Genomic DNA, 111,748 nt, shown 5'->3' with positions numbered 1-111,748 from the left:
GGCGAGCAGCTCCCCGGCGGCCTCCCGGGCGCGTTTGTACGGCCGGGCACCGCGCCGGCGCACCTCGCGGTCGAACAGCTCGGCGTACTCGTCGGCCGTGAACGGCCGGGTCCGGGCGACGCGGAACCGGTTCAGCAGGGCCGGGTCGGCATCGCGGAGCCGCTCCACCCCGGCCTCGCCGCAGAGCGCGACCAGGTGGACGTCCTCGTGCACCGCCAGCAGCCGGTGCAGTTCGCTGATCAGCGCCTGGCCGTTGCCTGCCTCGGTGGCGAACTCGTCCAGGCCGTCGATGACCAGCAGCCGATCCCCGGCGCAGTCGCGGACGTCGGCGTGCAGTTTGGCGGCGGCCTCGAAGAGGGGCTTGCCCGCGAACAGGTTGTGCGTGAGCCAGAGCGGGTCCCGGGGCAGCTCCAGCGCCTTCGCCAGCTCCTGCACGGCGAGACGCCGGCCGGTGCCCTCCGGCCCGGCCACGAGCAGGCGTACGGTCGAGCTCCCGCCGGTGATCTCCTGGAGCAGGGCGGTCAGCTCGGGTTGGCCGACGAGGCCGGTGGCCAGGTCGGGAGCCGCGGCGGCCTCGCCGCGGGCGGCGGGTCGGCCCTTCCGGTCGTTCGCGAGCTTCGTGGCGAGCGGGTTGACGACGCGGCGGCGGGGAGCGTACAGGCGCCGCAGGTCGCGCTGGAACTGGTCGATCGGCGTGTAGTCCGGACCGCCGCGCTGCGCCTCGCCGGGCAGGCCCTGGACGCAGGCCACGAACCGGGTCGCCATGTCGAGCCAGGCGCGGCAGGCGTCGGCCGCGCCCTCGACCAGCGCCTCGGCGAGCCAGAGCCGGACCTCCTCCTGCCACGCACCGGCCCGGAACCCGTCGCGATACCGCCAGAAGCGCGCCCGCACCTCCTTGTAGAGGTCGTCGCCGAGCACGACGGACAGCTCCACGGGCACGCGGTCCAGGCCGCACTGCATCAGCAGGTGGCTCAGGTGGGTACCCACGGTTCGAGAGCGCCGCACCACGCCGGACAGGTGGTCATGCGCCGCCTGGAATCCGGACCACACCCATTCCAGGTAGCCGACCGGCCCGGCCAGCTCGGGCACCTCGGCGAGGATCTCGTCATCGGCGTGCGCGGCCCAGTGCGCGCGCAGTTCGCTCTTGGACAGGTCGACGTCGCAGCCCGGCGGGTCGTCGTACAGCCGGAGCAGCGCGCGGCGCCTGCCTTCCAGCGGCTCGATCCCCTCGAGCACGGCGAGGCTGTCCCGGGCGAGCCGGATCGCGAGATCGCGGTCCGGTACCTCGATCAGCCAGTCGAGCGGCGGCCGCCAGGAATTGGTCGAGGTGTGCCATTTGGTGTTCAGCTCGGTCAGCGGCGCCGGATCGCTGAGGTGCCGTCCGAGCAGGCGTTCGTGCAGCTGGCAGCGGCTACCCACCCGGATCGCGCTCACGCCGGGCAGGAAACCGATGATCAGGTACAGGTCCGCCGCGACCAGCGACGCGGGCAGTGTCAGCAGCTTGTGAGCGTCGGTCGTGAGATCCGCGCAGCGTGGATCGGCGAGGAGCCCGTCGATCCGGTCGGCGATCTCCTCGAAGAGCCCGTCGGGCACGCGCCACGGGCCGTACGGGTAGACGTCGAGGACCGGCTCGTCGGTGAGCAGTAGCTCCAGATGCTCCGGCAGCCGCACCACAATCCTCCAGTCACCCATAGAAATCGGACAGCAGCCTATGATCGCGGATGCCGCGGGTGTCCGAGCCCGGGTGCAGGATGGTGGCCATGTGCAGAAGCATCAAGACGCTGCGGCCACCGGCCACCGATGAGGTCACCGAGGACGACATCCGCGCGGCGGCGCTGCAGTACGTCCGGAAGGTGTCCGGGTTCCGGAGCCCGGCGGCGCACAACCAGGCCGTCTTCGACCGCGCCGTCGAAGAGGTGACCCGGGCGACCGCTGCCCTGCTCGACGACCTGGAGGTCAGGGGCACGCGGGCCCGCTCCTGACCCTGGCGGCGACGTCGGCGGCCGCGCGGACGAACGCCGCGAGCGCGCGTGACGTACTGCCTTCGGGCCAGGCGAGCACCAGGGTCGCCGGCGGGGCGTCGACCAGGGGAACACAGGCCAGGTCACCGCGCATGAGGCGGCGGGCGGACTCCGGGACCACCGCCGCGACCCGGCCCAGCGCGATGAGCTGCATCAGTTCGGCGACGTCGCGCACCTCAGGGCCGGTGGCGTCGTCGTCGACCTTGCCCGGCCATCGGGGCAGTGTCTCGCCCTCCAGGTCGGCCCGGCGCAGGCTCGCCCGGTGGGCCAGCGGGTGGTCCGCCGGAAGCACGGCCGCCTGATCCTCGACCAGCAGTTCCTCGGTGTCGAAGCCGCTCAGATCGTGGACGGTGTGCAGGAGCGCGACGTCGGCGCGGCCGTCGCGCACCAGGGCCGCGCGCTCGCCGACACTGGAGACGATCTCCACGGGCAGCGCGTCCGGATCGGCCTCGTACGCCTTCAGGATGTCGGGCAGCAGGCCGCCGTCCCCTCCCGGCTTCATGGCGAGCACCAGCCGTGGATCGGGACGGCCCGCCCGCCGAGCGCGGCGGGTGGCGGCCGCCACCGTGTCCAAGGCCTTCCGGGCGTCGCCCAGCAGGACCTCTCCCGCCGGGGTCAGCGCCACTCGCCGGCTGGTGCGCTCCAGCAGCGTCACGCCGAGGCGGCGCTCGAGCCGGCGGATCGCCCGGGACAGCGGAGGCTGCGCGATGCCCAGGCGCTCGGCGGCGCGCGTGAAGTTGAGCTCCTCGGCCACCGCGACGAAGTAGGCGAGTTCCCGCGTCTCGACCGGATCCATACCGGAAGGGTATTGACTGCGACCCGGTCGGTCTTGGCCCCCGGCATCGCGCCGGTGGTGGGCTGGCCACCATGACGAACGAACAATCCAACGGCGGCCGGATCGCGTTGGTCACCGGCGCGAACAAGGGGATCGGGCGGGAGGTCGCCGACCGATTGGCCGCACTCGGCATGACGGTGCTGGTCGGGGCCCGCGACCCGCGGCGCGGCGCGGAGGCGGCCGAGGCCCTGCGGGCGGCCGGCGGTGACGTCCACGCCGTCCGCCTCGACGTCACGGATCCGGACGCGGTGCGGGCGGCGGCCGACGAGATCACCCAGCGCTTCGGAAGACTGGACGTGCTGGTCAACAACGCCGGGATACCGGGCGCGCTGGACCGGCAGGCGCCGAGCACCGCCGACGTGGCGGTCGTGCGGGAGGTCTTCGAGACGAACGTCTTCGGCGTGATCGCGGTGACGACCGCGCTGCTCCCCCTGCTCCGGCGCTCGGCCGCCGGGCGCATCGTGAACGTCAGCAGCAGCCTCGGGTCGTGCGGCCTGATGAGCACGCCCGGGACGCATCAGGCGGGGCTGCCGCCCTCCGTCGCGTACGCCCCCTCGAAGTCCGCGATGAACGCGCTGACCGTGCAGTACGCCAAGGAGCTGCGCGACACCGCGATCCTCGTCAACGCCGCCGATCCGGGCCCCTGCGCGACCGACTTCACCGCGCCGCTCGGCTATGACGTCCAGCGCACCGCGGCGGACGGGGCGACCGTCGTCGTGCGGCTCGCCACGCTCGGCGCGGACGGCCCCACCGGCGGCTACTTCAACGAGGCCGGCGCTCTCCCCTGGTGACGGCTCCCGGCTCCGGCGCGCGTACGGCCGCGGCGGAACCGGCGGTGCGGCGGGACCGTTCCTGACCTCGCCGGTCAACCCCGCGTTCGGCCCGGCGAAGGGACGCCGTCGACCAGCCATGATCAGGTTACCTAGGGGAAACCTGATCAAAACAGAAGATCGACATCTTCTGAGGAGGTGGAGGTTCTGCCCTGATCAGAAAACGAGTAATGCCGTGCACATAATGATCGTTGCCCCTGCTTCCTCCGGACAGCTCTACCCTCAGGCGGCGCGACGGCTGGGGATGCGCACCACGGTCATCACGACCGGCCGCGACGTCTACGCACTGCCGGAGAACGTCCGGGCACTCATCGACGACATCAGGCTGGTCAGCACGTTGTCCCTGCCCGAAGTCCGGGCGACGGCCAGACGGGTCCACCGGGAGCGCCCGGTCCAGGCCGTCGTGGCCGGAGACGAGTTCGCCGTCCCGGTCACGGCCGCGATCGCAGCGGAGCTGGGAGTCGACGGGCTCGATCCGGCGGACGCACAGGTGGTGCGCGACAAATCGGCCATGCGGGCGCGGTTGCACTCGGCCGGCGTGCGCGCCCCGGCCTTCGTGGTGGCGTCTTCGGAGGAGGAGGCGGCCGACGCCGGAGAGAAGGTCGGATACCCCTGTGTCATCAAGCCATCGGGGATGGTGGGCACCATCGGCGTCCGGCGGGCCGACGGCCGGCGCGATCTGATCGACGGCTATCGGCGGATCGCGAGCGAGACGCTGCCGCTGGCCGAGCAGCTCCCGGACTCGACCGTCGTGGTCGAGCAGTACCTTCGTGGCCAGGAGTTCTCGGCCGAGGGGTACGTCCGTCACGGGCAGGCCACCATCCTGGCCATCACCGAGAAGCGTCTCGGCCCCGAGCCGTACTTCCAGCAGCAGGGCCACATCGTCCGCCCGGCGACGGAGGTGCCGGGCCACGAGGCCGTGGCCGACTACATGGACCAGGTCACCAAGACCCTGGGGCTCAGGACGGGCGCGTTCCACGCCGAGTACCGGGTCACCGATGACGGACCGACGCTCATCGAGATCGGGGCCCGCATGGCCGGTGACCACATCGCCGAGATGGTCGAGACCGTCACCGGCCTCTCGCTCGCGGAGGCTTCGCTGGCCGCGTCGGCGGGAGTCCCCTGCCCGGCCCCGGCGACCCCGGCCGCGGCGGTCGCCGGCATTCACTTCGTCACCGAGCCGAGCCTCGCCGGACGCCGTTACACCGAGCTTCGCGGGTGGGACGAAGCACTGCGCATCCGCGGCGTGCGCGGCGCGGAGATCTCCATTCCGGCCGGACAGCCGATACCCGATCGCCAGGACCTGCGGTCGCGGATCGGCCATCTGATGTTCACCGCCGACGGCTACACCGACGCCGTACGGCTGCGGCAGGCGCTCTTGGAGAGGATCAGCGTTGTCGTCTGACTCCGGACGTACGGTGACGGTCTCCGATGAACGTACGGTCCCTTCGCCCGCCGATGGGATCGAGGCCGCCGCGAGCTCGGCGCGGGCACTGTACGGATCCATCGTCGTACGCGCCGCGAACCGCCTTGCCACGGAGACGCTCTCCTTCGCGATCCCCCTGCTGATCTTCGACGCGACCCACAGCATGGCCTGGTCCGGGCTCGTCCTCGCTCTCGAATGGACGCCCCGCCTGATCGGCATCCCGATCGCGGGCCCGCTGGTGGACCGCTTCGGATCCCGCACGTGCCTCATCACCGCGGAAGTCGTCCGCGCTGTGCTAGTCACGTGCGCGCTCGCCGGCATCCTCGCCAGTCCGGGTGCCTGGGCGCTCCTCGTGGTCGTCGCCTTCGCCGCCGGTACCTTCGGCCAGGCCTCCTACATCGCCGTCGAGAAGCTCGGCGTGGAGATCAGCGGTTCGAAGTCGGTCGCCTGGACACAGTCCGCGCAGGCGGGGATCGACCAGATGGCGCTGATCGCGGGGCCGTTCGTCGCCGGCGTCCTCGTCGGCCAGGGCGGCGTCTGGGTGCTGTCCGCCGTGCTGGCACTGGTGTTGATCAGCCTGGTGCTGTGCCGCGGGCTCCCCCAGCGGCCGTCCGCCGCCCGGGCCCTCCGCTCCGCGCGGGCCGAGCTCACGGCCGGTCTGCGCGGTGTGCTGCGCCACCGGGCGCTGGTCTACATCGTCCTCGCCACCGCGGCCTTCAATCTGCTGGCCGCGACGATTCTCGGGATCACACCGGCCGTCGTGGAAGACCGCTTCGGCCGGCCGGCCTCGTACGCCAGCGTCGTCTGGACGTTGGGGGCGACCGCGTCGCTCATCGTGATCGTCGTCATGACCCGTGTCGCCTCCCGGACGGGGATACTGAAGATCGGGCTGTTCAGCGGCCTGATCGCGTGCGCGGCGTCCATGGGCGCCGGACTGGCCTCCGGCTATGCCGCCTACCTCGCGTGGGCGTGCCTGTTCCTCGCGGCCGAAGGCGCTTTCGCCTGCTTCCTTCGGATAGCCAGGGCCCGTGTCATCCCGGTCGAGGACTTCGGTGTCACCGTCTCCGCGGTGGTTCTCCTCATCCTCATCCCCTATCCCGTCGCAGGCGTCCTGGTCGCGGCGACGCCACTGCGTTACCTGCCGGAACTCCTGGCGCTCTGCTCCATCGCCTGTCTCGCGGTCACCGTTTTCAGCTTCTCGCGACTACGCCGGTACTCCCTGGCCGCCCTCTGACGAAGGGCGGCCGGGCATCCGTCTCCGGCCGGGGCCATGGTCGTGACGTTCGAGCGTCAGCCGTACAGGCGCTTGGCGTAGTCGGGGCCGTAGTAGCGCTCGAGTTCCTCGAGGGTCTCCTCGGTCCGCTGGACGCTCTTGACGATGTGCGCGTGCGACGGGAGGGCGTCCGGGTTCCAGGTCTCCGGCTTCCACAGCGCCGAGCGGAGGAACGCCTTGGCGCAGTGGAAGAAGATCTGCTCGATCTCCACGACGATGGCCAGGTGCGGCCGGTGCCCCTTGACGATCATCTCGTCGAAGAAGGGGGCGTCCCGCAGGAGGCGGGCCCGGCCGTTGATGCGCAGCGTCTCGTTGCGGCCGGGCACGAGGTAGATGAGCCCGACGTGCGGGTTGGCCAGGATGTTGCGGAACCCGTCGACGCGGCGGTTGCCGGGGCGGTCCGGGATGGCGATGGTTGCGTCGTCGATGACGTGGGTGAAGCCGGGTGGGTCCCCCTTCGGCGAGACGTCGCAGGCGCCGGTGGCGTCGGCCGTCGCGATCAGGCAGAACGGCGAGGCCGCCAGCCACTCCCGGTCCCGCTCGTGCAGCCGGACGCGCTCCTTGGTGAGGGCGCGCGGCATCGGCTCGCCGAGCAGGTCGCGCAGCTCCTGTTCCGAGGTGATCTCCGTGACCGCCGCCACATCCGTCATCCCGCCGCCTCCCTCTGAATGATCACGAGTGGATCTCAGCGTATCCCCGGCGTTCGCGGCGATCGACGGATATTCGGCCGCCGCGGGCCGCCGCCGCGTCGCCCGCACGGCGCGACAATCGAGCCCGATGGCTGCACAATGCTTCCCGAAGCTCAGTGAGAGGTCGGGTCAGACATCGTGTCCACGTCGATTCACCAGAAGATCGCCGAAGAGCTCGGCGTGCGCGAGCGGCAGGTCCAGGTCGCCGTCGAGCTGCTCGACGGCGGAGCCACCGTGCCGTTCATCGCCCGTTACCGGAAGGAGGCGACGGGCACGCTCGACGACGCGCAGCTGCGCACGCTCGAAGAACGGCTGCGCTACCTGCGTGAGCTCGACGAGCGGCGCGCCGCGATCCTGGAGTCGATCGAGTCGCAGGGCAAGCTCGACGACGCGCTCCGGGCGCAGATCATGGCCGCCGAGACCAAGGCCCGCCTCGAGGACATCTACCTGCCGTACAAGCCGAAGCGCCGCACGAAGGCCCAGATCGCCCGCGAGGCGGGCCTGGAGCCGCTCGCCGACGCGCTCCTCGCCGATCCGAGCCTCGACCCGCAGGCGGAGGCGGCCGCGTACACCAACGCCGACCTCGACGTCGCGGCCGCGCTGGACGGCGCCCGCTCGATCCTCGTCGAGCGGTTCGGGGAGGACGCCGACCTCATCGGCGACCTGCGCGAGCGCGTCTGGTCGCGGGGCCGCATGGCCGCGAAGGTACGGGAGGGCAAGGAGGAGGCGGGCGCGAAGTTCGCCGACTACTTCGACTTCGCCGAGGCGCTGTCGGAGCTGCCCTCGCACCGGGTGCTCGCGCTGTTCCGCGGGGAGAAGGAGGACGTCCTCGAGCTCGCCCTGGAGCCCGACACCGAGGAGACCGATCCCGCGCAGCCGAACGCCTACGAGCTGGCCATCGCGCACCGCTTCGGCGTCCCCTCGGGCTCCCGGTGGCTGACGGACACCGTCCGCTGGGCCTGGCGCACCCGCATCCTCGTCCACCTCGACCTGGACCTGCGGCTACGGCTGCGGCAGGAGGCCGAGGACGAGGCCGTACGCGTCTTCGCCACCAACCTGCGCGACCTGCTGCTGGCCGCCCCGGCGGGCACCCGTACGACGATGGGCCTCGACCCCGGCTACCGCACCGGTGTGAAGGTCGCGGTCGTCGACCCCACCGGCAAGGTCGTGGCGACCGACACCATCTACCCGCACAAGCCGCACGGCCGCTGGAACGACGCCCTGGAGTCCCTGGGGCGGCTCGTCGAGAAGCACAACGTCGACCTGGTCGCCATCGGCAACGGCACCGCCTCGCGCGAGACCGACCAGCTCGCGGCGGACCTCATCAAGAAGCACCCGAAGGTCACGAAGATCGTGGTGTCGGAGGCGGGCGCGTCGGTCTACTCCGCCTCCCCGTACGCCTCGCGGGAGCTCCCCGAGCTGGACGTCTCGCTGCGCGGCGCGGTCTCGATCGCCCGCCGGCTGCAGGACCCGCTCGCCGAGCTCGTCAAGATCGACCCCAAGTCGATCGGCGTCGGCCAGTACCAGCACGACGTCTCCGAGGTGAAGCTGTCGCGCTCCCTCGACGCGGTCGTCGAGGACTGCGTCAACGCCGTCGGCGTCGACGTCAACACCGCGTCGGTGCCGCTGCTGACCCGCGTGTCCGGCATCGGCTCCGGGCTGGCCGAGAACATCGTGGCGCACCGTGACGCCAACGGCCCGTTCCGCACCCGCGAGACCCTGAGGGGCGTGTCCCGGCTGGGCCCGAAGGCCTTCGAGCAGTGCGCGGGCTTCCTGCGGATCCAGGGCGGCGACGACCCGCTGGACAGCTCCGCCGTGCACCCCGAGGCCTATCCGGTCGTACGGCGCATCCTCGACACCACCGGCGGCGATCTGAAGTCCCTGATCGGCAACAGCACCGCCCTGCGCTCCGTGAAGCCGCAGGAGTTCGTCGACGACACCTTCGGCCTGCCGACGGTCACCGACATCCTCAAGGAGCTGGACAAGCCCGGCCGCGACCCGCGTCCGGCGTTCAAGACGGCCACCTTCAAGGAGGGCGTCGACACGGTCAAGGACCTCAAGCCCGGCATGGTGCTCGAAGGCGTCGTCACGAACGTCGCCGCCTTCGGCGCGTTCGTCGACATCGGCGTCCACCAGGACGGCCTCGTCCACGTCTCCGCGATGTCCCGGACGTTCGTCAAGGACCCGCGCGACGTCGTCAAGTCCGGCGACGTGGTCCGCGTGAAGGTCCTCAGCGTCGACATCCCGCGCAACCGCATCTCGCTGACCCTGCGCATCGAGGACGACGTCGAGCGCCGTCCGCAGGACGGCGGCGGACGCCGCGACGGCGGCGGAAACCGGCAGGGTGGCCGGCGTGACGACCGCTCGGGGCGGCAGCGGCGCGACCGCGGCGGCTCCGGCGGCGGAGGCGGCGGTGGAGGCGGTGGAGGCGGCGCGATGGCCGACGCCCTACGCCGCGCCGGCCTCGACAAGGGCCTCGGCGGCGGCCGCTAACCACGATCCCCGGCGGTCACCGGACACCCCCTTAGGGCGGTGACCGCCGGCGGAAGCCGCTACGCGAAAGCCACGACCTCCCCGGCCATGACCTGCGGCGGGTTGGGCATCAGGGACGCGAGCTCGTCCCGCACGAAGTCCGTTGCCCTCGAGACCGATTCCTCGGCACCGGCCTGGTCCTCGAAGACGCTGGTCGAGAACATCACTCCGTTCCCGGCATCGGCCCAGTAGTAGGCCACGAAGCCGGGGATCTTTTGCATGAGCGGCACGAACCCCTCGCTCACCAGACGTCCCGCCTGGGTCGGATCGGTCACCCCTTCGTACCGCCGGACTGCTGCATACATGGCTGATCTCCTCCCAGATTCCGGGCCAGTCCCCTACAGAGACGCCATACCCTGCGACAGCCACCTCGCCCGTCAGCGGTCGATGAAGTCCTGGGGGACCATGACGCGTAGGGCGTTGGGGCGGATGTGGATGCGGACCGGGGTGCGGCCGCGGACCTCGCCGTCGATGTCCAGCGGCAGGGCGGGGTCGGTCTCCACGTGCAGGTCGCCGGTGGTGAGGAACGGCTCGTCGTCCATGGTGAGGTACGACCCGGTGAGCGCGTGCCGGGCCGCCGAGCCGATCAGGTGGAGACGGCTGCCCGCACCGAAGCGGTAGGCGAGCAGCAGCCGGTCGTCGATGTCGGCGTCGCGCGCGATGCGGCGGCCGCCGTGGAACGCGCCGTTGGCGACGTTGAGCTGGTGCGTCTCGAACTCCAGCGTGGTGTCGCCGGCGGTGATGCGCGCCCGGAAGGGCCGGTGGCCGGGGAGCGCGGCCAGGGCGGTCAGCGGGTACGCGGACCGGCCGAGATGCCGTTTGAGGCGGTGCGGCACCCGGCCGGCGACCTGGACGGAGACGCCCAGGCTGACCATGTTGGTGAAGGCGTCGGGGCCGGCCTGGCCGAGGTCGACGTCGGCGACCTTGCCTGCCCCGAGTGTCGCCATCGCGGCGTCGAGGCTCCCGGGCCAGCCGAGGCTGCGGGCGAAGTTGTTGGTGGTGCCGACGGGCAGCACGCCGAGCGCCATGTCCAGGCCGGCCAGGCGCTTGCCCGCCGTGCTCAGCGTGCCGTCGCCACCCGCCGCGACGAGCAGGTCCGGTGCGTCGGCGATGGCCTCGTCGAGGGCCCGCGCCAGGCGCTCCGGCCGCCGTACGTTGATCACCCGGGCCACCGTGACGCCCTGCTCGGCGAGGAGCAGCGGGGCGCGCTGGAGGAGCGCCGCCCCCGTACGGGCCCGGGTATTGATCACGAGCACGGCGGGACCGCCGTTCCTGATGGCCGCCGTCAGCTCGTCTTTGCTCCGCATGTCACTCGTGATACCAGTTTTGACGTCTTTAATGATTCTTTACGGTCAGTCCTCGGCCGCGCGGAGCCGGGACGGAGCGCGGCGCCGGGCGTACAGGCTGGTCGCGGTGACGGTGAGGAGCGTCACGACGATGACGGCGAGGGACAGCGGCGTCGGGACCTCGGGCACCTGCGACCAGGAGCCGTGCGCCCAGTGCAGCACCAGCTTGACCCCGATGAAGGCGAGGATGACGGCGAGCCCGTAGCCGAGGTGGATGAGCTTGCTCAGGGTGTTCTGCAGCACGAAGTACAGGGCGCGCAGGCCGAACAGGGAGAAGGCGTTCGCGGTGAAGACCAGGTAGGGGTCCTGGGTGATGCCGTAGACGGCGGGGATGGAGTCGACGGCGAACACCACGTCGGCGCCGAACACCGCCACGACGACGAGCGCGAACGGCGTCAGCGCCCGGCGGCCGCCCTTCCGCGCGAACATCCGCGGGCCCTGATAGTCGTCGGTGACCGGCATGACGCGGCGCAGCAGGCGCACGGAGCGCAGCGATGAGACGTCGACGTCGTGGTCCGTGCCCTTGACCGCGTCTTTTAGGATCTTCACAGCGGTCGCGAGCAGGATCGCGCCGAACAGCAGGAACGCGAAGTCGACCGCCTGCAGCGCCGCCGCGCCGATCACGATGAAGATCGCGCGCAGCACGAGCGCCCCCGCGATGCCGTACAGCAGGACGCGCTGACTGAGGACCGAGGGAACGGCGAACGCGGCGAGCAGCAGCATGAACACGAAGAGGTTGTCGACGGACAGCGACTTCTCGACCAGATAGCCGGTGAAGTACTCCGTCCCGATCGACGCCCCGAACCATTTCCAGGCGAAGACGCCGAACAGGATCGGCAGTGCGACGTAGAAGCCCGACCACGCCAGCGACTCGCGCAGCGAGGGCGTGTGCGGACGGCGCGTCAGGATCAGATCGACCGCGAACAGGGCAAGGACACCGGCGATGGTGATCGTCCACAGCAGCGGCGAGGCGATGGACTGAGACATGGGAGAACTCCGGAACGTCATAGCGTCCGAGGTCTCCTTCACCCGCCATCAGAATGCGGGCCGCCGCCCGGGGGCCTCATGGGAGGCCCGTCCTGACCGGGTGGGCGCTGGGAAGTACTCCCCTCGCCCACCACCATAGCCGGATCGGGCTGCGCAAAACCAAGGTTCCGGGCGATCGGGTTGGTCACATGGGTCAGTTCGCGCTGCGAACCCAGCCGGCGGACTGGAAACGAGCGGCGTCGGCGGGACGTTCCCCGTCGAAGACCAGGCGGCCGGCGGCGTCCCGGGCCCGTACGCCGTCGACGTACACGCCGCGTCCCTCGTACGCCGCGTCGGTCGTGTAGCGCCAGCGGACCGAGGTCGTGCCCGCCGGGAGCGTCGCGGTCGCGGTCGCCCAGCGCCGCCCGGCGAACCCGGAGAACGCCCCGGTCACGGTCCAGGCGGTGCGCCCGGCGCGCAGGGACAGGGGTGCGGGCGTCCAGGTCTTCCCGTCCGGGGAGGTCTCGAGCACGCCGGTGTCGGTCTCCTCGGTGTCGTACCAGAGGTGGAAGGACAGCCGGGAGGCTCCGGCGGGCATCGGCGCGGTCAGGGTCGCGGTCGTGCCGTCGGCCATCTGGGAGAACCACGCGTCGTGCCCGTCGGCGGGCCGTACGGGGACGGCGCGGGCGAGGTCGTGGGCGACGACGCGCCGGGCGGGGTTGATGCTGCCCCAGTTGCGGCTGGGGTGCACCCGGTTGGTGAGCAGGATCACGAACGACCGGGAGATCGGGTCGATCACGATGCTGGTGCCCGTGTAGCCGGTGTGGCCGATCGTGACCGGTGAGGTCATGGCGTCCTCGTACCAGCGCAGGCCGATCTCGAAGCCGAGCCCGTGGGCGTTGCCGGGGAACGCGGTGTTGAAGTCGGTGAACAGCAGCCGTACGGCGTCCTCGGAAAGGACGCGGGCGTGGCCGTACCGCCCGCCGTCGAGGATCATCTGGGCGAAGATCGCGATGTCGTGGGCGGTGGAGAACACCCCGGCGTGCCCGGCGACGCCGCCGAGGGCGTAGGAGTTCTCGTCGTGCACCTGGCCCCAGACGAGGCCGCGGTCGAGGGCGGCGTACGGCTTGTGCTCGTACTCCGTGGCGGCGATCCGCGGCTTCTCCGACGCGGGCGGGTTGTAGCCGGTGTCGCGCATGCCGAGCGGCCCGGTGATGCCGTCCCGGACGAGGGCGTCCAGGGTCTCGCCGGTCACCTTCTCCAGCACGAACTGCATGGTGATCAGGTTGAGGTCGGAGTAGATGTAGGCGGTGCCGGGCGTGGCCTGCGGCGTGTCCGCGAACAGCGCCGCCTCCTGCGCCGCGCGGCCACTGTAGTTGTAGAACGGCAGGTCGGGCCGCAGGCCGCTGGTGTGGGTGAGCAGTTCCCTGATGGTGATGGCGCCCTTGCCGTTCTGCGCGAAGCCCGGCAGGTAGGTCGCGACGGTGGCGTTCAGGTCGATGCGGCCCCGCTCGATCTGCTGGATCGCCGCGACGGTCGTGAACAGCTTCGACATGGACGCCAGGTCGAAGATCGTGTCCTTGCGCATCGGGATCCACTGGTCGCGCGGCAGCTCGGTCGGCTTGTCGTCGGCGTACCGCAGCGCGTACCCCATCGCCTCGTGCTCGGCGACGACGCCGTTCCGGGCGGCCAGCACGACGGCGCCCGGGTAGAGCGGGGTGGTCGGCGAGGGGTTCATGTACCCGGCGGCGTCCTTGGCGATCGCCGAGACCGCGTCGGGCAACAGCCCGGCCCGCTGCGGGGATCCGTACCGGAGCGTGCGGCCGGGGGTGAACCGCAGGTCCGCGGCGGCGACGGTCGGCGGCCCGGCGGCGCTCGTCCGCGCGGGGGCGGACGCCCCCTTCCTCACCGGGTCGGCGTGCGCCGCCGCGGCCGGCGCGCACAGGCCCGTGAGGGCAACGAAGATCGGCAGGGCACGGCGCATCGTCTCTCCCGGGGGTCGGAGGGGGTTGCTCAGCGGTACAGCAGGTAGCGGGCCCGCCGGGCGCGGAACCGCGCCAGCTCGCCCTGCCAGCCGGCGACGACCTGGTCGACGTTCGCGCCGCCGTCGATGGCGGTACGGACCTGGTCGGAGCCGGTGAGCGTGTCGATCCAGTACGGGGGCTTGCTCTCCCGCCAGGCGAAGTTCTTCGGGTAGAGCCGCCGGGCGCTGATGATCATGGCGAGGGCGGTGCGGATCGGGTCGTAGCGCCGCCGGTCGGTGACGAACAGCTGCACGCCCGCACAGTTCTGGTTCACCCATTTGGAGAAGGTCGGCACGAAGTACGCCTCGCGGAACCGCACTCCTGGCAGGCCCAGGCCGTTCAGGTCGTCGACCCAGTGCCAGTCGGCGTACGGCGCGCCGACCATCTGGAACGGCAGGGTCGTGCCGCGCCCCTCCGAGAGGTTCACGGCCTCGAACAGGCCCATGCCCGGATAGGCCACCGCCGTGTCGACCGTCGGCATGTTCGGGGAGGGCGGCACCCACGGCAGGCCCGTCTCCTCGTACGTCATGCCGCGCCGCCACCCGCGCATCCGCACGACCTGCGGCTTCGCCTTCCCGCCCAGGAACTCCCCGTCGAAGAACCGGGCGAGCTCGCCGACGGTCATGCCGTGCTGCTGGGAGATCGCCGCGCGGCCCACGCCGGAGGCGTACTCCGGGTGGAGGACGGGTCCGGTCGCGTCGAGGCCGCCGAGGGGGTTGGGCCGGTCGAGCACGACGAAGCGCTTGCCCGCCTGGATGGCCGCGCGCATGCAGTCGTACATCGTCCAGATGTAGGTGTAGAAGCGCGCGCCGGCGTCCTGGATGTCGAAGACGACCGTGTCGACGCCCGCCTTGGTGAAGTCGGCCGCGATCTGGTCGGGGGTCTTGGCGTAGGCGTCGTAGACCGCGATCCCGGTGCGCGGGTCCTTGTAGGAGCCCTCCGAGCCGCCGGCCTGCGCCGAGCCGCGGAAGCCGTGCTCGGGGCCGAAGACCGCGACCAGGTCCACGCCGGACGCGCCGTGCATGATGTCGACCTCGTGGCTCAGGTCGCGGATCACCGCCGTCGGGTTGGCGACCACCCCCACCTTCTGGCCGCTCAGCTCCCGGTAGCCCCCGGCGCGCAGCACCTCGAAGCCCGTCGACACCCCTCGGCCGGTCGCGGCCTGGGACGCCGGGAGGTCAAGGGAGGCGAACGGGGCGGCCGCACCGGCGACCGCGATTCCGCGAAGCATTCCACGCCGTGTCGTCATGATCGGATCCCTCTCAGGTCGGCCACGACGGGCCTGTGGTCGGAGGCGAGCGTGTCCGGCACGTACGCGCCGGTGGCCCGCGGGCCCGGAGTGAAGGTGACGTAGTCGATGCGCTTGACCGGCGCGTCGGCGGGCCACGTGGGCGTCGTACGCTGCCCGGCGACCGTCAGCGCGTCGCTCAGCCGCGTCCACAGCGGCGCGAGCTCGGACGCGTCCGGCTCGGCGTTGAAGTCGCCTAGCAGCAGCTTAGGACCACGCCGCCGGGCCATGATGGCCGCCATGTCGGCGACCTGCGCCCGGCGCACGGCGGGGTCGGAGCGGTAGTCGAGGTGGGTGGCGAACACCCGGATCCGTGCTCCCCGCGCCTTGATCAGAACCTCGGGGAAGCCGGGCGCCGGGGCCGGGACGGGGTTCGGCACCTGCGTGGACAGCCTCGTGATCTCGTGGTTCTCCGCGCGCAGGATCGGGAACCGGGACAGCACCGCGACGCCGAACCTCCGGTCGGGCGCTCCGGCCCGGTCGGGCGGGAGCGTGTAGATCGGCGCGAAGAACACCCGCATGTGCAGCCGCCGGGCCAGCCACGACGCCTCGTCGACGTAGTCGCTCCGCGTCCCCCAGGCGACGTCGACCTCCTCCAGCCCGACGACGTCGGGATGTTCCGCCTCGATGGCGCGGGCCTGGCGCTCGAGGTCGAAGACGTGATCGGCGCCCGCACCGGCCTGGATGTTGTACGACATCACCCGCAGCGACGCGCCTCGGGGTCCGTCCGCGTGCGCCGGCGGGCCGGCGACCAGGGCGGCGAGGAACAGCCCCGCGACGGTCCGGGGACGCGTTCGGAGACGCGTCCGGGCGGAACGGCGGACGAGCGGGGCCATGGACTCTCCTGCCGCGTCGGCGATGTCTGAAAAGAATCAACAGGATCATGCGGACGTATGAAAATTAGATACACGGAACCTGGGCGTCAATAGCCCGCCCTCAAAACGCCCTCGCATCGGCGGTGGGAGGATGGAAGGGTCATGCCCAGCGATCCGGTCTTCCGTCTGCCCCGCGCGGTGGTGTTCGCCGCCGTGTGCACGGCCCTTGCCGTCGTCGGGCATGCCGCGGCGTCCCACGGGCCCGTCCCCGCGGCCGCGGTGGCGGCGGGGCTGGCCGGGCTGACCGTCGTCGGCGCCGTGCTGGCGGGGACCGAGCGATCTCTGGGCACCATCCTCGCCGGGCTGCTCGGCGGGCAGTTCATGCTGCACGTCCTGTTCACGGCGGCGCAGCACGGCCAGCACCTGGCCCATCACCCGGCGGTCCTGGCCTCCCACGGCACCCGCGCGATGACACTCGCGCACGTGACGGCGGCCGCCGTCTCGGCCTGGTGGCTGCGGCGCGGCGAGCGCGCGGTGTGGCGGCTGGCCCGGAAGGCCGCCGAGGCCGCCGTACGCCCATGGCGGGCGCTCCTGTCGGTGCCCGCCCCTCTGCCGGCGCCGTACCGGCACCCCGTCGCCGACACGGCGACCGGACCGCCGGAACAGGTCCTCCGCCACATCCTCACCCGGCGCGGGCCGCCCTTCTCTCCGTTCCCCGCGTTCGGCTGAACGCCCGACGACCGGATCGGCGCATCCGGTCCTCCAGCACGCTTCCCGAGCATCACGAACGGAGAACTTCCATGCGCATGGCGCAACCCCCCTTCACCCGCCCCGGCCGACCGGCCGGTCCGCGAACGTCCCGGCGACGCCGTACAGGGACCGGCCGGGGGCCGGTCGCCCGGTTCACGGCCGCGGTCGCCGCGACGACGCTCGCCGGCCTCCTCACCGGCGTCCTCGGCGCCGCACCCGCCGACGCCCACACCACGCTCACCGCCGCCGTTCCCGCCAAGAACTCGAAAGTGCCGTCCCCGGCCCGGATCAAGCTGACCTTCGCCGAGGCGGTGCGGTTCCCGGGCATCGTCGTGCTCGACGCCAAGGGCGGCCACCACGAGTCCGGCAAGGCGCACGTGACGGACGCCACGGTGACCGAGCAGGTCGGCGGCGTCCTCCCGCCCGGGGTCTACACCGTCGGCTGGCGGGTGGTCGCGGACGACGGGCACCCGGTGACCGGCGACTACAAGTTCACGGTCGTGGGCGGCGCGTCCCCGTCGCCGGCCGCCACGTCTCCGGCCGCCACCTCGCCGACGACCGGCTCCGCCGCCCCGGCGGCGGGCGCGCCGTCGAGCACGCCGGCCGCCCAGAAGACCACGTCCACGTCCAGCGCGGGCTGGCTGTGGGTCGGCCTGGGCGCCGTCGTCGTCGCCGTCGTGGTCGGCGGCGTGGCGCTGCTCCGCAGGCGCCGCACGGCCGGGGCCTGACCCGCGGCGTGGCGCCGCTCCACAGACGCCGTGCGGCCGAGGCCTGACCCGCGGCGTGGCGCCGCTCCACAGGCGCCGCACGGCCGGGGCCTGACCCGCGCCGCCGTCCGAGCCCGGGGTCGTCGCCGTTTCGCGCGGCAAACGGCGACGACCCCGTGGTGACGTCTCAGGAGCGTATGGCGGTGAACTCGACGCGGCGGCCGGGCTCGCCCGGTGGCCGCCGGACGCCGTTGACGGACACCTGAACGGCTCCGGCGTCGCTGAGCACGACGTTGAGGCGCGGGTCGTCGAAGCGTACGGACTGGCCGCGTGCGAGGGTGCGGTTGACCAGGATGTCGCCGCCGGGCACGCCGACGAACACCTGACACCCGGCGCCGGTGACCGTCAGGGTCAGCGTCGCCGTCGGGGCGGTGGCGGTCGTGGGCCGGACCGGGGTGGGGGTGCGGACCTGCGCCCAGATCGAGTAGCCGGCGAAGCCCACCGCGCCGGTCAGCAGAAGGATCCCCGCGACGGCGACGGCCGTCGAGGCGCGGAGCGACCGCCTGCGCTCAGGCGAGACATGGCGTCCCACGGCGGAGAGTCTAGTCAGCCTTTATTCCCCATGTCAGTCGTCCCATTTGTCAATGTCCGGAAACGGTCGCACGGATGTGTTTGACGGGCCATCGTGCGACGTCCGGGACCCCTGTGGCGTAAGGAGTATCGGCCATCCGGCAACCGTCCCCAAATTGTCCGGAAGTAGGCGTTATTAGGAGGCTTTAACCGGATAATCTCCGGACAAGTGACGGGAAGCCGTCAATCAAGGGGACGGACGCCTGCGATGCCTTACTCTCGCCGCGCTCTTTCGGCCAAGGCACTGGGCATGCTGTCGGTCGTCGTGCCGACGCTCGCCGCCTGCGCGCTCGGCTCAGGTTCGAGCGGGTGCGCCGACCAGTCGATCACCGTCGCCGTCGCTCCGTCGATCGGCCCGGCGATCGAGCAGGCCGCGCGCCGCTACAACGCCGGCGCCTCCTGCGCCCGCGTCACCGTACGCCGCCGGCGGCCCTCCGAGGTGGCCGCCGTCCTGTCGGGACAGGGTTCCAACCCGGGGGCGGAACGCCCCGACGCATGGATCCCCGACTCGTCGCTCTGGCTCCCGATCGCCCGCCGCACCGGTGCGGGCGCCGCCGTCGTACGGCCGTCCGGCGCTTCGGTCGCGATGTCACCGCTGGTCCTCGCCGTCCCGCGCGGGCACGCGCCGAACACCGCCGACTGGCGACTCCTGCTGTCCCACCAACTGCCGGGCACCGGGGGACCGCAGCCTCCCCTGCGCGTACGGTTCCTCGACCCGGCCGGGGAGGCCAGCGGCCTCGGCGCGCTGCTCCTCGCCCAGAACGCCGCCGGCCCCGGCAAGACCGGGCTCGCGACCTTCGCCGTCACGCTCTACTCCGACCTCGGCGCCGCCCTCCCCGACGAGCAGGCCGCCTACCGGGAGATCGCCAAGGGGGCCGGCTCACCCGCGACCAACCCGCCCGGGTCGACCCCCCGGCCGCCGACCGCCGTCGTGCTGTCCGAGCAGGCGGTCTGGCAGCACGGCCACACCGACGCCACTCCACCCGTCACCGCGCTCTACCCCGACGGGCGCACGCTCGCCCTCGACTTCCCGTACGTCTCCACCACCACCGACCGCAAGCGGTCGAGAACCGTCGAGGACTTCCAGGCCACGCTCGCCCAGTCCCAGACCCGCGTGGCGCTGCAGGGGCTCGGACTGCGCACCCCCGACGGCGTCGCGGGGGCGGACTTCGACGAGCGGTACGGCGTCGTCGCCCGCGTTCCGGACCGGCTGCCATCCCCCGACCCGACGAACGTCGGCCGGGTCCTGCAGATGTGGCAGCGCACCGTGCTCGGCGCGCGGATGCTGATCCTCCTCGACGTCTCCCCGTCCATGGCCGACCGGGTCCCGCAGACCCAGGACACCCGCATGCAGGCCACCGCCAAGGTCGCCATCGGCGGGGTCCACATCCTCAGTGACAACTCCCAGGTGGCGCTGTGGGAGTTCGCCACCCAGCTGGACGGCGACCGCGACTACCGCCAGATCGTGCCCTTCCGGACTCTCAGCGACAAGGTCGGCGCGGGATCGCAGCGGAACCTGCTCGAACGGTCGTTCGCCGCCGCCGCGCCGGTGCCGCAGACGCGCACCGGCCTGTACGACTCCGTCCTCGCCGCCTACCGGGAGGCCGTACGGACCTACCAGCCCGACCACAACAACGTCGTGGTGCTGCTGACCGACGGCATGAACTACGACCCGGGCCGCACCATCTCCCTGCAGACCCTCGTGGCGGAGCTGAAGCGGGCCGCCGACCCGATGCGGCCGGTCACGGTCGTCCCCATCGCCTTCGGCCCGGACATCGACCCGGGATCGCTCCAGCGGATCGCCGCGGCGACCGGCGGGCAGGCGTTCGTCACCCTCGACCCGCGGCAGGTCCAGCAGGTCTTCCTGCAGATGCTCATCCGCCTCACATGCGGGCAGACCTGTCCCACGTCCTGAGGCGTACGGGTAAGGTCACGGTTCTGTGAGATCAATCGAGTGGCTGGCGATGGCCCGGCACGGCCAGAGCACGGCCAACGTCGCGGGGCAGGAGGCCGAGGCCAACGGGCTCCATGCGGTCGACCTCGCCCTGCGCGACGCCGACGTCCCGCTGTCGCCGCTCGGCCGCGAGCAGGCGACGGCGCTCGGCCGTCGGCTGGCCGCACTGCCCCCGGACGAACGGCCCACGGTCGTACTGTCCTCGCCGTACCTTCGGGCGCGGGACACCGCGCGCCTCGCCCTCGATCAGCTCCCCGATCCCCCGCCGATCGTCCTGGACGAGCGCCTGCGCGACCGCGAGATCGGCGTCCTCTACCTGCTCACGCAGCGCGGCGTCGAGGCCCGCTACCCGGAGGAGGTCGAGCGCAAGCGCCGGCTCGGGAAGTTCTACTACCGGCCGCCCGCCGGTGAGTCCTGGGCCGACGTGGCGCTGCGGCTGCGCAGCGTCCTCGCCGACGTGGAGCGCGAGCACCCCGGCGGCCGCGTCCTCATCGTCGCGCACGACGCGATCGTCGTCCTGACGCGGTACATCGTCGAGCACCTGTCCGAAGACGAGCTCCTCGATGTGGAACGCACCCTGGTCGCCAACGGCTCGCTCACCATCTGGGCCCGCGAGGAGGGCGAGCTCCGCCTCGTCACGTTCAACGACACCGAGCACCTCAAGGACGCCGGTCTGACCCCGTGAGCCCGGAGGAAGCGGTCAGTCCTCGTCGTCGTGGACGAAGAGGTTGAGCAGCCAGCTCACCAGGCCGACGACGATCGCTCCCCAGAACGCCGCCCAGAAGCCGGACACGTGGAACGGCAGGTGCAGCTTCCCGGCGGACCAACTCGCCAGCCACAGCAGCAGGCCGTTCACGACCAGCGCGAACAACCCCAGCGTCAGCACGTAGAACAGGCAGCCGAGCGTCTTGACGATCGGCTTGAGGAAGCTGTTGATGAGGCCGAAGACGACGGCCACGCCGACCAGCGTGCCCACCTTGCGCGGAGTCGTCGCGGCCGTCACGTCGATGCCGTGGACCACCAAGGTGGCCACCCACAGCGCAACCGCGGTGATGACCACCCGAATCAGGATCTTCACGACTCGATGGTCGCACGAAACACTGGGTCCATGGCCACCCTCCGGAGCGTCACCGAAGACGATGTCGACGAATTGTCCGCCGTGCTGGGCCGTGCGTTCGCCGACGACCCGGTCTGGCAGTGGATTTTCCCGCGCCACCCGGAACGGATGGCGCGGCTGTTCGCGGTACTCCTCCGCAACGCGCACCTGCCGAACGGCGCCAGCGAGCTCGCCGGCGAGGGTTCGGCCGTCCAGGCCGGGGCGCTGTGGGATCCGCCCGGCCGATGGCATATCCCGCTGTCCGTGCAGTTGCGCCGCGTCCCCACGCTGATCCGCATCCTGGGCACCCGGACCCTGCCCGTACTGCGCGGCCTTGGCGAACTGGAGAAGGCCCATCCGACGGAGCCGCACTGGTACCTCGCAGTGCTCGGCACCGACCCGCCGGCGCAAGGTCACGGGCTCGGCTCCGCCCTGCTGAGGTCACGCCTGTCGCGCTGCGACGCCGGCCGACTGCCCGCCTACCTCGAGTCGTCCAAAGACAGCAACGTCCCGTATTACGAGCGCTTCGGATTCCGCGTCACCGGCGAGATCCGCATGCCCGGCGGCCCACCCGTCTGGCCCATGTGGCGCGACCCGGCCTGACGCGTTATCCGGTACGGAGCGCTGTGGATTGGTTACAGTCTGAGGTCGTCCGAGTCGTACGACCGAGGAGGGCTCAGTGCCGCCCCCACGCGAGCGATGGGATCGACATGGATCGACCGGACCCCCTGACGGACATCACGTGGCGGAAGTCCATCCGGAGTACGGAGCAAGGGACAGCATGCGTCGAGGTCGCCGAGTGGAGCGCGTCGGCCTGATCCAGCAGGTCGGATGACCTGAGCGTGGCCCGGTCCGGGCGCGCCATCCCGGGCCGGGCCGGAACGGATGACGGTCACGAGGCGCTTTCGAGGGCCGTGGGCTCGGACGTGGGCGCACGCCGGGCGGTGAGGGCCGCGGCGGCCGGTGGGCCCGCCAGGGCGACGAAGACGGCGAGCACGCCGGGGAGGGCCAGCGCGGCCCGCAGGGAGGTCGCCTCGGCCAGGTGGCCGATGATCGCCGGGCCGGCCAGCAGCCCGCCGTAGCCGAAGCTGGTCAGCAACGCGATCGTCCGCCCGGCCGTGGCCGGGTCCGCGCCGGCGGAGCTGAACACCACCGGCACGATCGTCGCCAGGCCGACGCCGACGAGGGCCCATCCCGCCCATGCGCACCCCATCGCGGCGGGCCCGGCCGATGGGGCCACGAGCACCAGCGCGTAGCCGACGGCGGCCAGGGCACCCGCCAGGCGCAGCGTGCGGCCGCCTCCGAGGCGGCCCCGCAGCCGGTCGCCGAGCAGCCGTACGGTCGTCATGGCGACCGAGAAGACCGTGAACGACAGCGGCGCGAGGTCGGCCGACGCGCCGAGCACCCGGCGGGCGTGCATCGCCGCCCAGTCCATCGCGCCGCCCTCGCAGATCGCGCCCGCGAGCATCACCGCGCCCAGCAGCACGATCACCCCGTTGACACGGCCGCGCCGCGGAGCGGCGGCCGTGCCGGGAGACGGCGCGGCGCCGCCTCCGGGGAGCAGGAGGCGGGCGGGAAGCAGGAACAGCACCGTCATGGTGAGCGCCGTCCCGACGAGGAGCGTCTCGACGCCGAGGCCGGCGCGCAGCACGGCCGCCGTGACGAGGCCTCCGGCCGCGCCGCCGAGGCTCCACATGCCGTGGAACGCCGACATGATCGGCCGGTCGTAGCGGACCTCGACCTCGACGGCGTGCGCGTTCATCCCGACTTCGAGCAGTCCGAAGCCGACGCCGAAGACGACCGCGCCGATGAGGAGCGCCGGGAAGGAGCCCGCGAGCGCCGGCCCGAGTAGGAGGAACGCGTGGAGGGGGCCGGCCGCCCAGGTGAGCCGGCGGCTCGACCAGCGGTCGGACATCCGGCCCGCGAACTGCATCGACACCAGGGCCGTGAGCGACACCACGAGGAGCGCGGTGCCGGTCCGCCCGGCGCCCAGGCCGAGCCGGTCGGTGAGGGCGGGAAGGCTCGCCGCCCAGATGCCGACCGTCGTGCCGCACAGGCCGAAGTAGCCGAAGACGCCGACGCGGGCACGCCGCACCACGGGATCGATCATGGACCCTCCTCATTTGCTCTCGGCGAGAACATAATGGAGAACGCAGGGCTGACACAATCGACGGGTGCGTGCGGTGACCGGAGCGACGACCAGCGGCGAGCTTCGCCTCCACAACCTGCTGCGCCTGCTGCGGGCCGCGCACGACCGAGGCGGCGAGGCCACCCGCTCGGAGCTGACCCGCGACCTCGGGCTCGCCCGCGGGACGGCCGCCGTCCTGGTCGCCGATCTCGCCGAGGCACGGCTGGCCCAGGAGCGGCCGGCGCCGCAGCGGACCCGCGGCCGCCCGACCGCGATGCTCGGCCCGCATCCCGAGGGGCCGCTGGCCCTGGCCGTCGACCTGCGCGAGGACGCCTGGACGATCGCGACCGCCGAGATCGGCGGCGGGCTGACCGTCCGCGAGGAGCAGCCGCACCCCGGAAACCCTCCGGAGGCCGTACTGGGCGACCTGGCGGCGGCGATCGGCCGGTATCTCGCCGAACTCGGCCCCCGGATCGTCGGCGTCGGTGTCGCGCTGCCCGGCCCCATCCGCGACGGCCGCGTCGTCGACATCCCTCACCTGTCATGGCGCGACGTTCCGGCGGTGGAGATGCTGAGCGTGGGCGCGCCGCCGGTCTCCCTCGGCAACGACGCCGCCCTCGCCGGGCTGGCCGAGGCACGGCGCGGCGGGCTCCGCGGGATCCCCGTCGGCCTTCACCTGCACGTCGACTTCGACCTCGGCGGCGCGCTGCTCGTCGACGGGAACCCTCTGCAGGGCGCGCGGGGCACGACCGGGGAGTTCGGCCACATGCCGCTGGGCGGGTCGACCCTGCGCTGCGACTGCGGCGCCGTGGGGTGCTGGGCGCTCCAGGTGGGCGCGACCGCCCTCCTGCGGGCGACGGGAACCCCGGTCGAGCCCGGACACGCCCGGGCGGGCGCCCGGCGGGTCCTCGCCCAGGCCGACGAGGGCGAGCCCCGCTGCGTCGCCGCGCTGGAGGAGGTCGCCCGCGCGTTCGGAGCCGGAACGGCCGCCCTCGTCAACGCGCTCGACCCCGGGCGGGTGACGCTGTCCGGCGTGGGCGCGCGGATCCATGATCAGGCGACGGGCATGTTCGCGACCGCCTACCGGGACGGCCTCATGACCTTCCGCCGTGAGCAGCCGCCGCCGGTCCTCCCCGCCGCACTGGGCGCGGACGCGACCGTCGTCGGAGCCGCCGAACTGGCCTTCGACGTCTTCCTCACCGCAGCGGGCCTGACCGCCTGGCAGTCGGCCCACTGATCACCGGCCGACCGGCGTCCGGAGGTCAGGTGCCGGTGCGCATCGCGGCGGCGACGCGTTCGGGGGTGAGGTCGCCGAGGTCGTCGGCGACGTACGTCGCGAGGGCGAGGGCGTCCGGGGCGGGTGGGTAGCGGGGATGCGGCACGGCGATCACGCGCATCCCGGCGGCGTACGCGGACCGCAGGCCGTTGCTGGAGTCCTCGACGGCGGCGCAGGCCGCCGGGTCCACGCCGAGCCGCTCCGCGGCCAGGAGATATCCGTCGGGCTCCGGCTTGCCGCGGGCCACCTCTTCGGTCGACACCGTCGCCTTGAACGACGCCGTGAGCCCCGTACGGTCGAGGACGACGTCGATCAGCACGCGCGGTGAGGAGCTGGCCAGTCCGAGGGGCCAGCGCGCCGCGAGCCGGCGTACCGCGTCGACCGCGCCGGGCATCAGCGGAACGCCGCCGTCCTCGTACCGGCGGGCCATGTGCGCCACGACGCCGCGGGCGACCTCGTCGGCCGGGAGCCGGACGCCGAGTTCGCCGCTCAGGTACGCGGCCCACTCGGAGGTACTCATGCCCATCAGCCGCTGCTGGGTGTCGGGCTGCCACTGCCCGCCGTGGTCGGCGACGAACGCCCGCCGTACCTCTTCCCACACCGGTTCGGAGTCGACGAGCACCCCGTCGAGATCGAAGACCACAGCACTCATGGGGACAACTCTGACAGCAGCGGAAGCGTGAGCACGAAGCAGGCGCCCTTGTCGCAGTCGCCGAGGGCGAGTGTGCCGCCGTGCGCGTTGGCGATCTCCCGGGAGATGGCCAGCCCGAGACCGCTGCCGCCGGGGTCGCGCTGCCGGGCGTCGGGCAGCCGGGTGAACCGCTCGAAGATCCGCTCCCGGTCGGCCGGGGCGATCTGCTTGCCGTCGTTGCAGAGCTCGAGGACGGCCTCGCCATTCCCCCGCCGTACGGAGACGGTGACCTCGGACTCGGCGTGCCGGGCGGCGTTGTCCAGAAGGTTGGTGAGGACCCGGCTGATGTCCAGCCGGTTCGCCCGGACCACCACTCCGGGCTCGGTGATCACCTTCGCGGTGATCCGCCGGGGAACGCGGCGTACCTCGCGCTCGGCCAGGTCGCCGAGGTCGACGGGGCCGTTGCGGCTCGGCAGGCCGGCGTCGCGGCGGGCCAGCGCGAGCAGTTCGGTGACGATGTTCTGCAGGCGCTCGGTGTTCTGCAGGGTTCTGGCGAGCGCCTCCCGCAGGTCGGTGCCCTCCGGGTCGAGCAGCGCGACCTCCAGTTCGGCGCGCAGCCCGGCGATCGGGCTGCGCAGGTCGTGGGAGACATCGGAGACCAGGCGGCGCTGCTGTTCGACGGCGGCCTCCAGCCGGTCGAGGGTCGCGTTGACGGCCATCGCCAGCCAGTAGAACTCGTCGCGGCGGGGCGGCAGCGACACCCGGCGCCGCAGGTCGGCCACGTTGATCGCGTCGAGTTCGTCGCGCAGCGCCTCGACCGGCCGCAGCCGCCGCCCGGCGGCCCACCACCGCCAGACGCCGCCCGCCCCGATGCTGACCGGGATGCCCAGCGCCAGCAGGACGGCCAGGCCGGGGCGCGGGAACAGTCCCGGCTCCGGCGTGATCGCGTGGATCGTGAGCGCCTGCCCGGGGCCGGGCACCCGCTGGGAGACGACGATGAGGCAGTGCCGGGGGTCGACGCACACGCGCTGCTCGATGCGCCCCCCGTCCGGGGGCCGCCGGGCGTGCAGCGCGGGCAGCCCGGAGACGCTCTTCGTGGCGGCGACGACCTGGCCGTGGTCGTTCTGGACCTGGACCAGCTCATGGCCGCCGGTGATGACCGGGTTCGTGAGCTGCCCGGCGCGGGTGAGCGCCGCGATCTGCCGGGCCGTGAACGTCAGGTCTGTCGCGAGGCTCCTCGCCACCTGGTACTGGATGAGGGCCAGCAGCCCGATGTAGGCCAGCACGGCGACGATCCCCGTCACCGTCATCGCGATGACGGTGGCGCGCTGCCGGATCGTCTGGTCTCTGTGTCGCACTGGCTGTTCCCCCGGACACGGCGCCCCCTGGGCCATGCCACAGCACCCGATCAACTACCCAACGGGAGGCTCCCTATGCATTCCGTCAACTCCGGGTGTACGTCGCCGTGCCGGCGGCGGGGGTGCGTGTGGTGAGCGTCACGTCGGAGGCGAGGTGGGCCGGGGTGGGCGGGCTTCCCCGGTGAACCACTTCATGTCCTCCACGGGACGACCGGGGCGACGAGAGAATCGTCGGCGCGTTGCGGCCTGACCGTACGGCTTCCTCCCTGGTCGGCGCGCGGACGACCCGGCCGATGGGTGAGGTTTGAGAGGGGCATGCCCGGTACGTCCGATTCGTTGAATGGTGCGCGGCAAAAGGTCCGGGCTTCCGGTCGTCCTGACGTACGTATGTGTGTCAGAGTTGACACGCGACAGAACACAGGGAAGCGGTGATACTCAACTGGAGGAGACGTACGGCCGCGAGGGCGGTCGCCTGACGGGGCGGCCCGGCCGGTGGAACAACTGGACAACGACGACTGCCGTCCGCGCCACAGATGGGCGACAATAGCGGCGTTCGATGGGAGGCGGGAGCGCCAATGAAGAAGTACCTGACCTGGGCACTTATAGCCTTTGTCATCTTCTACCTGCTGAATTCCCCCAATGGCGCAGCCCACGTGGTGCACAACGCACTCGGCGGGCTGATGTCGGCGGGCAACTCCTTGTCGAGGTTCGTCAACGCACTGTAATCCCTGTTGGCGCGAGGCCCTCTTGCGCCACGCCCCATGTCCCCTTGATCCCCCTTCGTCGTCGCGGTCCGGGCGTGTCTCCGTGCCCGGACCCGGAGGTCGCCGCCCGGCCCTCTAGAACGTAGTTCTAGAGTGAGCCGCAGCGCCGACCTGAGAGGTGATCATGGGACCACTGCACGGTGTTCGCGTCATCGAGATCGCGAGCCTGGCACCTGCGCCGTTCGCCTGCATGGTGCTGTCCGATCTGGGTGCCGACGTGCTCCGCGTCGACCGTCCGTCCAGCGTGGCCGGCGCGGCGACGCTGGTCGGCGGCGAAGCCACCGCGGATCCGCTGAGCCGCGGACGCCGTTCCATCGGCCTCAACCTCAAGGACCCGGCCGGCGTCAAGGTGCTCCTGCGTCTCATCGAGTCGGCCGACGTCCTCGTCGAGGGCTTCCGCCCCGGCGTCACCGAACGCCTCGGCTTCGGCCCCGACACATGCCTCGAACGCAACCCAGGTCTGGTGTACGGCCGGATGACCGGCTGGGGCCAGGAGGGCCCCATGGCCGCGATGGCCGGGCATGACATCAACTACATCGCCATCGCGGGCGCGCTCGACCCGATCGGCCACGCCGGCGAGCGGCCCGTCCCGCCGCTCAATCTCATCGGCGACTTCGGCGGCGGCGGAATGCTCCTCGCGCTCGGCGTCCTCGCCGCACTTTACGAGCGGTCGCGGTCCGGCCGGGGACAGGTCGTCGACGCCGCCATGGTCGACGGCGCCTCCCTGCTGACCTCGTTCATCCACGGCATGCGCGGCCAGGGACTCTGGCGCGACGAACGCGGCACGAACCTCCTCGACGGCGGCGCGCCGTTCTACGACACGTACGAGACGGCCGACGGCCGGTACGTGAGCGTGGGCGCCCTCGAGCCCCAGTTCTACGCCGCCCTGCTGCGTGGCCTCGGCCTGGAGGGCGAGGACCTGCCCGCCCAGCTCGACCAGGAGCGCTGGCCCGAGCTGCGCGCCCGCTTCACCGAGATCTTCAAGCAGCGCACCCGCGACGAGTGGACCGCGATCTTCGACGGCACCGACGCCTGCGTCGCGCCGGTGCTCGGCCTCGGTGAGGCGCCCTCCCACCCGCACAACCGGGCCCGTGGCGGCTTCGTGGAGCTCGGCGGGCTGAGCCAGCCGGCCCCGGCGCCACGCTTCAGCCGCACCGAGGCGGAGACGCCGCGCCCGCCCGTACGGCCGGGCGAGCACACCGACGCCGCTCTCGCCGAACTCGGCCTCACCGGCGAGGAGATCGCCGCCCTCCGCGCGACCGGCACCGTCGCCTGATCACCGGCCGCGAGCGTCGAGTGCCGCCGCCCGCTCACGCGTCGGCGAAGTCGACCCGGCTCGCCGGCGGCGCCGTCGCCTGAGCCGGGTCGGTCAGAGGGGGCGGCGGCGGAGGACGCTGTCGCCGAGGAGGAGCCAGGTGATCTCGCCGTCGGCGCGGGCGAAGCGGACGGGCATTCCGCCTTCGTCGCGGCCCTCGTCGGGGCCGGTGAAGCGGACCCGCGCCGCTTGGTCGCCGGACAGCACGACGCCGTCACCGAGCCCGTCGACCCGTACGTCCTCCGTGCCGTCGGTGTAGACGCCGAGATGGTCGCGGACGTCGGGGGCCTGGACGTATTCGCCCGGCTCCGCCCAGGCGGGCAGCCCGAGCGTCTCGTCCGTGATCCGGGCGAGGTCGGGCCCGGCGTGCTCGGAGTTGGCCAGGATCACGAACGCGCGCCCGCTGTCGGGGAGGATCGTCAGGCGCGCCGTGTAGCCGACGGTCTGGCCGGGGTGCCCGACCGCCCGTTTCTCTCCGGGCAGGTCGCGGATCTTCCAGCCGACGCCGACGTGTGCGCCCGGGCCGGCGGCGTCGGCGAGGGGCTCCCACATGCCGTGCGGCTCGGCCAGCAGGTGGCGGCAGAACGCGATGAGGTCGCGGGCGCTGGTGATGAGGCCGCCCGCGCCGTTGCGGGCCCGCGACCGGCCCCACGGCCGTACGACCCGGGGAGGGTCGCCCTGGTGGCCGAGCGCGATCGGATACGTGACCGCCTCGTCGGTGAAGAAGGTGGAACGCTCCATGCCCGCCGGCTCGAACACCAGTCGCCGCGCGGCGTCCTCGAACGGCACTCCGGCCGCGACCTCGACGATCCGCGCGAGGACGATGAAGCCCGCGTTGCTGTATCCGTGGAACCGGCGCAGCGGGAAGATCTGCGGCGCGGTGGCCAGGTCGGCGACCGCGCGGGCCAGTGCGCCGGCGTCGAGCTCGTCGGCCGGACGGTACGCGGCCTCGTCCGGCGCCCAGCCCGACCGATGGGTCAACAGGTCCCGTACCGTGACCTGCTCGCCGACCGCCGGATCGGCCACCCGGAAGCCCGGGATGTGGTCGCGTACGAGAGCGTCCAGGCCGACGCCCAGACGCGTGAGCACGGTGGCGGTGATCAGTTTGCTGATGGAGGCGACACGGAAGAGCGTGTCCGCGGTGACCGGAACCGGATCCTCCACGCTGCGGACGCCGTACGCGCCGTAGCTCTCCTCGCCGTCGTCGAGGGACCCGACACAGACACCGGGCGCGGCCGGGACTCCGATCGGTGAGACCGAGCCGTCCGGCAGCCGGAGCGTCTGAGCGAAGTCCATGTCGCCTCCATCGGGGCCACTCGTCAGGGGACTTCCAGACATAGCCGACCGGGCCGTCCGAGTGCCAGCCCTTCCTCACGAGCGACTTCGACTCGGCACGGGTGACGACGTGTCACTGGTCGTTCCTGGCGACGCGAGCAGCACCTTCTTGGTCTTGCGCTTGACGATCCTCGGCCTATCGCTTGCTTGGTTCGCTCGTTACTCTTGCGGGAGCAGTGGCCCCTCACGGAGGAGAAGCGGCGTGGAGATCGATCTGCTGGACGGAGAGATGTACGCCGGAGACCCCTCGGAGGTCTACGCGTGGCTGCGCCGGGAGGCCCCCGTCTACCACGACGAGGCCAACGGCCTCTGGGGCGTGTCCCGGCACGCCGACATCCGCGACGTCGAGCGCGACCCGCGCCTGTGGACCAGCTCCGGCGGCTACCGCCCGCAGATCGCCGCCGACCCGTCCATGATCGGCACCGACGATCCCGAGCACGCCCGGCGGCGCCGCCTGGTGTACCGGCGGTTCACCCCGCGCGGCGTCGCCCGCTACGCCGACCGGATCCGGGCGACGGCGGTCGAGCTGATCGAGACCGCGCTCGCCGCCGGAACGGTCGACGCGGTGCCCGCCCTGGCCGCGCCGCTGCCCGCCCGCATGATCGGCTGGCTCCTGGGCTTCCCCGACGAGGCGTGGCCGAAGCTCGTGCACTGGTCGGCGACCGCGGTGGTCGCCGGCGGCGGGCGGCGTTACGTCACCGAGGAGGCGGCGATCGCGGCCGGCGAGTACGGCGAGGTCGTGGTCGGCATGGCGCAGGATCGGCGTTCGTGCCCGGCCGACGACCTGCTGTCGGTGTGGTGCGCCTCCGAGGAGTACGACGACGATCGCCTGGCGCACGAAGCCCTGCTCCTGCTCATCGGCGGAGCGGAGACGACCCGGACCGTCCTCGCCACGGCGATCGACGCGCTGATCCGCCACCCGGACCAGTGGAGGCTGCTGCGCCGGCACCCCGTCCTGCTGCCCGACGCGATCGAGGAGTTCATCCGCTGGACCACTCCGGTGCTCAACATGTGCCGGGTCTCCTCCCAGGAGGCGACGGTCGCGGGCGTCACCGTGCCGGCGGGCTCCCAGGTACTCCTCATGTACGGGTCCGCGAACCGGGACGAGACGGTGTTCACCCGCCCCGAGGCGTTCGACGTGACCCGCGAGCCCGGCGGCCACATCGCCTTCGGCCTGGGCTCCCACTTCTGCCTCGGCGCGGCCCTCGCCCGGCTCGAGCTGCGGATCTTCTTCGAGGAGTTCCTGGCCCGGGTCGCCTCCGCTGCCTGGGCCGACGCCGAGGGGCCGCGCATCCTTCCCAACGCCTTCGTCCGCGGCGTGACGGAGTTCCCGGTCACCCTGACGGGCTTCTAGGGCGCGGTCTTGGGGGTGTCCGGTGGATCTTGTTCGTAGCGAGCGGACGAAGATCCACCGGACACCCCCTAGTCCGATTACACCGGGCCGTCTCCGTCAAATGCGGGATCTGTGATGGCGCCGGGTCCGTCATCCTCGTCCCATGAGGTCCATCCGTGTCCTCATCGTCGATGATCACGCGCTGTTCGCCGAGGCGCTCGCGGCCCGGCTGGCCGCGGAACCCGACCTTGAGGTGCTGCCCGTCGCGGGCGACGTCCGGCGCGCCACCGCGCTGGTCGCCACCGAGGCGCCCGACGTCGTCGTGCTCGACTTCGTTCTCGGCGACGAGAGCGGGCTGGACATGCTCGACCAACTGCGACGCCGCCACCCGCCGGTGCGCGTCGTGATCCTCAGCGCGATCACCGACCTGGCCCCCATGGTGACCGCGCTGCGGCACGGCGCGGTCGCCTGGGTGCCGAAGACGGAGAGCGCCGACCTCGTCGCGCGGGTGGTGCGCGGCGCGGCGGGGCGGGGCGGCTGGATCCCGCCGGACGTCCTCGGCGACGTACTGCGCCGGTTGCTCACCGCCGGCGAACCGCCCGAAGGCGTCCTCGCCCGGCTCACCCCCCGCGAACGCGACGTCTTACAGGGCATGGTGGACGGGCTGAACCGGACGTGGATCGCGGACCGGCTCGGCCTGTCGGCCAACACGGTGCGCACCCACACGCAGAACCTGCTGGCCAAGCTCGGCGCGCATTCGACGGTGGAGGCCATCACGATCGCCATGCGCGCCGGGGTCACACCCGCCGATCCGAACGACGGGTCGCCGCCCTGACGCGCACATGCGCGGTGACGCCCGGATTACAAGCACGGTTCACGCACAGTGACGCCATGACCACCTGTGGCCAGGATGGGTCTGGTTGCGGCCACTTACCTGGACACCCGCGTCGTACAGAGTGACCGTCGATACGGTCATCCACTTCTTGAGACGGGGGTCTTCAAATGATCAGTGCGCAGGCTCGTTCCTCGCCACCGAACCCATCCGCGCTCGTCGGCTGCGTCACAGGCCCCGAATCGCCGCCGCACGACACCGAGACCGGCGACCCGGCGCTCTGGCGCCGCCGCATCCGCCACGACATCCGCCACGAGCTCGGCACGATCATCATGCTCGCGTCCGCCGTCGCGGTCTCCGACGACATCGGCCCCGCCAGCCGGGAACGCGTCGAGGCGCTGCTCGGTGAGACGCGCTGGCTCGACCACCTGCTCCGGCAGCTGGACGCCGAGGAGGAGGGGCAGGTGCCGGTCGGCCCGGAGCGGGTCCGGGTGGACCGGCTCGTCGGGGAGATCGCCGCGGGTCTGCGGCTGTCCTCGGCCCGGCGCATCGGATTCACCGGCGGCCCGGCCTGGGCGCACATCGATCCGCTCGCGCTGTGGCGCGCCGTGCGCAACGTCCTGGACAACGCCCACCGGATCGCCCGGGAGCGGGTCGAGGTGCTCGTGGGCGTCGAGTCGGGCTGGACGGTCGTCCAGGTCGACGACGACGGCCCGGGGTTCGGCGCGGGGACGAGCGGCCTGGCCTCTCTCGGGCTGGGCATCGTGAACGACCTGGTCTCCGAGTACGGAGGCATGATCGAGATGCGGAGGTGCGAGCTCGGCGGGGCGCGAGTGCGGATCCTGCTGCCCGCGGCGGACCGTCCATGAGGGTTCTCATCTGCGACGACCACGCCGTGTTCGCCGACTCGCTCGCCCTCGTGCTGCGCGAGAAGGGGCACGCCGTGGTCGGCGTGGTCTACTCCCCCGACGCCGCCCTGCGGCTGCTGCCCGAGGTGTGCGCCGACGTGTGCCTGATCGACCTGCAATTCCCCACCGGTTCGGTGCTCGGCACCCTGCCGACGCTGCTCGCGGCCGCACCGGAGACCCGGTTCGTGGTGCTGACCGGTTCGACGGACCCGGGGACGGTCGAGGCGACCCTGGCCGCCGGGGTGCGCGGCGTCGCCCACAAGGGTCAGCAGGCCGCCGAGATCGCCGGCCTGCTGACCCGGGTACACGCCGGCGAGGTGGTCGTCGATCCGGAGACGGCCGGCCGGCTCCCGTCCCGTCCCCGCACCGAGGCGCAGCGGCTCGCCGACTACCTCACGCCCCGCGAACGCGAGGTGCTGACCCGCCTCGTCCGCGGCGAGAACACCGCCGGCCTCGCGCGCAGCATGAAGATCACTCGCAGCACCGCCCGCAGCCACGTGCAGAGCGTCCTGACCAAGCTCGGCGTCCACTCCCAGCGCGAGGCCGTCATCGTCGCCGCGCGGCACGGGCTGGTCAGCGTCAGCACCGGCGAGTGGCTCCTGCCGTGAGCTCCTGTTCGACCGAGCTTCGAGGGAACACTCCCTTTACTCCCGCAACATGTTCATTCGTGCGCGGTCGGGGCGATGTACGATCATTAAAGCTCAGGCATGGCAAGTGGTCTAATCGTTGACCTGCACCCTGCCTACCGCACTGAGCAACGGGCGGAGGGAGGCGCGGGTGAGCAGATACGAGCGCTGGAACGACCTGCTGTCGCTCCTGGCGGGCCGGGGGCGTCTCAGCGTCGAGGAGGCGGCCGCCGAGCTGGCCGTCTCGACCGCGACCATCCGCCGCGACTTCGACCAGCTCGCGCAGCAGCAGATGCTCACCCGCACCCGCGGCGGCGCGGTCGCGCACACCGTCACCTACGATCTGCCGCTGCGCTACAAGAGTGCGCGCCGCGCCTCGGAGAAGCAGCGCATCGCGGCGGCCGCCGCCGAGCTGGTGCAGCCGGGCGCGGTCATCGGCGTCAACGGCGGCACGACCACGACCGAGCTGGCGCGGGCCCTCGCCACCCGCGCCGACCTGCACGCCGAGAACGGCTCACCCGCCATCACGATCGTGACCAACGCGCTCAACATCGCCAACGAGCTCGTCGTACGGCCGCACGTAAAGATCGTGCTGACCGGCGGGGTCGCGCTGCCGCAGTCGTACGAGCTCGTGGGCCCGCTCGCCAACGGGGTGTTCGACCAGGTGACGCTGGACATCGCGTTCCTGGGCGTGAGCGGCCTCGACGTCGAACGCGGCGCCACCTGCCACAACGAGGACGAGGCGAGCATCAACCGGCAGATGGCGATGCGCGCGGAGCGGGTCGTCGTCGCGGCGGACGGTTCCAAGCTCGGCGAGCGCGCCTTCGCCAAGATCTGCGGAGTCGGCGAGATCGACATCCTCGTCACGGACGCGAGCGCCGACACCCATTCCTTCGAAGAGGCCGGCGTCAAGGTCGTCCACGCCTGACCGACCCCGGATCCGCGCGGTACGGCCCGGAAACTGCGAGGCGGCGGGCGGTCAGGACCAGCGGGACCGCGGGCGTTCCTGCGGCTCGCCGTCGATCTCCAGGTCGACCTTCTCGTTGAAGAAGCACACCAGATCCCGGACGCGCTCGGCGTCGTACAGCGGCTCCTCGTACGTCCAGGCGACGTCCTCGCCGCCGTACGACCAGTAGCCCGCCCGTCCCTTGTAGGCGCACCAGGTCTCGGTGCCGGACTGCTCGAGCAGGTCGAGGCGTACGTCCTCGCGGGGCAGGTAGTAGCGGACCGGCAGGCCGGTCTCGAACAGCACCATCGGCCGCTCGGACTCGGCGAGCACGGTACCGTCCACGCTCACCCGGACGCGCCGGGCGCCCCGAAGCGCGTCGATGCGGTGGTACGGGTCGTGCGGATGGCCGAAGACCTGCTCGTCCTCCTCATACCAGGCGTCCATGGCGTCCCAGTAGAACGCGACGAAGCCCTCCAGCCAGGGCGCGATCGGGTCCGGGTAGCCCCACACCGCGTTCTCCGCCGTACGGCCGCCGGCGGACACCGTCCAGTACGAGGCCTGGCCCTTCACCGGGCAGTGGGTCGCGTGGTCGGTCGACTTCAGCAGGTCCATGCGCACGTCGGCGACCGGGAAGTAGTAGACGGGCAGGTGCCCGGTCTCGAAGAGCAGGTGCGCGCCGGCGCTGTCGGCGATCGTCTCACCGCCGAACTCCACGCGGACGCGCTTCGGCGTCGGTTCGAAGTAGAGCAGGTGGCGCGGGGCGGCGACGTCGCCGTTGAACACTCCGGCGGGCCTTCCGGACAGCGGGGCTCCGGGCAGCGTGAGGCTCATATCGGGGAGAACCTCCACTCCGGGCGAGGAATTCCGGGCACGGGCGGGACGGCCGCGAGAGCCGCCCCAGGCGACGCCGCGCGGACAGGGCGGCCGAAAGCGCGGGCGGGGCGGCCGTGAGGGCCCGCTCCCGCCCGCGCCGGTGATCGGGTCAGGAGTACTGCGCCACGATCTTCGTGTAGTCCCACGGCTGCTGCGAGACACCGCTGCAGGCGTCGGAGCCGGTGCCGCTGCCGCAGGGGCGGTCGCGGTTGACGGACCAGAAGGTGAACCGGCTCAGGCCGTGCTGCTGGGCGTACGACCGCATCGTCTGGAAGTCCGCGGTCGTCACCGTCTCACTCTGGTCGGTATTGCCGTTCATCGACGAGATGCCCTGCATGGCGTACAGCTCGGCGTCCGTCTTGCCGGGGTAGTTCTGCTTCAGGACGCCGTGCAGGCCCTCGGACGCCTGGATCGACAGCTGCCCCATGTTCCCCGAACCGCCGCCGAAGTCGAACGGCATGATCGTGAAGGTGTCGATCGGAACGCCGAGCGCCGCCGCCTGCTGGACGAGGCGCGTGCCCCACCAGTTCGGGCCGCTCGTCGTCGTGCCGAAGGTGAGGATCACCTTCACGCCGGAGTTGTTCTGCTTGATGATCTTCAGGGCCTGCAGGACGCGGTCCTGGTTGGCCTCGCTCTCGAACTCGGTGCTCTCCATGTCGATGTCGATCGCCTTGAGCGAGTAGGCGTTGATGACCTTCTGGTAGGCGCCGGCCAGGTCCTGGGCGGTCGAGCAGTGCTCGCCCAGCTTGTTGCCGCTCCAGCCGCCGAAGGACGGGATGACGTCACCGCCGGCCGCCCGGATCTGCTGGATCTTGGTGGCGTCGTCGCCGTTCAGCGGGCGGGTGCCGTCCCAGGCGGGGTTGCAGCCGCCGTCGGACAGGACGAACGCGAGAGTGAACCACTTGACGCCGGTGGCGGACATGACCGTGGTCGGGTCGGGCGGGCTGCCCCAGCCGAAGTAGAGGTACGGCGCCGCCGCCATCGCCCCCGGCGAGCCACCGCCGCCGCCCTGCTGGGTGGTCGCGGTCACCGAACCGCTCTTGGCCGACTCGTTGCCCGCGGCGTCGTACGCGCTGACCTGGTAGGTGTGCGTGCTGCTCGCGGCGAGCCCGCCGACGGTCGCGCTGGCCGAGGAGACGTTCGCGACGACCGACGAGCCCTCGTAGACCTTGTAGCCGGCGACGCCGACGTTGTCGGTCGAGGCGGTCCACGACAGGGAGATCGAGCCGGCCGTCGTGCCGGTCACGCTCAGGCCGGCCGGCGTCGAGGGGGCGGTGGTGTCGGAGGATCCGCCGCCGCCCGTGCAGGGCTGGCCGTTCAGCTTGCAGTTCGCGGGCACGGCGGACGACGGCGAGCCGATGAAGCCGAAGCTCACCGATCCGCCCGCGGGGACCTGGGCGTTGTAGTCGCGGTTGGTGAACGTGTAGTGGGAACCGCTCTGCGTCATGAGCGCGTCCCAGTACGAGCCGACCGAGCCGCCGGAGGGCAGGTCGAACTCCACCTTCCAGCCGTTCAGCGCCGAATCGCCTGCGGTGATCGTGTACTTGGCCTCGTAGCCGGTGCCCCAGTCGGAGGACTTGGCGAAGGCGGCGGTCGGTGCGGTTGCCGCGTGCGCGGCGGCCGGGACCAACAAGGCCGCCAGGAGACAGAGAAGAGTCGGGATGGTACGTCTCACGGGCACTCCTGGTGTGGCGGGAAAACCTGGAGGGCGGGCCGAGCCGATCGATTCGGCCCGCAGGGGACCCCGATTACTTACAGGAAACTTTCCTATAAGTAAGGTGCAGATTAACCCTCCCGACCCCGTCCGTCAACGGACCTTCGTCCTCCCCGCCACATGATCGACGGCCGAAACCGGCCCTTGGTGCGGAGGACGCGCGCGGGATACGGTCCTTAGACGCGGGAGGGGAACTCATGACTCAACGACGAGTCGCCACGCCGGTCTCCGACACCGACACCATCGCCAGCCCCGACACCTACGTGCGGGGCGTGCCGCACGACGCGCTGGCCCGGCTCCGGGGCTCGACGCCGGTCGCGTGGATCGAGGAGAGACCGGTCGACGGCAAGCCCGCCGGGCCCGGGTACTGGGCGGTGCTCCGGCACGCCGACGCGTGCCAGGTCCTGCGCAACCCCAAGCTCTTCTCCGTACGCGGCACGGCGGACAAGGACCTCGGCCACGGGCGCGGCCGGACCCCGGCCGAGGATCCGCCCGCGCGGTCGCGGCTCCGCAGACGGCTTCCCAAGGCGTTCGGCGCGCGCACCATCGCCTGCCTGCCCGAACGCATCGACGCCCGGGCGTACGCCCTCGTGGACGCGGTGGCCGAGAAGGGCGAGGCGGACTTCACCACGGAGATCGCGACGGACCTGCCCCTGCTGGCCTTCGCCGACCTGGTCGGGGTCCCCGAGTCGGACCGATGGCTGCTCGCCGACTGGTCCGCCCGCGCCATCGCTCGTCCGGTCGCCGGATACCCGGCCGGCCACGCCGCGGAGACGCCCTTCGACCCGGCGGGATCCACGGACATGGCCCGCCGGGCGATCGCCGCGCGGCCGCACGGCCCGGCCGCCTCCGAGGCGGAGACCCCGCCGCACGGCCCGGAGGCGGAGACCGCACTGCCCGACCTGCGCCTCTACGCCGGCGAACTCGCCGCGTACAAGCGGCGGCATCCCGGCGACGACCTCATGACCGCCCTCGTCGGGCAGGCCGGCGGCAAGACCGGCCCGGACCCGGTGGAGGAGTTCGAGAGCCTCTTCCGGCTGTTCGCGGCGGCCGGGGACGACGCCGTGAAGGGCGGGCTGCCCGGCGGGATGGTCGCCCTGCTGAAGAATCCGGACGAGACGGCGCGCCTGCGCGCCGATCCGAGCCTCCTCGAGTCCGCGGTCGAGGAGATGCTGCGGTGGTGGTCCCCCGTCATGTGCGTCGGGCGTACGGTCACGGCCGACACCGTCGTCGGCAACGTCCCGGTCCGCAAGGGCGAGCGGCTCGTGGTGTGGGTCTCGTCGGCCAACCGCGACGAGCTGGTGTTCGCCGAGCCCGGCCGCTTCGACGTGGGACGCGCCCCGAACGACCACCTCGCGCTCGGCCTCGGCCCGCGCGCCTGTCTCGGCGCGCACCTGGTCCGGATGCAGATGCGCGCGATGTTCACGGCCGTCCTCGACCGCTTCGACGACATCGAGCCGGCGGGTGAGCCGAGGCGGCTGCGCTCGAACGTCCGCAACGGCGTCAAGCACCTGCCGATCCGCTGGCGGCCGAGACCCCGCCGCTAAGGCCTGTCTCGCAGTAGGACAGCGGGGTTTTGAGACAGGCCCCGAGCCGTCACGCGGTCGCGGGCGTGGCCCGTACGGGCGTCAGGAGCCCTCGTGGGCCAGGTGGGCGCTCAACCACTCCAGGGCGCTCGGCGTGACCCGCTTCCACGTGTGCGGGTTGTGCCCGCCGCCCGGGACCATGATCTTGTCGGTGGTCATGGGCGCGGCCGCAACCTGGAGGAACTTCCGCGCCTCTCCGAAGTCGCGCTCACCGTCCTGGCTCGTGGTCACGAGCACGGAGATCGGAGGCGGCGGGAGGTGCTGCAGCCGCCAGATCAGGCTGTTGTCGGACTTCACCTGCTTGCTGCCGCCGTACAGGTCGCCGGTCTGCCAGTCCTGCCGCGGGTAGAAGTAGCCGGCCATCGAGACCGCCGCCGTGAACCGGTCGGACCGCTCCATGGCCAGCTTGACCGCGCAGTAGCCACCGGTCGAGTCGCCCATCACGCCCCAGCCCCGGTAGCTCGCCGCCACCCGGTACGTCGACATGATGCTTTCGGGCACGTCCTGGGAGTAGAACGTCAGCACCTGCGGTCCGCCGGGAACGTCGGTGCACTCGGTGTCCCTCGGCATCACCGAGGTCGGCGACGGGCGCATCATCACGATCACCATCGGCTGCACCTTGCCGGAGTTCATCTCCTTGGTGGCGATCGCCGGGACACCCAGCCGGGTGATGAGCTGCTCGGGGACGCCCGGGAAGCCCGTGAAGTCGTACATCACCGGGAAGTGGCGCTTGTTGTACTTCTTCTGGAAGTACTGCGGGGGCAGGTAGACGTACGCCTGGGTGGTCAGGCCAGTGCGGTCGCCCCTGATCTGGACCTGCTCGATCTGGCCGTCCTTGGCGGGGTCCGCCTTCTTCTTCTGGCCGATGGTCGTCGCCTGGCGGGCCAGCGGCCGTCCGGTGCCCTGCGGCTTGCTCGCCGTGCTGCCGTTGTTCAGCTGCACGTTGACGCCCTGGTTGTTCGTGCCCATCAGGTCGGACCACGAGGCGTAGAACAGGAAGTAGTTGTTCACCCCGACGAGCAGCACCATGATCAGCGTGACCTGGGCGGTCAGGAACAGCCCGATCCGGGCCAGGAACGGTCCGATGCCGGCTCCGGCGAACTTCGGCCACCACCAGATGATCGCGGCCGCCGCGCCCACGGCCACCACGATCAGAGCACCGAAGAAGCCCCCGCTCGTCAGTCCCACTGGTGTCCTCTCAGATCCGACGTGCCCACCGACCGAACGGGCCCGAAGTTAAGGAAGTTCTCAGCATGGCTCGATGCCGTACTCAGCCGACCACGGTATAGCGAGCCGCCGCCTTCCCCTCTCAAGATGCCTAGGGTGCCGGAAAAGTTGCCTTGGCACCTGAAATCGGCCGTGATCCGCCCAGTGTCGACTCTGGAGGGCTATCGGCCGGTAAATCATAAGGTTCGCGGCGACGCGGATACTCCTCCCGGCGTACACACGATGCCGACCACGACCCGATGTCCCGACGGGCGCCCGCATCTTACGCTCCGAGTGTGAGTACGACGACCCGATGGCGGCCCGGCGCGTTGCCGGTGTTCGTGATCCCGCTGCTCGTGGGTCTCATCCAGGTGATGGGGTCCACGGGCGCCGACCGGCACATGAACTACCCGGCCGTGCACCTGGACGCGCCGGGGTACGCCCTGCTCGTCGCCGGGCCGACCGCCCTGCTCGCGCGGCGGCGCCTGCCCGTCGCCGTCCTCGCGGTCGTCCTGGCAGTCACCGGCTGCTATCTCCTGCGCGGGTACGTCTTCGGGCCGGTGTTCCTCAGCCTCCTGGTCGCCATCGTGGCGGCGGTGAGCGCCGGGCGCCGGATCGCCGCCTGGATCGTCACCGGCGCCGGGTTCGTGCTGCTCAACGCCCTGGGCGTCCTCGTGCCGTTCGGGCCCTTCCGGCTGAAGGACTGGTCCGCCGCGCACGCGCTCGTCATGCTGACCTGGCTGCTGCTGATCCTCACCGGGGCCGAGCTGGTGCGCATCCGCAGCGAACGGGCGGCCGAGGCCCGGCGCACCCGGGCGGAAGAAGAACGCCGGCGGGCCAGCGAGGAACGCCTGCGCATCGCGCGTGAACTCCACGACGTCCTGGCGCACAATATCTCGATGATCAACGTCCAGGCGGGAGTCGCCCTGCACCTCATCGACGAACGCCCCGAGCAGGCGCGCACGGCCCTGGCCGCGATCAAGGAGGCCAGCAAGGAGGCGCTGAGCGAGGTCCGATCCGTGCTCGGGGTCCTGCGGCAGGTGGACGAGGACGCGCCGAGGGCACCGACCGCGGGCCTGGCCCGGCTGGACGACCTGGTCTCCCGCGCGCGTGCCGCGGGGATCACCGTGCACACCCGGACGGACGGGCGGCCGTACCCGCTGCCCGCCGGGATCGACCTGGCGGCGTTCCGCATCGTGCAGGAGGCGCTGACGAACGTCACCCGGCACGCCGGGCCGGGGGTGACCGCCACCGTACGGATCGCGTACGGCGACGGGGAGCTCCGGCTGGAGATCGAGGACGACGGCCGGGGCGCCCCCGGCGACCTGCCCGGCGGCGGCGACGGTCTTCCGGGCATGCGCGAACGCGTCGCCGCCCTCGGCGGTGACATCGCAGCGGGGCCGCGGCCCGGGACCGGAGGGTTTCGGGTTCACGCGACGCTCCCGGTGCCAGGAGAGGGAACGACCGCGGGAACCCCCGCTTTGAACAAGGAGCACGAGTGATCCGGGTACTCCTCGCCGACGACCAGGCCCTCGTCCGGGCCGGATTCCGCGCCCTCCTCGACGCCCAGCCGGACGTCGAGGTCGTCGCCGAGGCCGGCGACGGCGACGAGGCCGTACGCCTGACCCGGCGGGAGCGGCCCGACGTCGTGCTGATGGACATCCGGATGCCGGTGCTCGACGGTCTCGCCGCGACGCGGGAGATCGTCGGCGACGACCGGCTCTCGGGTACGAGGGTCGTCATCCTCACGACGTTCGAACTCGACGAGTACGTCTTCGAGGCGCTGCGCGGCGGAGCCAGCGGCTTCCTGGTCAAGGACACCGAGCCCACCGACCTGATCCGCGGTGTACGCGAGGTGGCCTCCGGCGACGCCCTGCTGTCGCCGAGCGTGACCCGGCGCCTCATCGCGGAGTTCGCCGCCAAGGCGAAGAAGCCGCGGTCCGCGCTGGAGCTGCGCGGCCTGACCGACCGGGAGCGCGAGGTCATGGCACTGGTGGCCGAGGGCCTGTCCAACGAGGAGATCGCCGAGCGCCTCGTCGTGAGCCCCGCCACCGCCAAGACGCACGTGAGCCGCACCATGGTCAAGCTGCACGCGCGCGACCGCGCGCAGCTCGTCGTGATGGCGTACGAGACGGGCCTCGTCAAACCCGGGTGGCTCGACTAGGGCCCGGCGCCTCGTCAGTCCACCGGCGACGCGCATGTGCAGGCCACCGCCGTCCAGCTCGACGCCGCCAGGGTGGGGAGGCGGAACCAGACCGTCTTGGACTCCGCCGCGTACGACACCCCCCAGGCGGAGGCCAGCAGGACGGGCATCAGCAGCCCGCGGCCGCTGACGCTGAGGTCGCAGCCCTCCCGTGGCGCGGGCAGCGCCCTGGCGGGGTTCCGGTCGGTCACCTCCACTTGGACCGAGGAGCCGTTCACCCGGCAGATCACCTCGAACGGAGTGCCCGCGTGCGTGACGGCGTTGGTCGCCAGCTCGCTCGTCAGCAGTACCGCGTCGTCGATCGCGTCATCGGCCCCCCACGCGAGAAGCGCGTCCCGGACGAACCGGCGCGCCTGCGCCACGGCGGTGCGGTCCGCCGGATAGGCCGCCCGCACAGTCGATTGCACGGGAGCTCCCTTCACGAGTCTGTCGCCTCACCTGCGCCTTACATCGTGACAGAGAGTGTTGATCGATTACTCATTGTGAGGAAAATGGCGCCCCGGTGCCGGTCTCCGTCAGTTGCCCGACGCGGTCGGACTCGGCTGGAACCAGGCGAAGGCCTTGTTGAAGTCTTTCGCCGCGGTGGCGCGGTCCCCGGCGGCGGCCATGATGGCGTACTGCCGGTTGTTCACGGTGAAGCCCCGATCGAGGACGTACACCCGCCGGTGGCTTCTCTTCCACTGGGACAGCCAGCTGTACTCGATGTCCCCAACCTCCCAGCCGCGGGCCGTGAGCCTGTGGGGCGGGTTCACCGACTGGTAGCCGGGGAGGACCTGCGGCCCGTTCCAGACCTGCCAGTGCCGCACCGGATCCGCCGTTTCCCACGGGATGGTGTCCACTTGCACGAGGTCCCCCGTCTGGGGATCGACCCACTTTTCGGACTTTGAACTGTTCATCTCGTGGCGCCATCCCTTGGGCACCACGAGCGTCGATCCGTCCTGAGTCTTGGCCCGCTGGTAGCCCGCTGGGATGGTGGGGCTGGGCGTCACCGTCGGAGACGTGGGCTTCTGCGGCGGGGTCGGGTTCGGCCCGCTGGCTGAGCCCGTCCCGTTGGAGGACTTGGCGTTCAGCATCCACGCGACGACGACTCCCCCGGCGACCAGCACGGCCACCAGGGCCAGCACCACCGCCCGCGCGTTCGACCGCTTCGGCCCGCCCTGGGCCACGCCTTCCGTGGGCCGGTCGTAGCCGCGCATCCATTGCTCGTCCGGCGAGGCCTCCGCGACGTTCGGACCGCTGCCCGGGCCCCGCAGGGCCGCCGCCGGCCCGGTCGGGTCCGGGTACCCGCCACCGGAGGGATCCGGGTGCCGCGCCGCCGGGCCGTACGCTCGCGCGCCGGGCTCGGCCAGGGCGGCGGACGGCTCGTAGGGTGGTCGGGGCTCCGCGGCGGACAGTTCGTACGGCGGCCGGGGCCCGGCGGCCGACGGCTCGTGCGGCCTCGGGGGCTCCGCCCCCGACGGTCGCGCCTCCGGCCGGTCCTGCCGGGTGGTCGGCTCCTGGTCGTCACCGGCGATCGGGCCCGGGGCGGGCAGCGGCCGGGTGCTGTGGGCGGCGCGGGTCATTCCCTCCGCGGCCTGGTCGGCCGTCAGTCGCTGGTCCGGGTCCTTCACGAGCAGGCCCATGAGCACCGGCGCGAGCGGACCGGCGTGGCGCGGCGGCGGCGCCTCCTCGGAGATGACCGAGGTCAGCGCCGCCATCGCCTCGGCCCGGTGGTGCGGCGAACGCCCCTCGACCGCGGCGTACAGCGTCGCGCCGAGCGACCACAGGTCCGAGGCGGGCGATGCCCTGTCGCCCCGGGCCCGCTCGGGTGCGACGTAGGCCGGCGACCCCATGATCAGGCCGGTCTGGGTGAGCGTCGAGTCGCCCTCCATGGTGGCGATGCCGAAGTCGGTGATGACCACACGGGTGGAGCGGGTGATCGGCTCTCCCGGATCCCCGGCGAGCAGCACGTTGGCCGGCTTGACGTCGCGGTGCGTGATGCCCGCGCCGTGCGCCATGCGCAGGGCCGCCAGCACCTGACCGCCGATCTCGGCCACCTGGATCGGCGGGAGCCTGCCCTCCTGGTCGATGACGTCCTGCAGGGAGCGCGACCGGACGAACTCCATGACGATGCAGGGCCGGCCGTCCTCCTCGACGACGTCGTGCACCGTGACGATGCCCGGGTGGTTGAGTCGCGCGGCCGACCGAGCCTCCCGGAGCGTGCGCTCGTACATCACCTTGTGGTCGTCGTCACTGAGGCCGGGCGGGAACAGGACCTCCTTGACGGCGACGTCACGCGCGAGGAGATCGTCGTGAGCGCGCCAGACCGTGCCCATGCCGCCTCGTCCGATCTGCGAGAGCAGACGGTAACGACGGCCGATTACGGAACCCTCCCCCAGTGGCATAGGTGAGGACGATACCGATCGGTGATGACGGATCGGCATCGATTGCCGCGAGTCAGAGCACAAGGGTAAGGGTGATCAGACCTATGACGATCACCACGACGACGACGGCTATGGCCAGATTGCCGTTCCGGCCGGAGAGCCAGACCGGCCGCGCGTCGTCGGTCACGGTCTCGTCGGGCTCCGGTGGCGTCATGACCTGACCCGTGACCGGCATGTCCGACGGCTCGTCCGGCTCCGTCCGGGACACCTCGGGCTCGACGTCGAACGCGCCCAGCACCTGGGTCGCCTTCGAGTCCTGCATGAGGATCCGGTCGAGCATGACCCCCACCTCGGTCGCGGTCATCCGCGTGTCGGGGTCCTTGCGGAGCAGACCCGCGATCACGGGGGCCAGGGGCCCGGCGTGCGGGGCCGGCGCGGGCTCCTCGGTGAGCACGGCCACCAGGCTCGCCATCGCCTCCGTCCGTTCGAACGGCGACTTGCCCTCGACGGCCGCGTACAGGGTCGCGCCGAGCGACCACAGGTCGGAGGCGGACACCGCCGCGCGGCCGCGGGCGCGTTCGGGCGCGATGTAGGCCGGGGAGCCGATCAGCATGCCGGTCTGGGTGAGCGTCGCGTCGCTCTGCGCACGCGCGATGCCGAAGTCGGTGAGGACGGCGCGGATCGAGCGCGCGTCGGACACCAGCACGTTGCTGGGCTTGACGTCGCGGTGCAGGATGCCCGCCTCGTGGGCGGTCATCAGCGCGCTCAGCATCTGCCGCCCGATCTCGGCGGCGCGACGCGGTGTGAGCGGGCCGTCCTGCTTGATCATCTGTTCGAGCGAGCGGGCCCGGATCAGCTCCATCACGATCCAGGGACGCCCGTCCTCTTCGACGACGTCGTAGACGGTCACGACGCCGGGATGGCTGAGCCGGGCGGCGGTGCGCGCCTCGCGGAAGGTCCGCTTGTGCTGGATCTCCCGCTCCTCGTCGGAGAACCCGTGCGGGAGGATCACCTCTTTGACGGCGACGTCGCGGCCGAGCGCTTCATCTCTGGCGTGCCAGACCGTCCCCATGCCACCGCGCCCCACTTCGGTGAGCAGGCGGTAACGCTGGGCAAGAAGGGGTTTTTCCGGCATAGTCCATGCACGATACCGACAGGAGGAGCGTTCATTTGGCGTGACGCTCACCTAATCCCCGGTACAAAGAAAGAATGTGCGGCATGATGACGGGGGAGCGATGAGCACCAAGGTGGCCGGGGCATGGCAGCGGGTCGTCGGGGCCGCGCCCACCGCCCGGGAGCGGGTCATCGAGGCCGTGCCGACCGCCCTCTTCTGGTATCTCCGAGTTTCGGGCGTTTTGTCCGTTCTTGCGTGGCTGTCCTCCGGCCTGATCTCGTGGATGTCCGGCATCTGGGTGCTGCGCTCCATCAACTACTTCGGCTGGTACTCCAGCCTCCCGTACGGGCTGCTGCTCATCCTGCTGTCCGTGGGCGTACGCCGGCGTAAGAAGGCGGCCTGGCGGATCAGCGTCGTGTTTTTCCTGCTGTTCTTCGGGGTCTGGGCACTGGCCGGGATCGCCGGCGGCGGGGGCGAGCTCGTCACGGCCATCGCCTTCGGCGGCGTGGTGGCGCTGCTGATCGCCGCGCGCGGAGAGTTCTCCGCGCTGCCGGACCGCGCCAACCGCCGCCTCGCCCTCCTGGTGTTCACCGGGCTGCTGATCGTCGGCGGCGTCGTCGGCACCAGCCTGGTCTTCCTCACCGACCGCGACCCCCGTGGCGCGGAGTGGACCCACGTGGTCTACGCCGGGCTGCAGACGCTCCTCGGCGCGGGCGTCAGCGGCAGCGAGCTCAACGTCGACGTGCCGGGCTGGGTCGACGGCATCCTCGGCGTGGGCGGCAGCGGCCTGCTCATCATCACCGTGTGGGCGCTGTTCCGCCCGGGTCAGCGGCTCGCCGTCCTCACGCCCGACGAGGAGCTGCCCGCGCGCGCCCTCCTGGCCGAGTGGGGCGAGCAGGATTCCCTGGGCTACTTCGCGCTCCGCCGCGACAAGGACATCATCTTCTCCCCCAACGGCCGGGCCGCCATCTCCTACCGCGTCGAAGGCTCGGTGTCCCTGGCCAGCGGCGATCCGCTCGGCGACCCCGAGGCGTGGGACGTCGCCATCAAGGAATGGCTCCGCGAGTGCCGGGCGCACGCCTGGATCCCCGGCGTGATCGGCGCCAGCGAACGCGCCGCCGCCGCGTACGGCCGGTGCGGCCTGGACGCCCTCGAACTCGGCGACGAGGCGATCCTCGACCTGCGGGAGTTCAACCTCGAGGGCCGCGACATGCGGCAGGTACGGCAGGCCGTCCGCCGCGTCGAGCGCGCCGGCTACACCGTCCGGATCCGCCGCCACGGCGCGATCAGCACCGAGGAGATGGCGGAGGTGGTCGCCGACGCCGACCGCTGGCGTGACGGGCACACCGAGCGGGGCTTCTCCATGGCGCTCGGCCGTCTGGGCGACCCGACCGACGAGCGCTGCGTGCTGGTCGAGGCGTTCGACGCGGCGGGCCGCCGGCGCGGGCTGCTGAGCTTCGTGCCCTGGGGACGTCCCGGCCTCTCCCTCGACCTCATGCGGCGCGACCGCGACGCCGAGAACGGCCTGAACGAGTTCATGGTCGCCAAGCTGGCCGAGAACGCCGCCGTCGTCGGCGTCACCCGGGTCTCCCTGAACTTCGCGATGCTGCGGTCGGTGTTCGAGCGCGGCTCGGCGATCGGCGCCGGCCCTGTGGCCCGGATCGCCTACCGGCTGCTCTCGTTCGCCTCGAAGTTCTGGCAGCTGGAGTCGCTCTTCCTGGCGAACGCCAAGTACAACCCGGTGTGGACGCCGCGCTTCGTTTGCTTCGAGCAGAACCGCGAGCTGGTGCGGATCGGCCTGGCCATGGCCCGGGCCGAGGGCTTCCTGCCGACGCTGTTCGGCTCCTACCTCGACACGCCGACGCCCTCCCCCGCGCTCGTGGACCGGATCAAGACGATCGAGGAGTCCGCCGACGCCGCCCGGATGCCGACCCGGCGCCTGTCGGAACAGGAGCGCGTGCGCCACGCCAAGCTCGAGCGCCTGCGCGACGCCGGCATCGACCCCTATCCCCTGGGCTTCGAGCGTACGGCGACCGCCGCCGAGGTCCGCGAGCGCTTCGGCGGCCTCGCCCCCGACACGCACACCGGCGAGGAGGTGGCGATCGCCGGCCGGGTCATGCTGGCCCGCGAACACGGAAAGCTGATCTTCGCGGAGCTGCGCGACGAGACCGGCGACCTGCAGGTGATGCTCGCGGCCGACTCCGTCGACGCGGAGGCGCTGCGGCACTGGAAGCAGCTGATCGACCTGGGCGACCAGGTCGGGGTGCGCGGCGAGGTGATCACCTCCCGCACCGGCGAGCTGTCCGTGCTGGCCTCCTCCTGGACCCTCACCGCCAAGTGCCTGCGCCCTCTCCCGACGAGCTCCGGCGCGCCCGGCAAGGCCCTCTCCGACGAGACGCGGGTCCGGCAGCGGTACGTCGACCTCATCGTCAACGCCGAGAGCCGGCGGATGCTGCGCATGCGCGGGGAGGTCATCACGGCCCTGCGCGACCGCCTGCGCCACCGCGGGTTCCTCGAGGTGGAGACGCCGATGCTGCAGCCGGTGCACGGCGGCGCGGCGGCCCGGCCGTTCACCACCAAGATGAACGCCTACAACATGGACCTCTACCTGCGGATCGCGCCCGAGCTCTACCTCAAGCGCCTGCTCGTGGGCGGCGCCGGCAAGGTGTTCGAGCTCAACCGCAACTTCCGCAACGAGGGCGTCTCGCCCCGGCACAACCCCGAGTTCACGATGCTCGAGGCGTACGAACCGTACGGCGACTACGACACCATGGCCGCGCTGACCCGCGAGCTCGTCACCGAGGCGGCCCGCGCCGCGCTCGGCACGACCGTCGTCGTCCGCGACGGCGTCGAGTACGACTTCGCCGAGCCGTGGCACGAGGTCACCGTCTACGGCTCGGTGTCCGAGGCGCTCGGTGAGCAGGTGACGCCGGGCACGTCGCTGCGCACGGTGCAGAAGCACGCCGACCGGGTCGGACTGGCGTACGACCCGTCGTGGGAGCAGGGCAAACTCGTCCAGGAGCTCTTCGAGGCGCTCGTGGAGCACACCCTGCAGGCGCCGACCTTCGTCCGCGACTACCCGGCCGCCACCTCCCCGCTCACGCGCCCGCACCGGGACGATCCACGGCTCGCCGAGAAGTGGGACCTGATCGTCTTCGGCCTCGAGCTCGGGACGGCGTACTCCGAGCTCATCGACCCGATCGTCCAGCGCCGCAACCTCACCGAGCAGTCGCTGCTGGCCGCCGGCGGCGACCCGGAGGCGATGGACCTCGACGAGGACTTCCTGCGCGCCCTCGAGTACGGCATGCCCCCTGCGGGCGGCATGGGCATGGGCGTCGACCGCCTGCTCATCACGCTGACCGGCCGCAACATCCGCGAGACGATCCCGTTCCCCCTCCTGCGACCGGGTTCGTGAGCCGGGAGCCTTCGGCGGGTTCCACAACCGGCGATCACACGGCGCGAACGCCAGTACAGTCGTGGGGTGAGCGACAAGGACGACAACGTCACACGGCTCCCGACGAGCGAAGTGGAGGGCTACGACGACCTCCTCGAGTTCGACGCGGACGAGTTCCTGCGTGAGTGGCAGGAGGCCGACCACGCGGCGGTAGGGCTGCTGCGGGAGGCACTGCCCGAGGTGGTGAGCGCCGCGGCTCCGGCCGAGGAGCTGCGTCCCGCCGCCGAGCGCATCCGCGACCGGCTGCGCGACTGGCCGTACCGCCACCTCGCGGCGGCCGCCGGCTGGCGCGGTGGCCCGCCCGCGGAGGACGAGGTCCTGTGGCTGCAGGCCACCGGAGCGCTGATCGCCATGAACGGCGAGTCCGGGCTGGGCACCCACGAGGAGAGCGCGCTGATGACCCTGCAGCACGCCGACTGGGCGGGTGCCGTCATCGGCCTCGCCAGGGCCGGCGTCGGCGCCCGTGCGTGGCCGGCGGACCTGTTCGACTACGCGGACACCTGCGCGGAGATCGAAGGCTCCTACGACCCGGACGACCGCGAACCGGTCGAGCAGGGGTTCGAGCTGATCGTTCCCGTGTGGGAGGCGGTCGGGGCGCTCGACGAGCACCGGCGCCTCACGCCGCTCGGGCACTGGGGTCTGCCCCGCGCCCTGGCCTGGGCCTGGGAAGGCTCCCTCGACTAGGGCGGTGCCTCAAGGTCTCAGGGTGGGGAGGCGAGGGCCGCGCCGCCGGACCGGCGCGGCCCCCTGTCTTTCAGCCGTGGCCGAAGACCCTGCTCAAGGATCCGATTTTTCGGCCGTTTCCCACTAGATCCTGCGGTCCTCATTTGAATCGGGACTCCAGGCCCACTTACGCGCCGCTATTTCCTCGCGGCGGCGCGTCACGGCGACGGATCCGTCACCCCCCGACCTGGCCGGATACGGCCAGAGGCGGGACCCGCGAAGGCCGGCGCGTCTACCAGCCCGAGCTGTAGTACAGCGACTTGTACCCCCAAGCGACGGGCGGTCCCTGCCTCGTCGTCGTGTACCAGCGAACCTTACGGTCGGTGTAGTTGATATAGCGGAGCGTGAATGATCCGTTCCACTTGAAGATCATGTCCATGTGTTCCAGCCCCTGGTGAGCGGCGTAGATCACCTTGTGGCCGGCGTTCATGCAGGTCGCCGAGCCGGACGTGACGATGTCGTCGTCGGAGGAGCCGATCAGGGTCCAGTCGGTGCCGCCCTTCGCCTGCGGGTTCTGGTTGCACCACTTCAGGAAGCCGCTGCCGGGCCGCATGTCGCTGCACTGCTCCCAGCCGTTGACGGCCAGGCAGGTCGTCGCCCAGTTCGTCCCGGTGAACGGCGTGCTCAGCGTCACGGCGTCCTCGACGTACAGGTAGGGCGGGAACTTCCCCCACTTGGTCTTGGCATGCTTCTGCACCCCGGTGATCGCCGCGCGGGCGACGAGGCCGCCCATCGAGTGGGCGAGGATGTCGACCGACTTCCCGTGCCGGGAGTAGTTGTTGTAGATGTCCCAGGCGAGTTGCAGGCCGACCCACTGGATCCGGCTGTCGACCGTCCCGTTGACCCGCTTGTCGCAGTGGGAGTCCTTGCCGTAATAGCCGAACGTACGGAACCCTCCGTGCCAGCCCGCGTTCCGCAACGTCCATTCGGCGTTGCTCCACAGGCTGGCGCAGTCGTAGAAGGCGGCGTTCCTCGCCTTCGTCGGATCCTTGATGCCGTGGACGAGGTAGACGGTCTCGGTGTTGCTGTTGCCGTTGCGCAGGGCCGCGACGGCGGCGCTTCCCACGGAGGCGGCCGCGACCGAGCGCGCGGCTGCGGGGTTTCGGGGTGCGGCGCTCGCGGCGGCGGGCACCGCCGTTGCCGACAGTCCGACGGCGACCAGCACCGCCAGAACATGACGAAGGCGTCGGAACATGGGGTCCTCTCCCGAGGCGAAGCCCGCCAAGCGGCGGGCGCGCCAATGATCGAGGAAGTGATCCATCCCATACCAGGGACCGGAGCCTCTGTTTCGAATAGGACCCGAGACCCAGTGACGGACTGCGATCCGCTCGCTACGACACTGGCGCCGGGAGCGATCCGCAACCCGCCGAGGCCGCCGCCCCGCCCCGTGAACCGCGATGGGCCTGCTCGTGGTCATGCGGCCACGGTGCCGCCTCGTGGATCCGGTGCCGGAGACGCGCCCGTGGTCACGCGCCGGGTGCCAGATCCCCGATCAGAAGCGGAAGAACGCGCTCCTCGCGGACCGCGTGTCCTTCCCTGGCCATCTCTGCGGCGAGCCGCTCATCCCAGGGCGCGCTCGCCCGTACGCCACTGAGCAGGTCACGCTCCGTCCGTACGCCGCTCAGCGGGTCACTCCCCGCCCCCACGGCCTCCAGGTAGTCCTCGGCGCCCATCCGCCACGGCACCGCGCCGTACCGGTCGACGGCCGCGGCCGTCATGCGCAGGGCCGCCCAATCGAAGTCGGCGTGCCACCGGATGCGGGCGCCCGCATCCGTCGCGGCGGCGAGGACGCGGCGGCAGGCGACCGACGTCCGGCCCTCCGTACAGACGAGCGGGGCGCATTCCGCGCCCAGCCGCGCGGCCGCCGCCCGGACCACCGCCGTGCTCTGGCAGACGAACACCTCACGTCCTTGAGTCGTCAGCGGACCGCTCATCAACTGCTGCAGCGTGACCCGGAGCGGAAGCCCGGCCGCCGCCGCTTCACCCAGCCACCGGGCGACCAGGTGGTCCTCGGCCACCCGTAGGTTCAGGACCAGGACCTGACTCGTCAGGTCGTCCACGATGACGCCCGCGTCATTCCAGATCCTCCGCTCGGTCGCACGGTCGGACGGCGGCACCGCCCCCTGCCACAACCGGAGCGCCCGCAGCACCAGGCCGGCCAGCGGCGTGGCGAACAGGGCCGTGGCGTCCCCCGTCGCCCACTCCGCGAGCACGGGGAGCGGCACGTCGTTCGCGGGCAGCCGGTCCAGCACGGCCGCGGCTCGGGCGAGGAGATCGCCCTGCCCCTGGCGTACGAGCCGCGCGACGGTGCCGTCCCGCGCCATCTGGCCGAGCCATGCCGAATACCACCCCTCGTCCGCGTGCCGGCCCCGCAACGCGGCCTGCAGCGCCGTCGCCGGCCCCGTCGGGCGTTCCGGCGCGTCGATCCGCGCGAGCGCGGAGAGCAGCCCGACGCCGTACGTCCGGCGCAGCATACGGTCGAGCTCGCCCAGCGAGACCGTGACGCGCCGGGTCCGCCGCCCGCCGTGGTACCGCTCGGTGATCCGGCCGACGATCCGGCACTCCTCCTGGGAGGGATCGGTGAGCCCGATCGAGCCGACCGGCTCGCCGCCGGTCTTCTCCAGCCTGCGACGGGCCGCGGCCAGCAACCGCCGCCATTCCGCGGCCCGCAACTCGGCGAGCTCTCCCATGAGACTCAGTCTGCCCCGGCGATTCCCGTTAGGACCCGTCCATCCGAGCCGCTCGTACGGTGCCGGGGCCGGCGCACCGAGGTTTCGGCCCCGTACGACGTGGATGCGGCCAGCGCGCCGGCCCCGTACCGCGTGGACGCGACCCGCGCGCCGGACCGGTTCGCCGCCCTCCTCAGGGGGCCGCCACCACATCGGCCTTCTGGAGGCACTCAGTTGCCCGAGGAGCCCGCGCTCCCCGCGATCACCGCAGCCGTCGTCGCGGCCTGGACTCCCGCCTGGATCGACGCGATGACCTTGGCGACGGCGCGACCGGCCCACTCGTCCTCGGTGATCTCCTTGATGCGCCGGCGCAGGACTCTGCCGTTGACCTCCGGGAAGGCCTTCCGGTCGAGGCGGCAGGCGTGGACGATGGCGAGGAGGGCGGTCGACCGGTCGTCGGCCGGAGCGCCGTTCAGCACGGCTCCGAGCCGGGCGCGCAGCTCTCGCCCGTAGCTCGGGTCGCGCACCAGGTAGTCCGTGTACGGGAAGAGGCCCAGCACCTTGCGCTCGCGCGCCTCCAGCACGCCCGTCGCGGCCAGCCGGGCCAGGCGGCGCTTCCGGATGGCGTCCCGGCGGAGCCTGCCCACCCAGCGTTCTGCCTTCCGCGGCCTGCCGTCGGCCGCGATGCGTTCCAGGAGGGCGTCGAGGTCGGGATCGCCCAAGGGCGACGGGTCGACGACCGCGATCCGGCCGTCCACGAGCCGCACGCGTTCGGCGAGCGCCAGCTCGGCCAGCAGCGCGCCGGCCACGCCACAGTCCTGCTCGGTCGCCCCGACCAACGACCTGCCGTCCTGCTCCCTGCGTGCCAGCAGAAGCAGCTCATCGACCAGCGCCAGCCGCATGTTCCACCTCACCGTCTCGGGGACCCGTCGGTTCCCTACCCACCCGGCGGCAGCCGACGACTCCGGACGGTCCTTGGACGTCACCGGCCGGGCGCGGGGTTCCCCTACCCTCGAATCGGACGGAGGTTCGCCGCGACGAGAAGGCGGCCGTTCGCGGCCGACCCCGTACGGTGGGCTCGTGACGACGGCACTGGAGGAGCTGGCGATCCGGCTGCGGGATTTCGCCGCCGCCCGGGACTGGGAGCAGTTCCACACCCCGAAGAATCTCGCGATGGCGCTGGCCGGTGAGACCGGCGAGTTGCTCGCCGAGCTGCAGTGGCTGACCCCGGAGGAGTCGGCGCAGGTGATGCGGGACCCCGAGACGGCCGGACGGGTCCGCTCCGAGCTGGCCGACGTCGCGCTGTACCTGATCCGGCTGGCCGATGTACTGGGCGTCGACCTGCTCCAGGCCGCCTGTGCCAAGCTCGACGAGAACGAGCGGCGCTACGACGCCGAGACCTACCGCGGCTCCGCCCGCAAGGCTCCCCCGCTGCCCTGAGACTCTCGCTGCTGACGGAAGAATGTCGGAGCCGGGAGGTCGCGGCCGAGCACATCGCCTTCTGCCCCGACAACATCTGGCAGGGCTGCGGCGACTTCACGATGTACGCCGACGGCCTCGTCGGCGAGGAGTCGTGGTCGTTCTGGTGGGACTGAGCCGACCCCTGGCGCACGCCACGTCTCTTCGCCGGGCGAACGCCAGGGATCGGCTGGCGCTGCGTGGTCAGGAGACCGTGCAGGCGGTTCCGTTCAGGGTGAAGGCCGACGGTATGGCGGTGTTTCCGGTGTGGTCGGCCTGGAAGCCGATGCTCGTCGACGCGCCCGGTGCCAGGGATCCGTTGTAGGAGACGTTCGTCGCGGTGACCTGGCCGCTCGATCCGGTGTAGGTGGCGTTCCAGCCGGAGGTGATCGTCTGCCCACCGGGGAGGGTGAAGGCCAGGGACCAGCCGTTGATCGCCGAGCTGCCGGTGTTCTTGATGGTGATGCTCTCGGTCAGGCCGGTGTTCCAGGCGCTCACCGTGTCACTGACCGTGCAGGGGCCGGATCCGCCCGGTGGCGTCGGCGTGGGGGTCGGGGTCGGGTCCGAACCGCCGCCGATGAGGCCCATGAAGCGCAGGGCCAGTTCCCCCATTCCGGCCTGGTAGACGCCATGGCCGGCGCCCTGGACGCTGATGCCCTCGACCGGCGCGGTGGTGCCCGTCCCTCCGTAGCGGGTCCGGGTCCACGACGACTGCGGGTGGTCGGTGTAGCTCGGCGTCTGGCTCACGCCGAGCACGTTGGTCCACTCCTTGATCTCTTCGCCGAAGTTGTTGTAGTTCAGCGTGCCGTCGGCCGTGCCGTGCCAGGCTTCCATGCGGGGGCGTGCTCCCGTGTAACCCGGATAGGCGGCGCGGACGAGGTCGCCCCACTGCTGCGGCGTCTTGCTGATCTGACCGTTCGCGCAGGCGCTGTTCCACAGTGAGCCGTCCGTGGTGGCGAAGCAGGCGAACGGCACCCCGGCGAACGCCGCGCCGGCCTTGAACACGTCGGGGTAGTCGCCGAGCAGCACGTTGGTCATCATCGCGCCGGAGGATTCGCCGGTGGCGTACACCCGGTTCGCGTCGGCGTTCCGGTGCTGTTCCTCCCACTGGACCATCGACATGATGCCCGCCGGGTCGCTGTTCCCGTTGTGCTTGAGCGCGCCGGCCGTCGACACGTCGAAGCACGAGCCGCTGCGCGTCGCCGAGGGATAGACGATGATGAAGCCGTACCTGTCCGCGAGCTGCGGGAACTCCGGCCGGCCCGAGTACATCGCCGGCCCCGAGCCGGTGCAGTAGTGCGAGACCACGAGGATCGCCGGGTGCGCCGCCACCGAGTTCGGTACGTACTCGTACATTCGCAGGTTCGTCGGGTTGGTGCCGAAGTTCGTCACCTCGACCAGCGAGGCCGCCGACGCCTTGCGCATGGACGCGATCCCGCCGGCCACGGCCAGCAGCGCGGCGAGCAGCGCCGCCAGCACCTTCGTCTTCGTTCTCATGACCGCGTAGGTCCTCCTCACGGGGCGGCGGGCTGGGTGGGACGGCCCGTGCGGCATGGGTTTCCGGACAGCCGAACGCTAAGAGGGGCTCGCGGGGAGGGGCAACGTCACGTGTGGCAGACCGCACCGACCTGGCGTCCTGCGCGAAAGTTTCACGCGCTGCGCACAGGGATCGCCCGGTCCAGGCCGGGACGCGCTGGGGCCTGCTGCGTCCCAGACCAGGCCGGATGACCTTCCTGCCGCGAGACGCCCGTTCGGATCGGCTCCGCGCGCCGCCCGAGGTCCGTTGACAGGCCCGAGGCGGGATCTCAGCATGAGGCCACTTTGATCACCGGTGATTGGACCCCCGATGAGGCTTCGCCTGCGTCCCGTCCTGTCCGCGACGGTGGCCGCGCTCGCCGCGGCCGTCTCCCTTGCCGGGCCCGGTGCGCCGGACGCCGGCGCGGACGCCACGCCCGTGAAGGTCGCCGTGAACGCCCGTGGAGGTCTGGCGACGATGCCCGACACCGGGCTCGGTGTGAACGACGCGGTCTGGGACGCCGAACTCGGCACCCCCGCGGTATCCGACCTGCTGAAGGCGGCCGGAGTGCGGATGATCCGTTATCCGGGCGGCTCGTACGGCGACATCTTCCACTGGAAGACCAACACCGCGCCGGGCGGCTACGTCGCGCCCAACACCGACTTCGACACCTTCATGGGCTCCGTACGACGGGTCGGCGCACAGCCGATGATCATCGCCAACTACGGCACCGGCACGCCCGACGAGGCGGCGGACTGGGTGCGGTACGCCAACGTGACGAAGGGCTACGGCGCCAAGTACTGGACGATCGGCAACGAGAACTACGGCAACGGCCACTACGGGTCGAGCTGGGAGGCCGACGACCACGCCGACAAGAGCCCGACGGCGTACGCCAACGGCGTCGTCGCGTTCGCCGACGCGATGAAGGCGGTCGACCCCACGATCAAGGTCGGCGCGGTGCTCACCATGCCGGGGAACTGGCCCGACGCGATCACTGCAAGCGGCGACTCCGCGTCGTGGAACAAGACCGTGCTGTCGATCGCCGGATCGAAGATCGATTTTGTGGATGTGCACTGGTATCCGGGCGGCGGCACGGCCACCGAGGCGCTGACCAAGCCGGAGCAGATCGAGGACGCCGTCTACCTGGCCCGCCGCCAGATCGGCCAGTACGCGGGCGCGGGCGCCGACCGGATCGGCATCAGCCTCACCGAGACCAACGTGGGCGTGGGCGAGGACACCCAGCCGGCCGCTCTCTTCCTCGCCGACGCCTACAGCGGGCTGATGGAGAACGGCGTGTTCACCGTGAACTGGTGGAACGTGCACAACGGCATCGGCACGGTGTCCACGGTGGCCGGCCAGACCGACTACGGCGACTTCGGCATGCTCTCCAGCGCCGGTTGCACGTCCGATGGCAAGACCTGCGAGCCGGCCCTGAACACGCCGTTCGCGCCGTACCACGGCCTGTCGATGATGAACGCCTTCGCCCGTCCCGGCGACCGGTTCGTCCGTGCCGGCACGGACCAGGCGCTGGTCACCGCGCACGCCGTACGCCGCCCCGACGGGGACCTCGCGGTGCTGCTGGTGAACAAGGACCCGGACAACGCTCGCCCGGTCACGATCGACTACACCGGTTTCACCCCGGCCGACGGCGCGCCCACCGTCTACTCGTACGTCAACGGCGGTACCTCCGTCACCTCCACGCGCGACGGCGACGCGACGAGCCGGACGCTGCCGCCGTACTCCCTGACCACGATCGTGCTGCACCCGGCGACCACCCCCACCGGTGCGCCCTCAGCCCCCGGCCGGCCCACCGCCTCGGCGGTCACCGACCGGACCGCCACCCTCTCCTGGCCGGCGGCCACGCCGGGCGGTCACCCGATCGCCAAGTACGAGGTGTACCGGCAGAACGGCGCGGCCAGCGAGGAGCTCGGCGAGACGACGGCCACCTCCCTCACCGTGCACAACCTCACCCCCGGCACCCGGTACACGGTGAACGTGCTGGCCCGTGACACCGCGGGCAACGTCTCGTGGGCCTCGCCGCCGCTCACCTTCGTGACCGGCAGCCCGGCCACGAGCACCTGCACCGTCCGCTTCACCGACAACGGCGACTGGGGCAACGGCTACGTCGCGGGCGTCGACATCACCAACAACGGTCCCGACGCCATCGACGGCTGGACCCTCACGTTCACGTGGCCGACCGGCTGGCAGCAGATGAGCAGCGGCTGGAACGCCACCTGGACCCAGACCGGCCGGGACGTCAAGGCCACCAGTCCCGACACGGGCGGGAAACTCGCCGCCGGAGCGAGCACGAGCATCGGCTTCGTCGCCGCCTACAGCGGCCCGAACGTCCTCCCGTCGGTGTTCACCCTCAACGGCACCGTCTGCACCACCGCCTGAACCGGTGCGGCGAGCTTCGTCGCCAGCGGACAAATTGCCACTTAGTCCCCCAGCACTAATCAACCGCCACGAATTAGGCCCACGGACTCTGGGGTTATCCAACAACAAACCGACACAATTCCCAGCCATGAGCCATTCCCCCCGAATCGCAGCGCTCGTCGGCGCGGTCGCCGTGACGATGCCGCTACTCGCCGCCGCCCCTGCCCATGCCGCGCCTGCCGCCCCGGTGGCCTCCGTCGCCGCCCCGGCTCCCCAGGTCGAGATCACAGCGACCAAGTCCATCTCCATCAAGACCCAGGAGCAGCAGACGAACTACTGGTGCGCACCCGCGGCCGGGCGCGCCCTGCTCTCCCGCCTCATCACCAAGGGGCTGCCCAACCAGAAGCAGCTCGCGAAGTGGATGGGCACCAAATCCCCGTCCGGGACGAGCGCCGCCGGCCTCCGTAACGGTCTGCGTAAAGCCCTTCAGACTTACGGGTCCGGAAGCTACGACGTGGTCCCCCTGAGCCCCGGGTCGCAGGCCGCGTTCTACAACAGCATCAAGTCCGCGGTCGGCACCAAGAAGGTCGCCGTCATTTTCCGGGTCTATGTCGGCTACAAGCCGTGGGGCGGCCATTACAACGACAAGGAAGGCCACTTTATGGTCGTCCGCGGCTACACGACGGGTTCCAAGCCGAAGATCCTCTGGTGGGACCCGGCCGACAACACCTACCACACCGCACCACTGGCCAGCTCCTGGACCAGCGTCAAGAAGGCCGGCCACTGGGAAATAGTCGCCGCCAAGCGCTGACCTTCCCCGTCGGGTGCGATGACCGCTGATGCCCGGCGAGCGCTGCTGTTCTCACCTCAGCGATCGCCGGTGATCAGCCGACGGGCCGGACGATCAGAACCTCCAGCGTGCGGGGGCCGTGGACGCCCTCCACTCGGTTCAGCTCGATGTCGCTCGTGGCCGAGGGGCCGCTGATCCAGGTCTGGGGGCGGGCCGGGTCGAGGCGTTCGAGGGCCTCCGGCACCGTGCGGACGATCTGGTCCTTCCGTACGACGCACAGGTGGTAGTCGGGGATCAGGGTGAGCGCGCGGCGGCCCTGGTCGTCGGCGCCGTCGAGGACGATCGTGCCGGTCTCGGCGATGGCGACCGCGCAGCCGGTCACCACGCCGTCAAGGCGGTCGAGCTCCGCGGCGGCCAGGGCGGGGTCGTCGCGCACGGCCTCCGCGTCGCCGAGCCACGCGGCGGGGACGCCCGGCGGTGCGGCCACCCGGCGGGCCTCGCGCCGGCGCAGGGCGTCCGCGACCGCCGCCGCCACGTCGGTGACCTCGTGGACGATCGCCTTGTAGTCGGCGAGGCGGTCGACCAGGAGCTCGACGACGTCGGGGCCGGAACGGCTGCGCTCGTAGGCGCGGGGCACCTCGACGTCCTCCGGTCGTTCCGTACTCGGGACGTCGGCGAGCGCCGACCGTACGCGGGCCAGGATGCGGTCCCGAGAGCTCATCCGTCCCCCTCTTCGGCCGGCCCGGCCAGGGTGCGGCCCCGTCCGGCCGGAACCCGGTTCTGGGAGCTCATCGGTCTCCCCCGCCCTTCTGCCGTCGCGTCCACCAGTCGCGGAAGGACTCGCGGGGCGGTACGGGGACCTCGCGGGTGTCGGACCAGGCCGAGAGCGGGCCGGGCAGGCGGCGCGGGGTCCAGCGGCGCAGGCGGCCGGCGGAGCGCTGCGCCACCGCGAGCCACTTCGGGTTGTCCAGGACGCGGCGGGCGGCGCCCATCGCCAGACGTTCGCCGCGGTGGCCCGTCGAGACCACCTTGGCGCGCAGGTCGAGCAGGACCTCCGGGATGTTGATCGCGACCGGGCAGACGTCGTAGCAGGCGCCGCAGAGCGTCGAGGCGTACGGCAGCGACTCCTCCAGCGGGCCTGTGAGGCCGCGCAGCTGCGGGGTGAGGATCGCGCCGATCGGGCCCGGGTACACCGAGCCGTACGCGTGGCCGCCCGCGCGCTCGTAGACGGGGCAGACGTTCAGGCAGGCGGAGCAGCGGATGCAGCGCAGCGCCTGGCGGCCGACCCGGTCGGCCAGCACGGATGTGCGCCCGTTGTCGAGGAGGACGAGGTGGAACTCCTGGCCCTCGGTCGCGCCGGTCCACATCGAGGTGTAGGGGTTCATCCGCTCCCCGGTCGAGGAGCGCGGGAGCAGCTGCATGAACACCTCGAGATCCCGCCAGGTCGGCACGATCTTCTCGATGCCGACCACGGAGATGAGGGTCTCGGGCAGGGTCAGGCACATCCGGCCGTTGCCCTCGGACTCCAGGACGACGAGGGTGCCGGTCTCGGCGACGGCGAAGTTGGCGCCGGAGATGCCGACCTTGGCGGACAGGAAGCGTTCGCGCAGGTGGAGGCGGGCGGCCTCGGCGAGGGCACGCGGGTCGTCCTGGAGGTCTTCCGGCGCGGGGCGGCCCCAGGAGGCCATGCGGCCGGTGAAGATCTCCCGGATCTCCGCGCGGTTGCGGTGGATCGCCGGGACGAGGATGTGCGAGGGCAGGTCGTCGCCGAGCTGGACGATGAGCTCGGCGAGGTCGGTCTCGTACGCGCGGATGCCGGCGGCGTCCAGCGCGGTGTTCAGGTCGATCTCCTGGGTGGCCATCGACTTGACCTTGACGACCTCGGTCTCGCCGGTCGCCTTCACCAGGTCGACGACGATCCGGTTCGCCTCGGCTGCGTCCTCGGCCCAGTGCACGTGACCGCCGGCCGCCGTCACGGCGGACTCCAGCCGCTCCAGGTACACGTCGAGGTGCCGGAGCGTACGGTCCTTGATCGCGGCGCCCGCGGCGCGCAGCTCGGCCCAGTCGGGCTGCTCGCCGACGACGGCCGCGCGCTTCGCCCGGATGGTGTGCGTGGCCTTGCGCAGGTTGTGCCGCAGCTGCGCGTCGCCGACCGCCCGCGACGCCGCCTCCGGGAACGCCGGCATCCCCACGAACGTCCCGCTCACGATGCATCCCCTTCGGTGGAGGCGAGGATCTCGGCGAGGTGGACGACGCGGACGCCGGTGCGCTGGCGGGTCAGCGAGCCGCCGATGTGCATCAGGCAGGAGTTGTCGGTGGCGCACAGCACCTCGGCGCCGGTGTCGAGGACGTTGCGCACCTTGTCGGCGCACATCGCTGCCGACACGGCCGGGTTCTTGAGCGAGAACGTGCCGCCGAATCCGCAGCACTCGTCCGCGCCGCCCAGGGGCACGAGGGTCAGGCCGCGCACCTTCGCGAGCAGGTCCAGGGGCCGGGAGCCGACGCGCAGCGACCGGAGCGAGTGGCAGGTCGGGTGGTACGTCACGGTGTGCGGGAAGTACGCCCCGACATCGGTCACCTCGAGGACGTCGACCAGGAACTCCGACAGTTCGTACACCCCGGCCGGCGGTTTCACGCCGAGCGTGGGGTACCACTCGCGGACCATCGCCGCGCACGACCCGGACGGGACCACGACTGCGTCGTAGCCGTCGAGCGCGGCGGCGAAGCGGCGGGCCAGCGGCCGGGCGTCGTCGCGGTAGCCCGTGTTGAAGTGCATCTGCCCGCAGCAGGTCTGCTCGAGCGGGAAGTCGACGGTGCAGCCCAGACGCTCCAGCAGCCGGACGGTCGCCTGCCCGGTGCCGGGGAAGAGCGTGTCGTTCACGCAGGTGACGAAGAGCCCGACCCGCATGACCTCAACGTATCCCGTAGACGCGGCGGGCGGTCCCGCCGAAGACGGCGTCCCGGTCGCCGTCCGGCACCGCCTCCCTGGCGAGTTCCAGGACCTGCTCGTACGACGCGGCGAGCGTGCAGACCGGCCAGTCGGAGCCGTACATCACGCGGTCGGCGCCGAAGGAGTCCAGCACGTGCCGGGCGTACGGCAGGATGTCGGCCGGTTTCCATTCGGGGGCGGCCTCGGTGACCAGGCCGGACAGCTTCACCGTGACGTTCGGCAGCGCGGCGAGCGACGTGATCCAGGCGGCCCACGGCTCCCACACCCCGCCGGCGATGTCGGGCTTGCCGGCGTGGTCGAGGACGAAGGAGACCTCGGGGAGGCGGCGGGCGACCTCCAGCGCCGCGTCGGCCTGCGGCGGCCGGACCAGCAGGTCGTACACCAGGCCCGCGGCCCCGACGGCCTGGATGCCCCGCAGGACGTCCGGGCGCAGCAGCCACCGCGGGTCGGGGTCGTCCTGGGCCAGGGCGCGGATGCCGACGAGCAGCCGGCCGGACGGGCTCTCCCGCACCTCGGCGAGCCGGTCGGCCACGTCGGGCGCGGTGAGGTCCACCCAGCCGACGACGCCGGCGACCGGCCCCGGCTCGTCGCCGTGTTCCAGTTCGACCGGGTTGTCCGCGGTGAACAGCAGGTCGTACGTCTCGGCGACGTCCTGCAGCGCCTGGACGACGATCGACTCGCGCACGCCGTACGATCCGGCCAGCCCGGTGTAGCGGGCCACGTCGAACCGGCCCCGGATGGGGTCGGCCCACGGGCCGTCCATCCAGGGGTAGTCGCGCAGTTCGGTGTCCCACAGGTGGTGGTGCGCGTCCAGCAGCACCGGCTCGCTCACAGGGCCTCCCAGAGCGCCTCGGGAATGTCCGTCTCGAACAGCGTCGTGTTGTCGTCGACCTCGGCGGCGCTACGGCAGCCGACGAGGACGCTCGCGACGGCGGGGTGCCGGAGGGCGAACCGCAGCGCCGCCGCCCGCAGCGGCACCCCGTGCTCGGCGCACACCCGCTCCAGGCCGGCGACGCGGTCGAGCAGCTCCGGCGGGGCGGGCTCGTAGTTGTACGTGGTGCCGCCGGCCAGCAGCCCGGAGTTGTACGCGCCGCCGATGACGACGGAGGTGCCGCGCCGCAGGCAGGCGGGCAGCAGGTCCTCCTCCGCCGACCGGTCGAGCAGGGTGTACCGCCCGGCGCACAGCACGACGTCCAGGTCGAGCCGCTCGACGAACCGCGTGAGCATCGCGGTCTGGTTCATCCCTGCGCCGATGGCGCGGACGACGCCCTCCTCGCGCAGGGCGGCCAGCGCCGGGTACGCCGTCGCGTAGACCTCCTCCTCGTGGTCGTCCGGGTCGTGCAGGTAGAGGATGTCGACGTGGTCGGCGCCGAGGCGCTTGAGCGACTCCTCCAGGGACCGACGGATACCGTCGGCGCTCCAGTCCCAGACCCGTTTGTACGGCGGCGGGTCGGCGAATCCCTGACTCTCGGGCGTCTCCCCCGGCTCCAGGGGGACGAGGAGCCGTCCGACCTTGGTCGACAGGACGTACTCGCCGGTCAGGGCGGCGCCGAGGAGACGTTCGCTCCGCCCGGTGCCGTAGTGCGGCGCGGTGTCGAAGTAGCCGATGCCCCGCTCCTGCGCACGGCGTACGGCCGCCATGGCCTCGGCGTCGGACACGGGGGCGTACAGCCCGCCGATCGCGGCGCCGCCGAACGCCAGCGTCGTCACCTCGACCGGCGAGCTTCCGAGTCTGCGGCGTTCCATCGCTACTCCTGTGCCTGGCCGGACGTGATGCGGCTGATGATCAGCGCGACGAGGATGATCGCACCGTTGAGCGCGCCGATCCACTGTGCCGGGACGCCGGCCAGCGTGAGCACGTTCTGGATCATGTAGAGCAGCAGGATGCCGGTGAAGGCGCCGAAGATCGTGCCCTTGCCGCCGTTGAGCGAGACGCCGCCGATGACCGCCGCCGCGAACACCGTGAAGATCGCGCCGTTGCCCTGGCTGGCCGCCACGGAGGCGAGCCGGCCGGTGAGCAGCAGACCGCCGAGCGCGGCCAGCAGGCTGGCCACGACGAGAGTCCCCCACAGCACCCGGTCGACGCGGATGCCGGCGGCGCGGGCGGCGTCGGCGTTGCCGCCGATGGCGTACAGCGCCCGCCCGAACCGGGTGTAGCCGGTCACCGCGATGGCCACGGCGTACAGCACCAGGCAGATCCAGATCGACGCGGGCAGGCCCAGCCAGACGGCGTTGCCCAGGTAGATCATGGAGGACGGCAGGTTGAAGAAGGTCTTGCCGCCGCTGATGCCGGTGAGCAGGCCGCGCAGCACGATCAGCATGCCCAGCGTGACGATGAAGCCGTTGAGGCGGAACCGCACGATCAGCAGGCCGTTGACCCAGCCGATGACGAGGCCGACGGCGAGGGTGAGCGGGATCGACCACGCGCCGGACAGCCAGCCGAGACCGTGCGTGATCCCCGGGGCGAGCACGAGCCAGGCGGCGACGCCGGGCGCCAGCCCGAACGTCGACTCCAGCGACAGGTCCATCCGGCCGGCGATCAGCACCAGCGCCTCGGCCAGCACGAGCAACGAGATCTCCGACTGCTGCTGCAGCACGTTGACCAGGTTGTCCCAGTGCAGGAACACCGGATTGACGAAGTACCCGACGATGCCGATCACGATGATCGCCGGTACCAGCGCGAGGTCGCGCAGGCGCGCCAGCCGTGGCGCGGTGGTCCGGCCCCGGGCCGGCGCGGCCAAGGCCGTCTGTGTGTCAGTCACGGATGCCCTCCATCGCGGCGATCAGTTCGTGGTCGTCCCATCCCTTCGGCATCTCGGCGACGAGGGCGCCCTTGAACAGGACGAATACCCGGTCGCAGGGGCGAAGGTCGTCGATGTCGTCGGAGATGACCAGGACGCCGGCGCCGCCGGCGGCCGCCGCGGAGGCCGTTCCCAGCAGCGTCTCCTTCGCCTTGACGTCGACTCCGGCGGTGGGCTGCATCAGCACGAGCACCTTGGGATCGTTGGCGAGCGCGCGGGCCATGACGACCTTCTGCTGGTTGCCGCCGGACAGCGCCGACACCGGCTGCTCGGGGCCGGCCGCCTTGATGTCCAGGTCGTCGATGGCCAGGGCGCCGAGTTCGTCGCGGCGGCGCGGCCCGACGATCCCGAAGCGGCCCAGCCGCTCGGGGACGGTGAGCGTGGCGTTCTCGGCGATGGACAGGCCGGGGACCAGGCCCTCCTTGTGCCGGTCCTGCGGGACGAAGCCGAGTCCGGCCCGCAGGGCGGCCGGAACGCTGCCCGGCCGGGGCGTCGCGCCGCCGATCTTCACCGTGCCGGACGCGGCACGGCGGAGGCCGACGATCGACTCGCCGACGGCCATCTTCCCGGAGCCGCCGGCCCCGGCCAGTCCGACGAGTTCGCCGGGGGCCACGGTCAGCGACACGTCCTCGAAGACGCCGGGGACGCCGAGCCCGGTCACGCTGAGCGCGGGCTCGCCACCGCGGTCCGGCGCGGGCCGGTCGGCGCCGAGGTCGATCAACCCGGTGGCCTCACCGGTCATCGCGGTGATGAGCGCCTGCTTGTCCAGCTCCGCGACCGGGGACGTCACGATGTGCCGGGCGTCGCGCATCACGGTGACGGTGTCGCAGACCTCGTACACCTCGTCGAGGTGGTGGCTGATGAACAGGAACGTCACCCCGGACTCCCGCAGCGAGCGCATCCGGGCGAACAGCCGCTCGATGGCCTGGCCGTCGAGCTGGGCGGTCGGCTCGTCGAGGATGATGAACCGCGAGCCGTGTGACAGGGCCCGCGCGATCTCGACGAGTTGCCGCTGCTCGACGGTGAGGCGTTCGGCCGGCGCCTGGACGTCGACGTCGACCTCCCAGGTGTCCAGCAGCTCCCGGGCCCGGCGGCGCAGCGCGCCCCAGGAGATCAGGCCGCGGCCCTGCCGATTCAAGAACAGGTTCTCGGCGACCGACAGCGTCGGGATGACCGTCAGCTTCTGGTAGACGCAGGCGACGCGCTGCCGCCACGCCTCCCGGTCCGCGAGGGCCGGCGCGGGCCCGCCGCCGAACTCCACCGTCCCCGAGTCCGGGGCTAGCAGACCGGTCAGTACCGACACCAGCGTCGACTTCCCGGCGCCGTTGCGGCCGACGAGGGCGTGGACCTCGCCGTCGTTCACGGTCAGCGACACGTCGTCGAGCGCGACGGTCACGCCGAACCGCTTGGTGATCCTGTGGGCCGCCGCGACCGGCGGGACGCCGGTCGCGGCGCTGGCGGGAACGCTCACTTGATCTGATTTCCCCAGAGTTGCGGGTCCGTCGCCTTCAGCGAGCCCGCGTAGGTGCCGTCCTTGGTGACGAGCGGCGCGGCGATCTGGTCCTCGAGCAGGCCGGGCCGCGGCGCGACGATGGTCGAGTCGTGGTCGGTCTTGCCCGGGGCGAACTTCTTACCGTCGATGGCCGCCTTGACGTAGAACAGCGCGTACTTGGCGTACAGGTCGGCGGGCTGCGACACGGTCGCGTCGATCTGCCCGGCCTCCATCGCCTTCAGCTCTTCCGGGATGCCATCGTTGGAGACGATCGTGATGTGCTTCGGGTTGCCCGGGGGGACGAGCAGGTTCTTCTGCTTCAGGACGTTCAGGGTCGGGGCGAGGAACGCGCCGCCCGCCTGCATGTAGATCCCGTTCAGGTCGGGGTTGGCGGCGAGGGTGGTCTGCAGCTTGTTCGCGCCGACGTCGCCCTTCCACTCGGTGGGCAGGCCGATGACCTTGATGTTCGGGTAGTTCTGGGACATGCACTGGTTGAACGCCTCGGTGCGGTCCCGGCCGTTGATGGAGGCCAGGTCGCCTTCGAGCATCGCGACCTTGCCCTTGCCCTTCAGCGTGTCGCCGAGGAACTTGCACGCCTTCTCGCCGTACGCGCGGTTGTCGGCGCGGACCACCATGTAGACGTCGCCCTTGTCGGGGCGGGTGTCGACGGTGACGACCGGGATCTTCTTCGCCTTGAGCTGGTCCAGCGTCGGCGCGACCGCGGCGGTGTCCTGCGGGGCCAGCACCATGCCCTTCACGCCCTGGCCGATGAGCGTCTGCACGTTGGCGGCCAGCTTCGCGATGTCGTTCTCGGAGTTGGTCGTCTTCAGGTCCAGGCCGTCCTGCTTGCCGAACTGCGGGACGTACTTGATGTAGGAGTTCCAGAAGTCGGTGTCGGATCGGGGGTAGTCGACACCGACGACGCTACTGCCGCCGCCGGAGCCGCTGCCGCTGCTCTTGTTGCAGCCGGTCAGCACCACCGCGGCCGCCGCGAACGCGGCACCCGCCGCGAGCATCGATCGCTTCATCGCGTCCTCATTTCTCTGGGCGAAGTCGCAGGCCGGCCATGCCCCCGTCGACCGCCAGCGCCGTTCCTGTCGTCGCCGACGCGAGAGGACTGGCCAGGTAGGCGATCGCCGCGGCGACCTCCTCGGCGCTGACCAGCCGCCCGCTCGGCTGACGGGCCGCCAGTGCGGCCCGTTCCGCCTCCGGATCGTCGGTCGCGGCGAGCAGCCGGCCGACCCAGGGCGTGTCGGCGGTGCCCGGGTTGACGCAGGTCACCCGGATCCCGTCGCGCAGGTGATCCGCCGCCATCGCCAGGGTGAGCGACTGAACGGCACCTTTGGTCGCCGAGTACAGCGCGCGCTGCGGCAGCCCGGCGGTGGCCGCGATCGAGCAGGTGTTCACGATCGCGGCGTGCTCGGATCGGCGCAGGTGCGGCAGGGCCGCGCGGCTCACCCGCACCATTCCGAAGACGTTGACCTCGAAGACGTTGCGCCACTCGTCGTCGCCGTTGTCCTCGACCGTGCCCTGCGCGCCGATCCCCGCGTTGTTGACCAGCACGTCCAGGCCGCCGAGGTGCTCCACGGCGCCCGCGATCGCCGCCCGGACCGACGCGTCGTCCCGTACGTCGGCCTGGACGCCGTGCAGCGGCTCCGGCGGGGCGGACAGGTCGAGGCAGCTCACGGTGGCACCACGCTCGGTCAACAGGCGCGCCGTCGCGAGCCCGATGCCGGAGGCCCCTCCCGTGACGATGGCCCTGATCCCGCTGAACTCCACAGTCACGACCTCCAGGCGGCGCCGTCGGGGTAGGCGTATTCGAGCAGGCTCTCAGCCTTCATCTGTGCCGACATGCCTGGGGCCGTCGGCGCGAGGTAGTGGCCGTCCCGGACGCGGACCGGGTCGGTGAAGTGTTCGTGCAGGTGGTCGACGTACTCGATCACACGGTTCTCGGTGCTCCCGCTGACCGCGAGGTAGTCGAACATCGACAGGTGCTGCACGACCTCGCACAGCCCGACGCCTCCGGCGTGCGGGCAGACCGGCACGCCGTACTTCGCGGCGAGCAGGAGGATCGCGACGTTCTCCGGCACGCCCGCGACGCGGCACGCGTCGATCTGCAGCACGTCGATCGCATCGGCCTGCAGCAGCTGCTTGAAGATCACACGGTTGGCCACGTGCTCCCCGGTCGCCACCCGGACGGGCGCGACGGAGCGGCGCACGGCGGCGTGGCCGAGGATGTCATCGGGGCTGGTCGGCTCCTCGATCCAGTACGGGTCGAATGGCTTGAGGGCCTCGACCCACTCGATCGCCTGGCGGACGTCCCACCGCTGGTTCGCGTCGATGGCGATGCGGATGTCGGGTCCGACGGTCTGTCGGGCCAGCTCCAGGCGGCGGACGTCGTCGGCCAGGTCGCCGCCGACCTTGAGCTTGATCTGGGTGAAGCCGTCCGCGACGGCCTCGCGCGCCAGGGCGACGAGTTTGTCGTCGGTGTAGCCGAGCCAGCCGGGCGTCGTCGTGTACGCCGGGAAGCCGGTGGCCAGCAGCGCGGCCTCCCGTTCGTCGCGTCCCGGCCGGGCCGCCGTCAGCAGGTCGACGGCCTCCTCCGGGCGGAGCGCGTCGGTGAGGTACCTCCAGTCGGCCAGGTCGACGATCTGCTCGGGCGTCATGTCCGCCAGCAGCCGCCAGACGGGCTTGCCCGCGACGCGGCCGGCGAGGTCGAACGCCGCGTTGATGATCGCGGCGGCGGCCATGTGGACCGCGCCCTTCTCCGGGCCGAGCCAGCGCAGCTGCGAGTCGTGGATCAGCCGCCGCGCGAAGCCGCCCAGGTCGGACAGGTCGATGTCGAGGCCGACGACGAGCGGCGCGTACGCCTCGATCGCCGCGACGCACACCTCCGTGCCGCGCCCGATCGTGAAGGTGAACCCGTGACCCTCGGCGCCGTCGTCCGTGCGGAGCACGGCGTAGGCCGCGGAGTAGTCCGGGTCCGGATTCATGGCGTCCGAACCGTCCAGCTGCCGGGAGGTCGGGAACCGGATGTCGTGGGCGTCGAGTGCGATGACCTTCATGCGAGCCTCTGCCGTTGCCGCCCGAGCCCGTCGATCTCGAGTTCTACGATGTCACCTTTGCGCAGGAAGGAGATACCCGGGCTGCCGAGCGCGACGCCGGCCGGGGTCCCCGTGTTGATGACGTCGCCGGGGTCCAGGACCATGAACCGGCTGAGGTACCAGATCAGGTGGTCCACCGCGAAGATCATGTTCTTGGTGTTGCCGTTCTGGCGGAGGTCGCCGTTGACCCACAGCCGCAGGCCGAGGTCCTGCGGATCGGCGATCTCGTCGGCGGTCACCAGATGCGGCCCGAGGGGGTTGAAGGTCTCACACGACTTGCCCTTGTCCCACGTGCCGCCGCGCTCGAGCTGGTACTCCCGCTCGGAGACGTCGTTGCTGATCGCGTACCCGGCGATGAGCGCGCGGGCCTCGGCCGGCGAGTCCAGGTAACGCGCCCGGCCGCCCAGGACGACGGCGAGCTCGACCTCGTAGTCGGTCTTCTCGCTGCCCGGGGGGATGAGCACGTCGTCGTCCGGGCCGACGACCGTGTTCGACGCCTTCATGAAGAGGATCGGCTCGGCCGGGATCTCGGCGCCCGTCTCCTCCGCGTGATCCCGGTAGTTCAGGCCCACGCACACCACCTTGCCGGGCCGCGCCACCGGGGAACCGACCCGCTTGGTGTTCTGGATGGGCGGCAGTTCGCCTGCCGCGTACGCCGCCCTGGCGCGGTCCAGGCCCGTGGCGAGGAAGTCTCCGTCGATGTCGCGGGTCAGGCCGGACAGATCGAGGAGCGAGCCGTCCTCGGCCAGGACCGCGGGCCGTTCGGCGCCGACCGGTCCGACACGCAGCAGCTTCACGTACTCGTACCCCCTGCTCGTCGGTTGGTCCGACCTCTCACCGATTCATCGGACCTCTTACCCGGACATAAGACCACTGCAGGGCAATGTGCTGGCAATACCCTGTTACACACTTGTTACTTTTGTGAAATTGGTAAGACCTCTTAACGTCCGGCAAGATGAGTTTCGCAACCGGAGGAGGGGACGCGCGTGCCGGACGACACCGGTGGCAGGACCACCGTCACCCAGCGGGCGATCGACGAGATCAAGACCCGGATCGCCGTGGGTGAGTTCGTGCCCGGGCAGCGCCTGCCGACCGAGCGCGACCTCGCCGCCGACCTCGGCCTGTCACGCAGCTCGATGCGGGAGGCGATCCGCGCTCTGACGGTCATGGGGGTGCTGGAGGCCCGGCACGGGGCCGGCATCTACGTCACGCAACTGAAGCCGGGCGACCTGCTGGAGACGTTCGGCGTCGTCGCGGAGATCTCGCGCGGCGACACCCTGCTCAACCTCGTCCAGGTGCGCAAGATCCTTGAGCCCGCGGCCGCCGCGGCCGCCGCGGCGCGCATCGACGACGACGGCCTCACCGCCCTCCGCGCCGAGATGGCGGCGATGGAGCGCGCCACGACCGCCGAGGAGAGCGTCGGGCACGACCTGGAGTTCCACCGGATCATCACCGAGGCCGCCGGCAACCCGGTGCTCGCCGCGATCCTCGGCGGGCTGAACAGCCGCACCTTCCGGGCCCGCGTCTGGCGCGGCTACCGCGAGGAGGGCGTCTTCCCGCGCACCGCCCGCGAGCACAACGCCATCTACCGGGCCCTGGCCGAACGCGACCCCGACGGCGCCCGCGTCGCCGCCGCCGTGCACATCGGCGCGGTCGAGGAATGGGTGCGCCGCCAGCCGGACGAAGAGGAGTGAGAATGCGCGTCGCCCTGCACACCCGGCTCAAACCCGGCAGCGAAGCGGAGTACGAGAAGGCCCACCGCGAGGTCCCGCCGGAGCTCGTCCAGGCGATCAAGGACGCCGGCGCGCACGAGTGGACCATCTGGCGCAGCGGGCTCGACCTGTTCCACGTCATCGACTGCGACGACTACACCGCGCTGCTCGCCGCCCTGGAGGACCTGCCGGTCAACGTCGCGTGGCAGGCCCGCATGGCCGGCTACCTCGACGTCGTCCACGACTACTCGGGCGAGGGCGCCGCCAAGGGCCTCCCCGCCGTCTGGCGCCTGGAGTAGGTCTACGGGCGGGCCCGAGGCCCGTGGTGGGGATGGCTCCACCACGAGGTCGGGGGCGACCCTCAGCGATCTGTCAGGGTCGAACCCGTAGCTTCCCCGTATATGAACGCAATCGTCTTCCTCCCGTCGTCCTCGGCGCTCACCCTCGAATCATGATGAGTCCGCTGGACGCGGCCGCCTGGGCCCTCACCGCCGGCTGGGCCTACGCCACCGCCGAGACCTATCTGCTCGCCCTCCGGCGCGGCCGGATGGCCGTCCTGCGGGCCGCGAAGCGAGCGCGGGCGGCGCTGATCGTTTGCGCGTCGGCAGGGGTCGCGCTCACCGCCGCGTTCGCGGTGGCCGCCCCGGCCCGCGCCCTCGCCGCGGCACCCCTCCTCGTGCTGCCCTCGGCCCTGGCGCTGCGGTGGTCACCGCGTCCGCTGGGCGGGCTGCTCCACGTCCTGCGCGCCGATCCCTGGGGACCCAGCGACCCGCCGATCCGCGCCCGTACCGCCGAGCCCCGGCTGACCGTTCCCGCCCAGCTCGCGCTGGTCGGATCGCCGGCCGCGCTCGCGGTGTCGGCGGACCGCCCGGTCGCGACGGTCGTCGTCTACGCGCTCACCGGCGCGGCCGCCGGATGCCTGACCCGATACGCGCGGTACCGCTGCGGCGTGCTGGAGCGCGTACGCGCGGGCGCGCTCCGGCGCACCGTCGCGCCCGCCCGCGAGGACGAGCGGGCGCTGGCCGCCTGAGCGCGTTCTACTCGCTCGGCATCATGATCCAGAGGATCAGGTAGATGACGAACTGCGGGCCGGGCAGCAGGCAGGAGAGGATCGCCAGCAGCCGGACCGTCCACGGCGCCAGCCCGTACCGGCGACCGAGGCCGGCGCAGACGCCGGCGATGACCCGTCCCTGGCGCGGGCGGTAGAGACCGTTCACGAGAGCACTCCTTTGCGTCGCCTACCAACGACGCTATGCCGCGCCTCCGCCCCGCACATCGCTCGCGGGATCGATCCCCGGGTCACTCCGCGGGCTTACGGGGCCTTCCCTAGGGGATGAGCTCGACGGACTCGCCCGGCTTGAGGCGGCGGAACTCCGCCTTCTGGCGCTCGCTCTCCCCCTTGAGCTGGTTGTCCAGCAGGCCCAGCCCGAAGTCGTTGAGCAGCCCGTCGTGGACCGCGAACGCGCGGCGGGGCGCCACCGCCCGCAGGTACTCGATCATCTCCGGGGCCTTCATCCAGGGAGCCTGGCCGGGGACGAGGAGGGTGGGCGCCTCCAGCACGGTGAAGGCGTCGCCCGGGTGGAAGACCTCCCCGTCGATGAGGAAGCCGATGTTCTCCACCTGGGGAACGTCCGGGTGGACGACCTCGTGCTTCTGCCCGGCCACGGCGACGTCGAAGCCCGCGATCGTCAGCGAGTCACCGTCCCCGACGGTACGGACCCGGTCGCCCAGATCCGTCAGGTCGGCGGCGACGGCCCCACAGGTGTAGACGGTGAGCCGCGGGTCGTCCGTGAGGGCCTGGCGCAGCCGTTCGGCCTGGTAGTGGTCGAAGTGCTCATGCGTGATGAGCACGGCGTCCGCGCCCGCGAGCGCGTCGCCCTCCGGAGTCAGAACGCCCGGGTCGATGACGAGCGTGCGGTCGTCCTTCTGCAGGCGGACACAGGAGTGCCCGAGCTTCGTCAACCTCATGTTCCGATCCTGACACGGGCCGCGCCGGCGGCTCGGGCGGCCCTCCCGGCCTGTTGACGATCAACCGAGCGCTTGGTAGATACGAGGTTGAGGTCGGGGAACGTTTCGGCGAGGAGGCCCGGACCATGCCGGTTCCCGACCAGCGGGATCCCGAGGTGACGCGCGCGGTCCTGACCCGGTGGCTGTCGGAACGCCTGCCGGGCATCGCGATCCGCGGACTGGAGATCCCCCGGACGACCGGATTCTCGGCCGAGACGTTACTGTTCGACGCCGAGTGCGACGGTCGCGTGGAGCACCTGGTCGCCAAGGTGGCGCCGAGCCGCTATCAGGTCTTCCCCGACCCGCTGCCGTACGCCGACCAGTTCCGCCTGCTGCGGATCCTCGACGAACGGACCGGCATCCCGGTGCCCCCGATGCGCTGGTACGAGCCCGACGCCGGCCTGCTGGGCGCGCCCTTCTTCGTCATCGAGCGGGTCGACGGCCGCGCGCCGGACGACAACCCGCCCTACCACCAGGCGGGCTGGGTCACCGAGGCGACGCCCGAGCGGCGGGCGCGCATGTGGACGTCCGGCCTGGACGTCCTGGCCGCCGTACACCGGCTGGATCCGGCGCCCTTCGCGTTCCTCGACCGGACGAGGTACGGACCCGCCGGTGTGGAACAGCGGCTCGGCTACTACACCCACTACATGAGCTGGGCGTACCACGGACCCCAGCCGACCTGCGCCGAGGCGCTGCGGTGGCTGCGCGAGCACCGGCCGGACGAGCCGGACCCGCCCGTGCTGCTGTGGGGCGACGGGCGGATCGGCAACATCCTCTACGGCGACGACGGCGAACCGCGGGCCGTGCTCGACTGGGAGATCGCCACGCTCGGCGCGCCCGAGGAGGACCTCGCCTGGTACATGTACCTCGACCGGCACCACTCGGAGGGCATCGGCGTCCCGCGCCTTCCCGGCTTCCCGTCCTACGCCGACACCATCGCGTACTACGAGGAACTGGCCGGCCGGAGGATGCGGCACATGGCGTACTACGAGGTCCTGTCGGCCTTCAAGTTCGCGGTGATCATGGCGCGGATCGGGCAGGCGTTCATCGACTGGGGCCTGACGCCGCCCGACAGCGACTTCCCGGTGGACAACACCGCCTCCCGGCTGCTCGCCGGGCTCCTGAACCTGCCCGCCCCCGGTCCTGTGACCGGTCCGCCGCCCGGAGACCGCCGATGACGCTCTCACCGCTCGACGACTACCCGGTCCACCAGGTCCCCGACGTCATGCGCCACGTCGCCACGTCGGACCGCAACTTCTACGACCGGTACTACTTCAACTGCCACTCCCGCTCGGACGAGCTCATGCTCATCGTGGGGCTCGGGCAGTACCCGAACCTGGGCGTCACGGACGCCTTCGCCCTGGTCCGGCGCGGCCCGCTGCATCGCGTCGTCCGGGCCTCGCGCGAGCTCGGCGCGGACCGGATGGACACCTCGGTCGGGCCGTTCCGCGTGGAGGTGCTGGAGGGGCTCAAGCGCCTGCGCGTCGTCCTCGAGCCGAACGACCACGGGCTGGCGTTCGACCTGACCTGGGAGGGAGCGATCCCGGCCCAGCTGGAGCCCCCGCACTTCATCCGCGCCCACGAGCGGGTGGTGTTCGACTCGCGCCGGCTCGCGCAGACCGGCCGGTGGACCGGCGTCATCACCGTGGACGACACGACCGTGCCGGTGACGCCGGACCGCTGGTGGGGCAGCCGCGATCGGTCCTGGGGCATCCGCCCGGTGGGCGAGGCGGAGCCGCCGGGCATCCAGGCGACGGGCCCGGCGAGTTTCTACTGGCTGTACGCGCCGATGCAGTTCGAGGACCACGCGATCCTGTGCATCGTGCAGGAGGACGCGCAGGGTCGCCGGGTGCTGGAGGAGGCCGTACGCGTCCGGCCGGACGGCCGCGATCCGGAGTACCTCGGCCGCCCGGAGTACCGGCCGACCTACGCTCCGGGGACGCGGGACGTCACCGAGGCGGTGATCGCGTTCGCCCCGCCGGGCGGCAAACCGTTCGACGTACGCGTCACCCCGCTGTTGCCGGTCCACCTGATGGTCGGCAGCGGCTACGGCCTGGAACCCGACTGGCGGCACGGGATGTACCAGGGGCCGGAGCCGAAGGTGCAGGGCGTGACGTACGACCTGCGCCGGCCCGAGGACGCCGCCCGCATGTGGGGCATGGTCGACTCCGTGGCGCGGTTCGAGTACGACGGCGGCACGGGCCACGGGCTGTTCGAGTACTGGGCGCTCGGCGATCACCCGAGCTTCGCGGACGGCTGAGTGCGGCCCCTCTCGCGGGCGAGCACGCGAATCCACTTGCCGGCGGCTGCTCGACTGAGGATCCCTGGTCGCCCCGCGTCATGGCCGGAGATGCGCCCGGGCGGCCGCCCCACCGTGGTCGCGACCGCCCGGGGACACACCTAACACGGTCATCCCTGTTCCGCGAGGCGGAAGGTGACGTCTCCGTTCTCGTCGACGCTCGCGTCGAGCGTCATCTCGTCGAGGATCGTCGCGGCGTCCGGCTCCAGGTAGACGCGCGCGCCCTGCTCCTCAACGATCTCGTCGCCGGCCTGGGGCCCCTCGGCCACCGCGAGGGAGAGCGTGCCCGCCTCGTCGGTCTGACCCTGGGTGGCGATCCGCAGGCCGGTCTGCGGCGAAAGCTCGGGCTGGCTGGTGACGGTACGGATCACCTGGACCGCCGAATCGGTCAGCGTCAGCACTGTCGACAGCTCCTTCTGGTCGGTTGCAGATCAACACGGCGCGCGGCCGCCCCGTGCATGCGGCCTGCCATGCCCGACCGTCTGTGCCATCAAACATCCCCGATCTTGTGATTTGCCGAATATCGGCCTACGGGGCGAGCGCTCGCACGGCGTCCGTAATAGGGATCTCGCTGTTCGGCAGCACTGCGAGGACGGGCGTGTCCAGGCCCGCGTCGACGTACGCGCGGACGCGTTCGCGGCACTCGTCCGGCGAGCCGTGGACGAGGAGGTCGTCGACGACCTCGTCCGGAATCGCGGCGAGAGCGGCCTTGCGGTCGCCGGCAGCCCAGGCCTCGTTCATCGCCGCGAGCCGCTCACCACGGCCGAGCCACTCGTGGAAGGCCGCGTAGACGGGAACCGTCAGGTACGCCGCGATCAGCCGCCGGCCGAGCGCCCGCGCCTCATCGGCGTTCGACGTCGGGCAGACGAAGATCCGCGCGATCAGTTCCTTCTCCGTGCCGAACTCGGCCCGGACCTTCGGGACGTCGTGCGGCGCCAGCCAGTTGGTGATCGCGCCGTCGGCCTCACGGGCGGCCAGCCGGAGCATGCCGGGGCGCAGCGCGGCGAGGACGATCGGCGGCGGCGTCCGCGGCGGGGTCTCCAGCTTGAAACCGCTCACGCCGAGCGCCTCGTCGCTGACCTTCTCGCCGGCCAGGGCCCGGCGAAGGAATCGCAGCGTGTCCCGCACCCGCCGGTACGGCTCGGTGAAGGGGATGCCGTTCCAGCGCTCCACGATCACCTGCGAGGACGTCCCGATGCCGAGGACGAACCGGCCGGGGGCGAGGTCGGCGAGCGTGGCGGCCTGCTGGGCGAGCAGGCCGGGACCGCGCGTGTAGACGGGCACGATCGCCGGGCCGAGCCGCAGTTGCGGCCCCCACTGGGAGGCGAGGGCGAGCGGCGTGAACCCGTCGGCCCCGGAGGCCTCCGCCGACCACGCGTCGGTGTATCCGAGGTCGGTCAGCCCTTCGACCGTCTTCCGGTGCTCGGCCAGCGGCACGCCGGTGAGCGGAATCGTCAGTCCCCATCGAGACATGTGGAGCCTCCTCAGGCGATGGACGGGCGGACGGTCGCGCCGCCGTCGACGACAAGGGTCTGTCCGGTCAGCCAGCTCGCGCTGTCCCCGGCGAGGAAGACGACCGCCTTGGCGATGTCCTCGGGTTCGCCGAGGCGGCCGAGCGGCATGTACCCGGCGATCTTCTCCTCGTTCTCCTCCCACAGCGCGCGGGCGAGCTGCGTCTTGACCAGTCCCGGCGCGACGGCGTTGACGCGCACGGAGGGGGCGAGCTCGATGGCGAACTGCCGGGTGAGGTGGATGACCGCGGCCTTCGTGGCGTTGTAGTACCCGATGCCGTACTCGGTCATCATGCCGCCGACCGAGGAGATATTGACGATCGACCCGCCGCGCGCCTCCATGGACAGCTTCCAGGCGAGCTGCGTCCACAGCACCACGGCGAACTGGTTGACCTGGACGGTCTTTTCCGCCCTGGCGGCGTCGATGTCGACCATCGGGCCGAAGTGCGGGCTGGTGCCGGCGTTGTTGACGAGGACGTCCACGCTTCCGAACTCGGCGACGGCCGCCTCGACGCAGGCCCGCGCGGCGTCCTCGTCACCGACGTGCGCGGCCTTCGGGAGGACGCCGACGTCCGGGTGGGCGGCGCGGATCTCCTTGGCGACCTCTTCCAGGGCGTCCTGCTTCCGGGAGGACAGCACGACGTTGCATCCCTCCGCGGCGAGGGCCTCCGCCGTCGCCCTGCCGATGCCGCGCGAGGCGCCGGTGATCAGTGCGGTCCTGCCCGCCAGACCGGTCTCGAGTGCCATGCTGCCGCCTTTCCTGCCCATGCCTGGAGCTTTCTGACAACCGAATCAGATTCAACAAGACTAGTCCCGGATGTTACGTTCCTGCCATGCAGATCCCCGGGAAGAACATCGTGATCACCGGCGCCGGCAGCGGGATCGGCGCGGCGCTGGCCCGCCGGTTCGCCGCCGAGGGCGCCGCCTCGCTCTGCCTCTCCGACCTCGACCTGGACGCCGTGGAGCGGGTCGCCGCGGGGCTGGACTGCCGTACGGTCGCGGTCCGCACCGATGTCGGCGACGAGGAGCAGGTACGGGCGATGATCGATGAAGCCGGTGAGCTCGGCCCGATCGACCTGGTCTGCTCCAACGCGGGTATCGGCACGGGCGCCGGGCTGGAGGCGACGCCGGAGCAGTGGGCCGCCTCCTGGGCGGTCAACGTCCAGGCGCACGTGTACGCCGCGCGGGCGGCGCTTCCCGGGATGCTCGAACGCGGCGAGGGCTACTTCCTCAACACCTGCTCGGCCGCCGGCCTCCTCACCCAGCCCGGCGACGCGCCGTACGCCGTGACGAAGCACGCCGCGGTGGCGTTCGCCGAGTGGCTGGCGCTGACCTACGGCGACCAGGGCATCAAGGTGAGCGCGCTGTGCCCGCAGGGCGTCCGCACTCCCCTTCTCACCGAGGCCCTCGAAGGCATGGCGGGTCAGGTCGTGGCCGCGGCGGGCGCGGTGCTCGAACCCGGCGACGTCGCCGAGGCGGTCGTCGCGGGGCTCGCGGCCGAGGCGTTCCTGATCCTGCCGCATCCGGAGGTGGCCGAGTTCGAGCGCCGCAAGGCCGCCGACCGTGACCGCTGGCTCGCGGGACTGCGCCGGATGGTCGCCTCGCTCAAGAACTGAGGGCCCGTCAGGGGCGGGCGCGGGCCAGGACGAAACGGCGGAAGCCCTCGACGACGGGCGGGCGCGTCCGGCCGGCCACCCAGGCCAGGCCGATGGTGCGGTGCGCGCCGGTGATGACGACCTCGGACACCCCGTGGACGGGCTCGCCCGGCGGCACGATGGCGACCCCGAGCCCCGCCGCGACCAGCCCGCGGAGCGTGGCGGCCTCCTCCCCCTCGAACGCGATCTCGGGCCGGATGCCCTCGCTCCGGAACAGCTCGTCGGTGATCGAGCGCAGGCCGTACCCGTGCCGCATGAGGATGAACGGCTCGTCGGCGGCCTCGGACGGGCGCACCCGCTCGCGCCCGGCGAGCCGGTGCCCGGCCGGGACCGCGAGGTGGAGGTGTTCCGTCGCGAGCGGGTACCAGGCCAGCTCCGCCGGGCGCGGGCTGGTGATCGCGAGGTCGGCCCGCCCGTCGGTGACCGCCGCTCCGATGTGCTCGCTGCTGCCCTGGCTCAGCCGGAACGTCACGCGCGGATGCTCCCGCCGGTAGTCGCGGAGCAGCTCCGGGACGAGCGCGGTGCCCTGGGTGTGCAGGAAGGCCAGTCCCACCTCGCCGCTGCCGGGGTCGGCGGCCTGCGCCAGGGCATCACGCGCCGCCTTTTCCTCGGCCACCAGGCGCTCGGCGTGCCGGCGGAAGATCTCGCCGTACGGGCTGAGCCGGAGCGTCCGTCCCTCCCGGTCGAACAGTCGCACGCCGAGCTCGCGTTCGAGGCGGGCGATCGCCCGGGACAGCCCGGGCTGGGAGATCCGCAGCTCGGCCGCCGTCTGGGTGACGTGCCGCTGCTCGGCGACCGCGAGGAACCAGCGAACCGTTTCCAGGTCCATAACCAATGAGCATAGTTCTCAGAAATAACTTTCATTGGACGCATCGGTCAGCCCTCGCGCAGCCTGGATGGGTGCTCGTCACCTCACCTTCGGAGCTCGATCTTCGGCATCGCCGCGGCTCGCGCGGGCTGCGCCGGGTGAACCTCGCGCTGTTCGCGGCCGGGCTGACCACGTTCATCTCGCTGTACTCGACACAGGCGCTGTTGCCGGAGCTGTCGCGGGTCTTCGGCGTCTCCCCCACGACGTCGAGCCTGCTGGTGTCCCTGTCGACGGGCACGCTCGCGCTCGCGGTGATCCCGGTGAGTTCGCTGTCGGAGCGCTTCGGCCGGACCCGGATCATGGCGGTGTCCTCGGTGACGGCCGCGATCCTCGGCCTGCTGCTCCCGCTCGCCCCCTCGTTCCCCGCGCTCGCGGCGGTCCGCGCGGCGCAGGGGATCGCGCTCGCCGGCGTGCCGGCCGTCGCGATGGCCTACCTCGCCGACGAGGTCCACCCCGAGGCGCTGGGCGGGGCGATGGGCCGCTACATCGCCGGAAACACGGTCGGCGGCCTGCTGGGGCGACTCGTCCCCGGCTTCGTGACCGACCTGGCGGGCTGGCGGTGGGCGCTCGGCGTCACCGCCCTCGGCGCGCTGCTCCTCACCGTCGTCTTCGGGGCGCTGCTGCCGCGCTCCCGCTGTTTCCGCCCGGCCCGGACCGGCCCCGGCCCACTGCTCCGGCACCTGCGCGACCCCGCGATGCGCCGGCTCTACCTGATCGCGCTGGTGCTGATGGCCGGGTTCGTCACCGTCTACAACTACCTGGGCTACCGCCTGCTGGCCGCACCGTTCGGCCTGCCGCAGTGGGTCACCGGCCTGGTCTTCCTGATGTACCTCGCGGGCACGGTCAGTTCGCCGGCCGCCGGATCGCTCGCCGACCGGGCCGGACGCCGCCCGGTGCTGTTCGGCGCGTTCGCCCTGGCGGCCGCCGGGCTGCTGGCGACCCTGCCGCACGCGCTGCCCGTCCTGGCCGCCGGGCTGTTCGTGTTCACCGCGGGCTTCTTCGCGGCGCATTCGGTCGCCAGCGGCTGGGTGGGGCGGCGCGCCGCGGCCGGGAAGGCGCAGGCGTCCGCGCTGTACCTGTTCGCGTACTACGCGGGCAGCAGTCTCGGCGGTTCGGCCGGCGGCCTCGCGTACGAGCACGGCCACTGGCCGGCCACGGTCGCCTACGCCCTGGCCCTCCTCGCCGTCGCCGCCCTGGCCGCCCTGCGCCTGTCCGGACCAGGCGACGAAGCACCCGCCTCCTGAGCCGGCGCCCACCGCCCCTTCCACTCGAATAGAACACGTTATAGATTTGAGCGGTCGCTTGGTCAACTAGGAGGTCGCCGGTGGCGCAGCACCCATCCGGGAACGCCGTGGACCGCGCCGACGGGCCGGTGAGCGTGGTCGACGGCTGGTTCACCGTCGACCCGCCACGCCTGACCGGGACCCGCTGCACCGCCTGCGGCACCGTCTACTTCCCGCCGCAGACCCTGACCTGCCGCAATCCCGCCTGCGACGGCGACGAGCTGGTCACGACGCCGCTGTCGGACCGGGGGCGGATCTGGTCGTACGCCGACGCCCGCTACCGGCCGCCGCCGCCGTACGTCTCGGGCGATGACTTCGAGCCGTACGCCATCGCCGCCGTCGAGCTGGCGGCCGAGCGGATCGTCGTCCTCGGCCAGGTCGTGAAGGGGGTCGGCGTCGACGAGCTGGCCGTCGGAATGGAGGCCGAGCTCGTCGTCGAGGAGCTCGACCCGGGCCACCTCGTCTGGAAGTGGCGCCCGATCACGGAGGAGGGCGCGTGAGCGACCCGAGCGGAGTGGGCGGTGCGGGACGCCGCGCTCCACGTGAGGAGGGCGCGTGAGCGGGAAGGACATCGCCGTCCTCGGGGTGGGCATGCATCCCTGGGGCAAGTGGGGGCGCGACTTCGTCGAGTACGGCCTCGCGGCGGCACGGGACGCGCTGAAGGACGCCGGGCTCGCCTGGACGGACGTCGAGTACGTCGCGGGCGCGGACACGATCCGGAACGGCTACCCCGGGTTCATCGCCGGTGCGACGTTCGCCCAGGCCCTGGGCTGGTCGGGGGCGCGCGTGTCGAGTTGCTACGCGGCCTGCGCCTCGGGTGCGCAGGCGATGAGCACGGCGCGGGCGCAGATCCTCGCCGGCCTCGTGGACGTCGCGCTGGTGGTGGGGGCCGACGCCGCGCCGAAGGGGTTCTTCGCGCCCGTCGGCGGCGACCGGCCCGACGACCCGGACTGGCTGCGGTTCCGTCTGCTGGGCGCGACCAACCCCGTGTACTTCGCGCTGTACGCCCGCCGCCGGATGGCCCTGTACGGCGCCACCCGGGACGACTTCGCCGCGGTGAAGGTCAAGAACGCCCGGCACGGGCTGCGGAACCCGAACGCGCGGTACCGGAAGGAGGTCACCGCGGCCGACGTCGCGGCGTCGCCCGTGGTCGCCGACCCGCTGCGGCTGCTGGACATCTGCGCGACCAGTGACGGCGGCGCGGCGGTCGTGCTGTCCAGCCTCGAGTACGCGCGGCGGCACGGCCACGGCGCGCCCGTGCGGATCGCGGCGGTCTCCACCGTGACCCCGACGTTCCCGAGCACCGTGCTGGATCTGGCGAACTTCGCCACCGACTCGAGTGTCGCCGTCGACCCGCCGGAGCGGCCGTTCCGGGCGGCGAACGCCGCGGCGGCGTACGAGGAGGCCGGGCTGGGCCCGGAGGACCTGTCGCTCGCCGAGGTCTACGACCTGTCCACCGCGCTGGAACTGGACTGGTACGAGGACATCGGCCTGTGCAAGCCGGGCGAGGCGGAGGGGTTGCTGCGCGACGGCGCGACGACGCTCGGCGGCCGGATCCCGGTGAATCCGAGCGGCGGGCTGGCGTGCTTCGGGGAGGCGATCCCCGCGCAGGCGATCGCTCAGGTCTGCGAGCTCACCTGGCAGCTGCGCGGGCAGGCGGGAAAACGCCAGGTGGAAGGGGCACGGGCCGGCATCGCGGTCAACCAGGGACTGTTCGGGCACGGATCGGCCATCATCGCCCGGACGTGAGTTACGTCACTCGATCCCGCCAGTAAGGCATTGCTGACCTGGACGGACGCACGATGGTGCGCGGGTCGGGCCCGGGATCGAGCACGGTCGGTTCTTGTCGGCCACGCTACGCGTCAGTACCTTTCACTGACGCGCCAGGTTCTCTTCGCAGTCGCGTGTCCGTGTGGACGCCGGCCCGACGGCCCTGACCGCGCGCCCAGTCCGCCGAAACCCGACGCGAGGTGCCGCGCTGATGCGTCCATTCCGGGAGCGCAATCCGCTGCCGATCGGCATCGCCGGCCTGGCCACCGCCGGCCTGGCGACCCTGCTCGCGTTCAACCTGCAGCAGTTCGCCGGCGGCACGACGTACTCCGCGGCCTTTGCCGAGGCGGGCGGGCTGAAGCCCGGTGAAGAGGTCCGGATCGCCGGCGTGAAGGTCGGTAAGGTCGACAGCGTCGACCTCGACGGCGACCACGTGAAGGTGAAGTTCACCAGCAGCGCGCACTTCGGAACGCAGACGCGGGCCCAGATCAAGATCAAGACCATCCTCGGCTCGCACTTCCTCGCCCTTGACCCGAAGGGTCCCGGCCGGCAGCAGACGGGCAAGCAGATCCCCCTCTCGCGGACCTCGGCGCCGTACGAGGTGGTGCCCGCCCTGCAGGACGCCAGCAAGCAGCTCGGTCAGATCGACACCAAGCAGCTGGCCAAGGCCATGGACACGCTGAGCCAGACGATGGAGGGCTCGCCGGAGAACGTCCGGCGCACCCTGGCGGGCCTGCAGAAGATCTCCCGGGCGGTGTCCTCCCGCGACGACGAGCTGAGCCAGCTGCTCAAGCACTCCAGCAACGTCACCTCGCTGCTGGCCTCCCGCAGCGGTGACCTCGCCGTGCTGGTGCAGAACGGCGGCCTCCTGCTGCAGGAGATCAACAACCGCCGGGCCGTCATCAGCCAGCTGCTGACCGGCACCGTCGCCCTGTCCCAGCAGATCACCGGGACGATCCAGGAGAACCAGGCCACCCTCAATCCCGCGCTCCGGAACCTCCGCCAGGTCGTGCAGATCCTGCAGCGCAACCAGGGAAACCTGGACAAGGCCCTGCAGGAGATGGGCCCGTTCGGGAACGAGACGGCCGACCTGACCGGCAGCGGCCGATGGTTCGACGTCTACATCCAGAACCTCATCCCGCTGCCCGTCTCCATCGCGCCGCCGAGCACGCGCAACGACGCCACGCAGCCGACGACGAAGAAGCAGACCGGGAAGCCGTCGCCCACCGGAACCCGCCCGTCGACCGGCACGCCGAAGCACACCAAGACCTCGAAGCCGTCCCCGTCCAAGAGCGGCAACCCGCTGCCCGTCATCCCCTGACCCGGGACCCCGGTGTTCCCACGGGGGCGGCGAGACGTCACGATCGGTACATGGACGTACGCGAACTGACGGCCGCGAAGGATCTTTACACCGCCTCCGCGCTGCTCGCGGAGATCTGGCGGCCGACCGACCCGATGCCGTTCGAGATGCTGCAGGTGACCCGCCACATCGGCGGCTACGTCGCCGGGGCGTTCGACGGCAGCACGATGATCGGCGCATGCGCGGCGTTCCCGACCGCGGACGGCGGCCTGCACTCCCACATCACCGGCGTCGCCGTCCAGGGCCGGGGCGTCGGCTTCGCGATCAAGGTGCATCAGCGCGAGTGGGCGCTCGAGCGGGGCATCCCGACGATCAGCTGGACGTTCGACCCGCTCGCCCGGCGCAACGCCCACTTCAACCTGGCCAAGCTGGCGGCCCGCGCGGCCGCGTACCTCGAGGACTTCTACGGCGACATGCCCGACGAGCTGAACATGGGCGACCCCAGCGACCGCCTTCTCGTCGAGTGGCGGCTCGACAGCCCGGAGGTGGCGGCGGCGGTCGCCGGCACATCGGCGACGCGTCCCGAGCCCGGGGACGACATGGTGATCACGCTGGCCGAGGACACGCTGGGCCGCCCCGAGCGGCACGATCCGATCGGCGCCGCCGCCGTGGCGGTCGGGACGCCGGCGGACATCACGACCCTGCGGGCGTGCGGCCCGGACATCGCCCGGGAGTGGCGCCAGGCCCAGCGCGCCGCGCTCGGCGGCGCGCTGGCCGGGGGCTTCCACGTCACGGGCTTTACTCGAACCGGCTACTACCTGCTGGAGTGCGCGCGATGAAACTGTCCGGGGTCGAGCTCAGGCGGATCCGGATGCCCCTGGTGTCGCCGTTCCGCACGTCGTTCGGGACGGACGTCGACCGGGAGGTCCTGCTCGTCCGGGTGTTCGGGGACGAGGCGGAGGGGTGGGGCGAGTGCGTCGCCTCCGCCGAGCCGCTCTACTCCGCCGAGTACGTGAACGGTGCCGAGCAGGTGATCCGCGACCACCTGCTCCCGCGCCTGCCCGCCGACGTCACCGCCCGCGGGCTCGGCGCGGCGTTCGCCCCGGTCCGGGGGCATCCGATGGCGAAGGCGGCGGTGGAGATGGCGGTGCTGGACGCCGAGCTCCGCGCCTCGGGCCTGTCGTACGCGGCGTACCTGGGGGCGACGCGGACGCGGGTACCGGCCGGGGTGTCCGTCGGGATCATGGATACGCTCCCGGAGCTGCTGGACGCCGTGGACGCCTACCTGGCGCAGGGCTACGCGCGGATCAAGCTGAAGATCGAACCGGGGTGGGACCTGGAGCCGGTGCGCGCGGTGCGGGAGCGGTTCGGCGACATCCTGCTGCAGGTCGACGCCAACGCCGCGTACACCCGGACGGACCTGCGGCACCTCGCGAAGCTGGACCCGTTCGACCTGCTGCTGATCGAGCAGCCGCTGCCGGAGGAGGACCTGCTCGGGCACGCGCGGCTCGCGGAGGCCCTCACGACTGCGATCTGCCTCGACGAGTCGATCGTCTCCGCCCGATCCGCCGCCGACGCCATCACGCTCGGCGCGTGCTCGATCGTCAACGTGAAGGCCGGCCGCGTCGGCGGCTACCTGGAGGCGCGGCGGATCCACGACGTGTGCGTGGCACACGGCCTTCCGGTGTGGTGCGGCGGAATGCTCGAGACCGGCCTGGGCCGCGCCGCCAACCTGGCGTTCGCGGCCCTGCCCGGCTGCACGCTGCCCGGGGACGTCTCCGCGTCGGACCGGTACTACACGCAGGACATCACGGAGCCGTTCCTACTTCGGGACGGGATGATGCGGGTCCCGGACGGTCCCGGCCTCGGCGTCGAGCCGCTCCCGGACGTCCTCGACGACCTCACGGAGTCCTCGGACACCGTGGATCTCCGGGCTAGGTGAGGCTCCACACGCGTATGGTGCCGTCCTCGCCCTCGGTCACGGCGATCGGCCTGCCCTCGACCTCGGTGGTCACGACCGTACCGACGCCTCCCTCGTGGCCGACGAGCGCTTCTCCGATCTGCTCGCCGCGCGCCAGGTCCCACACCCGGGCCGTTCCGTCCCTGCCGCCGGTCACCGCCACCGCGTTCCCGCCGACCCGCGTGGTGGCGATCGAGGACACCGTGTCGGCGTGACCGGCCAGCGGCCCGCCGATCCGCTCGCCGCTCGCCAGGTCCCAGACCCGGACGGTGTGATCGCCCCCGCCGGCCAGCACCGCCGTCCGGCCGTTCAGCTCGGTGATCGCGACGGCCGTGGCATTGGGCTCGACGCCGGTCAGCGGGAGTCCGAGTGGTTCGCCACGGAGAACGTCCCATGTCTGGAGGCTGGTGTCCTCCCCGCCGGTGACCGCGACCGGCCGGCCGCCGACCACGGCGGCGGTCATCACTCCGTCGTACGCGCCCTTGAGATCAGCGATGAGCTCGCCCTGAGGCAGGTCCCAGACCAGCAGGCCGCCCTCCTCGCTACTGGCGAAGACGAGGAGTCCCTGCTCGGTCGGGACGGTCGCAAGGGAGGAGACCCCCAGGCGGCTACCGGTCAGGGTCTTTCCGATCTTGCGGCCGGTCTCCAGGTCCCAAACTCTGACCGCCCCGCCCGTGTAGTCCTCTCCGAGGCAGGACGTGAGGTCGAAGCGGCCCCCGCCGGTCACGACCACCGGCCGGCCGTCGAGAACCGCCGCCGTCAGGCAGGCGCCGACCTCGTACGGATCGGCCTCGCCGGGCTCGTCCTCGTCGTCCTCGTCCGCCTCCCAGATCTCGCCGTCGGCGTCGGGGACCGGATCCTCGGGAAGAGCGGAGTCGAGATCGAGCGGCCGTCGCCCTTGTTCGCCGGTGACCAGGTTCCAGGTCCAGATGGCCCCGTCCCGGTCGTATCCGACCGCTCTAGGGCCGCCATCGAGGCCGATCACCGCGAGACCGGCCGTCTGACGGTCGGAGAGGCAGTGCAGCATTCGAAGATCACTCATGCGCCGAGAGGCTAACCAGGAGCCAGGACAAGATCCGCGGAATCCGGAACTCCATGGCCTGATCGACGCCGTCGGTCAGTCCCTCACCGGCAGGTCGTAACAGCGCCGCACGCTGGACTCGATCCGCGAGATGTCAGTGCCGTAGATGTGCAGCGAGATCGAGACGCCGTCGCCGACGTTCCGTACGCGGTGGATGTCGCCGGGTGGCGCGAAGCCGCTGACCTCGCCGACATGGTTGTCGTTCACTCCGACCCGGAGGAGGTGGTCGTCCTGCTGGACGTACAGCTCCTCGTGCTCCACGCCCTGCAGCACGCCGAACACGCACCAGGTGACGTGGTCGTGGATCGGGGTGACCTGCCCGGGCCGCCACACCAGACCGACCACCGAGAACGCCCCGCCGCGCTCGACGTAGAGCGTGTGGCTGACGTACCGGTCGGGGTCGCCGATCCGCTCCTCGGCGGTCAGCACGTCCGGGGTGGGCATGTGCTGCCGCAGTTCGGCGGCGACGAGCCGCGCGGTCTCACGCCAGTCCGTGTGGAGGTCCACGACGGAGCGCACTCCCGTGACCAGATCCTCCAGGCCGGGGCGTACGGTGCTGAGTACGAGTGTCATGGCGAACCTCCTTCGTCTCCTCCAGGGTGCCGGGCGGGTCACTCATCGGTCCAATGCCAATCATCGGCCTTTCCCATAGAAGCGATCGATATATTGGCCTCATGCTGGACGTTTCCCGGCTTCGCGTGCTCGTCGCGGTGGCCCGTACGGGCTCGGTGACGGCCGCCGCGAAGGAGCTGCACTACTCCCAGCCGTCGGTCAGCCACCACCTCGCCCGGCTGGAGGCCGAGACCGGCGCCAAGCTCGTGCAGCGGGTCGGGCGCGGCATCCGTCTCACCGACGCGGGCCGCACGCTCGCCGAGCGCGGCGCGGAGATCCTCGGCCGGCTCGACGCGGCCGAGTCCGAGCTGTCCGCCCACGTGGGACTCGACCAGGGCCGGGTCCGACTGGCCGCGTTCCCGTCGGCACTCGGCACGTTCGTCCCGCGGGCCGCGTCACTGCTGGCCGAGCGCCATCCCGGCCTGCGGGTGAGCCTCACCGAGGCCGAGCCGCCCGAGGCCGTCCGCATGCTCCGCGCGGGCTACGTGGACGTCGCGGTGATCTTCCGGTACGACCCCGGCGCCGAGGAGGACGACGTCCGCGCCCGGCGGCTGCTGGACGAGCCGAGCCACCTGGTCACGGCGAAGGACTCCGGCCCCGACCTGGCGGCGTACGCGGACGCGGAGTGGATCGCCGGCTGCGACCGTTGCCGGCAGCACCTCCTGGAGATGTGCGAGCGTGCCGGGTTCAGCCCACGGGTCTCGTTCACCACGGACGACTTCGTCGCGGTCCAGGCACTCGTCGCGGCCGGCCTCGGCGTGACGGCCCTTCCCGCCCTCGCCCTGGAGGCCGCCCGCAACCCGGACGTGCGCACGGTCGTACTGCCCGACTCGACCCGATACGTCCTTGCCGCAACGTACGGCGAGCCACCCGAACCGCCCGCCACCGCCGCACTCCTCGACGCACTGGTCGAGAGCACCGGCGCGGGCGTTCACTCCCTCACCGTCAGCTCGTAGCGGCCGACCCACCAACCGGGCCCACCGTCCGACACCATGCATTGTTCGTTATATTGAACGTATGGTTCACTCAATGAGCGATGGACATCATCAGACGGCGGTCTACCTGGAGGACACCTACCTGACCGCGATCACCGGCCACGTCGCGGCGACCGGCGGCACGGCCGACAGTGCGGCGTGGGTCGCCGTGCGGGAGAACATCTTCCATCCGCAGGGCGGCGGGCAGCCCGCCGACCGTGGATGGCTCGGCGAGTGCGAGGTCGCCCCTGCGCGTGACGCCGAGACGGGTCTCGTCGTGCTGCACCCCCGCGACGACCAGGGGCGCACCCTCGGCGACCTCGCCGAAGGCGACGTCGTGGCGGCACGCGTCGACGCCGACCTGCGCCTGCTGCACGCGGCGTTGCACACGGCCGGTCACCTCATCGAGGCGGCCGGACGGGCCCAGGGATGGGTCCTCGCCGGCAGCATCCACTTCCCCGGCCAGGCGCGCATCGAGTTCACCCCAGGCGAGACGGCCGCGAGCCTGGCCGGTCCGGAGGATCGTGAGAAGGCCGCCGACCGGCTGCGGACACGGGTCGCGTCGGCGATCGCCGACGACCTCCCGGTCACCGCCGAACAGGACGACGAAGGACGGCGCGTCGTCCGCCTCGGCGATCTGCACGCCGCACCCTGCGGCGGGACGCACGTACGGAGCCTCGCCGACCTCGCGGACGTTACGATCACGGCCGTGAAGATGAAGAAGGGCCGCGTCCGGGTCTCCTACACCGCCTCCCACCGGCCACTGAAGTGAGCGGCTCCGACCCCGCGCACCGGCCCGACCGCGAACGCCGGTCCACCAGCAGCGCGGCGGCCGCAGCCGGCGCCCAGATCCAGCGCCGCCGGCGGCAGCGCGGGATGAGCCAGGCCGAGCTGGCCCGCCGCACCGGGCTGAGCAAGGCGACCCTGTCGCAGCTGGAGGCCGGCGCCGGCAACCCCACGATCGACACGCTCGACGCGATCGCCGTCGCCCTGAGCATCCCGCTCACCGACCTGCTGACCCGTGACGCCGCCCCGGGCACCGTGCACCTTCCCGCGACCGTCGCAAGCGATGAGGGACCGACGCGCGAGCTGCTGCGGAGGATCAGCGGCGGTCACAGCCTGGAACTGTGGCGGCTCCGTCTTCCGGCACACACCTCCGTCGACGGCGTTCCCCACGCGCCCGGCACGACCGAGCACCTTCTCGTCGCGTCCGGACGGCTGGTCGCCGGCCCCATCGACGACCTGCGCTCGCTCGGTCCGGGCGACCTCCTGGCCTTCGCCGGAGACGCCCCGCACTCCTACCGCACCGGCGACGCACCGGCGGACGTCACCGTCGTCATCGCCTCCCCGGCTGTCGGCTGAGCCGCGGACAGAGCTCCCGGCGCGGGAGGTGGTGGACACGTGACAACTGGGTTTCCAATCCGATCGTTCTCGGCCCGGACCAGATTCCGCAGGTGGTCGAACCCGATGAGGCCGCCCGGACCCCAGAACTCGCCGTGCTCTCCGCGCTGGCGCACGGCGGCCGACCCGACGGAGGCAAGACCCTTGAATCGCTGGTCGACGCCTACGGAGCGCTCGATCCCGATCACCGGGCGCTCTATCATGATGTCGTAGCCGCAGTGCTTCCGCAGGCCGCCCGGCTCTACCTGGAGACGCTGATGAAGCTCAAGAACTACGAGTACCAGAGCGATTTCGCCCGCCGCTACTTCGGCGACGGCAAGGCCGAGGGCCGGGCCGAGGGCGAGGTCAAAGGGGCGGCAAAGATCATCCTGATGGTGCTGTCGGGGCGTGGCATCTGCGTTTCACCTGAGGTCCGTGATCGCATCACCGGGTGCAGGGACCTCGGTCAGCTGGAAGCGTGGGCACAGCGTGCGGGGGTGGTCTCGACGGCCGCCGAGCTCTTCGACTGAGTCCATCACTTCCGCACCCTGGCACGATGCGGCGGGGGCGGCTCGTTGATTCGGCCTGATGGCACCGCTGCGAGCGGTCAGTCGAGTCGTTTCACCCGTTCGATGACCTCGGGCGATATCTCGTTGTTGCGGGTGACGTAGGCGATCATGGTCCGCAGGTCGTCGTCGCTGAAGTCCGCCATGACCTTCTCGTACAGCTCGCCCACGGGCATGAACCTGCGGCCGAGCTCCGTGATGGGACCTTCCTCCAGCGCCTCGACGATGACCCGACGGCGGTCCTTGTCGTCCCGGCGACGCCGCACCATCCCGGCCCTCTCCAGCCGGTCGATCACGGCAGTGATCGCGCCGCCGGTGGTGAGGAACATCGCGTCGGCGAGCTGGCCCGGGGTCATCGGGCCGCGCAGCTGCAGCAGGTTGATGCACTGCATGTCGGTGACGTTGATGCCCGATCTGCTGGCGATCGCGTGGTGCAGCAGCACCGTCCACATGGTGCTCACCCGGGCCTGGTGATTCAGCTCCGCGATGAGCTCCGCACGATCGGACGACGCCATCGACCCTCACTTTCGGACGACCCCGGAAACGCTCTGAAGACGAGCTTCTCCAGCCATCGTATCCAGGGCCCGCCAAGGAGATTCCCCGGCGCGCGTCTCAGTCCAGGAAGATCGCGGTATCCAGCGCGACGGGTGTTACGTGCGGGCGGCGGCCTGTTCGGCGATCTGTTTGGCCCAGCGGTAGTCGGCCTTGCCGGCGGGTGAGCGGCGCATCTCGTCGACGAAGGCGTACGTCCGCGGGACCTTGTAACCCGACAGGACGCCGCGGCAGTGGGCGTCCAGCTCGTCGGTGGTCGGGGCCTGATCGTACGGCTGGACGACGGCGGCGACGCGGCTGCCGAACCGCTCGTCGGGGATGCCGGTGACCAGGGCGTCGAAGACGGCGGGGTGCCGCTTGAGCACCGCCTCGATCTCTTCCGGGAAGACCTTCTCGCCGCCCGTGTTGATGCACTGTGAGCCCCGGCCGAAGACCGCGATGGTGCCATCGGCCTCGACGGTCGCGATGTCGCCGGTCAGCAGCCAGCGTTCCCCCTCGACCTCGACGAACGTCTTCGCCGTCTTCTTCGGGTCGTTGTAGTAGCCGAACGCGATGTGCCCGCTCTTGGCGACCTGCCCGAGCACCCCGGATCCGGGCCGAACCTCCTGCAGCGCGTCGTCCAGGACCCGCAGGCGGGCGTTGTTCGGCCGGTACCGCATCCCCGATTCCGGGGAGGACCCGTCCACGCCCGAGGCGGTGAAGCCGGACTCCGAGGACCCGAAGTTGTCGAGGATCGCGACGTTCGGCAGGAGCTCCTGTAGGCGGTCGCGGACCGCGCCGGACAGGATCGCGCCGGTGGAGCTGAGCACGGCCAGCGAGCTCAGGTCGTACGAGTCGGCGGCGAGGGCGTCGGCGAGGGGCCGGGCCATCGCGTCGCCGGTGATGTTGATGGTGAAGACCTTCTCGTTCTCGATGGTCCGCAGCACCTCGGCCGCGTCGAACCGCCGGGTGTAGACGATCGTCGCGCCCATCCACCAGCCGATGAAGGTGGCCATCTGCGCTGCGCCGTGCATGAGCGGCGCGGCCGGCATCATGACCAGCGGCCCGGAGTCCTGGGCGGCCTCGATCACCGCCTCGGGCGTCTCGCGCGGGTCGCCGTACGGGTTGCCGCCGCCGAAGGCCATGAACAGGTCCGCGCTCCGCCACATGACGCCCTTGGGCATGCCGGTCGTGCCACCGGTGTAGATGATGTAGACGTCCTCGCCGGACCGCTTGCCGAACCCGCGCGCCGCCGGGCTCCCCGCCAGGGCGTCGGGGTAGGCGATCGCATGCGGGGACGTGCCGCCGACGACGACGCGGTGCCGCAGTGCCGGCACCCGGGCCGCGGCGGTCGTCACGCGGTCCTCGAACTCCGCGTCGTACACCAGCGCTACGAGGTCGGCGTCGTCGTAGAGGTACTCCAGCTCGGCCTCGACGTACCGGTAGTTGACGTTGACCGGGACGGCGCGGATCTTCAGCGCGGCCAGCAGGGCCGTGACGTACTCCAGCCCGTTGTACAGCTGGATCCCGACGTGCCGCCCGGCGGTGACGCCCGCGTCCCGCAGGTGGTGCGCCAGCCGGTTCGCGTCGGCGTCCAGCTCGGCGTAGGTGCGGCGCTGCGTGCCGCCTGCCGAGTCGAAGACGACGACGGCGGTCCGCTCCCCGATCGCGTCCGCGAGTCCTTCGAACAGGTCGGCGTGGTTGAACTCCATCGCAACCTCCGGGGCGCTGGGCCCGGGTCCTTAGGGTTTGTCGGAGCCGACGACCCACATCGCGTAGAACTGCGCGCCGCCGCCGTACGCGTGGCCGAGGGCCTTGCGCGCGCCCTCGACCTGGTGCTCGCCGGCCAGCCCGCGTACCTGCAGGGCCGCCTCGGCGAAGCGGATGAGCCCGGACGCGCCGATCGGGTTGGACGACAGCACGCCGCCCGAGGCGTTCCAGGGGATGTCGCCGTCGAGGGCGGTCGCGCCGCTCTCGGTGAGCTTCCAGCCCTCGCCCTCGCCGCAGAAGCCGAGGTTCTCCAGCCACATCGGCTCGTACCAGGAGAACGGGACGTACGTCTCGGCGCAGTCCAGTTCGCGGCGCGGGTCGGTGATGCCCGCCTGCCGGTACACGTCGGCGGCGCAGTCCTTGCCCGCCTGCGGGTTCACGGTGTCGCGGCCGGCGAAGAAGATCGGCTCAGAGCGCATGGCCGTGCCGTGCACCCAGGCGGGCGGGTTCGGGGCCCGCTTGGCCGCCTCCTCCGAGGCCAGCACCATCGCGGCCGCGCCGTCGCTGGACGGGCAGGTCTCCAGGTACCGGATCGGTTCCCACAGCATCGGCGTCGACTCGACCATCTCCCGCGAGATGCCGGAGATGCGCAGGTGGGCGTACGGGTTCTTCAGCGCGTTCTGCCGGTCCTTGACGGCGACGAGCATGCCGATGTGGTCGGGCGCGCCGGTACGCCGCATGTACGCGCGGATGTGCGGGGCGAAGTAGCCGCCGGCGCCGACCACGATCGTCGGGGACAGCGGCGGGTGCGTGGACAGCGCCCAGGTGGCGTTCGACTCGGACTGCTTCTCCCACGCCACGACGAGCACGCGGTCGTGTACGCCGCCCTGGACGAGGCTCGCCGCGACGTTGGCCGTCGACCCGCCGACCGACCCGGCGGTGTGCACGCGCATCATCGGCTTGCCCCGCGCGCCGAGCGCGTCCGCGAGGTACGCCTCCGGCATCATCACGCCCTCGAACAGGTCGGGGGCCTTGCCGATGACGACCGCGTCGATGTCCTTGAAGGTCAGGCCAGCGTCCTCAAGCGCCCGCAGCGCCGCCTCGCGCACGAGGCCCGCGATGGACACGTCGGTGCGCTTGGAGCGGTACTCGGTCTGGCCGACGCCGATGACCGCGCAGGGGTTGCCCATCGTTCAGCCCTCCAGGACGCAGACGAGGTTGTGCTGCAGGCACGGCCCGGACGACGCGTGCCCGAGCGTGCGGTGCGCCTCGCCGCGGTGGATCCACGACGCCGCCTCGCCGACGCGGATGAGGCCGGTGGCCATCACGGGGTTCGCGGCGAGCGGCCCGCCGGACGGGTTGACGCGGACGTCGTCGGCCAGGCCGATCGCCTCCCGCAGGATCAGTTCCTCGTGGCTGAACTGCGCGTGCAGCTCGGCCACCTCCACGTCCCGTACGCCCGCCTTCTCGGCCGCCAGCGCGGCCGACTCCGAACGGCTCAGGTCGCGGGCGCCGAGAGAGTGGACCTCGATCCGGTGGTCGATGCCGCGGATCCACGCCGGGTTGTCGCACAGCTCACGGGCGCGGTCCCCCGCCGCCAGCACGACCGCGGCCGCGCCGTCGGTGATCGGCGCGCAGTCGTACGGGCGCAGCGGCGCGACCTCGTAGCCCTCGTCGCCCGGGTCGGGCAGGTCGAGGGCGTACGGGTTGGCGCGCCCGGCCTCGCGGGACCGGGCGGCCACCGCGCGCAGGTCGTCCTCCTTGTGCCCCGCGTCGAGGAACGCGCGGGCCTGCAGCGCGGCGAGGGACACCTGGTCGGGGCCGAGCGGCGCCAGGTAGTACGGGTCGAGCTGGAACGTCATGATCTCGTGCAGTGAGCCCTGCGAGGACTTGCCGAACCCGTACACCAGCGCGGTGTCGACGTCGCCGTGCTGCAGGCGGACCCACGCCTCGTACAGCGCCCACGCGCCGTCCATCTCGACGTGGCTCTCCGAGATCGGCGGCCAGGCCCCGACCGTGTCCAGCGCGGACACGAACGAGAACGGCGCCCCGGCGAGGTAGTCCAGCGAGCCGGAGCAGGTGAATCCGAAGCGGTTCAGCCCGGTGGTCTGCTTGATCTCGGTGATGACCGGGGCGAGCAGCTCGACCTCGGTCAGCCCGGCGTCCTCACCCGTGTGCTTCGTCTGCGCGAATCCGACGACCGCGACATCCGTCCTCATAGGTAGTCCTTGATCGAGTCGAAGGGCACGTCGGGCTCGCCGGTCGGCTCGAACCACTTGATGTTCTCCATGGTCCGGCCCCACTCCTCGCGCGGCTTCCACGCGGCCTTGACGCGCATGCCCATCCGCACCTGGTCGGCGGGAATGCCGGCCACCAGCGCGAGCAGGGAGATGTCGGAGCCGTCCAGGAGGATGTACGCCGACACGAACGGCACCTCAGGGGCGCGCGGGTCCGGAATGTTGTTCACCGCGAACGTCGTGACCGTGCCGGTGTCGGGGAGCTCCACCTCCTCGGTGGTGGGCACGCCGTCGACCGGGCACAGCCCCCTCATCGGGACGTACACCTTGCCGCACACGTCGCACCGGTGGCCGAGGAACCGGCCCTCGGAGATACCGGTGAGGAACCTCGTCAGCGCCCGGCCCGCGTTCAGGCGGTACTCCGCGCGGCTCGGCGCCGTGATCATCGTGACGTCGGGCCGGAAGGACTCGATGTCCTTGATCGAGCCGGTCCGCTCGGCCCGCCACTTCGGCCGGACGCGCATCCCCGTACGAAGGGACTTCGGCGGGTCGGCGCCCGGCTCGAACACGCCCACGTCGAGGGCGTGGAGGATGGCGGTGTCGGCGCCGTCAGGCTGGACCAGCGCCCAGGCGAACGGCCGGTCCAGGGGGTGGACGGCGCGCGGGCGCGACACCCACGACCAGGACGTCACCGTGCCGCCAGGGCCGACCTCGACGTACTCGTCCGTGACCGCCTCGCCGTCGGCGTCGTACTCGGCGGGCGGGAACAGCACCCCGCCGGACGCCGTACGGACCCCGACGAGGCGGCCGTCGCGCAGTTCGGTGAGGAAGCGGCCGATCACCGGGCCCACCGACCGGGTGTAGCCGCCGGGGAACTCCAGGGCGTGGTCGGCGACCAGCGGCTCCGGACCCTCCATCGCGTTAGATGGCACTCTCGCGGTCCTTCCAGTACGGGTCCCGCAGCTTGCGCTTGAGGAGCTTGCCGTTGGGCTCGCGGGGCATCTGCTCGATGAAGTCGAACGACTTCGGCCACTTCATCCGCGCCAGCCGGCCGTCGAGGGACGCAAGGATCTCCTCGGCCAGCTCCGGGCCGGGCGGCACGCCCTCGGCGGGCTCGACGACGGCCTTGATCTGCTCGCCCCACTCGTCGTCCGGGATGCCGAAGACGGCGACGTCGGCGACCTTGGGGTGGATGAGGATCTCGTTCTCGATCTCGGCCGGGTAGATGTTCGCGCCGCCGGAGATGATCATGTCGGCCTTGCGGTCGGACAGGAACAGGAAGCCGTCCTCGGTCAGGTAGCCGATGTCGCCGACGGTGAAGTAGTCCTCGAGCTGATTGGCCTTCGTCTTCTCCGGGTCGCCCTTGTACTCGAAGGAGACGCCCGCCATCTTCATGTAGATCGTGCCGGGCGTGCCCCGCGGCACCTCGTTGCCGTCGTCGTCGACGATCAGCAGCTCGCTGATCGGCCAGGCCTTGCCGACCGTTCCCGGGTGCTCACGCCAGTCCTGGGGGCTCGCGATCGTCCCGCCGCCCTCGGTGGCCGCGTAGTACTCCCAGATGCAGTCGCCCCACCAGTCGAGCATCGCCTGCTTCAGCGGCACCGGGCAGGGCGCGGCGGCATGGATCGCCCACCGCATCGACGAGACGTCGTAGCGCTTGCGCACGTCCTCCGGCAGGGAGATCAGGCGCTTGAAGTGGGTCGGCACCATGTGCGTGTTCGTGACGCGGTACCGCTCGATGAGGCGCAGCGCCTCCTCGGCGTCCCACCGGTCCATGTAGACGAGCGTGTGGCCCATGTTCAGCGCCGACCCACCGAACTGGGTGACCGCCGTGTGGTAGTTCGGCGAGGTCACCAGGTGGGCGTTGGGCGGGCCGGGCGTGAAGCCGAAGAACGACAGCAGGAAGGTCAGCAGCTCCGCGCTGTCGTCGGGGTCGATCCCGGCCAGCCGGCGTCGTACGCCCTTCGGCCGTCCCGTGGTCCCCGACGTGTAGTGCATGGTCGCGCCGTTGGTGCGGTTCTCCGGGAGCGTGTCCGGCTGCCCGGCAACCAGCTCGTCGAAGCCCCGGAAGCCCGGCACCTCTCCGAATGCGAACCGCCGCCGTGGGCCGAGCCCCGCCTCGTCCGCCCCCCGCGCGCCTTCGGCCGCGTACCGCTCGTGCACGAAGAAGGCCTTCGCCTCGCTATCGGCGACGATGTAGCCGATCTCCGGGCCGGTCAGATGCCAGTTGATCGGCGTGTAGTACCAGCCCGCCTGCAGGGCGGCGAGGTAGAGGATCAGGCCGTCGACGCCGTTGGGGACCAGGCCGCAGATGCCGTCGCCCGGCTGCAGCCCGAGGTCGCGCAGGCCATGGACGACGCGGTTGCAGCGGGCGAGCAGATCCTCGGCGCGATACTCGGTCCCGTCCGGATCCACGCACGCGATCCAATCCGGATCATTCCGCGCCAGCCGCCAAAAGCCCAACGAGCCCATCGGTTCTCCCTGTACGTCTCGGCACCGGTCGTACGGAGGTGTCCCGCACGCAGTAGATCACGTTCTCGTTTTGGTGGGCAAGACCTGTTGAGATGCGACGAGCGTCACTAGAATCCGTTCTTGTTTTGGTGTCGCGTGACGTCGTACGCGACCGCGAGCAGGGAGGACGGCAATGGCGGAACGACTGCCCATCAGCACCCCGCACTGCACGGTCGAGCGCGACGGCCACGTCGTGACCGTGACCATGAACCGACCCGAGGCCCGCAACGCCCTCAGCACCGACATGCTCATCGGCATGGCGGACGCGTGGGCCTACGTCTCCGATACCCCGGACGTCCGGGTCGCGATCCTCACCGGCGCCGACGGCCAGTTCTGCGCCGGCGCGGACCTGAAGGCCATGGGCCGGCCGTCGGAGGACGAGCGGGTACGGCAGCGCGCCACCGAGATCGAGAACTTCCACTGGAAGGGCCTGCTGCGCGACTCCCAGCCGAAGAAGCCGCTGATCAGCGCGATCGAGGGGTACGCCGTGGCCGGCGGCACCGAACTGCTCGTCGGCACCGACATCCGCGTCGTCGCCGAGGGCGCGACGCTGGGGCTGTACGAGGCGAAGCGCGGCCTGTTCCCGATGGGCGGCAGCGCCATCCGCCTCCCCCGCCAGATCCCGTACGCCTTCGCGATGGACATCCTGCTCACCGGCCGGTCCGTCAGTCCGGAAGAGGCGCTGCGAATGGGCCTGATCAACCGGATCGTCCCGGACGGACAGGCGTTGAAGACCGCCCGCGAGATCGCCGACGAGATCGCCTCCTGCGGCCCGCTCGCCGTCCAGGCGATCCTGGAGACGTACCGCAAGGCCCAGAGCCTGGCGGAGGACGAGGCCCTGACGGTCTCCGATGAGCTCGGCTGGCCGGTGATCGGCTCGAACGATGCGAAGGAAGGCGCCCGGGCGTTCAAGGAGAAGCGACCCGCCGTCTTCAAGGGCGAGTAGTCGTGAGCTCAACGGGCGAGAGGTCCGGGGCGACGACGCTCCCGCGACCGAGACGGAACCGTCCGATGCGCACTCCCGTCACATCCTGCGACTGATACGACGTATCACCACAGATGGGATGGCGATGGGCGGCTTCAACCGCAATGTGGGGACGGCCGCCGTGGCGGTGGCCATGGCCGTCGTGGCGGCCGGCTGCAACGACGAGGTCGGCGGTGGCGCGCCACCCGGGGCGAAGACCGCCCGGGCCGCCGGCCTCGCCGTGGCGCCGGCGGACGGCGCCGCCCTCCGCACCCACTACATGTCATGGCCCGGCAAGTCGCTCAAGGTCGACCTCATGGCCCTCGACCGCGTCATGCCGGCCCGCGTCGTCGCCCGGTTCCGCGTGACCGCGGGGCCGGGATCGGGAGTCAGGCCGACCGCGTGGGCCGCGCCGACGCATTCCGGGGACCACGCGCCGAGCGGGGCCCTCCTGCTCGACCTGGATCACGCGACCGAGCATCCGGTGCTCCGCACGCAGGCCGGCGGCTGCCTGTGCACCGAGTTGACCGACGTCCAGGCCGGACGGTCCGTCGACGTGGACGCCGCCTTCGACGTCCCTCCGGGCGGCGGCACCACGATGACGGTGGTGTTCCCCAACACGCCGCCCTTCCTCCGCGTCCCCGTCACCGCGCACGCCCCGTACCTGCTCCACCAGCGGCAGGGCGGCACCGCCCTGAACCCGGTGTCGACACCCACCGCCGCCCCGGAGACGTACCCGCTCATCAACACGGTCCGGCGCGGCGACGAGACGGACGCGACCGGCGGTGGCAAGACGAGCGTCCGCCTGTCCGCCGACGTCCTGTTCGCGACGAACAAGGCGACGCTGGCCCCGAAGGCGCGGACGCTGCTCAAGCAGGTCGCCTCCAAGGTCGAGACGTCGCCGGGCAAGACCGTCGCGGTCGACGGCTACGCCGACAACACCGGAACCACCGCCGTCAACGTTCCGCTCTCGCAGAAGCGCGCGGAGAACGTCCGGGCCGCACTGCGCAAGCTCGTGAAACGCCAGAGCATCCAGTACTCGGCCGCCGGCCACGGATCGGCCGATCCGATCGCGGACAACGGCAAGGCCGAGGGCCGCGCTCTGAACCGCAGGGTGAGCGTCACCTTCGCCGCGCAGGCAGAGGCACGACAGGACAACCGGCCGGTGCCCACCGCGAGCGCCGACCCGGCCGGGCAATCCGACCCGCGACCGGTCGCCCTGGTGCACGCGGCCAAGTCACCGATCCCGCTGCTGCCGTGGCCGAAGTCGATGACCTTCGCCGTCACCGGCCTCATCCGCGAGCCGAACGGCTTCGCGGTGCTCACGTGGACGCTCCACAACGTCAACAAGCACCCGATCCCGACCGCGTTCGCCACGAACCTGGCCGACATCTTCCGCAACCCCGGACCGGGCCGGATCACACTGAACGCCGGCCCGTACGAGTACAAGAACGTCACGGACAGCAGGCAACAGGCGATCTTCCCCGGCTACTCGCTCCGCCAGGGCAGCTTCACCGTACGCGGCCAGGGCAGTCTCATCGGCTGGAACCTCTTCCGGCTCCCGCTGGGGTGGCGATCCGCGACCGTGAGCGTCCCCGGCTTCCCGACGCTGAACAACGTCCCGGTGCAACAGGCTCCGTAGACCACCGGCGCCCACCCCGTGGTGGGCGCCACGGGAATCACCGCTCATTCGCCGAAAGCAGGTCATCCCGACTAAGCTCCCGACCGTCTGGACGGTCGGGAGTAGTCAGGGAGCGGGACGATGCGGGATCGGATTCTGGACGCCGTCGAGCGGATCCTCGTATCCGGCGGGGCAGACGCGGTACGGCTCGACGCCGTCGCGGCCGAGGCCGGAGTGAGCAAGGGTGGCCTGCTGCATCACTTCAGGTCCAAGCAGGCGTTGATCGAGGGGGTCCTCGAACGCCTGATGGCTCGGTTCGAGGCCGAGCTGCCGCCGGCCGGGTCGCCGCCCGGCGCCTTCACCCGCGCCTGGCTGGACGCCAGCATCCCCGACACCGACGCCCCCGCACAGAGCGACGCCGACCGGGTGTCGGTGGCGCTGCTGGCCGGACTGTCCGGAGGACCGGAGGTGCTGGCCGCGCTACGGCGGTACTACGAGACCTGGCAGCACCGGCTCGCCGACGACGGACTCGACCCGGCCACGGCCACCCTCGTCCGCCTCGCCGTCGACGGCTGGTGGATGGCGCGGCTGCTGAACCTCGCACCGCCCGCGGACGACCTCCACCGCCAGGTACGGGCCCGGCTGACGGCGATGATCGAGGAGGGCGCGTGATGCCCTACCTGCTGCTGGGGATCGCGATCATCGCGGAGGTCACCGCGACGCTGTCACTGCGCGCCTCCGAAGGCTTCTCCCGCCTCGGACCGTCGCTGGTCGTGGCGGCCGGCTATCTCATCTCCTTCGTCGTGCTGGCCAAGGTGCTGACCCGGCTGAACGTCGGCCCGGTGTACGCGATCTGGTCCGCGCTGGGCACAGTGGGTGCGTTCGTCGGCGGAGTGCTGCTGTTCGACGAGAGGGTCCGGCCGGCCACCGTCATCGGAGCGGCGATCGTCATCGCCGGAGTCATCGTGATGAACCTCGGCGGCGGAGCGAGCCACGGATGAACCGCCTCCTGGGCGCCACGAAGATCGCCATGCTGCTCACCGACGTGGGACTACTGCTGTACTGGGCGATCGTCTTCGCCGGCCTGATACCCGCGGAACTGGCCTACAAGGACTACACCAACCCGATCCTGAGCGACTGGAACACCTCGTTCGTCCTGCTCGACCTGGCCGCAAGCCTCACCGGCCTGGCAACCCTGTGCCGCACCCACGCCCGCCAGCCCCTCATGACCGTCTCGCTCACGTTGACCAGCACCGCCGGCCTCCAGGCGATCGCGTTCTGGGCTCTCCGCGGCGACTTCACCTTCACCTGGTGGGCACCCAACCTGTTCCTCCTGCTCTTCCCCCTGCCCGCCCTTATCTCGCTGATCTGCGGAACGGAGCTGCGGCCGACCCTCGCCCCGCAAATATCGCGTGCGGCAGGCTCCTCGCGTTCCAACAATGGGCCGATGAACATCCCTGAACGGCTGCCCGGTTCATGGATCTCCCTCGACGACGCACCAGAGCGGAAGAAGAGGCTAGAGGCCGAGTTGGCCCGAGAGATCAGAAGCGCGCAGCACCCCGTTCATGGCAGAGAAGCCGAGGCTGTAGCCCACCGGCGCTGTTGCGATGACGTGCTGTTCTGGCTGCCCGAACAGTCACAGTGGGCTCTCATACATCTCACTTGGCAGCAGGAGACCAACCCTTCGTGGCCTCGCTGCGAGATCTTCACGACCTGGGCCGAGACCGCAAGAGCAGTCTCAGACGAGCATCGCTAGTCCCAGGTTGTCAGCCGGGGAAGCCTGCGGATCTTGGCCGTCCCGGACACTGACCTGTCCGGCAGAGGAGGAAGGCGATGTTGGATCGAACCTTCGAGCTCACCCTCTATCTTCCCAGGCCGCTGCGTAGGCTGCACGAACTCGTCGAGGCGATGACCCCGCTGGGACGAGTGGACGAGTCCACAGCTGACGAGAGGCTGCGCGTCGATCTCAAAGAGGGAGACACCCTGGTCTCCGTCACGGCGAAGATCGGCGAAACGGACATCATGCCTGGCGATGATTACACCACCCTTGGCTTCCCACCCACCATGGAAATCAACGTCTCTACCGCGGTCACCACCACAGACGCCGCACGCGCACTTGCGCGCCTGGCGCTGGCACTCGCCCGGCGCTACGCAGCCGTCATCGACGCCGACGGCGTCCTTGAGGTCTCGCCCAAAGCTCATCCAGGCCGTCTGGGCCTACTGCGTTTCGAGATGATGGACGGCACCGAATTCAGATACGTCAGCGTCTTCGACGCCGACTTCCTCCAAGCGTGGATCGATGACCCCGCCTTCCACCTCATCGCCACCTGACCCGGCACCGCGCACCGCTCGTCGTCGTCGGCAGAACCTGGCTTCGCTCGCGGCTGCAATGATGGCCGGGTGAACGAGCGCTCAGGGGCAGGGAGCCCGGTCATCCTTGGTATTGACGACCTGCGCGCGCTGCCAAGAGCCACGCAGATCGCCCGTACCAGCCGGGACGGCATTCTGCTTCTTGAAGAGCATCGAAACCACGAGATCGACGAACTCTGGCTCGACCACGATTTGGGCGGCGACGACAACATCATGCCGGTCGTGGCCCTCCTGGAAGAGGCAGCTTTCGACGGCCATCCGTTCAGCATCGGCATGATCTTCGTCCATAGCGCCAATCCAAGCGGCGCGGAGACGATAGTCCGAGTGCTGAGGCGTTGGGGCTACCGAGTCCGCCGGACACCCGCTCAGAGCCCGTGAACGGCATGACAGAGTCTCCCTGCTCCCACGCCCCTCGCCTCGCGCACTGCTTGCCTGGCCGAGCCCCGTAGTCCAGGACTCTCATTGACCCCCGCGGAAACCAACTCAAAGAGGAGCACTTCCAGACATTTGCGGCGGCGACGTTCGGAGGGCTCTCCGGGCATCCCCCTACGCACGACGACCACATGAAGCACGCTCAACGACGCGACGACGTCGACGAGAAGACGCCGGCGCTTAGAAGTCGCGTGATACCAGTGGACCTTGTGTTCCCCCGGCAGCCGCAGCCCCAGCATGACTTCTCGCATGAGCTCGCGGGATTCGGTCGGCATGATCGATGCGGCGAGGATGTAGACGTCGGGGTCGAGTTTGCGGCGATTACAGAAAGTGACCGTTTAGCGGCTTTTTTCAGAGGGACAACCTGGTCGAAAGAATCCTCGGGGGCCTTCTGGAGGAGGAATCACAGATGGCCACACAGATATGGCGGCGTCGGCGGCGGCCGGCGGCGGAGGCCACCGCTCCGACGGCGGCGGTGACCGACACCCGGCGGCGACGCTGGGACACCACGCGGGTCCGGCGGTTCCAGCGGCACGACGGGCTCAGCGCGTTCGTGTGGCTCGTGGCGTGGACGATCACGCTCGTCCTGCTCTTCGGCATCGCACTGACCTGGGGCGGGGCCAACCCGCACAACAACATCGTGCACGCGGTGCTGCGGGCCGGGACCTGGCTGGCGACCCCGTTCCACGACGTGTTCCGCAACGCCGACGCCCGCAAGGAGCTGACGGAGAACTGGCTGTTCGCCGCCGGCGTCTACCTCGTCGTCGGCCGCGTCCTCGCCTGGCTCCTTCGCTGGTGACCCCCAAGACAAGCGGAACCTAACGGATCTGTGTCAGCTTCGGCCGGAATCTCTGGCTTGCGGTGATACCACGCTGTTAGCTTCCCGGCCATGACCGTCACAGATGACTTCATCAACGCACTGCCCAAGGTCGAACTTCACGTTCATCTGGTCGGTTCCGCGTCCGTGCCCACGGTGCTCGAGCTGGCCCGGCGGCACACCGGCCACCGGGTGCCGACCGACGAGGCGGCCCTGCGGGAGTTCTTCGAGTTCCGCGACTTCCCGCACTTCGCCGAGGTCTACTTCGCGGTCAATGGACTCATACGGGAGCCGGAGGACGTCGCGACGCTGGTGACCGGCGTGGCCCGGGACCTGGCGGCGCAGAACGTCCGCTATGTGGAGCTGACCGTCACCCCGTACTCGCACGTGTCGGTCGGCATGACGATGCCGGCGGTGACCGAGGCACTGGACATCGCGGCGCGGGAGGTCGCGGACCGGATCGAGGTCGCGTACGTCTTCGACATCCCCGGCGAGTTCGGCGACGACGCGGCCCGCGCCACGGCCGACCACGCGCTGAACCACCCGCCGGAGAAGCTGGTCGGATTTGGCATCGGCGGCATCGAGCAGGACCGCATCGGTCACGAGGAGGCCATCCGCGACGCGTTCCGCGCGGCGGTCGCCGCCGGGCTGCACAGCGTGCCGCACGCCGGGGAGATGACCGGGCCGGAGACGATCTGGGAGGCGATCCGGGAGCTGAAGGCGGAGCGGATCGGGCACGGGATCAGCTGTCTCGACGACCCGGAGCTCGTCGCGTACCTGCGGGAGACGCAGCTGCCGCTGGAGGTGTGCCCGACCTCGAACGTCTGCACCAAGCAGGTGCCGGACATCGCCGCGCACCCGCTCCCCCGCATGCTCTCCGAGGGCCTGTACGTGACGCTGAACAGCGACGACCCGCCGATGTTCGGCACGACGCTGACCAACGAGTACCGCGTCGCGGCGCGGGACCTGGGGCTCGGTCGCAAGGAGCTCGCCGACCTGGCCCGCAACGGCGTCCGCGCCTCCTTCCTGGGTGACGACCGCAAGCGGGCGATCCTCGCCGAGATCGACGCGGTCGAGCCGGCCTGACCCGCGACGCCTTCGAACCGGCCTTGGCCGAAACGCGGTCGGGCCAGTTTGAGTCACGACGCCTTCAAGCCGGACTGAGCCGCGACGCGGTCGGGTCGCCTGAGTCACGACGGGTTCGGTGCGCCGACCACCGGCTGCGCGGTTCGGGCAAGGGCGCCGATAATGCGGTGGGCGCTGATCCGGGGGAGTCCGCTTCCCCCGGATCAGCGCTTACTCAGATCGCGGCCAGGCTGAACCGCTGCTTGTCGGGGTCGATCGCGAGGATCTTGACCGAGACGCGGGCGCCGACGGGCCAGGACTGCTGATGCGCGAGACCGGTGAAGCCGTCGGACTCGACGAACGAGCCGAACGGCACCTGCTTGGTCACGACGCCCTCGATGATGTCACCGACCTGGTGACGGGCGAGGAAATCCTGCCAGCTCATGCATGTCACCTCCTTCCGTTACGAGTGGCTGTACGCACTTCTCGTAACGGGGGCGGGCCTCTCGCCCGCGCGGTGATCAAGCAGTGGCCGGGTGCCCGTTCTGTGTGCGGCGCATGGCCGACCCGGCAGTCATGGGCTGATCGTAACGAATGACGCCTGGATTTGAAACGGGATGATCCGGCGGCCGCCGTTACGACGACCGCCGGATGGTCAGCCTTCGGTGAGCGTGTTCAGGCGCTCCATCGTCTCGACGTACTCCTCGATGAGGTCGTAGATCACCTGGGAGGCGGTCTTGACCTGGTTCATCGAGCCGACGATCTGGCCGACGGGGAAGGTGGTCAGCTCGCCCGCGCCCGCGCGGTTGATCCGGCGGAGGGCGTCGGAGATGAGCATGAACTGCATGGGCATCGGCAGAGTGCCGGGCGACTCCGGGGACTCCCAGGCGTCGGTCCAGGCGGTCTTGAGCATCCGCGCGGGCTTGCCGGTCCAGGACCGGGAGCGCACGGTGTCGCGGGACGTTGCGGCGAGGAGTCTGTCGCGGGAGGCCTCGGGGGTGTCGGCCTCCTCGACGGTCAGCCAGATCGAGCCGGTCCACGCGCCTTCGGCGCCGAGCGCGAGCCCGGCGGCGAGTTGACGGCCCCGGCCGATGCCGCCTGCGGCGAGCACGATGGTCTCCGGGCCGACCGCGTCGACGACCTCGGGGATGAGGACCATCGTGGAGACGTCGCCGGTGTGACCGCCGGCCTCGGTGCCCTGGGCGACGATGATGTCGACGCCGACCTCGACCTGCTTGCGGGCGTGGCGGGCGTTGCTGGCCAGGCCCGCGACCTTCACACCGTGCTGATGCGCCTGTTCGACGACGTCCGCCGGGGGCGGGCCGAGCGCGTTGGCGAGGAGGGCGATGGGGTGCTTGAGCGCCACCTCGACCTGGGGGCGGGCGGTGGCGTCGGTCCAGCCGAGGAGGTAGTGGCCGGCGCCCTCCTCGGTGAGGGGGTCGACGCCGTGACGTTCCAGCAGGTCGTTGACGAACTTGCGATGACCCTCGGGGATCATGGCCTGGAGCTTGCCGAGCAGCTCACCGGCGTCGCCGAGGTCCGCGCCTTCGTACTTGGCGGGCATGACGACGTCGACTCCGTACGGCTTGCCGCCGACGTGGTCGTCGATCCAGTTGAGCTCGGTCTCGAGCTGTTCGGGCGTGAAGTAGAGCGCGCCGAGGACGCCCATGCCGCCGGCGCGGCTGACCGCGGCGACGACGTCGCGGCAGTGGCTGAAAGCGAAGATCGGATACTCGATGCCGAAGAGTTCCGTTACCCGTGTCCGCACAGTCCCGACCATAAGAGCCGATCCGCAAAACTGCAACACGTTCTAGTTCACTTTCTTCGCTCGCCCCACCGGTTCACCCCCGCCCCAGCCTGGAACCTGTAGCAGCCGTTCCTCACCGAACGGTCGAACTCGGGGTGTTGACGGCGGTATGACCGATTGTTAGCTTGCCCGCTCGGGGCTCTCACGCTGGGAGCGGCGCCCGGAGGCCAGCGCGGATGACCGATCCGTTCGGATCAGCCAAGGGAACGGCCGCCCCGCCGGCGACGGCAGGGCCGCCGGTCAGGGGACCGTGGCCGCCTGCCCTGGTGGACCGCGAACCCCTCCTCGCCCGCGCCCGCGACCACCTCACCGCCGGGGGCAGCGTCGTGCTGACCGGTCCGGCCGGGATCGGCAAGTCGACCCTGCTGGGGACGCTCGCCGCCGAGTTCACCGACCACCGGGTGCTGCGCTGCTCGCTGTCCGAGACCGAACGGCATCTGCCGTTCCTCGGCCTGATCGACCTGCTGGCCGAGACCGGCGACGACCTCCTCGAGTCGCTCCCGAAGCACCAGCGCGCCATGCTGGAGTCGGCCCTGCTGCGGGGCGACGACCCGGTCGGCGAGCGCGACGTCCTCGGCCTGCGCGTCGCCGTGCTCGCGGCCTTCCGAAACCTCTGCGCGGCCGGGCCGGTGCTGCTCGTCGTCGACGACGCGCAGTGGCTGGACGCGCCGAGCGCGGAGCTGCTCGCGTTCATCGCCCGGCGCGCCGGGAGCCTCCCCCTGCGGGCGCTCGCGGGCCTGCGCACGGGACCGGGCGATCCGCAGGACCCGCCCGGTCTGTGCCCGCCGCCCGTGGTGACGCTGCCCGTACCCCCGATGACCGTCGCGGAGGTCGGCGGGCTGCTCGGCGGCCTCGGGCTGCCGCGCGCCGTACTGGCGAAGGTGCACCGGGCCAGCGACGGCAACCCGTTCTTCGCCCTGGAGCTGGGCCGCGCCCTGGCCGACCACGGCGAGCCGCTGGACCCGGCGGCGCCGCTGCCGGTGCCCGACGGGCTGCGCACGCTGATGCTGGGACGCCTGTTCGCCCTGTCCTCCGGGGCGCGGCACACGCTGCTCATCGCCTGCGCGGCGGCGCGGCCGACGCTGGCCCTGCTGCGCGGTGCGGGCCGCCCCGAGGCCGCCGCGGACATCGCCGAGGCGCGGCACGCCGGCATCGTCGCGCCCGGCGACGTGGTCCGGTTCACGCACCCGCTGCTGTCGGCGGTGCTGTACGCGGAGTCGCCCGAGCGGGACCGGCTCGCCGCCCACGCGGCCCTCGCCGACGCGGTCACCGACCCGGTCGAACGCGCCCGCCATCTCGCGGCGGTCGCCCCCGGGCGGGACGCGCAGGTCGCCGAGACGCTGAGCGAGGCCGCCACCGCCGCCCGCCGCCGCGGGGCCCGCGCCGCCGCCGCGCGACTCGGCCTGCTGGCCGCCGAGCGCACCACCAAGCCGGAGGCCGAGCCGGAGCTGCGGCTCACCGCCGCCGAGGACGCCCTCGCCGCCGGGGAGTTCGCGATGGCGCGGGGCATCGCGGAGGACGTCCTGGCGGAGGCGTCCCTGCCGGCCGAGCGGGTGCGGGCGTGGATCGTGCTGCTGGACTCCTGCGGGCAGGCCCTCGCCGAGCTCGACGACGTGTTCCCGCGCGCGCTCGCCGACGCGCGCGACGACCCGGCGCTGCTCGCCCCGCTGCACTACCGCCTGGCCTGGCGGGCCTGGCTCGTCAAGGGCTCGGCTCGGCGCGCCCGCGAGGAGGCTGCGAGAGCCGCGCGCCTGGCGGCCGAGGCCGGCGACCGCAACACCGAGCTGCTGGCCCTGACCAGCCAGGCCCTCGCGGAGTTCCACGTCGGGTCGCCGGAGGCGGAGCGGACCATGGCGCGGGCGCTGGCCGGGCCGCAGGATCCGGCGATCAGGCTCGGCCACAACGGCCCCGTCTACCTGCGGTACCGGCATCACCTGCTGCATGACCGGCTGGAGGAGGCGCGGGGCGAACTGCGCTCGCTGACCTACGCGGTGCGCCAGCGCGGCTTGGTGGAGAGCCTGTTCATGTGCCTGTACGGGTCGGCGCAGGTGGAGATGGCGCGAGGCCGCTGCGACCGCGCCCTGGACCTGGCCTACCAGTGCCTGCGGCTGGCCGAGGACAGCGAGCTGAGCCAGGGACCGGCCTGGTGCGCGGTGGCGTTCACGGAGGCGGCGGGCGGCTCGCTCGACCGCGGCCTGGCCGCCGCCGAACGCGGCGTCGGGCACAGCGAGGACGACGGCGACCTGCTGTTCCTGCCGACGACGCTGCACGCCCTCGGGCACATCCGGCTGTTGCGCGGCGACGCGGCCGGAGCGGTCGGCGCCCTCCGCCGGGTACGCCGGTTGGAGACCGCGCAGGGCCTGGCTGAGCCCGCCCTGCGGCGCTGGCACGCCGACCTCGCCGAGGCCCTGACCGCGACCGGGGCGATCGCGGAGGCCGAGGGGCTGATCGAGGAGACCAGGCGGGACGCCGTACGGCTCGGCCGGCGGAGCGTCCTGGCCACCCTGGACCGGGCCGCCGCCGTCGTCACGGCGGCGCGGGGTGACGTCGAGGTGGCGCTCCACTGCATGGAGCGGGCCGTCGCCTCCCTCGCCGCGCTGCCCTATCCCATCGAGGAGGGCCGGGCCCGTTTGGAACTCGGCCGCCTGGCCCTGCGCGCCGGGAACGCGGCCGCCGCGCGAGAGGCGTTGCACGGCGCGCGGCGGGTGCTGCTGCGTGCCAAGGCCGCGCCGTGGCTCGCCGCGGTCACCTCGGAGCTGGACCGGCTCGACCTGGGCGCCCCGCCCGCGGCCGGGGACGGCGACCCGCTGCGAGCGCTGTCCGGCATGGAGCGCCGGGTGGCGACGCTGGTCGCCGAGGGCGCGACGAACCGGGAGATCGCGGCCCGGCTGTTCGTGAGCATCAAGACGGTCGAGGCGGCGCTGACCAGGTCGTACCGCAAGCTCGGCGTACGTTCCCGGGTCGGGCTGACCCGAATCATCGCCGTGCCGCGTCCGGAGGACCGGTCCGCGTAGGGATTTCCCTATCCCTCCGTTGAGGGGCTTTTCAGTCTTCGTTCGGATACGGACACTCTGCCCAAGGTCCTCCGACCCCGGAGAACCGAGCCCCTGTCCCTTCCGCCTGCCCGCAACGGAGCGGGCCCACCCCCCTTGGCGAAAGGATTCTCCGCCAATGTCCAAACGACGCATCGCGACGGTGTCGGCCACGGCCGTCCTCGCCGTCGCGGGCGGACTGCTGACGGCGCCCGTCGCCGGCGCCGCCCCGTCCCAGGTTCCCGCCAAATCCCCCGCCAAACCCCAACCGGCCGGGCACTCGGCGTTCACGAAGAACGACTTCACGGTGAACCCGTCCCCCAGCACCCGCAAGCAGGTGGTCGCCGACGCCCGCAAGGCCCTCGCCGCGCACAAGGGCACCGCCCACGTGAAGTCGGGTGACGCCTTCACGCCGCGCACGGTCGTGGTCGCCAAGAACGGCGCCGCCGACGTCCGGTTCGACCGGACGTTCCACGGCCTGCCGGTCTACGGCGGCGACCTCATCGTGCACCTCAAGCCCGGCGGCGCGTACCGCGGGCTGAACACGGCCACACCCGCCGCCGCCGTGTCGACGACGCCCCACGTCGCCGCCGCCACCGCGGCCCGTACCTCGCGCGGGCAGCTGGCGGGCACGGTGTCCAAGGTCGGCACGCCGCACCTCGCCGTGTGGGCCACCGGCCGGTCCTCCCAGCTGGTGTGGGAGACCGTCGTACGCGGCGTTCGCGCCGACCGTACGCCGAGCGTCCTGCACGTGCTGGTGGACGCGGTCAAGGGCAAGGTCGTCACCAAGCGGGACGAGATCGACACCCTTCTGTCGCCGGCGCAGCAGCGCGCCGCCGAAGCCCACGCGAAGGCCGCGCCGAACGGCGGCGTCTCGGCCCTCACCGCCGGCACCGGGAACTCGATCTACAGCGGCTCCGTGTCGATCGACCTCACCCAGTCCGGCAGCACGTGGACGATGAAGGACCCCTCGCACGGCAACGGGTACACCACGAACCTGAACCACGCGACGAGCGGCACCGGGACGACCTTCAGCAACTCCACCGGGACGTTCGGCAACGGCACGAACAGCGACGCGGCCTCGGCCGGTGTCGACGCGCACTACGGCGCGGCGGAGACGTTCGACTACTACAAGAACGTCCAGGGCCGTAGCGGCATCTTCGGCGACGGCGCGGGCGTGCCGTCCCGCACCCACTACGGGAGCGCCTACGTCAACGCCTTCTGGGACGGCACCCAGATGACGTACGGCGACGGCTCGGGGAACGCCCGGCCGCTCGTCGAGATCGACGTGGCCGGCCACGAGATGAGCCACGGCGTCAGCGGCGCTCTCACCGGCTGGGATGAGACCGGCGAGACCGGCGGCATGAACGAGGGCACCAGCGACATCTTCGGCACCATGGTGGAGTTCTACGCGAACAACGCCAAGGACACGCCCGACTACACGATGGGCGAGCTGATCAACATCAACGGCGACAACAAGCCGTTGCGCTACATGTACCAGCCCTCGCTCGACGGCACCTCGCCGAACTGCTACACGAGCAGCAACGGCTCGCTGGACCCGCACTACTCGCTCGGCCCACTGGCCCACTGGTTCTTCCTGCTGGCCGTCGGCAGCGGCGACCACGGGTACGGCAACAGCCCGACGTGCAACAGCTCCACGGTCACCGGCATCGGCAACGACAAGGCCGGCAAGATCTGGTACAAGGCGCTCGCGTCGTACGCCAACAGCAGCGAGAACTACGCCCAGGCCCGCACCGACTCGCTGAAGGCCGCGGCGGACCTGTACGGCACGCACTGCACCGAGTACAACACCGTGAACGCCGCCTGGGCGGCGGTCAGCGTCACCGGCTCCGACCCGGTCCCCGGCACCTGCCCCGGCCAGCCCGGCGCCCCGACGGTGACCAACCCCGGCAACCAGACCAGCACGGTCGGCACGGCGGCCAGCCTGCAGATCCAGGCCAGTGACCCGAACGGTCAGACGCTGACCTACAGCGCGACGGGCCTGCCCGCCGGGCTGTCGATCAACTCCTCGACCGGCCTGATCTCCGGCACGCCCACCACGGCCGGGAGCTCCTCAGTGACCGTGACGGCGAAGAACACCTCCAACCTGACCGGCACGACGTCGTTCACGTGGACGGTGAACCCCGTCGGCGGCGGCTGCTCCTCCTCGGGCAACAAGGTCACCAACGGTGGCTTCGAGTCCGGCACCACGCCGTGGACGACGACCTCCGGTGTCGTCTCTGCCAACGGCAGCGGTGAGACCGCCCACTCCGGCACCTACTTCGCCTGGCTGGATGGATACGGCACCACCCACACCGACAGCGCCACCCAGTCGGTGACGATCCCGTCCGGGTGCAAGGCCTCGCTCAGCTTCTACCTGCACATCGACACCAGCGAGTCCGGCAGCACCGTCTACGACAAGCTGACGGTGAAGATCGGCAGCACCACCCTGGCGACGTACAGCAACGCCAACGCCGCCTCCGGTTACGTCAACAAGACCTTCGACGTGTCGTCCTTCGCCGGGCAGACGGTGACGCTATCGTTCAGCGGCACCGAGGACTCGGCACTGCAGACCAGCTTCGTGCTCGACGACGTCGCCATCAACGCATCCTGACCGTGATCCATCGGGGCCCCGCGCGTTCTC

General features: G+C 71.5%; 106 protein-coding genes (1 of these 106 cut by a window edge). 54 read left to right on the top strand and 52 right to left on the bottom strand.

From position 1 onward, the window contains the following. On the bottom strand, positions 1-1,671 hold the 5' portion of the coding sequence (locus ABEA24_RS38200; RefSeq protein WP_345437696.1) for an AAA family ATPase. Its footprint begins 990 nt before the window's first position; the window shows 1,671 of its 2,661 coding nt (coding positions 1-1,671); the start codon lies at positions 1,669-1,671; the stop codon falls past the left edge of the window. Positions 1,672-1,760: 89 nt separating this feature from the next. Between ABEA24_RS38200 and ABEA24_RS38195 the strand changes: the two genes are divergently transcribed. Continuing rightward, a complete protein-coding gene (locus ABEA24_RS38195) occupies positions 1,761-1,982 on the top strand; it encodes a DUF2277 domain-containing protein (RefSeq protein ID WP_345437694.1) in 222 nt (73 codons plus the stop codon). Here the strand turns inward: ABEA24_RS38195 and ABEA24_RS38190 are convergent. Next, on the bottom strand, positions 1,957-2,817 hold the full coding sequence (locus tag ABEA24_RS38190) for a LysR family transcriptional regulator (RefSeq protein WP_345437692.1): 861 nt from the start codon (positions 2,815-2,817) through the stop codon (positions 1,957-1,959). The genes ABEA24_RS38195 and ABEA24_RS38190 overlap by 26 nt on opposite strands. 71 nt (positions 2,818-2,888) lie before the next feature. Between ABEA24_RS38190 and ABEA24_RS38185 the strand changes: the two genes are divergently transcribed. From ABEA24_RS38185 to ABEA24_RS38175, 3 genes are all read left to right on the top strand, one after another. Further along, complete coding sequence (locus ABEA24_RS38185) at positions 2,889-3,647, top strand: SDR family oxidoreductase (RefSeq protein ID WP_345437690.1); 759 nt, start codon at positions 2,889-2,891, stop codon at positions 3,645-3,647. A 223-nt stretch (positions 3,648-3,870) separates the two neighbouring features. Then, positions 3,871-5,091: an ATP-grasp domain-containing protein gene (locus ABEA24_RS38180; RefSeq protein WP_345437688.1), complete on the top strand. Its 1,221-nt coding sequence runs from the start codon at positions 3,871-3,873 to the stop codon at positions 5,089-5,091. Continuing rightward, entirely contained in the window at positions 5,081-6,346 is a 1,266-nt protein-coding gene (locus ABEA24_RS38175; protein WP_345437686.1) for an MFS transporter, read from the top strand. The genes ABEA24_RS38180 and ABEA24_RS38175 overlap by 11 nt, the downstream gene beginning before the upstream one ends. Positions 6,347-6,402: 56 nt before the next feature. Here ABEA24_RS38175 and ABEA24_RS38170 read toward each other — a convergent pair whose 3' ends face one another. After that, the gene (locus ABEA24_RS38170; protein ID WP_345437683.1) at positions 6,403-7,035 is read right to left on the bottom strand and encodes a pyridoxamine 5'-phosphate oxidase family protein; all 633 of its coding nucleotides are present in this window, start codon (positions 7,033-7,035) and stop codon (positions 6,403-6,405) included. A 177-nt stretch (positions 7,036-7,212) separates the two neighbouring features. On the opposite strand from ABEA24_RS38170, the gene ABEA24_RS38165 reads away from it, so the two are divergent. Further along, positions 7,213-9,567: a Tex family protein gene (locus ABEA24_RS38165; protein WP_345437681.1), complete on the top strand. Its 2,355-nt coding sequence runs from the start codon at positions 7,213-7,215 to the stop codon at positions 9,565-9,567. Between the two features lie 59 nt (positions 9,568-9,626). Here the strand turns inward: ABEA24_RS38165 and ABEA24_RS38160 are convergent, their stop codons facing one another. From ABEA24_RS38160 to ABEA24_RS38135, 6 genes are all read right to left on the bottom strand, one after another. Next, a complete protein-coding gene (locus ABEA24_RS38160; protein ID WP_345437679.1) occupies positions 9,627-9,911 on the bottom strand; it encodes a hypothetical protein in 285 nt (94 codons plus the stop codon). Between the two features lie 72 nt (positions 9,912-9,983). Next, on the bottom strand, positions 9,984-10,913 hold the full coding sequence (locus ABEA24_RS38155; protein ID WP_345437677.1) for a diacylglycerol/lipid kinase family protein: 930 nt from the start codon (positions 10,911-10,913) through the stop codon (positions 9,984-9,986). Positions 10,914-10,958: 45 nt separating this feature from the next. Further along, positions 10,959-11,939 (bottom strand): TerC/Alx family metal homeostasis membrane protein, encoded by a 981-nt coding sequence (locus ABEA24_RS38150; protein WP_345437675.1) that lies wholly within the window; start codon positions 11,937-11,939, stop codon positions 10,959-10,961. Between the two features lie 193 nt (positions 11,940-12,132). Further along, entirely contained in the window at positions 12,133-13,902 is a 1,770-nt protein-coding gene (locus ABEA24_RS38145) for a serine hydrolase domain-containing protein (protein WP_345437673.1), read from the bottom strand. A 29-nt stretch (positions 13,903-13,931) separates the two neighbouring features. Continuing rightward, the gene (locus tag ABEA24_RS38140) at positions 13,932-15,191 is read right to left on the bottom strand and encodes an exo-beta-N-acetylmuramidase NamZ family protein (RefSeq protein WP_345437671.1); all 1,260 of its coding nucleotides are present in this window, start codon (positions 15,189-15,191) and stop codon (positions 13,932-13,934) included. After that, positions 15,188-16,066, bottom strand: a complete 879-nt coding sequence (locus ABEA24_RS38135) for an endonuclease/exonuclease/phosphatase family protein (protein ID WP_345437668.1) — start codon at positions 16,064-16,066, stop codon at positions 15,188-15,190. The genes ABEA24_RS38140 and ABEA24_RS38135 overlap by 4 nt, the downstream gene beginning before the upstream one ends. Positions 16,067-16,207: 141 nt before the next feature. Between ABEA24_RS38135 and ABEA24_RS38130 the strand changes: the two genes are divergently transcribed. After that, positions 16,208-16,774 carry a hypothetical protein gene (locus ABEA24_RS38130; protein WP_345437666.1) on the top strand — a complete coding sequence of 189 codons (567 nt, stop codon included), beginning with the start codon at positions 16,208-16,210 and terminating at the stop codon, positions 16,772-16,774. Positions 16,775-16,845: 71 nt separating this feature from the next. Next, complete coding sequence (locus ABEA24_RS38125) at positions 16,846-17,523, top strand: copper resistance CopC family protein (RefSeq protein WP_345437664.1); 678 nt, start codon at positions 16,846-16,848, stop codon at positions 17,521-17,523. A 166-nt stretch (positions 17,524-17,689) separates the two neighbouring features. Here the strand turns inward: ABEA24_RS38125 and ABEA24_RS38120 are convergent, their stop codons facing one another. Continuing rightward, positions 17,690-18,094, bottom strand: a complete 405-nt coding sequence (locus ABEA24_RS38120) for a RodZ domain-containing protein (RefSeq protein WP_345437662.1) — start codon at positions 18,092-18,094, stop codon at positions 17,690-17,692. A 246-nt stretch (positions 18,095-18,340) separates the two neighbouring features. Here ABEA24_RS38120 and ABEA24_RS38115 point away from each other — a divergent pair, with 246 nt between their 5' ends. Both ABEA24_RS38115 and ABEA24_RS38110 read left to right on the top strand, forming a co-directional pair. Next, positions 18,341-20,047, top strand: a complete 1,707-nt coding sequence (locus ABEA24_RS38115) for a substrate-binding domain-containing protein (RefSeq protein WP_345437660.1) — start codon at positions 18,341-18,343, stop codon at positions 20,045-20,047. Between the two features lie 25 nt (positions 20,048-20,072). Next, positions 20,073-20,771, top strand: coding sequence for a histidine phosphatase family protein (locus tag ABEA24_RS38110; RefSeq protein ID WP_345437658.1), 699 nt, complete (start codon positions 20,073-20,075; stop codon positions 20,769-20,771). 15 nt (positions 20,772-20,786) lie between these two features. On the opposite strand, the gene ABEA24_RS38105 is transcribed toward ABEA24_RS38110, so the two are convergent. Beyond that, positions 20,787-21,164, bottom strand: a complete 378-nt coding sequence (locus ABEA24_RS38105; protein WP_345437656.1) for a phage holin family protein — start codon at positions 21,162-21,164, stop codon at positions 20,787-20,789. 30 nt (positions 21,165-21,194) lie between these two features. Here ABEA24_RS38105 and ABEA24_RS38100 point away from each other — a divergent pair, with 30 nt between their 5' ends. Continuing rightward, the gene (locus ABEA24_RS38100) at positions 21,195-21,785 is read left to right on the top strand and encodes a GNAT family N-acetyltransferase (protein WP_345437654.1); all 591 of its coding nucleotides are present in this window, start codon (positions 21,195-21,197) and stop codon (positions 21,783-21,785) included. Positions 21,786-22,074: 289 nt separating this feature from the next. On the opposite strand, the gene ABEA24_RS38095 is transcribed toward ABEA24_RS38100, so the two are convergent. Then, on the bottom strand, positions 22,075-23,292 hold the full coding sequence (locus ABEA24_RS38095; RefSeq protein ID WP_345437652.1) for an MFS transporter: 1,218 nt from the start codon (positions 23,290-23,292) through the stop codon (positions 22,075-22,077). Positions 23,293-23,356: 64 nt separating this feature from the next. On the opposite strand from ABEA24_RS38095, the gene ABEA24_RS38090 reads away from it, so the two are divergent. Further along, positions 23,357-24,547: an ROK family protein gene (locus tag ABEA24_RS38090; RefSeq protein ID WP_345437650.1), complete on the top strand. Its 1,191-nt coding sequence runs from the start codon at positions 23,357-23,359 to the stop codon at positions 24,545-24,547. Between the two features lie 25 nt (positions 24,548-24,572). Here the strand turns inward: ABEA24_RS38090 and ABEA24_RS38085 are convergent, their stop codons facing one another. Together ABEA24_RS38085 and ABEA24_RS38080 are read right to left on the bottom strand one after the other, a co-directional pair. Continuing rightward, entirely contained in the window at positions 24,573-25,238 is a 666-nt protein-coding gene (locus ABEA24_RS38085; RefSeq protein WP_345437648.1) for an HAD family hydrolase, read from the bottom strand. Then, positions 25,235-26,575, bottom strand: coding sequence for a sensor histidine kinase (locus tag ABEA24_RS38080; RefSeq protein WP_345437646.1), 1,341 nt, complete (start codon positions 26,573-26,575; stop codon positions 25,235-25,237). Before ABEA24_RS38080 ends, ABEA24_RS38085 begins: the two co-directional genes overlap by 4 nt. Positions 26,576-27,150: 575 nt before the next feature. Between ABEA24_RS38080 and ABEA24_RS38075 the strand changes: the two genes are divergently transcribed. Both ABEA24_RS38075 and ABEA24_RS38070 read left to right on the top strand, forming a co-directional pair. Further along, a complete protein-coding gene (locus ABEA24_RS38075) occupies positions 27,151-27,300 on the top strand; it encodes a hypothetical protein (protein ID WP_345437644.1) in 150 nt (49 codons plus the stop codon). A 163-nt stretch (positions 27,301-27,463) separates the two neighbouring features. Continuing rightward, a complete protein-coding gene (locus ABEA24_RS38070; RefSeq protein WP_345437642.1) occupies positions 27,464-28,615 on the top strand; it encodes a CaiB/BaiF CoA transferase family protein in 1,152 nt (383 codons plus the stop codon). Between the two features lie 93 nt (positions 28,616-28,708). Here ABEA24_RS38070 and ABEA24_RS38065 read toward each other — a convergent pair whose 3' ends face one another. After that, positions 28,709-29,950 carry a serine hydrolase domain-containing protein gene (locus ABEA24_RS38065; RefSeq protein WP_345437640.1) on the bottom strand — a complete coding sequence of 414 codons (1,242 nt, stop codon included), beginning with the start codon at positions 29,948-29,950 and terminating at the stop codon, positions 28,709-28,711. 241 nt (positions 29,951-30,191) lie between these two features. On the opposite strand from ABEA24_RS38065, the gene ABEA24_RS38060 reads away from it, so the two are divergent. From ABEA24_RS38060 to ABEA24_RS38040, 5 genes are all read left to right on the top strand, one after another. Then, positions 30,192-31,343: a cytochrome P450 gene (locus ABEA24_RS38060; RefSeq protein ID WP_345437637.1), complete on the top strand. Its 1,152-nt coding sequence runs from the start codon at positions 30,192-30,194 to the stop codon at positions 31,341-31,343. A 142-nt stretch (positions 31,344-31,485) separates the two neighbouring features. Next, the gene (locus ABEA24_RS38055; protein ID WP_345437634.1) at positions 31,486-32,157 is read left to right on the top strand and encodes a response regulator; all 672 of its coding nucleotides are present in this window, start codon (positions 31,486-31,488) and stop codon (positions 32,155-32,157) included. 167 nt (positions 32,158-32,324) lie between these two features. Next, positions 32,325-33,023: a sensor histidine kinase gene (locus ABEA24_RS38050; RefSeq protein WP_345437632.1), complete on the top strand. Its 699-nt coding sequence runs from the start codon at positions 32,325-32,327 to the stop codon at positions 33,021-33,023. Beyond that, the gene (locus ABEA24_RS38045) at positions 33,020-33,670 is read left to right on the top strand and encodes a LuxR C-terminal-related transcriptional regulator (RefSeq protein WP_345437630.1); all 651 of its coding nucleotides are present in this window, start codon (positions 33,020-33,022) and stop codon (positions 33,668-33,670) included. The genes ABEA24_RS38050 and ABEA24_RS38045 overlap by 4 nt, the downstream gene beginning before the upstream one ends. A 169-nt stretch (positions 33,671-33,839) precedes the next feature. Continuing rightward, positions 33,840-34,616, top strand: coding sequence for a DeoR/GlpR family DNA-binding transcription regulator (locus ABEA24_RS38040; protein WP_345437628.1), 777 nt, complete (start codon positions 33,840-33,842; stop codon positions 34,614-34,616). Between the two features lie 51 nt (positions 34,617-34,667). Here ABEA24_RS38040 and ABEA24_RS38035 read toward each other — a convergent pair whose 3' ends face one another. Both ABEA24_RS38035 and ABEA24_RS38030 read right to left on the bottom strand, forming a co-directional pair. Then, positions 34,668-35,468, bottom strand: a complete 801-nt coding sequence (locus ABEA24_RS38035; protein ID WP_345437626.1) for a DUF427 domain-containing protein — start codon at positions 35,466-35,468, stop codon at positions 34,668-34,670. Between the two features lie 151 nt (positions 35,469-35,619). Continuing rightward, the gene (locus tag ABEA24_RS38030; protein ID WP_345437624.1) at positions 35,620-37,185 is read right to left on the bottom strand and encodes a glycoside hydrolase family 18 protein; all 1,566 of its coding nucleotides are present in this window, start codon (positions 37,183-37,185) and stop codon (positions 35,620-35,622) included. A 236-nt stretch (positions 37,186-37,421) separates the two neighbouring features. Between ABEA24_RS38030 and ABEA24_RS38025 the strand changes: the two genes are divergently transcribed. Then, entirely contained in the window at positions 37,422-38,771 is a 1,350-nt protein-coding gene (locus ABEA24_RS38025) for a cytochrome P450 (protein WP_345437622.1), read from the top strand. Positions 38,772-38,852: 81 nt separating this feature from the next. Here ABEA24_RS38025 and ABEA24_RS38020 read toward each other — a convergent pair whose 3' ends face one another. Then, positions 38,853-39,998 carry an alpha/beta hydrolase gene (locus ABEA24_RS38020; RefSeq protein ID WP_345437620.1) on the bottom strand — a complete coding sequence of 382 codons (1,146 nt, stop codon included), beginning with the start codon at positions 39,996-39,998 and terminating at the stop codon, positions 38,853-38,855. A gap of 314 nt (positions 39,999-40,312) precedes the next feature. Here ABEA24_RS38020 and ABEA24_RS38015 point away from each other — a divergent pair, with 314 nt between their 5' ends. After that, positions 40,313-41,518, top strand: coding sequence for a sensor histidine kinase (locus ABEA24_RS38015; RefSeq protein WP_345437618.1), 1,206 nt, complete (start codon positions 40,313-40,315; stop codon positions 41,516-41,518). Beyond that, positions 41,515-42,180 (top strand): response regulator transcription factor, encoded by a 666-nt coding sequence (locus ABEA24_RS38010; RefSeq protein ID WP_345437616.1) that lies wholly within the window; start codon positions 41,515-41,517, stop codon positions 42,178-42,180. Before ABEA24_RS38015 ends, ABEA24_RS38010 begins: the two co-directional genes overlap by 4 nt. Before the next feature lie 14 nt (positions 42,181-42,194). On the opposite strand, the gene ABEA24_RS38005 is transcribed toward ABEA24_RS38010, so the two are convergent. The 3 genes from ABEA24_RS38005 to ABEA24_RS37995 all read right to left on the bottom strand — a co-directional run bounded on the left by ABEA24_RS38005 (position 42,195) and on the right by ABEA24_RS37995 (position 45,717). Further along, entirely contained in the window at positions 42,195-42,626 is a 432-nt protein-coding gene (locus tag ABEA24_RS38005; protein ID WP_345437614.1) for an ATP-binding protein, read from the bottom strand. Positions 42,627-42,734: 108 nt separating this feature from the next. Further along, positions 42,735-44,534, bottom strand: coding sequence for a serine/threonine-protein kinase (locus tag ABEA24_RS38000; protein ID WP_425551286.1), 1,800 nt, complete (start codon positions 44,532-44,534; stop codon positions 42,735-42,737). Between the two features lie 121 nt (positions 44,535-44,655). After that, the gene (locus ABEA24_RS37995; protein ID WP_345437610.1) at positions 44,656-45,717 is read right to left on the bottom strand and encodes a serine/threonine-protein kinase; all 1,062 of its coding nucleotides are present in this window, start codon (positions 45,715-45,717) and stop codon (positions 44,656-44,658) included. A 100-nt stretch (positions 45,718-45,817) separates the two neighbouring features. Here ABEA24_RS37995 and lysX point away from each other — a divergent pair, with 100 nt between their 5' ends. Both lysX and ABEA24_RS37985 read left to right on the top strand, forming a co-directional pair. Then, positions 45,818-49,111, top strand: a complete 3,294-nt coding sequence (gene lysX, locus ABEA24_RS37990) for a bifunctional lysylphosphatidylglycerol synthetase/lysine--tRNA ligase LysX (RefSeq protein WP_345437608.1) — start codon at positions 45,818-45,820, stop codon at positions 49,109-49,111. Between the two features lie 66 nt (positions 49,112-49,177). Next, positions 49,178-49,834: a hypothetical protein gene (locus ABEA24_RS37985; RefSeq protein ID WP_345437606.1), complete on the top strand. Its 657-nt coding sequence runs from the start codon at positions 49,178-49,180 to the stop codon at positions 49,832-49,834. 271 nt (positions 49,835-50,105) lie between these two features. On the opposite strand, the gene ABEA24_RS37980 is transcribed toward ABEA24_RS37985, so the two are convergent. The 3 genes from ABEA24_RS37980 to ABEA24_RS37970 all read right to left on the bottom strand — a co-directional run bounded on the left by ABEA24_RS37980 (position 50,106) and on the right by ABEA24_RS37970 (position 53,444). Continuing rightward, positions 50,106-51,068, bottom strand: coding sequence for an esterase/lipase family protein (locus ABEA24_RS37980; protein ID WP_345437604.1), 963 nt, complete (start codon positions 51,066-51,068; stop codon positions 50,106-50,108). A gap of 271 nt (positions 51,069-51,339) precedes the next feature. After that, the gene (locus tag ABEA24_RS37975; RefSeq protein ID WP_345437603.1) at positions 51,340-52,563 is read right to left on the bottom strand and encodes a TIGR02679 family protein; all 1,224 of its coding nucleotides are present in this window, start codon (positions 52,561-52,563) and stop codon (positions 51,340-51,342) included. A 209-nt stretch (positions 52,564-52,772) separates the two neighbouring features. Continuing rightward, entirely contained in the window at positions 52,773-53,444 is a 672-nt protein-coding gene (locus ABEA24_RS37970) for a GOLPH3/VPS74 family protein (protein ID WP_345437601.1), read from the bottom strand. Positions 53,445-53,622: 178 nt separating this feature from the next. On the opposite strand from ABEA24_RS37970, the gene ABEA24_RS37965 reads away from it, so the two are divergent. Continuing rightward, complete coding sequence (locus tag ABEA24_RS37965) at positions 53,623-53,982, top strand: nucleotide pyrophosphohydrolase (RefSeq protein ID WP_345437599.1); 360 nt, start codon at positions 53,623-53,625, stop codon at positions 53,980-53,982. Next, entirely contained in the window at positions 53,898-54,137 is a 240-nt protein-coding gene (locus ABEA24_RS37960) for a DUF4253 domain-containing protein (protein WP_345438093.1), read from the top strand. Before ABEA24_RS37965 ends, ABEA24_RS37960 begins: the two co-directional genes overlap by 85 nt. A gap of 67 nt (positions 54,138-54,204) precedes the next feature. On the opposite strand, the gene ABEA24_RS37955 is transcribed toward ABEA24_RS37960, so the two are convergent. Then, the gene (locus ABEA24_RS37955) at positions 54,205-55,497 is read right to left on the bottom strand and encodes an extracellular catalytic domain type 1 short-chain-length polyhydroxyalkanoate depolymerase (protein ID WP_345437597.1); all 1,293 of its coding nucleotides are present in this window, start codon (positions 55,495-55,497) and stop codon (positions 54,205-54,207) included. A 349-nt stretch (positions 55,498-55,846) separates the two neighbouring features. Here ABEA24_RS37955 and ABEA24_RS37950 point away from each other — a divergent pair, with 349 nt between their 5' ends. Continuing rightward, complete coding sequence (locus tag ABEA24_RS37950) at positions 55,847-57,913, top strand: cellulose binding domain-containing protein (protein ID WP_345437595.1); 2,067 nt, start codon at positions 55,847-55,849, stop codon at positions 57,911-57,913. Between the two features lie 127 nt (positions 57,914-58,040). Beyond that, positions 58,041-58,703 (top strand): C39 family peptidase, encoded by a 663-nt coding sequence (locus tag ABEA24_RS37945; RefSeq protein WP_345437593.1) that lies wholly within the window; start codon positions 58,041-58,043, stop codon positions 58,701-58,703. 73 nt (positions 58,704-58,776) lie between these two features. Here the strand turns inward: ABEA24_RS37945 and ABEA24_RS37940 are convergent, their stop codons facing one another. The 11 genes from ABEA24_RS37940 to ABEA24_RS37890 form a co-directional block, all read right to left on the bottom strand. Continuing rightward, entirely contained in the window at positions 58,777-59,403 is a 627-nt protein-coding gene (locus ABEA24_RS37940; protein WP_345437591.1) for a LutC/YkgG family protein, read from the bottom strand. A gap of 67 nt (positions 59,404-59,470) precedes the next feature. After that, a complete protein-coding gene (locus ABEA24_RS37935; protein ID WP_345437589.1) occupies positions 59,471-60,889 on the bottom strand; it encodes a lactate utilization protein B in 1,419 nt (472 codons plus the stop codon). Then, the gene (locus tag ABEA24_RS37930) at positions 60,886-61,590 is read right to left on the bottom strand and encodes a (Fe-S)-binding protein (RefSeq protein ID WP_345437587.1); all 705 of its coding nucleotides are present in this window, start codon (positions 61,588-61,590) and stop codon (positions 60,886-60,888) included. The genes ABEA24_RS37935 and ABEA24_RS37930 overlap by 4 nt, the downstream gene beginning before the upstream one ends. A 4-nt stretch (positions 61,591-61,594) precedes the next feature. Beyond that, positions 61,595-62,464, bottom strand: a complete 870-nt coding sequence (locus ABEA24_RS37925) for an amidohydrolase family protein (protein WP_345437584.1) — start codon at positions 62,462-62,464, stop codon at positions 61,595-61,597. Next, positions 62,461-63,378, bottom strand: coding sequence for an aldo/keto reductase (locus ABEA24_RS37920; RefSeq protein ID WP_345437582.1), 918 nt, complete (start codon positions 63,376-63,378; stop codon positions 62,461-62,463). Before ABEA24_RS37920 ends, ABEA24_RS37925 begins: the two co-directional genes overlap by 4 nt. 2 nt (positions 63,379-63,380) lie before the next feature. Continuing rightward, positions 63,381-64,394 (bottom strand): ABC transporter permease, encoded by a 1,014-nt coding sequence (locus tag ABEA24_RS37915; protein ID WP_345437580.1) that lies wholly within the window; start codon positions 64,392-64,394, stop codon positions 63,381-63,383. Beyond that, on the bottom strand, positions 64,387-65,904 hold the full coding sequence (locus ABEA24_RS37910) for a sugar ABC transporter ATP-binding protein (protein ID WP_345437578.1): 1,518 nt from the start codon (positions 65,902-65,904) through the stop codon (positions 64,387-64,389). The genes ABEA24_RS37915 and ABEA24_RS37910 overlap by 8 nt, the downstream gene beginning before the upstream one ends. Further along, positions 65,901-66,953, bottom strand: coding sequence for a sugar ABC transporter substrate-binding protein (locus ABEA24_RS37905; protein WP_345437576.1), 1,053 nt, complete (start codon positions 66,951-66,953; stop codon positions 65,901-65,903). The genes ABEA24_RS37910 and ABEA24_RS37905 overlap by 4 nt, the downstream gene beginning before the upstream one ends. Before the next feature lie 7 nt (positions 66,954-66,960). Then, positions 66,961-67,710, bottom strand: coding sequence for an SDR family NAD(P)-dependent oxidoreductase (locus ABEA24_RS37900; RefSeq protein WP_345437574.1), 750 nt, complete (start codon positions 67,708-67,710; stop codon positions 66,961-66,963). Next, a complete protein-coding gene (locus tag ABEA24_RS37895; RefSeq protein WP_345437572.1) occupies positions 67,707-68,990 on the bottom strand; it encodes an enolase C-terminal domain-like protein in 1,284 nt (427 codons plus the stop codon). Before ABEA24_RS37895 ends, ABEA24_RS37900 begins: the two co-directional genes overlap by 4 nt. After that, positions 68,987-69,826 carry a fumarylacetoacetate hydrolase family protein gene (locus tag ABEA24_RS37890; protein ID WP_345437570.1) on the bottom strand — a complete coding sequence of 280 codons (840 nt, stop codon included), beginning with the start codon at positions 69,824-69,826 and terminating at the stop codon, positions 68,987-68,989. Before ABEA24_RS37890 ends, ABEA24_RS37895 begins: the two co-directional genes overlap by 4 nt. 189 nt (positions 69,827-70,015) lie before the next feature. On the opposite strand from ABEA24_RS37890, the gene ABEA24_RS37885 reads away from it, so the two are divergent. The 3 genes from ABEA24_RS37885 to ABEA24_RS37875 all read left to right on the top strand — a co-directional run bounded on the left by ABEA24_RS37885 (position 70,016) and on the right by ABEA24_RS37875 (position 71,771). After that, entirely contained in the window at positions 70,016-70,723 is a 708-nt protein-coding gene (locus tag ABEA24_RS37885; RefSeq protein ID WP_345437568.1) for a FadR/GntR family transcriptional regulator, read from the top strand. Positions 70,724-70,725: 2 nt separating this feature from the next. Then, positions 70,726-71,040 carry an L-rhamnose mutarotase gene (locus ABEA24_RS37880; protein ID WP_345437566.1) on the top strand — a complete coding sequence of 105 codons (315 nt, stop codon included), beginning with the start codon at positions 70,726-70,728 and terminating at the stop codon, positions 71,038-71,040. Between the two features lie 152 nt (positions 71,041-71,192). Beyond that, positions 71,193-71,771: a hypothetical protein gene (locus ABEA24_RS37875; protein WP_345437564.1), complete on the top strand. Its 579-nt coding sequence runs from the start codon at positions 71,193-71,195 to the stop codon at positions 71,769-71,771. A 7-nt stretch (positions 71,772-71,778) separates the two neighbouring features. Here the strand turns inward: ABEA24_RS37875 and ABEA24_RS37870 are convergent, their stop codons facing one another. Both ABEA24_RS37870 and ABEA24_RS37865 read right to left on the bottom strand, forming a co-directional pair. Continuing rightward, on the bottom strand, positions 71,779-71,958 hold the full coding sequence (locus tag ABEA24_RS37870; protein WP_345437562.1) for a PspC domain-containing protein: 180 nt from the start codon (positions 71,956-71,958) through the stop codon (positions 71,779-71,781). A 109-nt stretch (positions 71,959-72,067) separates the two neighbouring features. Beyond that, positions 72,068-72,709: an MBL fold metallo-hydrolase gene (locus tag ABEA24_RS37865; RefSeq protein ID WP_345437560.1), complete on the bottom strand. Its 642-nt coding sequence runs from the start codon at positions 72,707-72,709 to the stop codon at positions 72,068-72,070. A 125-nt stretch (positions 72,710-72,834) separates the two neighbouring features. On the opposite strand from ABEA24_RS37865, the gene ABEA24_RS37860 reads away from it, so the two are divergent. Both ABEA24_RS37860 and ABEA24_RS37855 read left to right on the top strand, forming a co-directional pair. Beyond that, positions 72,835-73,926 (top strand): phosphotransferase family protein, encoded by a 1,092-nt coding sequence (locus tag ABEA24_RS37860; protein WP_345437558.1) that lies wholly within the window; start codon positions 72,835-72,837, stop codon positions 73,924-73,926. Beyond that, positions 73,923-75,008 carry an Rv3169 family protein gene (locus ABEA24_RS37855; protein WP_345437556.1) on the top strand — a complete coding sequence of 362 codons (1,086 nt, stop codon included), beginning with the start codon at positions 73,923-73,925 and terminating at the stop codon, positions 75,006-75,008. The genes ABEA24_RS37860 and ABEA24_RS37855 overlap by 4 nt, the downstream gene beginning before the upstream one ends. A 149-nt stretch (positions 75,009-75,157) precedes the next feature. On the opposite strand, the gene ABEA24_RS37850 is transcribed toward ABEA24_RS37855, so the two are convergent. From ABEA24_RS37850 to ABEA24_RS37840, 3 genes are all read right to left on the bottom strand, one after another. Beyond that, complete coding sequence (locus ABEA24_RS37850; RefSeq protein WP_345437554.1) at positions 75,158-75,448, bottom strand: iron-sulfur cluster biosynthesis family protein; 291 nt, start codon at positions 75,446-75,448, stop codon at positions 75,158-75,160. Between the two features lie 127 nt (positions 75,449-75,575). Further along, on the bottom strand, positions 75,576-76,520 hold the full coding sequence (locus tag ABEA24_RS37845; protein ID WP_345437552.1) for an LLM class F420-dependent oxidoreductase: 945 nt from the start codon (positions 76,518-76,520) through the stop codon (positions 75,576-75,578). Between the two features lie 11 nt (positions 76,521-76,531). Next, positions 76,532-77,305, bottom strand: a complete 774-nt coding sequence (locus tag ABEA24_RS37840; protein WP_345437550.1) for an SDR family oxidoreductase — start codon at positions 77,303-77,305, stop codon at positions 76,532-76,534. 86 nt (positions 77,306-77,391) lie between these two features. Between ABEA24_RS37840 and ABEA24_RS37835 the strand changes: the two genes are divergently transcribed. After that, a complete protein-coding gene (locus ABEA24_RS37835) occupies positions 77,392-78,174 on the top strand; it encodes an SDR family oxidoreductase (RefSeq protein WP_345437548.1) in 783 nt (260 codons plus the stop codon). A 7-nt stretch (positions 78,175-78,181) separates the two neighbouring features. Here ABEA24_RS37835 and ABEA24_RS37830 read toward each other — a convergent pair whose 3' ends face one another. Beyond that, positions 78,182-79,042, bottom strand: coding sequence for a LysR family transcriptional regulator (locus tag ABEA24_RS37830; protein ID WP_345437546.1), 861 nt, complete (start codon positions 79,040-79,042; stop codon positions 78,182-78,184). Between the two features lie 71 nt (positions 79,043-79,113). Here ABEA24_RS37830 and ABEA24_RS37825 point away from each other — a divergent pair, with 71 nt between their 5' ends. From ABEA24_RS37825 to menC, 6 genes are all read left to right on the top strand, one after another. Beyond that, a complete protein-coding gene (locus tag ABEA24_RS37825) occupies positions 79,114-80,325 on the top strand; it encodes an MFS transporter (protein WP_345437544.1) in 1,212 nt (403 codons plus the stop codon). Positions 80,326-80,405: 80 nt separating this feature from the next. Continuing rightward, positions 80,406-80,864, top strand: a complete 459-nt coding sequence (locus ABEA24_RS37820; protein ID WP_345437542.1) for a Zn-ribbon domain-containing OB-fold protein — start codon at positions 80,406-80,408, stop codon at positions 80,862-80,864. Positions 80,865-80,955: 91 nt separating this feature from the next. Continuing rightward, positions 80,956-82,113 (top strand): lipid-transfer protein, encoded by a 1,158-nt coding sequence (locus tag ABEA24_RS37815; RefSeq protein ID WP_425551289.1) that lies wholly within the window; start codon positions 80,956-80,958, stop codon positions 82,111-82,113. A gap of 232 nt (positions 82,114-82,345) precedes the next feature. Further along, complete coding sequence (locus ABEA24_RS37810) at positions 82,346-83,455, top strand: MCE family protein (RefSeq protein ID WP_345437538.1); 1,110 nt, start codon at positions 82,346-82,348, stop codon at positions 83,453-83,455. A gap of 50 nt (positions 83,456-83,505) precedes the next feature. Further along, positions 83,506-84,273 (top strand): GNAT family N-acetyltransferase, encoded by a 768-nt coding sequence (locus tag ABEA24_RS37805; RefSeq protein ID WP_345437536.1) that lies wholly within the window; start codon positions 83,506-83,508, stop codon positions 84,271-84,273. Then, positions 84,270-85,376, top strand: coding sequence for an o-succinylbenzoate synthase (menC, locus tag ABEA24_RS37800; RefSeq protein ID WP_345437534.1), 1,107 nt, complete (start codon positions 84,270-84,272; stop codon positions 85,374-85,376). The genes ABEA24_RS37805 and menC overlap by 4 nt, the downstream gene beginning before the upstream one ends. Here the strand turns inward: menC and ABEA24_RS37795 are convergent. Next, positions 85,369-86,436, bottom strand: a complete 1,068-nt coding sequence (locus ABEA24_RS37795; RefSeq protein WP_345437532.1) for a WD40 repeat domain-containing protein — start codon at positions 86,434-86,436, stop codon at positions 85,369-85,371. The genes menC and ABEA24_RS37795 overlap by 8 nt on opposite strands. A gap of 75 nt (positions 86,437-86,511) precedes the next feature. Continuing rightward, on the bottom strand, positions 86,512-87,048 hold the full coding sequence (locus ABEA24_RS37790; protein ID WP_345437530.1) for a cysteine dioxygenase family protein: 537 nt from the start codon (positions 87,046-87,048) through the stop codon (positions 86,512-86,514). Positions 87,049-87,149: 101 nt separating this feature from the next. Here ABEA24_RS37790 and ABEA24_RS37785 point away from each other — a divergent pair, with 101 nt between their 5' ends. The 4 genes from ABEA24_RS37785 to ABEA24_RS37770 all read left to right on the top strand — a co-directional run bounded on the left by ABEA24_RS37785 (position 87,150) and on the right by ABEA24_RS37770 (position 89,971). Beyond that, positions 87,150-88,043: a LysR family transcriptional regulator gene (locus tag ABEA24_RS37785; RefSeq protein WP_345437528.1), complete on the top strand. Its 894-nt coding sequence runs from the start codon at positions 87,150-87,152 to the stop codon at positions 88,041-88,043. 73 nt (positions 88,044-88,116) lie between these two features. After that, complete coding sequence (locus tag ABEA24_RS37780) at positions 88,117-88,833, top strand: alanyl-tRNA editing protein (RefSeq protein WP_345437526.1); 717 nt, start codon at positions 88,117-88,119, stop codon at positions 88,831-88,833. Continuing rightward, entirely contained in the window at positions 88,830-89,423 is a 594-nt protein-coding gene (locus ABEA24_RS37775) for a helix-turn-helix domain-containing protein (protein ID WP_345437524.1), read from the top strand. The genes ABEA24_RS37780 and ABEA24_RS37775 overlap by 4 nt, the downstream gene beginning before the upstream one ends. A 92-nt stretch (positions 89,424-89,515) precedes the next feature. Next, on the top strand, positions 89,516-89,971 hold the full coding sequence (locus tag ABEA24_RS37770; protein ID WP_345437522.1) for an RpnC/YadD family protein: 456 nt from the start codon (positions 89,516-89,518) through the stop codon (positions 89,969-89,971). A 77-nt stretch (positions 89,972-90,048) separates the two neighbouring features. Here ABEA24_RS37770 and ABEA24_RS37765 read toward each other — a convergent pair whose 3' ends face one another. From ABEA24_RS37765 to ABEA24_RS37740, 6 genes are all read right to left on the bottom strand, one after another. Then, positions 90,049-90,522 (bottom strand): MarR family winged helix-turn-helix transcriptional regulator, encoded by a 474-nt coding sequence (locus tag ABEA24_RS37765; RefSeq protein WP_345437520.1) that lies wholly within the window; start codon positions 90,520-90,522, stop codon positions 90,049-90,051. Positions 90,523-90,657: 135 nt separating this feature from the next. Continuing rightward, positions 90,658-92,250, bottom strand: coding sequence for an acyl-CoA synthetase (locus ABEA24_RS37760; protein WP_345437518.1), 1,593 nt, complete (start codon positions 92,248-92,250; stop codon positions 90,658-90,660). A 30-nt stretch (positions 92,251-92,280) separates the two neighbouring features. After that, entirely contained in the window at positions 92,281-93,438 is a 1,158-nt protein-coding gene (locus ABEA24_RS37755; protein ID WP_345437515.1) for a thiolase domain-containing protein, read from the bottom strand. Positions 93,439-93,441: 3 nt separating this feature from the next. Beyond that, the gene (locus ABEA24_RS37750; protein WP_345437513.1) at positions 93,442-94,467 is read right to left on the bottom strand and encodes a thiolase domain-containing protein; all 1,026 of its coding nucleotides are present in this window, start codon (positions 94,465-94,467) and stop codon (positions 93,442-93,444) included. Then, complete coding sequence (locus tag ABEA24_RS37745) at positions 94,464-95,402, bottom strand: Zn-ribbon domain-containing OB-fold protein (RefSeq protein WP_345438091.1); 939 nt, start codon at positions 95,400-95,402, stop codon at positions 94,464-94,466. The genes ABEA24_RS37750 and ABEA24_RS37745 overlap by 4 nt, the downstream gene beginning before the upstream one ends. 4 nt (positions 95,403-95,406) lie before the next feature. Beyond that, entirely contained in the window at positions 95,407-96,957 is a 1,551-nt protein-coding gene (locus tag ABEA24_RS37740; RefSeq protein WP_345437511.1) for an acyl-CoA synthetase, read from the bottom strand. 172 nt (positions 96,958-97,129) lie between these two features. Between ABEA24_RS37740 and ABEA24_RS37735 the strand changes: the two genes are divergently transcribed. The 9 genes from ABEA24_RS37735 to add all read left to right on the top strand — a co-directional run bounded on the left by ABEA24_RS37735 (position 97,130) and on the right by add (position 104,286). Continuing rightward, the gene (locus ABEA24_RS37735) at positions 97,130-97,942 is read left to right on the top strand and encodes a crotonase/enoyl-CoA hydratase family protein (RefSeq protein ID WP_345437509.1); all 813 of its coding nucleotides are present in this window, start codon (positions 97,130-97,132) and stop codon (positions 97,940-97,942) included. 118 nt (positions 97,943-98,060) lie between these two features. Then, positions 98,061-99,602 (top strand): OmpA family protein, encoded by a 1,542-nt coding sequence (locus tag ABEA24_RS37730; protein WP_345437507.1) that lies wholly within the window; start codon positions 98,061-98,063, stop codon positions 99,600-99,602. A gap of 120 nt (positions 99,603-99,722) precedes the next feature. After that, positions 99,723-100,253: a TetR/AcrR family transcriptional regulator gene (locus tag ABEA24_RS37725; RefSeq protein WP_345437505.1), complete on the top strand. Its 531-nt coding sequence runs from the start codon at positions 99,723-99,725 to the stop codon at positions 100,251-100,253. Beyond that, a complete protein-coding gene (locus tag ABEA24_RS37720) occupies positions 100,253-100,582 on the top strand; it encodes a DMT family transporter (protein ID WP_345438089.1) in 330 nt (109 codons plus the stop codon). Before ABEA24_RS37725 ends, ABEA24_RS37720 begins: the two co-directional genes overlap by 1 nt. Then, entirely contained in the window at positions 100,579-101,337 is a 759-nt protein-coding gene (locus ABEA24_RS37715; RefSeq protein ID WP_345437503.1) for a DUF5360 family protein, read from the top strand. Before ABEA24_RS37720 ends, ABEA24_RS37715 begins: the two co-directional genes overlap by 4 nt. A 77-nt stretch (positions 101,338-101,414) precedes the next feature. After that, positions 101,415-101,912, top strand: coding sequence for a DUF6368 family protein (locus tag ABEA24_RS37710; RefSeq protein ID WP_345437501.1), 498 nt, complete (start codon positions 101,415-101,417; stop codon positions 101,910-101,912). Positions 101,913-101,981: 69 nt separating this feature from the next. Continuing rightward, positions 101,982-102,329, top strand: a complete 348-nt coding sequence (locus tag ABEA24_RS37705) for a cyclic-phosphate processing receiver domain-containing protein (protein WP_345437499.1) — start codon at positions 101,982-101,984, stop codon at positions 102,327-102,329. Between the two features lie 463 nt (positions 102,330-102,792). Then, complete coding sequence (locus tag ABEA24_RS37700; RefSeq protein WP_345437497.1) at positions 102,793-103,182, top strand: hypothetical protein; 390 nt, start codon at positions 102,793-102,795, stop codon at positions 103,180-103,182. Positions 103,183-103,272: 90 nt separating this feature from the next. Next, complete coding sequence (gene add / locus ABEA24_RS37695) at positions 103,273-104,286, top strand: adenosine deaminase (protein WP_345437495.1); 1,014 nt, start codon at positions 103,273-103,275, stop codon at positions 104,284-104,286. 214 nt (positions 104,287-104,500) lie between these two features. Here add and ABEA24_RS37690 read toward each other — a convergent pair whose 3' ends face one another. Then, positions 104,501-104,710: a S1 RNA-binding domain-containing protein gene (locus ABEA24_RS37690; RefSeq protein ID WP_345437493.1), complete on the bottom strand. Its 210-nt coding sequence runs from the start codon at positions 104,708-104,710 to the stop codon at positions 104,501-104,503. A gap of 210 nt (positions 104,711-104,920) precedes the next feature. Further along, entirely contained in the window at positions 104,921-106,033 is a 1,113-nt protein-coding gene (locus ABEA24_RS37685) for an NAD(P)H-dependent flavin oxidoreductase (protein WP_345437491.1), read from the bottom strand. A gap of 305 nt (positions 106,034-106,338) precedes the next feature. Here ABEA24_RS37685 and ABEA24_RS37680 point away from each other — a divergent pair, with 305 nt between their 5' ends. Next, entirely contained in the window at positions 106,339-109,086 is a 2,748-nt protein-coding gene (locus ABEA24_RS37680; RefSeq protein ID WP_345437489.1) for a helix-turn-helix transcriptional regulator, read from the top strand. 157 nt (positions 109,087-109,243) lie between these two features. Next, a complete protein-coding gene (locus ABEA24_RS37675) occupies positions 109,244-111,718 on the top strand; it encodes a M4 family metallopeptidase (protein WP_345437487.1) in 2,475 nt (824 codons plus the stop codon). The last annotated feature ends 30 nt before the right edge of the window (positions 111,719-111,748 follow it).

Origin of the sequence: Actinoallomurus vinaceus, from assembly GCF_039542055.1 — a bacterium.
GTDB classification, from domain to species: Bacteria; Actinomycetota; Actinomycetes; order Streptosporangiales; family Streptosporangiaceae; genus Actinoallomurus; species Actinoallomurus vinaceus.
This window is presented reverse-complemented; position numbering and strand designations above follow the sequence as displayed.

What these genes read in the sequence shown, in the direction of transcription:
- ABEA24_RS38160 (WP_345437679.1), bottom strand. Translation starts at nt 9,911, where the DNA reads ATGTATGCAGCAGTCCGGCGGTACGAAGGGGTGACCGATCCGACCCAG.
- ABEA24_RS37865 (WP_345437560.1), bottom strand. Translation starts at nt 72,709, where the DNA reads ATGAGGTTGACGAAGCTCGGGCACTCCTGTGTCCGCCTGCAGAAGGAC.
- ABEA24_RS37790 (WP_345437530.1), bottom strand. Translation starts at nt 87,048, where the DNA reads ATGACACTCGTACTCAGCACCGTACGCCCCGGCCTGGAGGATCTGGTC.
- ABEA24_RS37930 (WP_345437587.1), bottom strand. Translation starts at nt 61,590, where the DNA reads ATGCGGGTCGGGCTCTTCGTCACCTGCGTGAACGACACGCTCTTCCCC.
- ABEA24_RS38145 (WP_345437673.1), bottom strand. Translation starts at nt 13,902, where the DNA reads ATGCGCCGTGCCCTGCCGATCTTCGTTGCCCTCACGGGCCTGTGCGCG.
- ABEA24_RS37875 (WP_345437564.1), top strand. Translation starts at nt 71,193, where the DNA reads ATGATGAGTCCGCTGGACGCGGCCGCCTGGGCCCTCACCGCCGGCTGG.
- ABEA24_RS37740 (WP_345437511.1), bottom strand. Translation starts at nt 96,957, where the DNA reads ATGGGCTCGTTGGGCTTTTGGCGGCTGGCGCGGAATGATCCGGATTGG.
- ABEA24_RS38095 (WP_345437652.1), bottom strand. Translation starts at nt 23,292, where the DNA reads ATGATCGATCCCGTGGTGCGGCGTGCCCGCGTCGGCGTCTTCGGCTAC.
- ABEA24_RS37715 (WP_345437503.1), top strand. Translation starts at nt 100,579, where the DNA reads ATGAACCGCCTCCTGGGCGCCACGAAGATCGCCATGCTGCTCACCGAC.
- ABEA24_RS38055 (WP_345437634.1), top strand. Translation starts at nt 31,486, where the DNA reads ATGAGGTCCATCCGTGTCCTCATCGTCGATGATCACGCGCTGTTCGCC.
- ABEA24_RS37995 (WP_345437610.1), bottom strand. Translation starts at nt 45,717, where the DNA reads ATGCCGGAAAAACCCCTTCTTGCCCAGCGTTACCGCCTGCTCACCGAA.
- ABEA24_RS37840 (WP_345437550.1), bottom strand. Translation starts at nt 77,305, where the DNA reads ATGGCACTCGAGACCGGTCTGGCGGGCAGGACCGCACTGATCACCGGC.
- ABEA24_RS37815 (WP_425551289.1), top strand. Translation starts at nt 80,956, where the DNA reads ATGCATCCCTGGGGCAAGTGGGGGCGCGACTTCGTCGAGTACGGCCTC.
- ABEA24_RS37830 (WP_345437546.1), bottom strand. Translation starts at nt 79,042, where the DNA reads ATGGACCTGGAAACGGTTCGCTGGTTCCTCGCGGTCGCCGAGCAGCGG.
- ABEA24_RS38135 (WP_345437668.1), bottom strand. Translation starts at nt 16,066, where the DNA reads ATGGCCCCGCTCGTCCGCCGTTCCGCCCGGACGCGTCTCCGAACGCGT.
- ABEA24_RS38065 (WP_345437640.1), bottom strand. Translation starts at nt 29,950, where the DNA reads ATGGACTTCGCTCAGACGCTCCGGCTGCCGGACGGCTCGGTCTCACCG.
- ABEA24_RS37735 (WP_345437509.1), top strand. Translation starts at nt 97,130, where the DNA reads ATGGCGGAACGACTGCCCATCAGCACCCCGCACTGCACGGTCGAGCGC.
- ABEA24_RS37970 (WP_345437601.1), bottom strand. Translation starts at nt 53,444, where the DNA reads ATGCGGCTGGCGCTGGTCGATGAGCTGCTTCTGCTGGCACGCAGGGAG.
- ABEA24_RS37765 (WP_345437520.1), bottom strand. Translation starts at nt 90,522, where the DNA reads ATGGCGTCGTCCGATCGTGCGGAGCTCATCGCGGAGCTGAATCACCAG.
- lysX (WP_345437608.1), top strand. Translation starts at nt 45,818, where the DNA reads ATGAGCACCAAGGTGGCCGGGGCATGGCAGCGGGTCGTCGGGGCCGCG.
- ABEA24_RS38070 (WP_345437642.1), top strand. Translation starts at nt 27,464, where the DNA reads ATGGGACCACTGCACGGTGTTCGCGTCATCGAGATCGCGAGCCTGGCA.
- ABEA24_RS37950 (WP_345437595.1), top strand. Translation starts at nt 55,847, where the DNA reads ATGAGGCTTCGCCTGCGTCCCGTCCTGTCCGCGACGGTGGCCGCGCTC.
- ABEA24_RS37690 (WP_345437493.1), bottom strand. Translation starts at nt 104,710, where the DNA reads ATGAGCTGGCAGGATTTCCTCGCCCGTCACCAGGTCGGTGACATCATC.
- ABEA24_RS38185 (WP_345437690.1), top strand. Translation starts at nt 2,889, where the DNA reads ATGACGAACGAACAATCCAACGGCGGCCGGATCGCGTTGGTCACCGGC.
- ABEA24_RS38180 (WP_345437688.1), top strand. Translation starts at nt 3,871, where the DNA reads ATGATCGTTGCCCCTGCTTCCTCCGGACAGCTCTACCCTCAGGCGGCG.
- ABEA24_RS38035 (WP_345437626.1), bottom strand. Translation starts at nt 35,468, where the DNA reads ATGAGCCTCACGCTGCCCGGAGCCCCGCTGTCCGGAAGGCCCGCCGGA.
- ABEA24_RS38100 (WP_345437654.1), top strand. Translation starts at nt 21,195, where the DNA reads ATGGCCACCCTCCGGAGCGTCACCGAAGACGATGTCGACGAATTGTCC.
- ABEA24_RS38045 (WP_345437630.1), top strand. Translation starts at nt 33,020, where the DNA reads ATGAGGGTTCTCATCTGCGACGACCACGCCGTGTTCGCCGACTCGCTC.
- ABEA24_RS38025 (WP_345437622.1), top strand. Translation starts at nt 37,422, where the DNA reads ATGACTCAACGACGAGTCGCCACGCCGGTCTCCGACACCGACACCATC.
- ABEA24_RS37975 (WP_345437603.1), bottom strand. Translation starts at nt 52,563, where the DNA reads ATGGGAGAGCTCGCCGAGTTGCGGGCCGCGGAATGGCGGCGGTTGCTG.
- ABEA24_RS37905 (WP_345437576.1), bottom strand. Translation starts at nt 66,953, where the DNA reads ATGAAGCGATCGATGCTCGCGGCGGGTGCCGCGTTCGCGGCGGCCGCG.
- ABEA24_RS37955 (WP_345437597.1), bottom strand. Translation starts at nt 55,497, where the DNA reads ATGAGAACGAAGACGAAGGTGCTGGCGGCGCTGCTCGCCGCGCTGCTG.
- ABEA24_RS38075 (WP_345437644.1), top strand. Translation starts at nt 27,151, where the DNA reads ATGAAGAAGTACCTGACCTGGGCACTTATAGCCTTTGTCATCTTCTAC.
- ABEA24_RS38085 (WP_345437648.1), bottom strand. Translation starts at nt 25,238, where the DNA reads ATGAGTGCTGTGGTCTTCGATCTCGACGGGGTGCTCGTCGACTCCGAA.
- ABEA24_RS38125 (WP_345437664.1), top strand. Translation starts at nt 16,846, where the DNA reads ATGCGCATGGCGCAACCCCCCTTCACCCGCCCCGGCCGACCGGCCGGT.
- ABEA24_RS38000 (WP_425551286.1), bottom strand. Translation starts at nt 44,534, where the DNA reads ATGGGCACGGTCTGGCGCGCTCACGACGATCTCCTCGCGCGTGACGTC.
- ABEA24_RS37980 (WP_345437604.1), bottom strand. Translation starts at nt 51,068, where the DNA reads ATGTTCCGACGCCTTCGTCATGTTCTGGCGGTGCTGGTCGCCGTCGGA.
- ABEA24_RS37710 (WP_345437501.1), top strand. Translation starts at nt 101,415, where the DNA reads ATGTTGGATCGAACCTTCGAGCTCACCCTCTATCTTCCCAGGCCGCTG.
- ABEA24_RS38115 (WP_345437660.1), top strand. Translation starts at nt 18,341, where the DNA reads ATGCCTTACTCTCGCCGCGCTCTTTCGGCCAAGGCACTGGGCATGCTG.
- ABEA24_RS37880 (WP_345437566.1), top strand. Translation starts at nt 70,726, where the DNA reads ATGCGCGTCGCCCTGCACACCCGGCTCAAACCCGGCAGCGAAGCGGAG.
- menC (WP_345437534.1), top strand. Translation starts at nt 84,270, where the DNA reads ATGAAACTGTCCGGGGTCGAGCTCAGGCGGATCCGGATGCCCCTGGTG.
- ABEA24_RS37675 (WP_345437487.1), top strand. Translation starts at nt 109,244, where the DNA reads ATGTCCAAACGACGCATCGCGACGGTGTCGGCCACGGCCGTCCTCGCC.
- ABEA24_RS37945 (WP_345437593.1), top strand. Translation starts at nt 58,041, where the DNA reads ATGAGCCATTCCCCCCGAATCGCAGCGCTCGTCGGCGCGGTCGCCGTG.
- ABEA24_RS37940 (WP_345437591.1), bottom strand. Translation starts at nt 59,403, where the DNA reads ATGAGCTCTCGGGACCGCATCCTGGCCCGCGTACGGTCGGCGCTCGCC.
- ABEA24_RS37805 (WP_345437536.1), top strand. Translation starts at nt 83,506, where the DNA reads ATGGACGTACGCGAACTGACGGCCGCGAAGGATCTTTACACCGCCTCC.
- ABEA24_RS38050 (WP_345437632.1), top strand. Translation starts at nt 32,325, where the DNA reads ATGATCAGTGCGCAGGCTCGTTCCTCGCCACCGAACCCATCCGCGCTC.
- ABEA24_RS38155 (WP_345437677.1), bottom strand. Translation starts at nt 10,913, where the DNA reads ATGCGGAGCAAAGACGAGCTGACGGCGGCCATCAGGAACGGCGGTCCC.
- ABEA24_RS37730 (WP_345437507.1), top strand. Translation starts at nt 98,061, where the DNA reads ATGGCGATGGGCGGCTTCAACCGCAATGTGGGGACGGCCGCCGTGGCG.
- ABEA24_RS37845 (WP_345437552.1), bottom strand. Translation starts at nt 76,520, where the DNA reads ATGTCTCGATGGGGACTGACGATTCCGCTCACCGGCGTGCCGCTGGCC.
- ABEA24_RS37785 (WP_345437528.1), top strand. Translation starts at nt 87,150, where the DNA reads ATGCTGGACGTTTCCCGGCTTCGCGTGCTCGTCGCGGTGGCCCGTACG.
- ABEA24_RS38140 (WP_345437671.1), bottom strand. Translation starts at nt 15,191, where the DNA reads ATGACGACACGGCGTGGAATGCTTCGCGGAATCGCGGTCGCCGGTGCG.
- ABEA24_RS37780 (WP_345437526.1), top strand. Translation starts at nt 88,117, where the DNA reads ATGAGCGATGGACATCATCAGACGGCGGTCTACCTGGAGGACACCTAC.
- ABEA24_RS37755 (WP_345437515.1), bottom strand. Translation starts at nt 93,438, where the DNA reads ATGGGCAACCCCTGCGCGGTCATCGGCGTCGGCCAGACCGAGTACCGC.
- ABEA24_RS38190 (WP_345437692.1), bottom strand. Translation starts at nt 2,817, where the DNA reads ATGGATCCGGTCGAGACGCGGGAACTCGCCTACTTCGTCGCGGTGGCC.
- ABEA24_RS37855 (WP_345437556.1), top strand. Translation starts at nt 73,923, where the DNA reads ATGACGCTCTCACCGCTCGACGACTACCCGGTCCACCAGGTCCCCGAC.
- ABEA24_RS37720 (WP_345438089.1), top strand. Translation starts at nt 100,253, where the DNA reads ATGCCCTACCTGCTGCTGGGGATCGCGATCATCGCGGAGGTCACCGCG.
- ABEA24_RS38150 (WP_345437675.1), bottom strand. Translation starts at nt 11,939, where the DNA reads ATGTCTCAGTCCATCGCCTCGCCGCTGCTGTGGACGATCACCATCGCC.
- ABEA24_RS37795 (WP_345437532.1), bottom strand. Translation starts at nt 86,436, where the DNA reads ATGAGTGATCTTCGAATGCTGCACTGCCTCTCCGACCGTCAGACGGCC.
- ABEA24_RS37895 (WP_345437572.1), bottom strand. Translation starts at nt 68,990, where the DNA reads ATGAAGGTCATCGCACTCGACGCCCACGACATCCGGTTCCCGACCTCC.
- ABEA24_RS37725 (WP_345437505.1), top strand. Translation starts at nt 99,723, where the DNA reads ATGCGGGATCGGATTCTGGACGCCGTCGAGCGGATCCTCGTATCCGGC.
- add (WP_345437495.1), top strand. Translation starts at nt 103,273, where the DNA reads ATGACCGTCACAGATGACTTCATCAACGCACTGCCCAAGGTCGAACTT.
- ABEA24_RS37760 (WP_345437518.1), bottom strand. Translation starts at nt 92,250, where the DNA reads ATGGAGTTCAACCACGCCGACCTGTTCGAAGGACTCGCGGACGCGATC.
- ABEA24_RS37810 (WP_345437538.1), top strand. Translation starts at nt 82,346, where the DNA reads ATGCGTCCATTCCGGGAGCGCAATCCGCTGCCGATCGGCATCGCCGGC.
- ABEA24_RS37835 (WP_345437548.1), top strand. Translation starts at nt 77,392, where the DNA reads ATGCAGATCCCCGGGAAGAACATCGTGATCACCGGCGCCGGCAGCGGG.
- ABEA24_RS37920 (WP_345437582.1), bottom strand. Translation starts at nt 63,378, where the DNA reads ATGGAACGCCGCAGACTCGGAAGCTCGCCGGTCGAGGTGACGACGCTG.
- ABEA24_RS37750 (WP_345437513.1), bottom strand. Translation starts at nt 94,467, where the DNA reads ATGAGGACGGATGTCGCGGTCGTCGGATTCGCGCAGACGAAGCACACG.
- ABEA24_RS38170 (WP_345437683.1), bottom strand. Translation starts at nt 7,035, where the DNA reads ATGACGGATGTGGCGGCGGTCACGGAGATCACCTCGGAACAGGAGCTG.
- ABEA24_RS38195 (WP_345437694.1), top strand. Translation starts at nt 1,761, where the DNA reads ATGTGCAGAAGCATCAAGACGCTGCGGCCACCGGCCACCGATGAGGTC.
- ABEA24_RS37745 (WP_345438091.1), bottom strand. Translation starts at nt 95,402, where the DNA reads ATGGAGGGTCCGGAGCCGCTGGTCGCCGACCACGCCCTGGAGTTCCCC.
- ABEA24_RS38130 (WP_345437666.1), top strand. Translation starts at nt 16,208, where the DNA reads ATGCCCAGCGATCCGGTCTTCCGTCTGCCCCGCGCGGTGGTGTTCGCC.
- ABEA24_RS37860 (WP_345437558.1), top strand. Translation starts at nt 72,835, where the DNA reads ATGCCGGTTCCCGACCAGCGGGATCCCGAGGTGACGCGCGCGGTCCTG.
- ABEA24_RS37700 (WP_345437497.1), top strand. Translation starts at nt 102,793, where the DNA reads ATGGCCACACAGATATGGCGGCGTCGGCGGCGGCCGGCGGCGGAGGCC.